The organism is Brevibacterium sp. FAM 27836, from assembly GCF_051351055.1.
Taxonomy (GTDB): Bacteria; Actinomycetota; Actinomycetes; order Actinomycetales; family Brevibacteriaceae; genus Brevibacterium.
Window position 1 is genome coordinate 2,578,757 of the sequence record NZ_CP195711.1, and the last position, 114,184, is coordinate 2,692,940.

The 114,184-nt window shown below is 66.0% G+C and carries 102 protein-coding genes, 2 tRNA genes and 3 pseudogenes (2 of these 107 cut by a window edge); 65 read left to right on the plus strand and 42 right to left on the minus strand.

Annotation, left to right across the window (positions count from 1 at the left end; genetic code table 11):
- Both ACSE4D_RS11495 and ACSE4D_RS11500 read left to right on the plus strand, forming a co-directional pair.
- A protein-coding gene (locus ACSE4D_RS11495; RefSeq protein ID WP_426937095.1) for a DsbA family protein crosses the window boundary here: on the plus strand, positions 1–775 show its 3' portion. It extends 86 nt beyond the left edge of the window; the window shows 775 of its 861 coding nt (coding positions 87–861); the start codon falls outside the window, past its left edge; the stop codon is at positions 773–775.
- A gap of 161 nt (positions 776–936) precedes the next feature.
- Positions 937–1,012: transfer RNA gene (locus ACSE4D_RS11500), tRNA-Thr, on the plus strand.
- Between the two features lie 122 nt (positions 1,013–1,134).
- Here ACSE4D_RS11500 and ACSE4D_RS11505 read toward each other — a convergent pair.
- Both ACSE4D_RS11505 and ACSE4D_RS11510 read right to left on the minus strand, forming a co-directional pair.
- Positions 1,135–3,147 carry an ABC1 kinase family protein gene (locus ACSE4D_RS11505; protein ID WP_436325974.1) on the minus strand — a complete coding sequence of 671 codons (2,013 nt, stop codon included), beginning with the start codon at positions 3,145–3,147 and terminating at the stop codon, positions 1,135–1,137.
- A gap of 139 nt (positions 3,148–3,286) precedes the next feature.
- Positions 3,287–4,636 carry an MFS transporter gene (locus ACSE4D_RS11510; RefSeq protein ID WP_436325975.1) on the minus strand — a complete coding sequence of 450 codons (1,350 nt, stop codon included), beginning with the start codon at positions 4,634–4,636 and terminating at the stop codon, positions 3,287–3,289.
- Between the two features lie 102 nt (positions 4,637–4,738).
- Here ACSE4D_RS11510 and ACSE4D_RS11515 point away from each other — a divergent pair, with 102 nt between their 5' ends.
- Positions 4,739–6,025, plus strand: a complete 1,287-nt coding sequence (locus ACSE4D_RS11515) for a low temperature requirement protein A (RefSeq protein WP_436325976.1) — start codon at positions 4,739–4,741, stop codon at positions 6,023–6,025.
- Between the two features lie 66 nt (positions 6,026–6,091).
- Here ACSE4D_RS11515 and ACSE4D_RS11520 read toward each other — a convergent pair whose 3' ends face one another.
- Entirely contained in the window at positions 6,092–6,376 is a 285-nt protein-coding gene (locus tag ACSE4D_RS11520; RefSeq protein ID WP_426937099.1) for a hypothetical protein, read from the minus strand.
- Positions 6,373–6,984, minus strand: a complete 612-nt coding sequence (locus tag ACSE4D_RS11525; RefSeq protein ID WP_436325977.1) for an ArsR/SmtB family transcription factor — start codon at positions 6,982–6,984, stop codon at positions 6,373–6,375. The genes ACSE4D_RS11520 and ACSE4D_RS11525 overlap by 4 nt, the downstream gene beginning before the upstream one ends.
- A 179-nt stretch (positions 6,985–7,163) precedes the next feature.
- Between ACSE4D_RS11525 and ACSE4D_RS11530 the strand changes: the two genes are divergently transcribed.
- The 3 genes from ACSE4D_RS11530 to ACSE4D_RS11540 are packed head-to-tail and all read left to right on the plus strand — an operon-like array spanning position 7,164 to position 9,672.
- On the plus strand, positions 7,164–8,288 hold the full coding sequence (locus ACSE4D_RS11530; RefSeq protein WP_436325978.1) for a M4 family metallopeptidase: 1,125 nt from the start codon (positions 7,164–7,166) through the stop codon (positions 8,286–8,288).
- Positions 8,288–8,674, plus strand: coding sequence for a protealysin inhibitor emfourin (locus ACSE4D_RS11535; protein ID WP_436327134.1), 387 nt, complete (start codon positions 8,288–8,290; stop codon positions 8,672–8,674). The genes ACSE4D_RS11530 and ACSE4D_RS11535 overlap by 1 nt, the downstream gene beginning before the upstream one ends.
- 17 nt (positions 8,675–8,691) lie before the next feature.
- Positions 8,692–9,672, plus strand: coding sequence for a tryptophan 2,3-dioxygenase (locus ACSE4D_RS11540; RefSeq protein WP_436325979.1), 981 nt, complete (start codon positions 8,692–8,694; stop codon positions 9,670–9,672).
- Between the two features lie 10 nt (positions 9,673–9,682).
- On the opposite strand, the gene ACSE4D_RS11545 is transcribed toward ACSE4D_RS11540, so the two are convergent.
- Positions 9,683–10,519 carry an alpha/beta hydrolase gene (locus ACSE4D_RS11545; RefSeq protein WP_436325980.1) on the minus strand — a complete coding sequence of 279 codons (837 nt, stop codon included), beginning with the start codon at positions 10,517–10,519 and terminating at the stop codon, positions 9,683–9,685.
- Entirely contained in the window at positions 10,516–11,397 is an 882-nt protein-coding gene (locus ACSE4D_RS11550; protein WP_436325981.1) for an SGNH/GDSL hydrolase family protein, read from the minus strand. The genes ACSE4D_RS11545 and ACSE4D_RS11550 overlap by 4 nt, the downstream gene beginning before the upstream one ends.
- 159 nt (positions 11,398–11,556) lie before the next feature.
- Here ACSE4D_RS11550 and ACSE4D_RS11555 point away from each other — a divergent pair, with 159 nt between their 5' ends.
- Complete coding sequence (locus ACSE4D_RS11555; protein WP_425119910.1) at positions 11,557–12,837, plus strand: amidohydrolase; 1,281 nt, start codon at positions 11,557–11,559, stop codon at positions 12,835–12,837.
- Positions 12,834–14,684 (plus strand): threonine/serine ThrE exporter family protein, encoded by a 1,851-nt coding sequence (locus tag ACSE4D_RS11560; RefSeq protein WP_426937104.1) that lies wholly within the window; start codon positions 12,834–12,836, stop codon positions 14,682–14,684. The genes ACSE4D_RS11555 and ACSE4D_RS11560 overlap by 4 nt, the downstream gene beginning before the upstream one ends.
- Here the strand turns inward: ACSE4D_RS11560 and ACSE4D_RS11565 are convergent.
- Positions 14,675–15,376, minus strand: a complete 702-nt coding sequence (locus tag ACSE4D_RS11565) for a uracil-DNA glycosylase (protein ID WP_426937105.1) — start codon at positions 15,374–15,376, stop codon at positions 14,675–14,677. The two genes, ACSE4D_RS11560 and ACSE4D_RS11565, sit on opposite strands and share 10 nt — an antisense overlap.
- A 238-nt stretch (positions 15,377–15,614) precedes the next feature.
- On the opposite strand from ACSE4D_RS11565, the gene ACSE4D_RS11570 reads away from it, so the two are divergent.
- The 6 genes from ACSE4D_RS11570 to ACSE4D_RS11595 all read left to right on the plus strand — a co-directional run bounded on the left by ACSE4D_RS11570 (position 15,615) and on the right by ACSE4D_RS11595 (position 21,284).
- Entirely contained in the window at positions 15,615–17,081 is a 1,467-nt protein-coding gene (locus ACSE4D_RS11570; protein WP_426937106.1) for an aldehyde dehydrogenase family protein, read from the plus strand.
- 198 nt (positions 17,082–17,279) lie between these two features.
- Positions 17,280–17,546, plus strand: coding sequence for a DUF3263 domain-containing protein (locus tag ACSE4D_RS11575; protein WP_135539156.1), 267 nt, complete (start codon positions 17,280–17,282; stop codon positions 17,544–17,546).
- A gap of 2 nt (positions 17,547–17,548) precedes the next feature.
- Positions 17,549–18,112 (plus strand): LytR C-terminal domain-containing protein, encoded by a 564-nt coding sequence (locus ACSE4D_RS11580; RefSeq protein WP_135539154.1) that lies wholly within the window; start codon positions 17,549–17,551, stop codon positions 18,110–18,112.
- Between the two features lie 307 nt (positions 18,113–18,419).
- Complete coding sequence (locus ACSE4D_RS11585) at positions 18,420–18,623, plus strand: cold-shock protein (protein ID WP_025780447.1); 204 nt, start codon at positions 18,420–18,422, stop codon at positions 18,621–18,623.
- Between the two features lie 527 nt (positions 18,624–19,150).
- Positions 19,151–20,794: a chaperonin GroEL gene (gene groL / locus ACSE4D_RS11590; protein ID WP_135539152.1), complete on the plus strand. Its 1,644-nt coding sequence runs from the start codon at positions 19,151–19,153 to the stop codon at positions 20,792–20,794.
- Positions 20,795–20,900: 106 nt separating this feature from the next.
- A complete protein-coding gene (locus tag ACSE4D_RS11595; RefSeq protein ID WP_436325982.1) occupies positions 20,901–21,284 on the plus strand; it encodes a hypothetical protein in 384 nt (127 codons plus the stop codon).
- Positions 21,285–21,372: 88 nt separating this feature from the next.
- Here ACSE4D_RS11595 and ACSE4D_RS11600 read toward each other — a convergent pair whose 3' ends face one another.
- Complete coding sequence (locus ACSE4D_RS11600; RefSeq protein ID WP_436325983.1) at positions 21,373–21,840, minus strand: hypothetical protein; 468 nt, start codon at positions 21,838–21,840, stop codon at positions 21,373–21,375.
- A 152-nt stretch (positions 21,841–21,992) separates the two neighbouring features.
- Positions 21,993–22,244 (minus strand): annotated as a pseudogene (locus tag ACSE4D_RS11605) (DUF1707 SHOCT-like domain-containing protein); the annotation flags it as partial.
- Between ACSE4D_RS11605 and ACSE4D_RS11610 the strand changes: the two are divergent.
- The 3 genes from ACSE4D_RS11610 to ACSE4D_RS11620 all read left to right on the plus strand — a co-directional run bounded on the left by ACSE4D_RS11610 (position 22,222) and on the right by ACSE4D_RS11620 (position 24,122).
- A complete protein-coding gene (locus tag ACSE4D_RS11610; RefSeq protein WP_436325984.1) occupies positions 22,222–22,971 on the plus strand; it encodes a TSUP family transporter in 750 nt (249 codons plus the stop codon). The pseudogene ACSE4D_RS11605 and the gene ACSE4D_RS11610 overlap by 23 nt on opposite strands.
- Before the next feature lie 102 nt (positions 22,972–23,073).
- Positions 23,074–23,904, plus strand: a complete 831-nt coding sequence (locus ACSE4D_RS11615; RefSeq protein ID WP_436325985.1) for a hypothetical protein — start codon at positions 23,074–23,076, stop codon at positions 23,902–23,904.
- Positions 23,904–24,122 (plus strand): RNA-binding S4 domain-containing protein, encoded by a 219-nt coding sequence (locus ACSE4D_RS11620; RefSeq protein WP_425119917.1) that lies wholly within the window; start codon positions 23,904–23,906, stop codon positions 24,120–24,122. The genes ACSE4D_RS11615 and ACSE4D_RS11620 overlap by 1 nt, the downstream gene beginning before the upstream one ends.
- A 267-nt stretch (positions 24,123–24,389) precedes the next feature.
- Here the strand turns inward: ACSE4D_RS11620 and pspAB are convergent, their stop codons facing one another.
- The 10 genes from pspAB to ACSE4D_RS11670 form a co-directional block, all read right to left on the minus strand.
- On the minus strand, positions 24,390–24,989 hold the full coding sequence (pspAB, locus tag ACSE4D_RS11625) for a PspA-associated protein PspAB (protein WP_135539143.1): 600 nt from the start codon (positions 24,987–24,989) through the stop codon (positions 24,390–24,392).
- 49 nt (positions 24,990–25,038) lie between these two features.
- Entirely contained in the window at positions 25,039–25,950 is a 912-nt protein-coding gene (gene htpX, locus ACSE4D_RS11630; protein ID WP_135539141.1) for a zinc metalloprotease HtpX, read from the minus strand.
- An 87-nt stretch (positions 25,951–26,037) separates the two neighbouring features.
- Positions 26,038–26,322, minus strand: a complete 285-nt coding sequence (gene pspAA / locus ACSE4D_RS11635) for a PspA-associated protein PspAA (RefSeq protein ID WP_135539139.1) — start codon at positions 26,320–26,322, stop codon at positions 26,038–26,040.
- A complete protein-coding gene (locus ACSE4D_RS11640) occupies positions 26,319–27,065 on the minus strand; it encodes a PspA/IM30 family protein (protein ID WP_426937107.1) in 747 nt (248 codons plus the stop codon). The genes pspAA and ACSE4D_RS11640 overlap by 4 nt, the downstream gene beginning before the upstream one ends.
- Positions 27,066–27,312: 247 nt before the next feature.
- Entirely contained in the window at positions 27,313–27,600 is a 288-nt protein-coding gene (locus ACSE4D_RS11645; RefSeq protein ID WP_436325986.1) for a WXG100 family type VII secretion target, read from the minus strand.
- A 199-nt stretch (positions 27,601–27,799) separates the two neighbouring features.
- Entirely contained in the window at positions 27,800–29,677 is a 1,878-nt protein-coding gene (locus tag ACSE4D_RS11650; RefSeq protein ID WP_436325987.1) for a trypsin-like peptidase domain-containing protein, read from the minus strand.
- Complete coding sequence (locus ACSE4D_RS11655) at positions 29,674–31,635, minus strand: ATP-binding protein (RefSeq protein WP_436325988.1); 1,962 nt, start codon at positions 31,633–31,635, stop codon at positions 29,674–29,676. The genes ACSE4D_RS11650 and ACSE4D_RS11655 overlap by 4 nt, the downstream gene beginning before the upstream one ends.
- A 30-nt stretch (positions 31,636–31,665) precedes the next feature.
- On the minus strand, positions 31,666–32,424 hold the full coding sequence (locus ACSE4D_RS11660; RefSeq protein ID WP_135539130.1) for a response regulator transcription factor: 759 nt from the start codon (positions 32,422–32,424) through the stop codon (positions 31,666–31,668).
- A 210-nt stretch (positions 32,425–32,634) separates the two neighbouring features.
- Positions 32,635–33,324: a hypothetical protein gene (locus ACSE4D_RS11665; RefSeq protein ID WP_436325989.1), complete on the minus strand. Its 690-nt coding sequence runs from the start codon at positions 33,322–33,324 to the stop codon at positions 32,635–32,637.
- 11 nt (positions 33,325–33,335) lie between these two features.
- Positions 33,336–33,926, minus strand: coding sequence for a CGNR zinc finger domain-containing protein (locus ACSE4D_RS11670; RefSeq protein ID WP_135539126.1), 591 nt, complete (start codon positions 33,924–33,926; stop codon positions 33,336–33,338).
- 288 nt (positions 33,927–34,214) lie between these two features.
- Between ACSE4D_RS11670 and ACSE4D_RS11675 the strand changes: the two genes are divergently transcribed.
- Entirely contained in the window at positions 34,215–35,195 is a 981-nt protein-coding gene (locus ACSE4D_RS11675) for an EamA family transporter (protein WP_436325990.1), read from the plus strand.
- 108 nt (positions 35,196–35,303) lie between these two features.
- Here the strand turns inward: ACSE4D_RS11675 and ACSE4D_RS11680 are convergent, their stop codons facing one another.
- On the minus strand, positions 35,304–36,938 hold the full coding sequence (locus tag ACSE4D_RS11680) for a DNA repair helicase XPB (RefSeq protein WP_135539122.1): 1,635 nt from the start codon (positions 36,936–36,938) through the stop codon (positions 35,304–35,306).
- Positions 36,939–37,073: 135 nt separating this feature from the next.
- Positions 37,074–39,203 carry a helicase-associated domain-containing protein gene (locus ACSE4D_RS11685; RefSeq protein ID WP_436325991.1) on the minus strand — a complete coding sequence of 710 codons (2,130 nt, stop codon included), beginning with the start codon at positions 39,201–39,203 and terminating at the stop codon, positions 37,074–37,076.
- A gap of 84 nt (positions 39,204–39,287) precedes the next feature.
- Between ACSE4D_RS11685 and ACSE4D_RS11690 the strand changes: the two genes are divergently transcribed.
- From ACSE4D_RS11690 to ACSE4D_RS11710, 5 genes are all read left to right on the plus strand, one after another.
- Positions 39,288–39,518 carry a hypothetical protein gene (locus tag ACSE4D_RS11690; protein WP_135539121.1) on the plus strand — a complete coding sequence of 77 codons (231 nt, stop codon included), beginning with the start codon at positions 39,288–39,290 and terminating at the stop codon, positions 39,516–39,518.
- A 568-nt stretch (positions 39,519–40,086) separates the two neighbouring features.
- A complete protein-coding gene (locus ACSE4D_RS11695) occupies positions 40,087–40,467 on the plus strand; it encodes a cold-shock protein (RefSeq protein ID WP_135539119.1) in 381 nt (126 codons plus the stop codon).
- Positions 40,467–41,387, plus strand: coding sequence for a DUF3027 domain-containing protein (locus ACSE4D_RS11700; RefSeq protein ID WP_425120224.1), 921 nt, complete (start codon positions 40,467–40,469; stop codon positions 41,385–41,387). The genes ACSE4D_RS11695 and ACSE4D_RS11700 overlap by 1 nt, the downstream gene beginning before the upstream one ends.
- A gap of 8 nt (positions 41,388–41,395) precedes the next feature.
- Entirely contained in the window at positions 41,396–42,655 is a 1,260-nt protein-coding gene (locus ACSE4D_RS11705) for an MFS transporter (RefSeq protein ID WP_425120223.1), read from the plus strand.
- Positions 42,656–42,796: 141 nt separating this feature from the next.
- Positions 42,797–43,294: a DUF456 domain-containing protein gene (locus tag ACSE4D_RS11710; RefSeq protein ID WP_135539113.1), complete on the plus strand. Its 498-nt coding sequence runs from the start codon at positions 42,797–42,799 to the stop codon at positions 43,292–43,294.
- 217 nt (positions 43,295–43,511) lie between these two features.
- On the opposite strand, the gene ACSE4D_RS11715 is transcribed toward ACSE4D_RS11710, so the two are convergent.
- Positions 43,512–44,693: an aminotransferase class V-fold PLP-dependent enzyme gene (locus ACSE4D_RS11715; protein WP_425120222.1), complete on the minus strand. Its 1,182-nt coding sequence runs from the start codon at positions 44,691–44,693 to the stop codon at positions 43,512–43,514.
- A 213-nt stretch (positions 44,694–44,906) separates the two neighbouring features.
- On the opposite strand from ACSE4D_RS11715, the gene pdxH reads away from it, so the two are divergent.
- The 6 genes from pdxH to ACSE4D_RS11745 all read left to right on the plus strand — a co-directional run bounded on the left by pdxH (position 44,907) and on the right by ACSE4D_RS11745 (position 51,629).
- Positions 44,907–45,578, plus strand: a complete 672-nt coding sequence (gene pdxH, locus ACSE4D_RS11720) for a pyridoxamine 5'-phosphate oxidase (protein WP_425120221.1) — start codon at positions 44,907–44,909, stop codon at positions 45,576–45,578.
- A gap of 117 nt (positions 45,579–45,695) precedes the next feature.
- Entirely contained in the window at positions 45,696–47,159 is a 1,464-nt protein-coding gene (locus ACSE4D_RS11725) for an aldehyde dehydrogenase family protein (RefSeq protein ID WP_436325992.1), read from the plus strand.
- A gap of 207 nt (positions 47,160–47,366) precedes the next feature.
- The gene (locus ACSE4D_RS11730) at positions 47,367–48,053 is read left to right on the plus strand and encodes a metal-dependent transcriptional regulator (RefSeq protein WP_135539106.1); all 687 of its coding nucleotides are present in this window, start codon (positions 47,367–47,369) and stop codon (positions 48,051–48,053) included.
- 569 nt (positions 48,054–48,622) lie between these two features.
- On the plus strand, positions 48,623–49,450 hold the full coding sequence (locus ACSE4D_RS11735) for a C40 family peptidase (protein ID WP_425120219.1): 828 nt from the start codon (positions 48,623–48,625) through the stop codon (positions 49,448–49,450).
- A gap of 411 nt (positions 49,451–49,861) precedes the next feature.
- Positions 49,862–50,362, plus strand: coding sequence for an HNH endonuclease (locus ACSE4D_RS11740; RefSeq protein WP_425120218.1), 501 nt, complete (start codon positions 49,862–49,864; stop codon positions 50,360–50,362).
- Between the two features lie 202 nt (positions 50,363–50,564).
- Positions 50,565–51,629: a universal stress protein gene (locus tag ACSE4D_RS11745; protein WP_135539101.1), complete on the plus strand. Its 1,065-nt coding sequence runs from the start codon at positions 50,565–50,567 to the stop codon at positions 51,627–51,629.
- Between the two features lie 203 nt (positions 51,630–51,832).
- Here the strand turns inward: ACSE4D_RS11745 and ACSE4D_RS11750 are convergent.
- Positions 51,833–51,908, minus strand: a tRNA-Arg gene (locus ACSE4D_RS11750).
- Between the two features lie 107 nt (positions 51,909–52,015).
- Between ACSE4D_RS11750 and ACSE4D_RS11755 the strand changes: the two genes are divergently transcribed.
- Complete coding sequence (locus tag ACSE4D_RS11755) at positions 52,016–56,749, plus strand: DUF4011 domain-containing protein (protein WP_436325993.1); 4,734 nt, start codon at positions 52,016–52,018, stop codon at positions 56,747–56,749.
- Positions 56,742–56,939, plus strand: coding sequence for a hypothetical protein (locus tag ACSE4D_RS11760; protein ID WP_135539092.1), 198 nt, complete (start codon positions 56,742–56,744; stop codon positions 56,937–56,939). The genes ACSE4D_RS11755 and ACSE4D_RS11760 overlap by 8 nt, the downstream gene beginning before the upstream one ends.
- 185 nt (positions 56,940–57,124) lie before the next feature.
- On the opposite strand, the gene mscL is transcribed toward ACSE4D_RS11760, so the two are convergent.
- The gene (gene mscL, locus ACSE4D_RS11765; RefSeq protein WP_436325994.1) at positions 57,125–57,589 is read right to left on the minus strand and encodes a large conductance mechanosensitive channel protein MscL; all 465 of its coding nucleotides are present in this window, start codon (positions 57,587–57,589) and stop codon (positions 57,125–57,127) included.
- A 192-nt stretch (positions 57,590–57,781) separates the two neighbouring features.
- Between mscL and ACSE4D_RS11770 the strand changes: the two genes are divergently transcribed.
- On the plus strand, positions 57,782–59,110 hold the full coding sequence (locus tag ACSE4D_RS11770) for an ISL3 family transposase (protein WP_240688887.1): 1,329 nt from the start codon (positions 57,782–57,784) through the stop codon (positions 59,108–59,110).
- 194 nt (positions 59,111–59,304) lie between these two features.
- Here the strand turns inward: ACSE4D_RS11770 and ACSE4D_RS11775 are convergent, their stop codons facing one another.
- Positions 59,305–59,934: an SAF domain-containing protein gene (locus tag ACSE4D_RS11775; protein ID WP_436325995.1), complete on the minus strand. Its 630-nt coding sequence runs from the start codon at positions 59,932–59,934 to the stop codon at positions 59,305–59,307.
- A gap of 163 nt (positions 59,935–60,097) precedes the next feature.
- Here ACSE4D_RS11775 and ACSE4D_RS11780 point away from each other — a divergent pair, with 163 nt between their 5' ends.
- The gene (locus ACSE4D_RS11780; protein ID WP_346763083.1) at positions 60,098–60,253 is read left to right on the plus strand and encodes a hypothetical protein; all 156 of its coding nucleotides are present in this window, start codon (positions 60,098–60,100) and stop codon (positions 60,251–60,253) included.
- 14 nt (positions 60,254–60,267) lie between these two features.
- On the opposite strand, the pseudogene ACSE4D_RS11785 reads toward ACSE4D_RS11780, so the two are convergent.
- A pseudogene (locus ACSE4D_RS11785) lies at positions 60,268–60,408 on the minus strand (FmdB family zinc ribbon protein); the annotation flags it as partial.
- A 217-nt stretch (positions 60,409–60,625) separates the two neighbouring features.
- Positions 60,626–61,297 (minus strand): 5-formyltetrahydrofolate cyclo-ligase, encoded by a 672-nt coding sequence (locus ACSE4D_RS11790; protein WP_436325996.1) that lies wholly within the window; start codon positions 61,295–61,297, stop codon positions 60,626–60,628.
- A 45-nt stretch (positions 61,298–61,342) separates the two neighbouring features.
- Between ACSE4D_RS11790 and galU the strand changes: the two genes are divergently transcribed.
- The 3 genes from galU (at position 61,343) to ACSE4D_RS11805 (ending at position 65,168) form a co-directional block, all read left to right on the plus strand.
- Positions 61,343–62,245, plus strand: a complete 903-nt coding sequence (gene galU, locus ACSE4D_RS11795) for a UTP--glucose-1-phosphate uridylyltransferase GalU (RefSeq protein ID WP_135539085.1) — start codon at positions 61,343–61,345, stop codon at positions 62,243–62,245.
- Between the two features lie 162 nt (positions 62,246–62,407).
- Positions 62,408–63,013 carry a GNAT family N-acetyltransferase gene (locus ACSE4D_RS11800; RefSeq protein ID WP_436325997.1) on the plus strand — a complete coding sequence of 202 codons (606 nt, stop codon included), beginning with the start codon at positions 62,408–62,410 and terminating at the stop codon, positions 63,011–63,013.
- A gap of 109 nt (positions 63,014–63,122) precedes the next feature.
- Positions 63,123–65,168, plus strand: coding sequence for a hypothetical protein (locus tag ACSE4D_RS11805; protein ID WP_436325998.1), 2,046 nt, complete (start codon positions 63,123–63,125; stop codon positions 65,166–65,168).
- Positions 65,169–65,376: 208 nt separating this feature from the next.
- Here ACSE4D_RS11805 and ACSE4D_RS11810 read toward each other — a convergent pair whose 3' ends face one another.
- Entirely contained in the window at positions 65,377–66,174 is a 798-nt protein-coding gene (locus ACSE4D_RS11810) for an IclR family transcriptional regulator domain-containing protein (protein ID WP_436325999.1), read from the minus strand.
- A gap of 18 nt (positions 66,175–66,192) precedes the next feature.
- Positions 66,193–67,503, minus strand: coding sequence for an ISL3 family transposase (locus ACSE4D_RS11815; RefSeq protein ID WP_426936723.1), 1,311 nt, complete (start codon positions 67,501–67,503; stop codon positions 66,193–66,195).
- A 301-nt stretch (positions 67,504–67,804) separates the two neighbouring features.
- Between ACSE4D_RS11815 and shiA the strand changes: the two genes are divergently transcribed.
- From shiA to ACSE4D_RS11840, 5 genes and pseudogenes are all read left to right on the plus strand, one after another.
- Positions 67,805–69,181, plus strand: a complete 1,377-nt coding sequence (gene shiA, locus ACSE4D_RS11820; protein ID WP_436326000.1) for a shikimate transporter — start codon at positions 67,805–67,807, stop codon at positions 69,179–69,181.
- 32 nt (positions 69,182–69,213) lie between these two features.
- Positions 69,214–70,245 carry a zinc-dependent alcohol dehydrogenase gene (locus ACSE4D_RS11825; protein ID WP_436326001.1) on the plus strand — a complete coding sequence of 344 codons (1,032 nt, stop codon included), beginning with the start codon at positions 69,214–69,216 and terminating at the stop codon, positions 70,243–70,245.
- An 89-nt stretch (positions 70,246–70,334) separates the two neighbouring features.
- Positions 70,335–71,285 carry a helix-turn-helix transcriptional regulator gene (locus ACSE4D_RS11830; protein WP_436326002.1) on the plus strand — a complete coding sequence of 317 codons (951 nt, stop codon included), beginning with the start codon at positions 70,335–70,337 and terminating at the stop codon, positions 71,283–71,285.
- Positions 71,286–71,342: 57 nt separating this feature from the next.
- Positions 71,343–72,365: pseudogene (locus ACSE4D_RS11835) on the plus strand (zinc-dependent alcohol dehydrogenase family protein).
- A gap of 85 nt (positions 72,366–72,450) precedes the next feature.
- Complete coding sequence (locus ACSE4D_RS11840; protein WP_436326003.1) at positions 72,451–73,023, plus strand: DapH/DapD/GlmU-related protein; 573 nt, start codon at positions 72,451–72,453, stop codon at positions 73,021–73,023.
- Between the two features lie 84 nt (positions 73,024–73,107).
- On the opposite strand, the gene ACSE4D_RS11845 is transcribed toward ACSE4D_RS11840, so the two are convergent.
- On the minus strand, positions 73,108–73,434 hold the full coding sequence (locus tag ACSE4D_RS11845; protein ID WP_135539073.1) for a GNAT family N-acetyltransferase: 327 nt from the start codon (positions 73,432–73,434) through the stop codon (positions 73,108–73,110).
- 176 nt (positions 73,435–73,610) lie between these two features.
- On the opposite strand from ACSE4D_RS11845, the gene ACSE4D_RS11850 reads away from it, so the two are divergent.
- On the plus strand, positions 73,611–74,198 hold the full coding sequence (locus ACSE4D_RS11850; protein WP_436326004.1) for a GNAT family N-acetyltransferase: 588 nt from the start codon (positions 73,611–73,613) through the stop codon (positions 74,196–74,198).
- Positions 74,199–74,467: 269 nt separating this feature from the next.
- Here ACSE4D_RS11850 and ACSE4D_RS11855 read toward each other — a convergent pair whose 3' ends face one another.
- Positions 74,468–75,910 carry an SLC13 family permease gene (locus ACSE4D_RS11855; protein WP_135539069.1) on the minus strand — a complete coding sequence of 481 codons (1,443 nt, stop codon included), beginning with the start codon at positions 75,908–75,910 and terminating at the stop codon, positions 74,468–74,470.
- Between the two features lie 197 nt (positions 75,911–76,107).
- Positions 76,108–77,217, minus strand: coding sequence for a YeiH family protein (locus ACSE4D_RS11860; protein ID WP_135539067.1), 1,110 nt, complete (start codon positions 77,215–77,217; stop codon positions 76,108–76,110).
- Positions 77,218–77,303: 86 nt separating this feature from the next.
- Between ACSE4D_RS11860 and ACSE4D_RS11865 the strand changes: the two genes are divergently transcribed.
- From ACSE4D_RS11865 to ACSE4D_RS11890, 6 genes are all read left to right on the plus strand, one after another.
- Positions 77,304–78,221: a LysR substrate-binding domain-containing protein gene (locus tag ACSE4D_RS11865; RefSeq protein WP_135539065.1), complete on the plus strand. Its 918-nt coding sequence runs from the start codon at positions 77,304–77,306 to the stop codon at positions 78,219–78,221.
- Between the two features lie 94 nt (positions 78,222–78,315).
- Positions 78,316–79,539, plus strand: a complete 1,224-nt coding sequence (locus ACSE4D_RS11870; RefSeq protein ID WP_436326005.1) for a trans-sulfuration enzyme family protein — start codon at positions 78,316–78,318, stop codon at positions 79,537–79,539.
- Between the two features lie 16 nt (positions 79,540–79,555).
- Positions 79,556–80,128, plus strand: a complete 573-nt coding sequence (locus ACSE4D_RS11875; protein ID WP_436326006.1) for a GNAT family N-acetyltransferase — start codon at positions 79,556–79,558, stop codon at positions 80,126–80,128.
- 182 nt (positions 80,129–80,310) lie between these two features.
- On the plus strand, positions 80,311–81,072 hold the full coding sequence (locus tag ACSE4D_RS11880; RefSeq protein WP_426937115.1) for an enoyl-CoA hydratase-related protein: 762 nt from the start codon (positions 80,311–80,313) through the stop codon (positions 81,070–81,072).
- A gap of 222 nt (positions 81,073–81,294) precedes the next feature.
- Positions 81,295–82,926, plus strand: coding sequence for a long-chain-fatty-acid--CoA ligase (locus tag ACSE4D_RS11885; RefSeq protein ID WP_436326007.1), 1,632 nt, complete (start codon positions 81,295–81,297; stop codon positions 82,924–82,926).
- A 336-nt stretch (positions 82,927–83,262) separates the two neighbouring features.
- The gene (locus ACSE4D_RS11890) at positions 83,263–84,096 is read left to right on the plus strand and encodes a hypothetical protein (RefSeq protein ID WP_436326008.1); all 834 of its coding nucleotides are present in this window, start codon (positions 83,263–83,265) and stop codon (positions 84,094–84,096) included.
- Positions 84,097–84,351: 255 nt separating this feature from the next.
- Here the strand turns inward: ACSE4D_RS11890 and ACSE4D_RS11895 are convergent, their stop codons facing one another.
- Positions 84,352–85,215 carry a hypothetical protein gene (locus ACSE4D_RS11895; RefSeq protein WP_135539053.1) on the minus strand — a complete coding sequence of 288 codons (864 nt, stop codon included), beginning with the start codon at positions 85,213–85,215 and terminating at the stop codon, positions 84,352–84,354.
- Positions 85,216–85,336: 121 nt separating this feature from the next.
- Here ACSE4D_RS11895 and ACSE4D_RS11900 point away from each other — a divergent pair, with 121 nt between their 5' ends.
- On the plus strand, positions 85,337–86,251 hold the full coding sequence (locus tag ACSE4D_RS11900; protein ID WP_135539051.1) for a 3-hydroxyacyl-CoA dehydrogenase NAD-binding domain-containing protein: 915 nt from the start codon (positions 85,337–85,339) through the stop codon (positions 86,249–86,251).
- 109 nt (positions 86,252–86,360) lie between these two features.
- Here ACSE4D_RS11900 and ACSE4D_RS11905 read toward each other — a convergent pair whose 3' ends face one another.
- Positions 86,361–86,822 carry a nuclear transport factor 2 family protein gene (locus tag ACSE4D_RS11905; protein WP_346763081.1) on the minus strand — a complete coding sequence of 154 codons (462 nt, stop codon included), beginning with the start codon at positions 86,820–86,822 and terminating at the stop codon, positions 86,361–86,363.
- 55 nt (positions 86,823–86,877) lie between these two features.
- On the opposite strand from ACSE4D_RS11905, the gene aztD reads away from it, so the two are divergent.
- From aztD to betT, 4 genes are all read left to right on the plus strand, one after another.
- Positions 86,878–88,149 (plus strand): zinc metallochaperone AztD, encoded by a 1,272-nt coding sequence (gene aztD, locus ACSE4D_RS11910; RefSeq protein ID WP_436326009.1) that lies wholly within the window; start codon positions 86,878–86,880, stop codon positions 88,147–88,149.
- A gap of 191 nt (positions 88,150–88,340) precedes the next feature.
- Complete coding sequence (locus ACSE4D_RS11915) at positions 88,341–89,723, plus strand: NAD-dependent succinate-semialdehyde dehydrogenase (protein WP_135539049.1); 1,383 nt, start codon at positions 88,341–88,343, stop codon at positions 89,721–89,723.
- Between the two features lie 208 nt (positions 89,724–89,931).
- On the plus strand, positions 89,932–91,311 hold the full coding sequence (locus ACSE4D_RS11920; protein WP_135539047.1) for a short-chain fatty acid transporter: 1,380 nt from the start codon (positions 89,932–89,934) through the stop codon (positions 91,309–91,311).
- 238 nt (positions 91,312–91,549) lie between these two features.
- A complete protein-coding gene (gene betT / locus ACSE4D_RS11925) occupies positions 91,550–93,631 on the plus strand; it encodes a choline BCCT transporter BetT (protein ID WP_426937117.1) in 2,082 nt (693 codons plus the stop codon).
- A 168-nt stretch (positions 93,632–93,799) separates the two neighbouring features.
- Here betT and ACSE4D_RS11930 read toward each other — a convergent pair whose 3' ends face one another.
- Positions 93,800–94,756 carry an aspartate dehydrogenase domain-containing protein gene (locus ACSE4D_RS11930; RefSeq protein ID WP_425120199.1) on the minus strand — a complete coding sequence of 319 codons (957 nt, stop codon included), beginning with the start codon at positions 94,754–94,756 and terminating at the stop codon, positions 93,800–93,802.
- A gap of 83 nt (positions 94,757–94,839) precedes the next feature.
- Here ACSE4D_RS11930 and ACSE4D_RS11935 point away from each other — a divergent pair, with 83 nt between their 5' ends.
- The 4 genes from ACSE4D_RS11935 to ACSE4D_RS11950 all read left to right on the plus strand — a co-directional run bounded on the left by ACSE4D_RS11935 (position 94,840) and on the right by ACSE4D_RS11950 (position 97,936).
- The gene (locus ACSE4D_RS11935; RefSeq protein ID WP_436326010.1) at positions 94,840–95,460 is read left to right on the plus strand and encodes a DNA-3-methyladenine glycosylase I; all 621 of its coding nucleotides are present in this window, start codon (positions 94,840–94,842) and stop codon (positions 95,458–95,460) included.
- A complete protein-coding gene (locus ACSE4D_RS11940; RefSeq protein WP_426937119.1) occupies positions 95,457–95,900 on the plus strand; it encodes an NUDIX hydrolase in 444 nt (147 codons plus the stop codon). Before ACSE4D_RS11935 ends, ACSE4D_RS11940 begins: the two co-directional genes overlap by 4 nt.
- Before the next feature lie 82 nt (positions 95,901–95,982).
- Positions 95,983–97,212 carry an MFS transporter gene (locus ACSE4D_RS11945; RefSeq protein ID WP_426937120.1) on the plus strand — a complete coding sequence of 410 codons (1,230 nt, stop codon included), beginning with the start codon at positions 95,983–95,985 and terminating at the stop codon, positions 97,210–97,212.
- Between the two features lie 112 nt (positions 97,213–97,324).
- Positions 97,325–97,936 carry a TetR/AcrR family transcriptional regulator gene (locus ACSE4D_RS11950; RefSeq protein ID WP_426937121.1) on the plus strand — a complete coding sequence of 204 codons (612 nt, stop codon included), beginning with the start codon at positions 97,325–97,327 and terminating at the stop codon, positions 97,934–97,936.
- A gap of 2 nt (positions 97,937–97,938) precedes the next feature.
- Here ACSE4D_RS11950 and ACSE4D_RS11955 read toward each other — a convergent pair whose 3' ends face one another.
- Together ACSE4D_RS11955 and ACSE4D_RS11960 are read right to left on the minus strand one after the other, a co-directional pair.
- Positions 97,939–99,390, minus strand: coding sequence for an MDR family MFS transporter (locus ACSE4D_RS11955; protein ID WP_426937122.1), 1,452 nt, complete (start codon positions 99,388–99,390; stop codon positions 97,939–97,941).
- A gap of 172 nt (positions 99,391–99,562) precedes the next feature.
- Positions 99,563–100,183 carry a histidine phosphatase family protein gene (locus ACSE4D_RS11960; RefSeq protein ID WP_426937123.1) on the minus strand — a complete coding sequence of 207 codons (621 nt, stop codon included), beginning with the start codon at positions 100,181–100,183 and terminating at the stop codon, positions 99,563–99,565.
- Between the two features lie 231 nt (positions 100,184–100,414).
- Here ACSE4D_RS11960 and ACSE4D_RS11965 point away from each other — a divergent pair, with 231 nt between their 5' ends.
- The 4 genes from ACSE4D_RS11965 (at position 100,415) to ACSE4D_RS11980 (ending at position 105,265) form a co-directional block, all read left to right on the plus strand.
- A complete protein-coding gene (locus ACSE4D_RS11965) occupies positions 100,415–101,752 on the plus strand; it encodes an MFS transporter (protein ID WP_426937124.1) in 1,338 nt (445 codons plus the stop codon).
- Positions 101,745–103,397: a TIGR03767 family metallophosphoesterase gene (locus ACSE4D_RS11970; protein ID WP_426937125.1), complete on the plus strand. Its 1,653-nt coding sequence runs from the start codon at positions 101,745–101,747 to the stop codon at positions 103,395–103,397. The genes ACSE4D_RS11965 and ACSE4D_RS11970 overlap by 8 nt, the downstream gene beginning before the upstream one ends.
- A gap of 120 nt (positions 103,398–103,517) precedes the next feature.
- On the plus strand, positions 103,518–104,492 hold the full coding sequence (locus ACSE4D_RS11975) for a LacI family DNA-binding transcriptional regulator (RefSeq protein ID WP_426937126.1): 975 nt from the start codon (positions 103,518–103,520) through the stop codon (positions 104,490–104,492).
- Positions 104,493–104,899: 407 nt separating this feature from the next.
- The gene (locus tag ACSE4D_RS11980; RefSeq protein WP_426937127.1) at positions 104,900–105,265 is read left to right on the plus strand and encodes a hypothetical protein; all 366 of its coding nucleotides are present in this window, start codon (positions 104,900–104,902) and stop codon (positions 105,263–105,265) included.
- Here the strand turns inward: ACSE4D_RS11980 and ACSE4D_RS11985 are convergent.
- The 4 genes from ACSE4D_RS11985 to ACSE4D_RS12000 form a co-directional block, all read right to left on the minus strand.
- Positions 105,242–106,249 (minus strand): aldo/keto reductase family protein, encoded by a 1,008-nt coding sequence (locus tag ACSE4D_RS11985; RefSeq protein ID WP_426937128.1) that lies wholly within the window; start codon positions 106,247–106,249, stop codon positions 105,242–105,244. The two genes, ACSE4D_RS11980 and ACSE4D_RS11985, sit on opposite strands and share 24 nt — an antisense overlap.
- Positions 106,250–106,392: 143 nt before the next feature.
- A complete protein-coding gene (locus ACSE4D_RS11990) occupies positions 106,393–107,619 on the minus strand; it encodes an MFS transporter (RefSeq protein ID WP_436326011.1) in 1,227 nt (408 codons plus the stop codon).
- 114 nt (positions 107,620–107,733) lie between these two features.
- Positions 107,734–108,408, minus strand: coding sequence for a GntR family transcriptional regulator (locus ACSE4D_RS11995; protein WP_436326012.1), 675 nt, complete (start codon positions 108,406–108,408; stop codon positions 107,734–107,736).
- Entirely contained in the window at positions 108,405–109,736 is a 1,332-nt protein-coding gene (locus tag ACSE4D_RS12000) for an MFS transporter (RefSeq protein WP_436326013.1), read from the minus strand. The genes ACSE4D_RS11995 and ACSE4D_RS12000 overlap by 4 nt, the downstream gene beginning before the upstream one ends.
- Positions 109,737–109,992: 256 nt before the next feature.
- On the opposite strand from ACSE4D_RS12000, the gene ACSE4D_RS12005 reads away from it, so the two are divergent.
- Complete coding sequence (locus ACSE4D_RS12005; RefSeq protein WP_436326014.1) at positions 109,993–110,799, plus strand: thioesterase family protein; 807 nt, start codon at positions 109,993–109,995, stop codon at positions 110,797–110,799.
- Between the two features lie 15 nt (positions 110,800–110,814).
- Positions 110,815–111,606: a sulfite exporter TauE/SafE family protein gene (locus ACSE4D_RS12010; protein ID WP_426937133.1), complete on the plus strand. Its 792-nt coding sequence runs from the start codon at positions 110,815–110,817 to the stop codon at positions 111,604–111,606.
- 191 nt (positions 111,607–111,797) lie between these two features.
- Here ACSE4D_RS12010 and ACSE4D_RS12015 read toward each other — a convergent pair whose 3' ends face one another.
- A complete protein-coding gene (locus ACSE4D_RS12015) occupies positions 111,798–112,469 on the minus strand; it encodes a hypothetical protein (protein ID WP_426937134.1) in 672 nt (223 codons plus the stop codon).
- A 266-nt stretch (positions 112,470–112,735) separates the two neighbouring features.
- Here ACSE4D_RS12015 and ACSE4D_RS12020 point away from each other — a divergent pair, with 266 nt between their 5' ends.
- Together ACSE4D_RS12020 and ACSE4D_RS12025 are read left to right on the plus strand one after the other, a co-directional pair.
- On the plus strand, positions 112,736–113,503 hold the full coding sequence (locus tag ACSE4D_RS12020) for a GmrSD restriction endonuclease domain-containing protein (protein WP_426937135.1): 768 nt from the start codon (positions 112,736–112,738) through the stop codon (positions 113,501–113,503).
- 95 nt (positions 113,504–113,598) lie between these two features.
- Positions 113,599–114,184, plus strand: partial view of a tyrosine-type recombinase/integrase gene (locus ACSE4D_RS12025; protein ID WP_426937136.1) — the 5' portion only. 545 nt of this gene lie beyond the right edge of the window; the window shows 586 of its 1,131 coding nt (coding positions 1–586); the start codon lies at positions 113,599–113,601; its stop codon lies off the right edge, out of view.

The window sequence follows — 114,184 nt, forward strand, 5'->3', positions numbered from 1 at the left end:
GAAAACCGCAAAGACGGTCCTCTACGTCGGCATCGGCGTCGTCATCGTCGCGGTTCTTGCCGTCGTCGGTGTGCTCGTCTTCCAGCAGAGCAAGCCTGCAGCGAACCCCGAGAACTACATCGCCGACGGAATCACCGTCGGCAAGGACGAAGCACTCGTGCAGCCGTTGAAGATGCCCGAAGGTGAGAGTTCGGACCTGCCCGCGCCGAGCGAGGCCGGAGCGAAGAAGGACGCTGCCACGGTCACCGTCTACCTCGACTTCCAGTGCCCCGGCTGCCAGGCCTTCGAGCAGACCAACTCGTCGATGCTCAAGAAGCTCGCCGATGAGGGATCGATCGTCGTCAACTACAAGCCGGTGTCGTTCCTCGACCGCATGTCCAGCGGCAACGAGTACTCGACCCGGGCGGCGAACCTCGCGGCGTGTGCCATCGACAGCCAGCCCGAGAAGGCCCTGGACCTCTTCGACGCCCTCTACGCTCAGCAGCCCGAAGAAGGCGGCGACGGGCGCAGCGACGAAGAGCTGCTCGAGGTCGCCGAGAAGGCCGGTGTCGACACCTCGAAGAAGCTGTCGTCTGATTCCGAGCAGACCGTGAAGTCCTGCGTCAGCGAGAAGGGCTTCGAGAAGTTCGTCGAGAAGTCGAGCCAGGATGCCCTGGACGACGGCGTCGAAGCCGCCCCGTGGGTGCTCATCAACGGCAAGCACACCGACAAGACCAGCGACGCGCAGGCTCTGGCCGCCGAGATCCTCAAGGCGACCGGAGAGTTCAAGGGCTGATCGCCTGAGGCTTCCGGCCCGGGACCGGACTGGACACGGACCGGAACCAGCCTAGCCCGCCCGGCCGGGGCTGGGGCCGGCCATCGTCGCCTCCGCGGTTTTGTGGCAGGCGCGGCCGATGGACTACTATCATGTAGGCGCAGACGCTCTGTCTGCGGCACGCCTCCTTAGCTCAGTTGGTAGAGCACCGCTCTTGTAAAGCGAAGGTCGTCAGTTCGAGTCTGACAGGGGGCTCCACCAGAACAAGCCCCGCGCACCGCTGGAAACAGCGGAGCGCGGGGCTTGTGCGTGTTCGTGTGCCGAAGGGCGCTGCCCGAAAGCTCGGTCGAGGACGGAGGAGCCGAGGCGCAGTCGTCGCGCTACTCGTCCGCGTCGCGTTTGAACACGAGCATGAGCGAACGCATGCTCAGCACGAAGCCGCCGAAGAGCAGCACGAAGCCGAAGAAGGAATACAGGCGGATGTCCTTCGTCAGCAGCGGCCCCTCATTGCTGGTGATGAGCATGATCGCTCCCACCACGGCGGCCCCGGCGAGGACGGCGACGATGAGCTGCTGGAACAGGCTGGTGAGGAAGCTGCGATCGGAGGGATTCTCGAGCACACGCATGTTCATCGAGAACCGGCCCCGTTCGAGGTCCTCGGTGATCTTGTTGATCCGGCGGGGCATTCGGTCGATCATCGGCATCAGCTGCAGCGCCCGACGCTGAAGCTCATCGGTGATCTTCGTGCCTTTGAGCTTCGACCTCACGAGCCTGTTGCCCTCCTGCCGGGACACGGCGACGACGTCGAAATTCGGATCGATCGTCAGCAGCGCTCCCTCCACGGAGGCCATCGCCCGGAAAGCGGCGCTGATCGGCGCCGGCACGGAGAACCGATGCGCGAGCACGAGATTGAACAGGTCGTCGAAGAGCTTCTGCCCCTGTGTCGCACGGGTGCCTCCGCCGTAGCGCAGGAGGAGTTCGCCGACGGCGCGTTCGACCTCTCGGTCATCGAGCCCGTCGGGCCGTCCGAGCAGTTCGATGAGTGAGTCGGTGGCTCCGGCACTGTCGTTCTGATCGATCGAATAGAGCATGAGACCCAGAGACGTCTGCGTGCCCGGATCGAGTCGACCGACGGCACCGAAGTCGAGAAGTCCCAGTTTCCCGTCGGGGGTGATGAAGATGTTCCCGGCGTGCAGATCGGCGTGGAAGATCCCGTCACCGATGATCTGCTCGAGCGTGGCTCCCAGCAGCGTCGTCGCCAACCGGGATCGTTCGGCATCGCTGAGTCCGCTCAGCAGCTCCCCAGCTCGTGATACCGGCTGACCGGGCAGCCGGTCCATGATCAGCAGGCGTTCGCCGCTGAGCTGCGGGTAGCCGTGTGGGACGGTGACGTCGAACTTCCCCGACCGTTTGAGCGAGGCCTCGATGCTGGCCATGTTGTCCAGCTCGATCCGATAGTCGAGCTCCTCTTCGAGCGTATTCGCGAACCCCGCTGCCAGCGACTTCACCCCCAGATCCCGGCCCCAGGTCGTGGTCTTGTTCAGCCATGCCGCCAGCCTCAGGATGATGTCGAGGTCCTGCGTGACCTGGTTGAGCGCCTTCGGCCGCTGCACCTTGACGATGACCTCCGTGCCGTCGAGCAGTGTCGCCTCATGCACCTGTGCCACCGAGGCGGCCGCCAGGGGAGTGGGACTGATGTGCGCGATGACTTCGCGGATCGGTCGGCCGAGCCGCTCTTCGATGGCCGGTTCGATGACCGACCAGGGTTCCGGGGTGACCTGCGTCTGCAGGGTCTCGAGTTCACGGACGAACACGGGCGGGAGGATGTCTCGGCGGGTTGAGAGCATCTGTCCGAGCTTGACGAAGGTCACCCCCGCTGCGGCGAGGGATTCCTTGAGCGCCCGCGCGGTCTTGACCTCCCGGCCCGGCGAATCCCCGCCGAAGCCGCGCAGCTGGGAACCGAGCCCGTGCCTGACGGCAATGGAGACGACCTGGGCATAGCGGCGGGCGCGGCGACGGCGGGACTTCCACCCGAAGAACAGCGACTGCGGGCCGGGCAGGGATCCGGTGGGGAAGGCCGCTTCGAGCATGACGAGGGCGCCGACGCCCAGGGCGAAGATCCAGCCGAGGGCGAGCACCATGAACAGCATCGCCACTCCGGGGGAGACGTCGAGGCCGCTGACGTTCTGGCCGGTGCCGGCCCGATAGAGGTACTGGACGGTCACGGCCACGACGGCGCTCATGACGAGGCCGACGGCCAGCGTGCGGGGCCAGCCGGTGGGAACGCCGACGACGCGTCGGACCACGGTGGCGGCGAACCACGACTGCAGGAAGAGGAAGACGAGTGCGGCCAGGCTCACCAGCACATATCCACCGACGTCCAGTGCTTCCATCGATGACTCTCCTGATCCTGTTCGGGCTCTCAGCCGAACTTCGTCGAATCGGTCACCACCAGCCTAGTCCGTTCACCGAACGCGGTGCCGTGGCCGGGTTCAGCCCCTGCGGGGCGAGCCTGTGCGGCGCCCGTCCCACTCAGGGGCAGCCCGCGCGGGTTCCGCCCGTGCGGGGCGGGTCGAGGCGTCGCCGCCTTCCGGGCAGCCCGACCTGGCGGGCCCAGATGAGGATCCACGCCGCGCCGAGGAAGGCGAGCAGTCCCGGGAAGAGCACCCCGAACCGCAGGGTGGTCACAGTGATGATGAGTGAGAGCAGCGTCGGTCCGCCGAGCTTGCCGCCGTTGTTGAAGATCGCCCAGATGCCGAGGAACCGAGGCCGCCCGACCGCCGGGGACAGGTCCGCACCGATCGTCATGTTCACCCCCGCGCCGAGACCGTTGCCGAAGGCCATGACGGCTGCGGCGATGACCATTCCGGTCAGATCGGGCACCGCGACCATGACGACGAACCCGGTGCCGAAGATGCTCAGGCAGGCGACGAGGGTCGCGACCCGACCGAGGTGATCCTTGATGTAGGCGCCGAGGAACATGACGATGAGCTCGAGCCCGGCGCCGAAGGCGATGACCAGGGAGATCGACGATTTGTGGAGTCCGATCTCGACGCCCCACAGCTGGATGACCACGGGCTGGGCGGCACGGGCGGCCGCGAGCGTGATGATCGTGATGCCCACGAGCACCACCGACTTCCACCGCACCTCCCCGGGTGGGCGGCGATCCTTCTTCGGGCCCTTCCCCCGTCCGGATCCGGTCGCCGAGGCGGCTGAGGGCCCATCGTGGTCGCCCGGTTCGGCCGATGCCGAGGTGGGGGCCGCCTCGGGGCCGGAATCACCCGCCGAGGCAGGAGAGGGACGATCGTCGAATCCCGGGATCTGCGCGATCGGCAGGGCCATGATGACAATCGCGGCGACGGCGGTGAGGGCGGAGAAGACGAACACCGACCAGATAGGGAAGACGAGCATGAGGCCGGCACCGATCATCGGTCCGATGAGGTTGCCCACCCGCTGAGTCCCGCCGAGCGCGGTCATCGCCTTCGCGAGGTCGGCCGAGGGCATCACCTCGGCGACGACCGCCTGTCGGGCCAGACTCCACACGTCGGAGACGGGACCGAAGAGCATGAGCGCGACCGTGTAGACGAGCAGCGAGGCCGGGGACTCCCAGATGAAGGCCGCCACAATGGCGCTGAGGACGAGGATCGCGGCCGCCGTGGACACGGCCATGGCCCGGAAATCGCCGAGGCGGTCGATGAGGATTCCGGCCGGCACCGTGGCCGTCAAGGACACAGCCCCCATGATGCCGACGATGGCCGCGGCGAACGCCTGCGTCGAGCCCAGCGACAGTGCACCGAGGACGAGGATCGGCATGATCGCACCCAAGCCGACGGCGAAGAGCGCGAACGGCACGAGCACCGGCCACAGGATGGGTTTGAGCACGCCACAAGCTTAGTTGAGGCCACAGACGAGGCAGGCCGCGTTCCACGACATTCGCTCGGTCTTAGACTGTACGGGCACCGCGACCGACCGTCTGGAGGACCGATGGCCACGCCGACCGCGCCGGGGACAGAGAAGGCGCCGCCGCGCTTCCGTCTCATGCCGATGCACCCCCGTGACCCGAACGAACCGGGCCGGGCGGCGAGTTCGCTCGAACTGTTCTTCGACCTCGTCTTCGTCATCGCCGTCTCCATCGCCTCGGCTCACCTGCGGGACGCGGTCACGGCGGGCCACCTCGGTGAGGGGGTGGGAAAGTACCTGCTCGTGTTCTTTGCGATCTGGTGGGCGTGGATGAACTTCACGTGGTTCGCGACCTCGTTCGACGTCGACGACTGGGCCTACCGGGTGCTCACGATCGTGCAGATGGCCGGGGTGCTCGTGCTTGCCGCCGGGATCGAACCGGTCTTCGCCCACGGGGATCTGCGCTTGCTCGTCGCCGGTTATGTGCTCATGCGCGTGGTGATGATCTCGCAATGGCTGCGGGCATCACGGCGGGCCGGTCCTGCACGGCCGACCACGCTGGTCTATGTCGGCGGGATCGCCGTGGCGCAGGTGCTGTGGGTGGCGTGGTTGTTCATTCCCACCTCTTCGGGAGCCGTCATCGGGACGCTCCCGACCGCGGTGCTGATCTGCCTCATCGTCTTCGAGCTTGCGATCCCCGTCGTCGCCGAGACCCGCGGGACGACTCCGCTTCACCCGGAGCACATCGCCGACCGCTACGGCTGCTTCACGATCATCGTCATCGGCGAATCCCTCCTCGCCTCGGCGAACGCAGTGTTCGGAGCCTTCTCCGAGGTCGACGAGCTCGTGCCGCTCATCTCCTTGGGCGTGCTCTGCCTGATCGTCACCGCGGCCCTGTGGTGGATCTATTTCTGGCCGCCGCACCATCGGATGCTCACCGGACTGCCCGCGGCGCTGACCTACGGCTACGGCCACTACCTCATCTTCGCCGCGGCCGGTGCGTTCTCCGCCGGGGTCGGCATCGAGGTCGACTCCCAGCTGGGAGTCAGCGCGCTCGATCCGGTGGCGGCGACCTTCACCGTCTCCGTGCCGATCGTCGTGTTCGTCCTCGGGGTGTGGCTGCTTGCGATCCGTGCCAGCGCCCACTGGGTGATCAACCTCGCCGTGCCCGTGTGCGCCGTCCTCGTCCTCCTCGACCCGATCATCCCGATCCCGACGTTCCTCACGACCCTGTTCATGATCGCCATCGTCGCCGTCCTCGTCGTCTGCCCGCCGAAGGACGACCCCGACCCGGGCGCGAACCCGGCCGACGGCACCGAGGCGGCTGATGGCACCGAGGCGCCCGACGGCACCGAGGCGGCCGCGGGCTGAGTCGGGCCCGCGGACTGAGCCGGGCCCGCGGACTGAGCCGGACCAGCGGGCTCAGCCGGGCCCGACTCAGAACGGCAGGCCGTGGTACCGGTCGAGGTGGATCTGCTTGGCGGCATCGACACGGCGCGACATCTCTGCGGAGTCGACGCGGGGTCTCAGGGCGCGGATGCGGCGGCGTTCGATCATCCACAGCGCCAGGCGCAGGAGCACGCGGTCGAGGCCGGTGGCTTCGGTGCTCGTGTCCTCACCGCTGTCGATGACGAGTTCACGGGTCACCGTGACCGTGCGTTCGACGATGCGGCGGTGGTGTGCGGCAAATGTTGGGCGGTTGGGGGTGGCGAGCGTGCTCATGATGGGGATTCCTCTCCATCGATCAGGGGGAAGGCGTTGAACTGGACCTGCACCGGGCGGGAGCCGGGATCATTGCGGCCGCGATAGCGATTGATGAGCGCCATGGTGGTCTTCTCGAATTCGGCGGCGATCTCCGACAGCTGCTCCTTCGTCAGGCGCAGGTTGCTCGTGTCGCTGACGGCGGCTTCGACCCATGCCGTCGGCATCCGCTGCTGGTCGTAGGCGGCGTCGACGAAGGCCTCGAAATTGCGGTGCATATTGCGCACGAGCTCCCGATTGACGTACTGGGAAGCGGTCCGGGTCGAGGGATCCAAGTCGCTTTCGGGACCGGGGACCCGCATGGCTCCGGGAATCCTCTCCCACCACTTCTCGCGGCCGCCCGCCTCGCCTTCGACCTCACGGATGAGGCGATGCCGAGCGAGCTGACGCAGGTGATAGCTCGTCGAGCCGGATGATTCGCCGAGGCGCTTGGCCAGAGTCGTCGCCGTCTGCGGCCCCAGCGCCGACAGGGCATCGTAGATCGCCATCCGCAGGGGATGCGCCAGGCCCTTGAGGGCTGAGGTGCTGATCTCGCGGACGCCGTTGGGGTGGGTGATCTCCTCGCTCATAATGCAAAGATACTCTTGCAAAGAAAGCTTTGCAATACTTTGTTTGCATTCTGTTCCGACCATCGTTTTCCGACGGAGCCCCGCTCTGTGCGGAGCGCTCCCACACACGAGGCATTCGCCCCGCACTCAGAGCGGACCGCGCCCTACCGAATCCGTGCCGAACGTGGGACGCTGGAATCATGATCTCTCACAGAGCCGTCAACATCCGCAGCGTGATCCCGCCCTACCTCCTCGACGCCATCGCCGAGCGTGGAACCCAGCGCTTCCCGAGGGCCGCCGCCGCAGCCCGCAGCTGCCGGATGTCCGACGAGAGCTGCCGGAACCTCCGCCTGGCCGGTCTGCGCTACACCCCTCCGGCCGACCTCGACAAGGATGAGGCCGCGCTCGCCGCTCCGGCTCGGGCCGGGCTGCAGCGCCTCATCCACGATGCCGAGAACACCGAGGTCCTGCCCGGCACCCTCGTCCTCTCCGAAGGCGAAGCGCCGGTGAGCGATGAGCCGGTCAATGAGGCCTACGACGGCCTCGGCGCCGCCTATGCGCTGTTCTCCGAAGCGTTCTCCCGCGACTCCCTCGACGGTCAGGGGATGCCCCTCATGGCCAGCGTCCACTACGGCAAGGACTACGACAACGCCTTCTTCGACGGCCGCCTCATGGTCTTCGGCGACGGCGACGACGAGGTGTTCACCGGTTTCACCGGATCCGTGTCGATCATCGGCCACGAGCTCTCCCACGGGGTCATCAGCCACACCGCCGACCTCGAATACTCCGGCCAGCCGGGAGCGCTCAACGAACACTGCGCCGATGTCTTCGGGGCCCTCACCCAGCAGCATGCGGCCGGGCAGAACGCCGAGGACGCGGATTGGCTCATCGGCGCTGGGATCTTCACCGCCGAGGTGACCGGTCGAGCCCTGCGATCGATGATCGAACCCGGCACGGCCTATGACGACGATGTCCTCGGCAGGGATCCGCAGCCCGCGCACATGGACGACTTCGTCACCACCGATTCCGACAACGGCGGGGTCCACCTCAACTCCGGCATCCCGAACCGTGCCTTCGCGCTCGCGGCGACGAACATCGGCGGTCCCGCCTGGGAGAGCGCCGGACAGGTCTGGTACTCGGTCCTCACGGGGTCCGAGATCACGAAGCAGACCGATTTCGCCGGTTTCGCCCAACTCACCATCGCCGAGGCGGCCGACCAGTTCGGTGCCGGATCCGACGTGCACGATGCGGTCGTCGCCGGATGGGAAGCAGTCGGCATCTCCCACGCGGCCTCGGCCAGGGGAAACCAAGGGAGCAGCTGGTGATGGGCAGCGAGGCCGATGCCGCGGACGGAGGCCCGGCAGGAGGCGACCGCGGGGACGTAAGCGAACCTGCGCACGGGCGAGACGACGGTTATGGTCGGCTGCTCGTCGAACGCACGGGCGGGATCGGCGGCATGCTGCTCGTGTGGGAGGTCGACATCGATGCGAGCAGTCGTCGAGAGGACCTCGGCCGCACGGTCGCCGAACTGCCGTGGTCGCAAGCTGAGTCCGGTGCGGCGCCGCCGGCCGGAGCCGACCGCTTCGCCTACTTCATCGAGAGCCGGTACGGTTCCGTCCGATTCGGCGAAGGGCAGATGCCGCAGGAATGGCAGCGACTCATCGACGAGGTCCGCGAGGTCACCGAACCGCAGAGGCGGCGCCCGGGCTGAGCCCTATGCTGGAACCCATGACCGATTCGAATTCCGCTCCGGGCGACGAGGCCCGGACGACCACTGACGATCGCACCCGCACACAGACAGAAGCGGACGAGTCTCCCACCGCCGGGTCGACGGCGGAGAAGAACGTCCGCGATCTCGAAGCCGGGGTCCACACCGACCTCAAGGAGACGATGACCTACGGGTCCTATCTCGACCTCGATCGTCTGCTCGGCGCTCAGCACCCCGTCAGCAGCCCCGAGCATCACGACGAGATGCTCTTCATCATCCAGCATCAGACGACAGAACTGTGGTTCCGCCTCGTCATCCACGAACTCCTCGACGCCCGACGACTCATCGCCGCCGATGAGCTGCAGACCGCGCTCAAGCGCATTGCCCGCGTCAAACACATCCAGAAGACCCTGACCGAACAGTGGTCGGTCCTCGCGACTCTCACCCCCAGCGAATACATCGGGTTCCGCGACCACCTCGGTCGGGCCTCCGGTTTCCAATCCTGGCAGTACCGGGCAGTGGAATTCCTGCTCGGCAACAAGAACCGAGCCATGCTGCCGGTCTTCGACGGCGAACCCGAAGCACGTGCGACGCTCGAGCAGTACCTTGAGGAGCCGAGCATCTACGATGAGTTCCTCGCCTGCCTCGCCCGTCGCGGACTCCCGGTTCCGCAGCGACTGCTCGACCGGGACACATCGGTGGCGCACACCTTCGACGAAGAGCTGCTCGAGACCTTCCGGGTCATCTATGAGAACCCGCAGAAGTACTGGCAGGAATACGAAAGCTGCGAAGAGCTCGTCGATCTCGAGGAGAACTTCCAACTCTGGCGCTACCGGCACATGCGCACGGTGCTGCGGATCATCGGCATGAAACGCGGAACCGGCGGGTCGAGCGGAGTGGGCTTCCTGCAGAAGGCACTCGACCTCACCTTCTTCCCCGAACTCTTCGAGATCCGCACCGGCATCGAGAACGGCCCCGGAATCAGCCCCGAAGGGGTCTGAGGGCCGGGCCTCACTCGAGGAGAAGGTCCCTCACCTGCGCGAAGTAGGGTGACTCGGGGTCGATGACATCGGCATGGTTGGCTCCGGGCAGCTCGGTCAAGGCGGCAGGGAAGACGCGAGAGAACTCGACATCGACGATCCCATCGGCATCCCCGTGGATCGAATGCACGTTCACCCGGGCCGGGATGAGTGCGACCCGAGACCGCGGATCGTGACGCAGATACGCCTCGAGATCCTCTTCCGGCCGCACCCCCATATAGTCGAGCACGGCCCCATCGCCGAGGTGGCCGGCGACCTCTCGCAGCAGATCAGTCACCGGTGCCAGGGGCCGCAGACGGATCCGTGGTCCCGTCGCGGGCAGGTGCGACGCCCACGCCAGCACGAGGCAGCCTCCGGCCGAATGGCCCGACACGATGAGGTTCTCCCGCGCCTGCTCGCCGGCACCCCAGCGCGGCAGTGCGGCACACACCGAGTCGATGGCCGCGGTGACATCGTCGAGCAGGTGCGGCTGCCCGCCGATCCGACGGTATTCGACGGCGGCGACGAGCACCCCGGACTCGGCCAGCGCACGGGCCAGAGGGCGGGCGTGGGCGAGATCCGTGCGGGGGCGGAAGTAGCCGCCGTGGACGAAGATCACCGTCGCCGAGGCGGTCGCCGGATCACCGTAGACCTCGACGAACTGGTCGGGGGAGTCCCCATAGGGGTACCGGAACGCCGGCACGCTCATGTCCGACTCGACCGCGCCCGCCTCTGCGCCGGACCTGCGGGGTTTCGATTCACGCACGGCGCCCGCGAGCTCGGCTCCGGCGGACGCGAGTGCGGGGATCCGTTCGCCCTCGCTGCTCATCCCTGTGCGTGGCCGGGCCCGTTCGCCCCGTCGACGTCGTCGGTCCGGTCGACGTCGTCGGTCCGGGCAGAGTTGCGTGCCCGCTCGATGAGATCGGCGACGCGGGTGAGTTCGGCCAGTTTCGGGTCGAGCTTGTCACCGGAGGACTCTCCGCGCAGACGCCGACCGACCCACGGGCCCAGATACTGCCGCGCCCACCGGGACTCTTCGCTCATGACCTCGCGGATCGCCCGCGTCGGGCGGGCCGGAATGCCGAAGCCCTCGGTCGGCAGCGAATGTCCGGATTCGAGTGTGGCCAGGGCCTGCTCGGCCACGAGGTGGTGCCCCTTGGGGGAGAGGTGGATGCGGTCGTCGGCCCACATCTCCACAGCATAGAGCGAGCGCAGACCCCACAGGTCGACCATATGGCAGCCGTGGCGCTGCGCGATCGACCACAGGTGAGCGTTGTAGATGCCCACGCGAGGGCGCACCGCGCGGATGAGCGGGGTGCTGAACTCGGTATCGAAGCCATTGCACATGAGCACCTCGATGCCTGCCTCCCGCAGGGCGATGACGGCGCGTTCGTACTTCGCCGCCAGCGCATCGATATCGGCCTTCGGGCGCAGGCAGTCGTTGCCGCCTCCGCACAGACTGACCAGGTCGGGTTTCATCTCGAGCGCACGCGGCACCTGCTCGTCGAGGATGCGGTCGAGCAGGCGACCACGGATCGCGAGATTGGCATAGGAGACATCGGGGCTGCCGATCGACGATTCGGTGAGCATGAGCGCCAGACGGTCGGCCCAACCGCGGTACCGATCATCCCCGCGCGGGTCGGGATCCATCAGCCCTTCACTGAACGAATCTCCGACAGCGACGTATGAGGTGATGGTCTCGAGCATCAGGGAACCTTCTCTCTTCGAACGATTGTCCAAGACTATACGCCGGAGCTGACGCGGGGCACTCACGAGGGGCGGCGGAGTGACCCGAGCGAAACGTCAAGTGGCGTAGACTCGTTTCCGCAGCCAGACGACGCCGCCGTCCCCATTGCTAGGAGCACAATGTACCGTTCGGTTCCGGTCCCCGCCGCCACAGATCTCGTGATCACCAACGCACGGATCGTGCCCGTCGCCGATGCGCACGGGCACCGCGCCGAGGCGATCGAATCGGGTACGCTCACCGTCACCGACGGCCGCATCGCCGAGGTGGTCGCCGGTTCCGTCGACACCGCCGACCTGCCGTCGGACACCGAGGTCATCGATGCCGGAGGACGCTGGGTCCTGCCCGGTTTCATCGAAGCCCACGGCCACCTCGGCGTGCATGAGGACGGCGAAGGCTGGTCCGGTGATGACACGAACGAGATGACCGATCCCAACGGGGCCGGTCTGCGTGCACTCGACGGGATCGATCCCACCGAACTCGGGTTCAAGGACGCCCTGCGCGGCGGCGTCACCTCCGCCCTCATCAAACCCGGGTCAGGCAACCCCATCGGCGGCCGCACCGCCTTCGTCAAGACCTGGGGGCGCATCGTCGACGAGATGCTCATCAGCGAAGACCTGTCCGTGAAGTCCGCACTCGGGGAGAACCCGAAACGCGTCTACGGAGAGAAGAAGACGACCCCCTCGACGAGGATGGGCACCGCGAAGATCCTCCGCGACGCCTTCGTCGACGCCCGCAACTACCAGGCCAAACGCGCCCACGCCGAAGCGGAGGGCACACCGTTCGACCGTGACCTGGTCAAGGAGACCCTGGCCGACATCCTCGACGGAAAGCTCGCCCTGGACCAGCACTGCCACCGTGCCGACGACATCGCCACGGCCATCCGCCTGTCCGAGGAATTCGGGTACCGGCTGATCATCAACCACGGCACCGAAGGCCACAAGATCGCGGACTACATCGCCGCCAAGGGCATCGACGTCATCCTCGGCCCCCTGATGACCTCGCGTTCGAAGGTCGAACTGCGCGACCGCACCCTGGCCACCGCAGCGGCCCTGGCCAGGGCCGGGGTGCGCATCGCCCTGACCACCGACCACCCGGTCATCCCGATCAACTTCCTCATCCACGAGGCCGCGCTGGCCGTGAAGGAAGGACTCGACCCGGTCGTCGCCATCGAAGCCCTGACGATCAACCCGGCCGCGATGTTCGGACTCGAGGACCGCCTCGGGTCCCTGGCCGTCGGCCGCGACGCCGATATCGTCATCTGGTCGGGCGACCCGCTCGACCTCGACTCGCGTGCCGAGACCGTGTTCGTCTCCGGTCGCCGAGTCTTCGACTTCGACGCCGGGACGGGAACCGCGAACGTCGCCGACCCACACGGCCCGACACTCATCTGCGAGCCGTGAGCGACGAGAATCTCGAAGACGCCACCACCGCCGAGGTGCGGGTCGATGAACCGACCGCGCCCGGTCCCGTCCGCGGGTCGTCGCCGTCCCCGGTAGTCGCCGGCAACCCGGAAGCCGGATCCCATGCCCTGCGGGAGCTGCTCGAACGCACCCGTCTGCAGCGCCTGGCCGAACTGCGGGAATCCTCGCCGGAACCCCTGCCCGAGGACATTGCGAAGGCCGCGGCCGCGAAAGCCGCGAAATCGAACCGCAGCAGCGGACGGTCCAAGCCGCGCACCGACCACCTCGGTGCGTCTCAGCGGATCGCACAGCGAGTCGCCCGGCGCACGGTCGGCAAACTCGTCTCCGGCACCACGACCAATACGCAGCCGGTGCCGATCGTCACCGCGCTCAAAGGCACCCCGTACCAGGCACCGGTGCAGGCGACCGAACCGAGCGAGGACGAAGCGAGGATGGTCCTCGACCTCGCCGCCGACATCGCGGCGATGATGATGCGCGCCGGCGCCGGCACCAGTGATGTCGAAGTCTCCGTGATCGCCGCCTGCACCGCGTGCGGTCTGGCCACCGTCGAGGTGGACCTGACCTCGAACACCCTGGTCGTGCACTATTCGACCTCCGACGGCCGACTCATGACCGTGATGCGGGTCAACCGGAGCGAGTCCACGCATTTCGCGAAGCTCGCCTCGGTGCACAAGCTCGTCACCGACCTCGTCGACGGTCGTCTCGAATTCCAAGAGGCCCGCAGCCGCCTCGACGCGATCCGGTCTCAGCGGCGACCGTTTCCCCAATGGTTCGTCACCGGTGCCTGGGGACTCATGGTCGGTGCGCTCGTCCTGCTGCTCGGAGGAGGACCGGTCGCGGTGCCCTTGGGCATCGTCATGGCCATCGTCGTCTTCCAGTTCGGCAAACTGCTCGGCCGGACCCATCTGCCCTCGTTCTTCATCACCGCGGCGCAGGCCGCCTCGGCGACGCTCATCGCTACGATCGCCGGCGACATCGGCATCATCAACTCGCCGCAGTACCTCGTGGCCGCCGGCATCGTCCTGCTCCTGCCGACCCAATCGCTGTATTCGGCGGTCCAAGACGCGCTGACGAACTTCCCTCTCACCGCGGCCGGGCGGGTGGTCGGCGTGTTCATGGCCTTGGCCGGCATCGTCTCCGGCATCGCCTTGGGAGTCGTGTGCGGACAGGCGATCGGGCTCAGCCATATCGAAGTCCTTGTGCCGAAGACGAGTCCGCACGTGGTCACAGCGATCCTGTCGATGGTCGCCGCCGCCGTGGTGTCGATGTCCGGTGCCGTGGCGATGTCGGCCCGGCGTCGGTTCATCCTGCCCGCTGCCCTGGTCGGTCTGGCCTCGCACATCACGATGATGACGCTGACGCTGCTGCACATCGACAATGTGCTCGCGAGTCTCCTCGCCGCCACCGTCACCGGATTCCTCTCGAGGCCCTTGGCTCTGCGGCTGGGAGCACCGGCCATCGTGCTCATGATTCCCGGCATCTACACCCTGCTCCAGGGTCTGTCGATCTTCACCGCCGTCTACCAGATCGCCTCGGATTCGGAGAACGTGTCCTTCGCCGTGGGACTGTCCTCACTGTTCACCGCGATCCTCGCGAATGCGGCCCTGGCCGTCGGCGCCGTGCTCGGAAGCTACCTGGCGCTGCCGCTGAAGAACCTCAAGAGCCGCAGCTCGGCGGAGAAGACCGTTGCCTCGGTGCGCAGCAATGAGCCGTCGACGGCCGTGATGGATTCGGTCCAGCCGGGTGCGGCGAAGACCCCGACGACCGGGAAGATCCCGACCGTGTCGACGAAGGCGCAGCCCGAGCCCGGGGCGGATCAGTCCTGAGGCGGCAGCGCCCAGTCGATGGGCGCGATCCCCTTCTGCGCGAGCAGATCATTCGTGCGTGAGAACGGGCGGGAACCGAAGAACCCGCGGCTGGCCGACAGCGGCGAGGGGTGCGGGGATTCGATGATGGCCACCTCGGCGGTGCCCGAGGTCAGCAGCGGCGCAAGGTTGCGAGCGTCCCGGCCCCAGAGGATCGCGACGAGCGGCTGCTCCCGTTCCGTCAGGGCCACGATCGCCCGCTCCGTGATCTCCTCCCACCCCTTGCCGCGGTGGGAGGCCGGCTGCCCGGGAGCGACGGTGAGCGCACGGTTGAGCAGCATCACCCCCTGCCGGGACCACGCCCGCAGGTCTCCATGCGGTGCCGGCGCGATGCCGAGGTCGGCCTCGAGCTCCTTGTAGATATTGCCCAGCGATCTCGGCAGCGGCCGGACACCAGGGTCGACGGCGAAGGACAGGCCGATGGGATGTCCGATCGTCGGATAGGGGTCCTGACCGACGATGAGGACCTTGACCTGGGACAGCGGTTCGGCGAAGGCGCGGAAGACGGATTCCCCGGACGGCAGATATTCGCGGCCGGCGGCGAGCTCGGCGCGGAGGAAGTCGCCCATCTTATGGATGCGCTCCTCCACTCCGGCCAGGGCCTGAGCCCAATCGGGGGACATGATCTCGGTCATCGGAGGTGTCGACGTCATGGGCACGAGTGTAACGAGGACAGTGACGAGAACGGACGTGCCGCCTCGGCGAAGGTGGGAGAGGTCGGGCCGCCTCGGGGAGGGGCCGGGGTCGTCGGCCCCGCCTCGGTGAAGGTGCGCGAGTGTGCACGAAGCGCAGATCGGGTGTGCGCGATCGCCTATTGAGCCGGTGTATTGCTCGCCGAGCGCACACGTTATGCTCGCCCTAAGAAGTTCATCGTTGAACGAAAGGACCGAAATGCCGGAATTCCCAGAGGCCAGGAACTGGAAGATGCTCATCGGCGGCGAGTGGGTCGACGCCGCTGACGGTGACACCACCGATGTCATCACCCCGATCGACCGCAACGTCGTCATCGCCAAGGTGCCCAACGGCAAGGAGGCCGACGCGGATCGTGCCGTCAAGGCCGCGCGGAAGGCCTTCCCCGAGTGGGCCGCCGTGCCGTTCAAGGAACGCCAGAAGAAGCTTCTGGCCTGCGCCGATGCTCTCGAAGTGGCGTCGGAGGAACTCGCTCAGCTGACTGCCATCGACACCGGCAACGCGATCCGTACGCAGGCTCGGCCGGAGACGATCACCCTGGCCGACCTGTTCCGCTACATGGGCGGAGTCGCCGGTGAGATCAAGGGCAACACCCTGCCCGCCGGAGACAAGCAGCTGCAGTACACCAAGCGTGTGCCGCTGGGCGTCGTGGCCGGCATCCTGCCGTGGAACTCGCCGCTGATGATCGCCGCCTTCAAGACCCCTGCCGCGCTCGCCGCCGGCAACACGATCGTGCTCAAGTGCGCCGAAGACGCACCCCTGACGATCCTCAAGATGGCCGAGATCATCGCCGACATCCTGCCCGCCGGTGTGCTCAACGTCGTCACGGGCAAGGGTTCGGTCATCGGTGAGGCGCTCAACGTCCACCCCGATGTCGACAAGGTCTCGTTCACCGGTTCGACGAGCGTCGGCCGTCACGTCGCCGAGGTGGCCGGCGGTCGTCTCGCACATTCGTCGATGGAGCTCGGCGGCAAGAGCCCGAATATCATCTTCCCCGACTCGAACGACCAGGACACCCTCGACCAGGTGCTCCTGTCGACGCGCTTCGCCCGCCAGGGCCAGTCCTGCACGATGGGTTCGCGCCTGTTCCTCCACGAGGACATCTACGACGACTTCCTGTCCAAGCTCGTCGATGCCGTGTCGAAGATGAAGGTCGGTGACCCCCGCGATGAGGACACCGACATCGGCTGCATCATCAATCAGAAGCAGTACGACCAGGTCTCCAGCTACATCGAGATGGGCAAGTCGATGGACGGCGTGGAGATCGCCTACGACGGCTCCGATTCCCTCGAGGTCGGCGAGCCCGGCTTCTACCACGCCCCGGTGATCTTCTCGAAGGCGAAGAACGACTGGCAGACCAGCCGCGAAGAGATCTTCGGCCCCGTCCTCTCGGTCATCCCGTGGAAGGACATCGACGAGGTCATCGACATGGCCAACGACTCGGACTTCGGGCTCGCGGCCTTCGTCTTCACCAAGGATGTCGATGCGGCGCTGACCATGGCCAACCGCATCGAGTCCGGCTGGGTCCAGGTCAACCAGGGCGGCGGCCAGCTGGCCGGCCAGTCCTACGGCGGCATGAAGACCTCCGGCTTCGGCCGCGAGGCATCGCTGGAGGGCATGCTCGAGGGCTTCACCCAGATCAAGCAGGTCAACATCCGCATCCGCTGATTCGCCTCCATCGGCGCGAAGGTCCGGTTCCTCACCCCGTCGCAACGGTCATCGCACAGATGCCGGGCGGCGGGGTGACGCCGTTTTCACCCCGGTGGGGAGCGAGGTCACAGCCCGATCGGCGCGCCGGGAATTTCAGTCCCGTCGATCGGGCGATAATATAGAAGCACAGACATCTCTCGAAGGAGCACACCCTCTATGCCGTCGAACAACGACACCTCAGAACTGAGCGAGCTCGAGGTGGCCGTTTTGGAGTTCGAGCGGCGGTGGTGGAAATACGGCGGTGCCAAGGACCACGCGATCCGTGAGCGCTTCGACATGTCTGCCACCAGCTACTTCCAGATCCTGAACTCGCTTCTCGACAACCCTGCAGCTCTGGCCAGCGACCCCATGCTGGTCAAGCGCCTTCGCCGGATCCGCAGCACGCGGCAGAGCGAGCGCGCCCAAGCCCGCGTCTCGAGGTAGACATGACCGACGAATTCGACGAGATCGAGCCCGGCCGGCGCAGCGGTGCCCATCGACAGGAGTCCGCGGCGTCGTCGAACATCGGCGCCATCTCGCTGGTCATCGTGCTCGCGCTGGTCGCGGTCCTCCTCGTCGTGGCTGCCATCAACATCATCGTCTCGTCGATGGGCAACCCCGAATCCAAGGTCGAGGACCCCGCGGCATCGGAGTCGACCTCTGCCGAACCCTCACCGAGCGAAAGCGAAGTCAGCGTTGCCGACGACTCGATCACCGTCGATGTCCTCAACGGCTCCGGCGTCTCGGGCGCTGCGAAGAAGTTCTCCGAAGCGGTCGAGGAGAAGGGCTGGAAGCTCGGCCAGGTCGGCAACTATTCGACGAACCTCACCGATTCGACCGTGTACTACAAGGGCGAGGAGAACGCCTCGCAGGCGAAGCTCGTCGCCGAATCGCTGGGCGTTTCGGCCACGGAGGCCTCTGAGGACTTCGACGCCGATGTCACTGTCGTGATCTGTTCGGACATCGCCGATCGCGGCCCCGAGCCCAGCGAAGGCGGGGACTCGGAATAGTCCGAGCCGGTCGGTCCGGTCCTTTGACCGCAACCCCTGGTGTGAACTGGGCGAAAACTCTTATGTAACGAATCTATAACAGTGTTGAGCGGCCCGGGGTGGGATGCGTGCCTGCGGTAGAGTTGCACCAGCTAGGCAAGCACAGCACCTTGTGTTCTAATCGTGCTTCACCGAGATTATTCTCCCGAGGTCAATGAGAGAAGTCGCGGGGTCGGTTGAGTTTTGCCAGCTTCCGTATTCCAGATGCGGTCGCCCGATCGCGACTGAAGTACGGGATTTCAATGGCACTGCACTGTATGGAGAAGTAATGGCACAAGGTACCGTCAAGTGGTTCAACGCTGAAAAGGGCTACGGCTTCATCACCCTTGAAGGCGACAACCAGGACGTGTTCGTTCACTGGAGCGCAATCCAGATGGACGGCTACCGCTCTCTCGAAGAGGGCCAGCAGGTTCAGTTCGAAGTCGGAGAAGGACAAAAGGGTCCTCAGGCGGAGTCCGTCACCCTCCTCTGAGACTGACTGCTATCAACACAGTCTTCTGATCCGCTGCGGCGGGGCGTCGGAACGGCTTTCGGGTCGACCGGCACCAATCGCGCGGGGAAAGCGCCGAGCAGGCAACTGCTCGGCGCTTTTCAGTGCCCGCGTGGGAAGGGTCCTCCAGGGCGGGAGATTCGATTCGGCACGGTTTGGGTTGAACAGCACATGTTTGAAACCGTGCTGCTCGACTTTGAGTGGGCCGTTCGCAATCGGCCCGCACCACCGTTTCGCGCTGGGCCGAACTGCCCTCTGTGCCTTCACCGCGCGCCGACAACTCGCGGATCTCAACTGTTCTCGCCCATCTTGGCGGGCGACGAATATTTGCACTCGCATGGTGAGAGTGCTAAATCTAGTAGTGGTGAAAACCGATGGGTTCCCATCAGTTGTCTCGAGAGCGTGGTCCTTATGTGGAATGGAACATGCGGGCACACTCTCTGCCGTCGCGGGCGCTGACGACTGCTCTGGTTTCCCACTCCACTCCATCAGGGAGGATCTAAGCCGCTATGGCAAAGATGATTGCATTCGACGAAGAAGCTCGTCGAGGACTCGAAGCTGGACTCAACCAGCTTGCGGACGCGGTCAAGGTGACCCTTGGACCCCGCGGTCGCAACGTCGTGCTCGAAAAGCAGTGGGGCGCACCGACCATCACCAACGATGGTGTCTCCATCGCCAAGGAGATCGAACTCGAGGATCCCTACGAGAAGATCGGCGCCGAGCTCGTCAAGGAAGTCGCCAAGAAGACTGACGACGTCGCAGGCGACGGAACCACCACCGCTACCGTGCTCGCTCAGGCTCTCGTCCGCGAAGGCCTGCGCAACGTGGCAGCCGGTGCTGATCCGCTCAGCCTCAAGCGCGGCATCGAAAAGGCAGTGGAAGCTGTCACCGGTGTGCTGCTGAAGAACGCCATCGACATCGAGACCAAGGAACAGATCGCCGCGACCGCCGGCATCTCCGCCGGAGATCCTGCGATCGGCGAACTGATCGCCGAGGCCATCGATAAGGTCGGCAAGGAAGGCGTCGTCACCGTCGAAGAGTCCAACACCTTCGGACTCGAGCTCGAACTGACCGAGGGCATGCGCTTCGACAAGGGCTACATCTCCGGTTACTTCGTCACCGACACCGATCGTCAGGAAGCTGTCCTTGAGGATCCCTACATCCTCATCGTCAACTCCAAGATCTCGAATGTGAAGGATCTGCTGCCGGTCCTCGAGAAGGTCCAGCAGTCCAACAAGCCCCTGTTCATCATCGCCGAAGACGTCGAGGGCGAAGCCCTGGCCGTCCTGGTGCTGAACAAGCTCAAGGGCACCTTCAAGTCCGTGGCCGTCAAGGCTCCGGGCTTCGGTGACCGCCGCAAGGCTCAGCTCGCCGACATCGCCATCCTCACCGGCGGCCAGGTCGTGTCCGAGGAAGTCGGGCTCAAGCTCGACGGCGTGACCACCGATCTGCTGGGCACCGCCCGCAAGGTCGTCATCACCAAGGACGAGACCACCATCGTTGAGGGCGCGGGAGACGCCGAGGAGATCGCCGGACGGGTCGCACAGATCCGCGCGGAGATCGAGAACTCGGACTCCGACTACGACCGTGAGAAGCTGCAGGAACGTCTGGCCAAGCTGGCCGGCGGTGTTGCAGTCATCAAGGCCGGAGCCGCGACCGAGGTCGAGCTCAAGGAAACGAAGCACCGCATCGAAGATGCCGTGCGCAACGCCAAGGCTGCTGTGGAAGAGGGAATCGTCGCCGGTGGCGGCGTGTCCCTGATCCAGGCGGGCAAGGCTGCTTTCGCCGACCTCTCACTCGAGGGCGACGAGGCCACCGGTGCCAACATCGTCAAGGTTGCCATCGAAGCCCCGCTCAAGCAGATCGCCACGAACGCCGGCCTCGAAGCCGGTGTGGTTGCCGACAAGGTCGCCAACCTCGAACCCGGATTCGGTCTCAACGCCGCAACCGGTGGCTACGAGGACCTGCTGGCCGCCGGCATCAACGACCCGGTCAAGGTGACCCGCTCTGCTCTGCAGAACGCCGCCTCGATCGCCGGTCTGTTCCTCACCACCGAGTCGGTTGTCGCCGACAAGCCCGAAAAGGCCGGAGCAGGTGCAGACGCAGCTGCCGGCATGGACGGCATGGGTGGAATGGGCGGCATGGGCTTCTGATAGCCCCCGCTGCTCGATCGGCCGTGCCGGTGTCCCCAGGGCGCCGGCACGGCTTTTTCATGCCCGCAGCATTGTCACCCCTGCGCGGCACGCCTAGGCTGAGCCCATGACCTTCACCGGCACCGATTCCTGCGGAAACAGCCCGAAGAACACCTTCGTCGCCCGCTTCGAAGAGCACCTGTTCGCCGGCGCACGGGATCCCCTCGCCGAGGTGGTCGCCGACGACTGCGTCCTCCAGATCATGCGGATGGGCACGGTGGAGACCGTCACCGGCCGGGCGGAGGTCGTCGATGCGCTGCTGGCCCTGTCCGCGTACGTGCCCGAGACCGGTCACCTCGAAGCGGCGATCACCCACGGCAAAGCCGCAGCCGCCTGGGGCTACTGGCAGACCGAGGCCGACAGCAACGATCTGCGTCACTTCTCGCACACCATGTGGTTCACCACGCACAAGGCGGAGGCCTTTGCGCAGATCCGAATCTTCCAGACCTAGGGCACACCTGATCCTCCAGCGAAGGTCCCTCGGCCATCGGGCGATCAGCCTCCGTTGCCGCAGCCGGTCGCCCTCGAGCTGCCTGAGTTCAGTCCCAAGGGTTGTCGCGGTGATGCCGGTGCCGCGACCTGCGCCTGCGCCTCTCATCCCGACGTGAGATCTGACCGGGGGAGTACGGCGGGTGGGGCGGATGCGGCGGTTGCAGCCCCCTACCGAACTCGGCTTCATAGTCTCGCTCGGGCGTCTCACTCTGCTCGAGCTTCCGTCGGGCCTCAGCGTCACCGAGGTGGGCCCGTGCCCGGCGCGTGAGCTCCTTCTTCCGATTGCGGATGATCTCGTCCTTGTGCACGATCCGTCCCAATCCGCCCAACAGCATGGGGACGATGACGAAGATCGGCCAGAAGAAGATGACCTGCCCCGAGACGATCGATGAGAACGCCCAGACCGCCAGCACGATCCCAACGGGGCCCGCGACGGCGCCGAGCAGGGCCCGGCGCACCCGATCCCGATAGTACTTCTGCGCCGCTGCATCGATCTGCTCCGGCGTGATCGGCACCCGGTCCTCTTCGAGACGCGCCAGGGCCTGCGCCCGTCCCGTCTCGTCTCGTCGAGCGTGCCCGGTTCGACTTCGGCAGGGTCGGTGAGGACGAGGTCCTCGATCAGCGCGGGAACTTCACCGAGCGTTTTGATCTTCGCAGCCGCCTCGGTGCGTTCATCGAATTCCTCGACATCGAGCTGACCGAGGGCATAACCCTCCGAGAGGACATCACTGACGACCGCGCGATCGGCATCGGAGGCCCGGACCTGCCCATACGATCGCGGATCTGCGCTGAACCGCGACCAGAGGGGACTGGCATTCATGGTGAATACTCTAACCCCGCGATCAGCGGTGAGACTGAGGATCAGCCGGGAATCGGGCTGGACTAGACTCGACCGAGTGGAACCCGTGGTCGTGCTCATCCTCTTCGCAGTCTTCCTCGGTGCCCTGTCCCAACGTGTCACCGGGATGGGGTTCGGCCTGGTCAGCGGCCCGTTTCTCGTTCTTCTCCTCGATCCGTTCAGCGGGATCATCCTCGTCAACATCTGCGGGATCGTCGCCGCGTTCTCGGTCTTCACCCGGACCTTCGCCGAGGTGGATTGGCCGTCCTTCCGCCACCTGGCCCTGGGCGCGGTGATCGGAACGATCCCCGGGGCGCTCATCGCCTCGGTCCTGCCCACCCCACCGCTGCAGATCCTCATCGGTCTGCTCATCATCGTCTCCCTCATCAGCTCTCTGACTCTGGGGAGGTTCGGGCGCCGGATTCCCGCGAACATCGGCACCCGCATGGGAGCCGGCCTGCTCTCGGGTGCGATGTCGGCGGCTGCCGGAGCCGGGGGACCGGCAGTCAGCGCCTATGCGGTGCTGACGAAATGGGAGCAGCGGTCCTTCGCGGCGACCCTGCAGCCGTTCCTCGTCGTGGGAACCGCCTCGGCGGTGGTGATGAAGGTGATCGTCCACGGTGGGGTGTGGCCGCACCTGGAGCCGTTCACCTGGATCGCATTGGGGGTCGTGCTCGTGGCAGGACTGGTCGGCGGCGATCGGCTCGCCCGGCACATCGACGTGTCGATCGCACGGATCGGCATGCTCGTGTTGGCTTTCGGCGGGGGAGTCGCCGCCCTGGTCAAAGGTGTGTTCGCGCTGGTCTGAGCGCGGTTCGGGACTGAGTGGATGTCAGGCCCAGGCTCAGACGCCTGTCAGATTAGTCAGGCATACTGTTCGAGGACATAGACAGCCGGGGAGGCATAGATCGTGAGTACGGTATTCCTATTGCTGCTCGTGGTTCTCGGGGCAGTATTCTTCGTCGGCCACCGTAAGGAGAAGCAGCGTCAGCGGGAACTGCACGCCGCCGAACTTCAGCAGGTGAAGAAGACCGCCGAAGAGGACGTCACCTCGTTCGGGGAAGAGGTCGCAGAACTCGATCTCATCACCGCGGGAGTCGACCTCGACACGGGTGGGGCACAGGACTACAAGCAGGCGCTGGATTCCTACGACATCGCCAAGGAGACTCTCGCGAAGGTCGACGAGCCCACCGATATCCGGCACGTCACCGAGGCGCTCGAGGACGGCCGCTATGCCGCGAAGTGCGTGCGTGCCCGGGTCGAAGGCGAACCCCTTCCCGTGCGTCGACCGCCCTGCTTCTTCAATCCGCAGCACGGACCCTCGGTCGAGGACATCGACTGGGCTCCGGCCGGAGGCCAGCTGCGCCCCGTGCCCGTGTGCGCCGCAGACGCCGAACGCGTGGCTGTCGGTGCCGAACCGATGGTGCGCAAGGTCGTCACCGGTGACGGACACACCCGCCGCGCCTATTGGGAGGCCGGTCCGGCCTATGCCGAATACAACCGCGGCTACTTCAACTCCTATGCCGGTTCCGGTCTGCTGCCGGGCGTTCTCATGGGCGCCATGCTCTTCGGCGGAATGGGCGGCGGCTGGGACGGTGCCTACGGAGGAGACATGGGCGACGCCGGAGGAGACATGGGCGGCGGTGACGGCGGTGGCTTCTTCGGAGGCGACGGCGGTGACGGCGGCGGCCTGTTCGGCGGCGACGGCGGCGGCTTCGACTTCGGAGGATTCGACTTCTGATGGATACGATCGACATCCGCGGCGAGTCCATCAAGCTCGGTCAGCTGCTCAAACTCCACGGCGTGGCCGAACACGGTGCCATGGCCAAGGACATGATCGCCGACGGTGAGGTCACCGTCAACGGTGAGGTCGAGACCCGCCGCGGTGCGACGATCCGCCCCGGCGATCGCGTCGAAGCTCTCGGCGAAGTCATCGAGATCAGTGCCGAACAGGACTGACGAACTCGCCTGACGGGCCGGACGAACCTGCCTGACGAGCGGACAGCCGGACCCGACGAACCGGTTTGACGAGCAGACAGCCGGACCCGACGAACCTGTCTGGAAGACTAGTTTCTCATGTGAATGGAGGGCGTCCCCGCGGGGACGCCCTCCAACTGTCTGTCCTTAGGGACCCTGCGCTCGGACGGGACCCTGCCTTCGGACTGGACCCAGCGCTCGGACGGGACCCTGCCTTCGGACTGGGACTGCCTACTGCAGCTGAAATGCCTACTGCAGCTCGGGAGCGCCTGGAGTGTCGTTCATACCCGGGGCGTCCCACAGCGCCGACCAGTTCGACGTATCCTCTTCGAAGGGCAGCTCGCCGGAGAGGACCCCCTTGACCTGGATCTCCAAGGGGTTGTCCCGCTGCTTCGGCCCCAACTGCACGAAGGGGTAGAAGGTGCCGCGCTTGTACTGGTAGACCAGTGCCATCCGGCGTCCGTCGGGGTGGACGAAGTACGCGGTGGTGCACAGCAGCATCGTGTCGAAGCCCTGGCTGACCAGCGCCGAGTTCACGGCGTGGATGTTCGTCACGAGGTTGACCACCTCGGCGTTCTCATCTGACACGACCTGCCAGGTGAACCCATAGCCGTCGTTCTCCTGTCGCACCGAGGCGGCCGGGTCGGAACCGATGAGGGCGACGCTTTCGGACTCCGCCGACTGGAACGCGGCTCCTTCGACCTGACGGAAGGCAACAGCGCCGACTCCGGTCGGGGTGAAGCCGGTGGCCGCTTGCAGGGTCAGCGCGGCAGGCGGCAGTGCGAAGAGGTCGTCGAGGTTGGCGCGCTTCGGTTTGGTGCGGCCGAGCAGTGCGTCGAAGAAGCCCATGGAACTCCTAGTTCGGGGGTGGTGTGGTCGCGAGTGGTGCGGTGGAGGGTCACTCAGGGCGGGAGAGCTGCGCGGAGATCTTCGACAGCTGTTCCAGACGCTTTTCGAGTGACGGGTGGGTGGAGAAGAGCTGACCGAACGCGGCCTTGCCGCTGATGGCCGGAATGAGCGCCAAGTGGTTCGCCGAGGCGGAAGAGCGCAGGTCCTTCTCCGGGATCTTGCTCATGTCTCCGCTGAGCTTCGTCAGCGCCGAGGCCAGCGTCGAGGGGGCGCCGGTGAGGATGGCTGCGGCGCGGTCGGCGGCAAGCTCGCGGTAGCGTGAGAGGCTGCGGATGAGGACGAAGGACAGACCGTAGACAACGGCACCGACGAGGATGAACAGCAGTTGGATGGGAACGCCGTTGCTGTTGTTGTTCGAGCGCCCGAAGCTCATGTAGTACCCGGCGCGCATCATCAGAGCGGCGACGACTCCGGTGACTCCGGCAACCGTCATCACTGTGACGTCGCGGTGAGCGACGTGGGAGAGCTCATGGGCCAACACGACTTCGACCTCTTCGCGGTTGAGCTTCTCCAACAGGCCGCGGGTGACGCACACGACCGAGCGCTCCGGTGAGCGGCCGGTGGCGAAGGCGTTGGGGATGGCCGAGTTCGACACCGCCACTCGCGGTTTGGTCGCGTCGGAGAGTTGGCAGAGCCGATCGACGAGCGTGTGCAGTTCGGGTGCCTCTTCGGGGCTGACCTCCTTGGCACCCATCGCTCTCATCGCGATCGAGTCGGAGAAGTACCACTGGAAGAAGAAGGCGCCGGCGCTGATGAGCACGGCGATGATGACGCCGGAGACGCTTCCGCCGAACATCCACCAGATGGCGAGGATGAGGATGACATAGATGAGCCCGTTGAGGAAGATCGTCCATCCCATCCGCATGGTCAATCCGTTGTCTTTGACGAAGCGACTCTTCATCGTAGTTCCTCTCTGGGTATGTCAGAACCGGCCCATCATCTCAATCGAAGACGATGGGCCGGGTGCATCGGTGGACGATTCTGCTGTTCAGGCCGGATCGGGGATGAAGCCCTCACCGGTGAGCAGCTCGGCGATCTCGGCCAGTGTGGCGTCGACGAAGGGGATGACGGCCTCGGACGAACCGAGGTAGTCATCGGCGACCGGCTGACCGTTGCCGGTCACGTAGTCGTGCAGGGCCGAAAGCGCGGTCCGAGCGGCCTGTTCATCACCGGCAGCCACGGCGGCTTCGACTTGGTTGTCGTACTTCTGGAGCAGGTCCTGGTCGACATTGTTGACGTCGTACTGACCCTCGCCCATGATGCGGATGATCATTGCTGCTCCTCACCCTCGAGCGACTTCTGCTCCTTCTCCGAACCGGCCGGCAGGGACTCGCGCATCCGCTGGAGCTCCACCTCGACATCGCTGTCGCTCGACAGCGCGTCGAGCTGAGAGGTGATGTCGTCCTTGGCCGTGCCCGTGACATCTTCGAGGGCGCCCGAGGCGAGCAGCTCATCGACGGCACCGGCGCGAGCCTGCAGCGAAGCGGTCTTGTCCTCGGCACGCTGGACGGCCATGCCGACGTCTCCGAGCTCCTCGGAGATGCCGGAGAAGGCCTCACCGATCTTCGACTGCGCCTCGGCGGCGTTGTAGGTCGCCTTGAGGGTCTCCTTCTTCGTCCGGAAGGCGTCGACCTTGGCCTGGAGGCGCTGGGAGGCGAGCGTGAGCTTCTGCTCCTCGCCCTGGAGTCCTTCGTGCTGGGACTGCAGATCGGTGATCTGCTGGGTGAGTCCGGACTTGCGGGTCAGTGCCTCGCGAGCGAGGTCCTCACGCCCGATCTCCATGGCCTTCTGGGCCTGACCGGAGAGCTTGTCCTGCTGCTGTTCGAGCTGGTTGATCTGAAGTTCGAGACGTTTGCGACTGGTCGCGACGTCGGCGACGCCGCGACGCACCTTCTGCAGCAGTTCGAGCTGCTTCTGGTACGAATAGTCAAGGGTTTCGTTGGGGTTCTCGGCCTTGTCCAGAGCCTTGTTGGCCTTGGCGCCGAAGATCGTCGCGATCCGTTGGAAGATGCTCATCCGTAGTCGACTCCTGCATTGGTTTGACCCGACGCTGCCGAGCCGATCCACTCCCATCCGGAGATTCTTGGCCAACACCGCCGCGAACTATCGCTCTCAGCCTACTAAGAAAGGCTGATAGTTTGCCAGATGCCGGCCACGAGTACAAGGAGACTTCGACCGCGTGATGGCAGGGATCTGCACCAGACGTGCGGTGGCCTCAGCTGCGGGAGCGCAGCCGCTTCTCACGCAGCGAAACAGTCGTTTCTCACGGAGCGAAGAGGCGCGAGTTCGCGGCTTCCACTTCGGAGTATTGGCGGGCCGCGGTGTTGAGGGCACCGTGGATGGAGTTCAGTGACTCCATCAGCTGCTTCTGCGCGGATTGCCACTGGTTGATCACGGCCTGGAAGTTCTGGGCGGCACTGCCGCGCCAGCATTCCTGAAGTGCCAGCAGGTTGCGCAGCATCGTGTCGGACTCGGAGACGAGGTTGCGGGAGGTGCCCGCGGTGGCGGTGGCGGCGGATTGGACGCGTTCGGCGTCGACTTCGAAGCTCATGATGACTCCTCATGGTCAGTGATTCCCCGCGGCGGTCGGCAGGGTTGAGGCCAGTGTCATCGCGCGGTCAACGGGCGCCAAGGGCACAGGGAGAGGGTGTGGACAGCCGTCGGCCGTCCACACCCTCGTCGTGGTCGAGTCGCGGCGCGATCCTCAGGTCCGTGTGCCCGAGTCGCGGCCCGTCTCGAACCGATCGCGACTACTTCAACACGAGCGTCACATCGAGCTTCTGCTCCTGACCGCCGCGCACCACGGTGACCTCGACGGGCGAGTTCACCGGCTGGGCGCGGACGAGCGCGCGCAGGGCGATGGCGTTGTTCGCTTTGGTTCCGGCCACCTCGACGATGTCGTCGCCGTCCTTGATGCCGGCCTTGGCCGCAGGTGATCCGCCCTGGACGGACTGCACCTTGGCGCTGCCGCGGGTGATGCCGCCGCTGTTGATGTGCCCGTCTGTCAGTGTGATGCCGAGGAACGGGTGCAGAGCCTTGCCGTTGGCGATGAGCTGGTCGGCGATCATCACCGACTGGTTGGCGGGGATCGCGAAGCCGATGCCGATGGATCCCGACTGCTGTCCTTCGCCGGCCTGGCTCAGTGATGCCGCGGCCGAGTTCACGCCGATGAACTCACCATCGCCGTTGACGAGCGGACCACCGGAGTTGCCCGGGTTGATCGCCGCATCCGTCTGGATGGCATTCGTGATCGTCAGCTCCTTCTCCTGCGAGGTCGCATCCTCACCGATGTTCTCCGTCGACACCGGCCGGTCGAGGGCGGAGACGATGCCCGTGGTCACCGTATCGGCGAGCCCGAGCGGGTTGCCCAGCGCCATCACCGGATCGCCGACGGACAGCTTCTTCGAATCACCGACGTCCAACGGTTTCACGCCGTCGGGGACCTGTTCGAGTTTGATGATGGCGATATCCGTCGATGGGTCGCGGCCGACGATCTTCGCCTTCGTCGTCTCACCGTTCTTCATCGTCACGGCGATCTCTCCGTCCGGGGTGTCCGCAGGAGCGACGACGTGGTTGTTCGTGATGACGTGGCCCTGATCGTCATAGAGGGCACCCGAACCCAGACCCTCCACCTGGCCGCCGGCACCGACCTGGATCGACATCACGCTCTCCGAAGTCTGCTCCGCCACCTGGGTCCAGTCCGGCGTTTCGATCGTCTGTTCGGCGACCTTGCGCGGCTCCTCGCCCTGCAGCGCCGAGAGCGCATAGTTGCCGCCGAACGCGGCACCGCCACCGAGGAGGGCGGCGATGGCCGCGATCGCGATCGTCGCACCCCAGCCGGGTCCTCTCTTCTCTCGCCGAGGCGGCTGCTCGGGCCCGTACGGCCCCGAGCCTCCCGGTCCACCGTAGAATCCCGGCTGACCGGAGGGGTTCATCGGCTGGGAGCCGACGCCTGTCTGCGGAGCTCCTGGGGCGGCGTAGGCCGGGGTCGTCTGCGCGGCCCCCGGTTCGTCGGGCTGCGGGGCTCCACCGTGCTGCGATCCGCTGTATTGAGAACCCCCGTACTGAGCACCCCCGTACTGAGCACCGTGGGGGTGGGGCTGCCCGCCGCCCTGCTCCTGATAGTTCGGATGCTGGGAATTCGGCTGCGGGGAGGACGCCGGCTGGGAGGAAGCCTGCTGATAGGTGCCGGACTGCGGATAGCCCGGCTGCTGAGTGCCGGGCTGCGGATAGCCGGGTTGCTGAGTGCCGGGCTGATGCCCGGGGGCGGGCCGCCGGTCGCCCTGACCGTAGGGCGTTGACTGCTGCTGGTAGGGCGAGTTCTGCTGCTGCGCGGAGCCCTGGTGTTGAGCGGGGCCGTACTGGGGGCCGGCGGGCGGCTGGGACGACGGGCCGCCTCGGCGAGAAGCGTCGTCCACAGGGTTCTGCGCCTGAGTGGGGGCGTAGTCGGGGCGACGTTCCGGCGGGGTCACCGGTGGGCTGACCCGGGCCGGTCCGGAGGACTGCGACGCGTTGGGAAAGGTGCGCGGAACCTCCGCAGACGATCCCCGGTGGCCGCCGGCGCTCGGCCCACGACGGCCCTCGGTGGATCCCTCATCCGGATTCTGGGGATTGCTGTTGTCGCTCATCGCTCGTCCTTTCGTGTGTCCGCATTGGGGCCGCCGGATTCGGAGATGGGCAGGTCGATGCGGAAGGTCGCACCGCCGCCCGGAGTTTCGTGCACGGAGATCGCGCCGTGATGGTTCTCGACGATCGCCTTGACGATCGACAGGCCCAGACCTGAACCGCCGGTGTCCCGGGTCCGGGAGACGTCGAGACGGTAGAAGCGTTCGAAGATCCGCGGCACCGCCTCGGGGTCGATGCCGTCTCCGTGGTCGCGGACCTCGAAGCGGACCCGGCCGTTGGGGAACCCGCGCAGCGAATCATCGACCGTGATCGAGCCGGCCGCCGTGACATCGGGCACGATGCCCGCCGGCTCCGACGCACCTGTCTGCGCCGTCGACGGTTCACCCGTCTGCGCGCCGGGCCGGTCTCCCGCCTGGGCACCGGACGGCGTTGTCGGTCGGGCGGCCTGCTGGGGTCCGGTCTGCGGGGCCGATTGCGGATCGGTCTGTGGGGTGGGTTGGGTGTCTGCTTGGTCGCTGCCGGTGGAGTCGCCTCGGCGGAAGATGCGGACCCCGCCGGTGACGAAACCGCGCTCACGCGGCTTCTCCTTTGCCCCGCTGCGACCGTTCTGGCCCTTGGCCGCGCCTTCTCGGATCTCTCCGCTGTCCGCACCGCCGGTATCGGTGGTCTCGGGGAGGCCGACGACGCCGACGGCGAACTCGATCGCGGCGTGCTCGGGGGTGTGGCGCACCGCGTTGCCGGCGAGATTGACGATGACCTGGCGGATCTTCGATTCGGAACCGCGAATCATCGGCACCGGACGCGCATCCTCACCATCGAGTCCGATGAAGCTGATGTCGCGATCCGGGGCCTGTGCGGCCGCATCGGCAGCGGCATCACGGACGACCTTGTGCAGGTCGATGGGACCGATCTCGGCGGGACGCTGCTCATCGAGACGGGCGAGCACGACGAGATCGTCGACGAGCACACCCATGCGCTTGGCCTCGGACTCCATCCGCTCCATCGCATTCGCGACGTCCTCGGACTTCGTGATCGCGCCCTGTCGGTACAGCTCCGCATAGCCGCGGATGGTCACCAGGGGAGTGCGCAGCTCGTGTGAGGCGTCGGAGACGAACTGGCGGATGCGCTTCTCCGACCGCGTCTGCCCGTCGAAGGAGTCCTCGATGCGTCCGAGCATCGTGTTCAGCGCCGCCGACAGGCGCCCGAGCTCCGTGTTGCGCGGATAGCTGGGCACCCGCTGCGAGAGATCACCGGCGGCGATCCGCGACGCGGTCTTCTCGATGTCGCGCAGCGGCCGGAACGTGTTGTTGATCGCCCAATAGCCGACGCCGGCGACCATCGCCAGAGCCAGCAGCCCGATGCCGATCATCGTGTTGCGGGCGCGTTCGTTGATGTTGTCGACCTCGCGGTCGAAGGGCACGGCGATGGACACGAGCACGTCGGTGTTCTTCACCTTCATCGCTCGAGCCCGCCACTGCGAACTCGTCCCGGCCACGGTGAAGGGCTCGCCGGCCCGGGCATAGACTTCCTTCTCGTCGATCTTCGGAAGGATCGGTTGATTCTGCGGCTCCGGGGCGACGGGATCGCGGATCGGATCGCCGTCCGTGTCGTAGAACTGCACATAGAAGCCGCCCGGCAGGAGGCTCTTGAGCTGATCCCAGGAATTCGAATCGATCGTCGTCGACGACGGCGCATCCTCGGCGCTGTCATCGCCCGAACCGGACTGGAGTTCGGCCGGCTGGAACACATCACGGTAGGCCTGCTTCGCCAGGGTCTCGGACGCGCTGATGAGACGTTCATCGGTGCGCTGGACGAGGCTGTCGCGCAGGTTCTCCAACACCCACGCGCTCGTCCCCGTGAGGACGAGCAGCATGAGCAGCATCATGATGGCCAGCAGCTTGGTGGTCAGAGACCATTCTTCCCAGAAGCCGGGACGGGTGGGACGGGATTCTTTTGCCACGTATGTAATCTATCGTCCTTGCTTGGACGACTACTTGGATTCCGGTGTGCGCAGCATGTAGCCGACCCCGCGCTTGGTCTGGATCATCGGAGTCCACTCCATCTCGACCGGGTGGCCGGCGGCGTCGGTCTCCGGGGTGATGTCGATCTTGCGACGCAGGTAGGAGATATAGGATTCGACGATTCCGGTGTCCCCGCCGAAGTCGTACTCCCACACATGGTCGAGGATCTGCGACTTCGACAGCACGCGGTTCGTGTTGAGCATGAGATAGCGCAGCAGCTTGAACTCGGTGGGGGAGAGGTCGATGAGGATGCCGGAACGGCGGACCTCATGTGTGTCGTCGTCGAGTTCGAGGTCGCCTGCCACGATGACGGCGTTCTCTTCGTCCTCGAGGTTGCGGGTGCGGCGGAGGACGGCGCGGATGCGGGCCACGACCTCTTCGAGGCTGAAGGGCTTCGTCACATAGTCGTCACCGCCGACGGTCAGACCGGTGATCTTGTCCGAGGTGTCGTCACGGGCGGTGAGGAACACGACGGGAGCGTTCATGCCGATCTGGCGCAGACGGCGGGTCACGGTGAAGCCGTCCATGTCCGGGAGCATGACGTCGAGGACGAGGAGGTCGACGTCGGTCTGCTCGGCCAGACGCAGTGCCTCGGCGCCGTTTGCGGCGGAGACGACGTCGAAGCCGGCGAAGCGGAGACTGGTCGACAGGAGTTCGCGGATATTGGGCTCATCATCGACAACGAGCAGGGTGGCTTCGATGTCGGCATCGTTCTGTGCTGTAGTCATGTGACCAGTCTGAGGGCCATTTCTGGGAGTGGGCTGGAGGTCTCCTGAACGTGAATGTGAAGCGCCTCACAGGAAAACTCTCAGAAAAGTCGATTTCGATCCCGATCGGAGCCATCGTTCTCAGGAATCATGGGGTGATTTCAGCGAAAAAGATGGCTGCGGTCAGCTCGAGGTCAGAAATCTTCGCCGCGGTCCGGAGGGAGTGCGACTCTATCTGGGAGAGCGCCTGGTCGGGATGCTGAAGCGCCGAACGCGGTGCGGGAAGCGGCGGTCGTACTGCACCTGACCCATGGTGCCGAGCATCGTCAGGCTCTGCTGGACGAGGTGTCGGGTGAACCTCGCGTGGCCGGACTCGTCGACGAACTGGACGGTCGCCAACTGCGCGGTCGCGCCTTGAGGGAGCGCGCCCCACCAGTGGTCGACCACGATGCCTTCGGTCAACGTGATGTTCGGATGAGTTGGGCTGTGCAGGACTGAGCGACGGGTGCCGCGAAACGCCAGCAGCGACAGAAGGCAGAGTGCGACGCCCGCGATGATGGAGGCGACCCACCACCCGGGTGGTGCCGACAGCGTGGCAGGGGTGAAGCAGAGGCCCAGTCCGGCGCCGAAGCCGATGGCCGCCAGCTGATAGCGGAAGAATCGTGCGAGGCTGCCCCCGGTGCGGAACCGACCGAGCGCGGCGCGGATGAGCACCTGCCCGATGAGGATGAACGCGAGCGTCGCCGCGAGAGTGATGCCGAAGAGGGGAAGGTTCGCGCTGAGCTTCTCGCCGGGGATGGTCAGCAGAACGGTCATTGGTGAGAGGGCGAAGCCGACCGCCATGCTCGTCGTGGCGATGATGCCGGCCAAGCCGCAGGCCAGTTTCCGGAGGCCGGTGATCGGCAGGGGCTGCAGTGACATGGCTGTGTGCCTCAGTCTGATTCGGTCTGCCGGGCGCGAAACGCTGCGACATGGGTGCGATTGGCGCAGTTGCCGGTGTCGCAGAAGCGCTTCGAGCGATTGCGGCTGAAGTCGGCCAGATAGGCGCGGCAGTCCTCGGCGGCGCAGCGGCCCAGCCGATCGAGGTCTCCGGAGCGGATGAGGTCGATGAGGACGAGGGCGACATCGGCGGCGACCCGGTCGGCGAGACTAGCCTGCGCGCCCGTGGCGTGCAGGTGCCAGTCCCAGTTGTCGTGTTTGACCAATTGCGGCACGGAACCCGAGTCGCTCAGTGTGAGATTGATCTCATCGACGACCGCCGAAGTCGCCGTTTCGACCGCGTCTTCGCCCTCCGCGTCGATGCTCGAGTCCAGTGCGGCGGCGAACCGCGCTCGCAGTCGCAGCGTCTCCTCGACGTCGCTCCTCGTGGCCGTCAGGGGCCCGGAGAAGTCGTGGCGAGCCGCGAATTCGCGGAGTTGTGCGGCTGTCGTCAGCTCGTCGCCGTCGACGGCGACGTCCCCGGAGGTGTTGAGGAGGTCGACGAGCATCGTGAGATTCGCGCGAATGTCGTAGATGAAGGCCATAGCGGGAACCATTCTGCCACACCATGTAAGCACCAAAATGCATTTGACTCATTTCAAATTCGGGGCCGATACTGAAACCACACGATCATCGGTGCCCGACAACGACGCGCACGGCCGGGCATCGCACGGGCACGGCGACGCCCACGTCGAGCCGCCTCGGCGAGCCGAGCATGCTCACGTCGAGCCGCCTCGGCGAGGGGATGCTCGTCCATCGCACCACCCCGGTGGGGAGTCCCGCCGTCCGAACCAACCGATCCACAAACGTTTCGTCCCTTCAGGAGGTCAAGAATGAGTCGCACCGTCGTCGTAGGGTTCCTGCTCACGCTTGCCTCCGCGTTCTTCTTCGCGGTGTCCGGGCCGATCGCAAAGACGATGTACGCGATCGGGTGGACCCCGGGCGCGGTCGTGCTCATCCGTTTGGCCGGCTCCGCGGTCCTGCTGCTCATCCCCAGCCTCATCGCCCTGCACGGACGGTGGGGCGAGGTGCTCACGCACTGGCGCACCGTCGTCACCTACGGTCTGGTGTCGATGGCCGGCGTGCAGGGGTTCTACTTCGTCGCCGTCGAGCACCTCACCGTGGCCGTGGCGCTGCTGCTTGAGATGACGGCTCCGATGCTCATCGTCTTCTGGATCTGGGCGCGGACGCGGACCCGTCCGGCGACCGTGACGTTCATCGGAGTCCTCGTCTCGATGGTCGGTCTGCTGCTGGTGCTCAACCTGCGCGGATCGTCGATCAGCATCATCGGCGCCGTCATGGCCATGGCCGCGGCTGTGTGTCTGGCCAGCTATTTCCTCGTCTCCGCGAAGGATACGATCACGATTCCGCCGGTCGCGCTGACCGGGCTGGGCATGGGCATCGGAGCCTTGGCGATGTCGCTCATCGTGGCCGTCGGCGTCATGCCGTGGGGCGCGGTGACCGGCGACGTGGACTTCGGTGGAGTGTCGATGTCGTGGGTCGTGCCGATGGCGATGATCGTCGTCTTCACCGTCGGGGCCTACATCACCGGAATCCTCGGTCTGCGCTATGTCGGCGCGACCGTCGGGTCGTTCGTCAACCTCGTCGAGGTGCCGTTCTCCGTCATCGTCGCCTGGCTTGTGCTCTTCGAGATGCCGGCGCCGATCCAGCTCTTCGGCGGTGTGTTCATCCTCGGCGGCGTCGGCTTCATCAAATGGGGCGAGGCCCGCTTGGCCCGCCGCGTCGCCCGCCGCCAGATCGTCGCGAAGTCCGAGGCAGGCACCGCAGCGGACACCGACCTACAGCACGTCTGAGACCCCACCAATTGCTACCCGACGACGGCCCAGCAACCTTGCGCGAGGTTGCTGGGCCGTCGTCAAGTAGTTCTGGGGTCGGAGGCGGGTCGGGTGCGCGTGCGTCGCTCAGCGGACCTCGATGCTGTAGCTGTAGCCCTGCTCGGTGAGGAAGCGGCGGCGCTGGGCGGCGAAGTGTTCGTCGACGGTGTCGGCGGCCACCACGGTGTAGAACGTCGCCGAACCCTGATCTTCCTTCGGGCGCAGGATCCGTCCGAGCCGCTGAGCCTCCTCCTGCCGTGAGCCGAAGGCTCCGGAGACCTGGATCGCCACCGAGGCGGCCGGCAGATCCACGGAGAAGTTCGCGACCTTCGACACCACGAGGACGGGGATGTCCCCGGACCGGAACTCGCGGAACAGCTCCTGGCGCTGGGACTCCGGGGTGTGCCCGGTGAGGACGGGCGCGCCGAGCTCGGCGCCGATCTCCTCGAGCTGATCAAGGTACTGGCCGATGACGAGGATCTGCGCACCGGGGTGGTCGGCGACGAGTTCGGACACGATCGGCAGCTTCGCGTCCGAGGTCGCGGCCAGCCGGTACCGGTCTTCGCCGTCGGCGCGGGCGTAGGCGGTGCGGGTTCCCCCGTCGAGACGCACACGCACCTCATGGCAGGCCGCCGAGGCGATGTAGCCCAGCCGTTCGAGTTCCTTCCACGGCACTTCGTACTGCTTGGGACCGATGAGGGAGAACACCTCATCCTCCCGACCGTCCTCGCGCACGAGGGTCGCGGTCAGGCCGAGACGACGGCGGGCCTGCAGGCTCGCGGTGAGTCGGAAGATCGGTGCCGGCAGCAGGTGCACCTCGTCGTAGATGACCAGCCCCCAGTCCTTCGCGTCGAGCAGCTCGAGGTGGAGGTAGGAGCCCTTCCGTCGCGTGGTGAGCACCTGGTAGGTGGCAATGGTGATCGGGCGGATCTCCTTCGTCGAACCCGAGTATTCGCCGACCTCGTCTTCGGTCAGCGTCGTCCGCCGCAGGATCTCATCCTTCCACTGCCTGGCCGAGACCGAGTTCGTCACGAGGATGAGCGTCGTCGTCTGCACCCGGGACATCGTGGCCACCCCGACGATCGTCTTACCCGCTCCGCACGGCAGTACGACGACGCCGGACTCACCGGACAGGGACTGGTCGATGGCCTGCTTCTGATAATCGCGCAGATGCCACTGCCCGCCGTGGGCGTCATCGGAGAGCGCGATCTCGTGGGCTTCGCCGTCGACGTAGCCGGCGTGGTCGGAGACCGGATGACCCAGTTGCAGCAGCGCATGCTTGAGCTCACCACGCTCCGAGGGGTGGACGAGGACAGACTCGTCATCGATGCGTTTGCCGAATTTTCCGACGAGATCGGGTTGGCCGTGCAGCTCGTCGAGCAGCCCCGTCTCCGTCGAGGTCAGCGTGAGCCCGTGGATCGGATGGTCGATGAGGGTGAGCACGCCGAAGCGGTCCATGATGTCGACGATATCGACGAGGAGCTCATGCGGGACCGGGTACTTTGCGAACTCGAGGAGCACGTCGACGACGGATTCCGCGTCGTGACCGCTGGCTCGGGCGTTCCACAGGCCCAGCGGGGTGATCGTATAGGTGTGGATGTATTCGGGGGTCCGTGACAGCTGCGCGAACGGGGCGATCGCCACGGCCGCCTCGACGGCGAGGGGGTGCCCCGATTCCAGCAGCACAGTCCGATCGGACTGCACGATCAGCGGACCATTCATTCAAACTCCCATTCCCGAAGTGCCATGACACCAGAGAGGACAACACGTCCCCCGCCCCGATTGTTCCCTCCCAGAACTACCCGACGGCGGCCCAGCAACCTCGCGCCAGGTTGCTGGGCCGCCGTCGGGTAGCAATTAGGGGGTGGTTGCGGGGGTGACGGAGACGATGCGGGCGATCGACAGGGACGCCTCGGCGCCCGTCGACGTCACCGTTCCGCGCACTCGCCCGGCGTTGAGCGTGGCCGGCAGCATCTCGATGCTGCGCTCGTGGCCCTGCGAATCCGCGATCCGGATGAGCACCCGCTTCTTCGCCTCGGCCGCCTCCCGCAGCAGATCCATGTGCCCCAGCGGTTCGTCGGTGCTCACCGACTCCGGCAGCCCCGCCGGGGCCGAACGCAGAATCCGCATGTATTCGCCGAGGTGGCCGTCCGTGACGCGCGGACGTCGCCGCACGCTCACCTCGGGCTCCGACTGAGTGATCACCCTCCGCTTGCGCACCGGTCCGGCCGCCGAATGCAGCAGCGCATGATGACCCCCGGCCTCGAGCAGGTGCATCGTCCGCTCCGGTCCGAGCTGAGAGATCGCGACCGTCGGGGCCAGCCGTTCGAGACCGGCCGGCAGCATCGTCTGATCGGAGACGATGACGTCGAGGTCGACCGGGTCATCGACGACGAGCACGGCGCGGGCACCCGCCACTCGGACCCGCCGCAGCTTCGAGGCGGTGTTCTTCACGAGGAAGTCCAAGGTCGACGGCAGCTCCTCGGCGCTGATCTCGGCGAGCTCGCTCAGCGCCTCCTCCGGGGTGAGCCCCGCCTGCATCGTGTCTTCGATCGTCTCGGCATCGATGCGGTACACCGTGCCCTGACCACGCGCCTCGACGACGGCGTACCTGCGCAGGATGTGGTGGACTCGGGGTTCGATCGGCCCCGTCGCCACCGCCGTGAGGTCGGACTGGATGAGCACCGTATCGACTTCCCGCCCGAGCCCCTCGGTGACCGCAGCGATGACGTCTCCGGGCACCTCGAGAGCCTCGACGGCGACGCCCAGCGGCGCGATCGAGGGATCCTGCTTCGCATGCTCGACCATCGCCCGTTCGAGCCCCGCGGCCAGGCGCAGACCGAATCGGCTCGGCCCGAAATGGTCGGGCTGCTGCAGGGGAGTCGTCGCCAGGCCCAGGTTCACACATGTGTGGAGCACCGCCTCGGTCATGGCGGACCCATGTGCCTGCAGCAGCGGGCGCCGACGCAGCACCTCCGCGTGGATCCACTGCGCCGACCGGGTCATGCCCAGACCGATGTCGTGGAGGACGGAGAGGACGGTCACGCGCAGCAGCGGCATCGCCGGCACGGACTGGGCGTAGCCCTTGAACAGCGCCTTCTTCGGAGTCGCGAGCACCGTGAGGCGTTCGTTCTCACTCGCCCCGGCCGCCAGCTGCGTGACGTCGAGGGACTCACGCAGCCACGCGGAGACCAGTCCCGCCCACAGTTCGGCCCGGTCGCCGGCGAGCACGGAGTCGGCATCGTCGGCGGCCGTCCACTGCGGGTCGAGCGCATCATCGAGGACCCCGATGAGGTGCAGCGACTTCGCGGCCAGCAGCAGCGTGATCGTCTGCTCGAGCCCCAGATCGAGGGTGCGGGCGAGCCGAGACACATCCCGTTTCGAGATTCCGCCGCTGGTCAGCCGGGAGATGGGGGCGGCGGCGAGCTCGTCGACGAGGCCGCGCAGGGACGAGATCACCTCGGCGACGGCGGCCTGCTCGCTGTTGTGGATGAGCGGCTGGCCGATCGCAGCCGTGCTCGCATCGATCGTGGCCGGGTCGATCTGCCACGGGTGGGCGCGGGCGGATTCCGCTGCCGAGGTCGGCAGCAGAGTGATCGCCTCGGACTGGATCTTCCAGACAGGGTGCCTCTCCAGCAGGGACGCGTCCCCGGCCGAAGCGCCGGCCTCAGTGGTCGGCCAGGCCAGGCCGAGGTCGCGCAGTCGGGGCAGAGCCGCCTCGGTGCGGACGGGGTCGAAGTGGGGATTGTCCGCGACCGGGATCTCCGGCGCCGTTCGGGCCGCCTTGGCCAGGGCAATGAAGACTTCGAGGGTCTCCGCGTCGAGGGCCTCGATGCCGCGGGAGACCCCGATGCGGGAGGATGCGGCCGCGGCCAGCGCAGGGATCGTCGGTGACTCGGGTTGGAGGAGGTCGCGTCGGGTCCGGACGAAGGACTCGAACTCGGCATCTGCACTGTGGGACAGCCACTGGCTGAAGGTCATTGACATCGCAGATCAGTCTATCGCGAGGGGTACAATGGAGGGCAGAACAGGAACTGGGCTGAGCCCACGGACCGTCAGGAAGGACGCGCATTGTCAGCCACTCGAGTCGACACGACCATAGTCGTCGCCGCGGTTGTCGCCGCAGCCGTCGGGGCGCTCGGCCTCATCGGTGTCCTCGGACAGGCGTGGATGGGGCTGACCCCGAGCTCGTTCCTCACATTCCTGCCCATGATCCTCGTGCCCATCGCCATCGCTCTGGCCTGTGTGGCCATGGTCCGAGCGGCGTACCGACGCAGACAGACCGAGGTGGGCCACAGCTGATTTCACCGCTCCTCCCCAAGCCGCAGACGAGGCGGGGTCGGGCATGAGCCGCGCACACGTCGACTGACCTGCCCGACCGGTCACCGCCCGGCAGGAATCGCCCAGCAGGGACCGGCCGGCCGGGAACCGCACAGAACGACGGAGACACCCTCGCAGCTCACCTGCGACTGCGGCGATCACATCGCCCGGCGCTCGCCAACACCCTGGCGAGGACGGTGCGGCCGAGGAATTCGACCGGGCAGTTCGGAACCGTGAACTCGGCTCCGAACCCCGCACCGGCCCGACACCCGCACAGCAGCAGACACCGCGGTTGACACCCTCGCCGAGGCGGCCGCCCCCACCCGTGGACCCGCCCGGTCCCGCACCCGCCACCGCGGCGGCATGTGAGGTCACCGATGCACACCGCCCCGCCGCACTTGCCACACCTGCCGCAGCCACTGCGGCACCGACTCATACTGACCAGCACCGCCCCATACCGACCAGACCAGTACCGACGAGAACAGACTCGCCCGCACCAGCCGGGACACCGCCCGTTGAGTCAAGCGGGCAGACGAGAAGAAAGGACATCATGCCTACCGGACGCGTGAAATGGTTCGACGCCGAAAAGGGCTTCGGCTTCGTCATCGCCGAGGACGGCTCCCAGGCCTTCCTCCACTCCTCCGTGCTTCCCGAGGGAGCCGAGGTCACGAAGGGCACTCGCCTCGAATACGACGTCGTCGAGTCCCGCCGCGGAGCACAGGTGCTCAAGGCCCGCCCGCTGAGCACTCCCGGCAAGGTTGCCAAGGCCCGCCGACGTCCGGCCGTGGACATGGCAGTTATGGTTGAAGATGTCATCAAAGTATTGGATGACCTCAACAACGGACTGCAGCACGGCCGTTACCCGGACCCGACGCACGGGAACAAGGTGGCCAGCCTGCTGCGGGCGATTGCCGACGATTTGGAGTCCTGATGTCATCACTGTTCAGTGATTGGCTGGCCCGGCAGACCGCCGCGCCCGCCGAAAGCGACGTCGAACAGGCCACCGCACAGGCGGCAGAGACGACCGCGGCCGCTGCCGCACCCGCCGCAGGTAAGGGAACGAACGCTGTGAAGACCGGCCGCGCCCGGTCGGGCCAGGAGAAGATCGTCCTCGACACCCAGCTGGCCGCGGCGATCGACATCGCCCGGTCCGCCATCACCGAGGTGGCCGGCAGTGCTGCCGTCGGCGAACACCTGGGAACCGTGGCCGAGGGCACCCGCTTGGTCACGCACTACTTCGTGTGCACCGAACCGACCTACCGCGGATGGCGGTGGGTGGCCGTGCTCGCCCGCGCCCCGCGCGCGAAGAAGGTCACGGTCTGCGAGACCGCGCTGCTGCCCGGGCCCGATGCCCTCACGGCCCCCGAATGGGTGCCGTGGGAAGAGCGCCTCGAGCCGGGAGACCTCAGCCCGCGGGACACCCTGCCCAAGCTCGACCAGGACCCGAACCTGCAGCCGGGCTTCCAACAGACCGAGGACAATTCGGCCGACAATGTCGACCAGATCGCGAACTTCGAGTTCGGCCTCGGCCGAGAGCGCGTCCTCTCCTCTGACGGGCTCTCCGCGGCGGCCAGCCGCTGGGCGGATTCGGACGCCGGACCCGAGGGCGAATTCGCCTCCCGCGCATCGGCGAACTGCGGCAGCTGCGGCTACCTCATGCCGATCGCCGGCTCGCTGCGCAAGTCCTTCGGCGTCTGCGCCAATGCGTGGTCGCCCTTCGACGGTCGCGTGGTCGGACTCGAATCCGGCTGCGGTGCCCACTCGGAGACCGATGTGCGCAGACCCAACCACGAGCCCGCGGCAGCCGTCGTCGACGACTACTCCGGCGAACTCGAGTTCCAGGAGGGCTGAACCACTCGATGTCCCAGACGTTCCGGTCGCTGTCGGAGCCGAACTACCGGCACTGGTTCGCCGGTGCCCTGATCTCCAACACCGGAACGTGGATGCAGCGCACGGCGCAGGACTGGATCGTCCTGACCATGCTCACCGACAACAACGCCTCGGCGCTGGGACTGACAATGGCTCTGCAGCTGGGCCCGCAGCTCATCATGTTCCCGTTCGCGGGCAACCTCGTCGACAAGTTCGACAAACGGCGTCTGCTCATGGTCACCCAAGCGCTGCTGGGCACCATCGGCCTCATTCTCTTCGCCCTCGTCATCACCGATGTCATCGTGCTCTGGCATGTCTACGTGCTCGCGTTCACCCTCGGCATGCTCACGACTCTGGACAACCCGGCCCGGCAGGCCTTCGTCTCCGAACTCGTCGGTGAGAAGCTGCTGCCGAACGCGGTGAGCCTGAACTCGGCCTCGTTCAACGGTGCCCGCATGATCGGCCCGGCCGTGGCCGGAGTGCTCACCGCCGTCATCGGTGCCGGCCCCGTGTTCCTCATCAGCGGCCTCGGATTCGCCGCAACACTCACGGTGCTCATCCGGCTCGACAAATCCCGGCTGCACCCCTCGGGGCGTCGCGGCAAGGGCGGTGTGCTCGGGGGACTGAAATATCTGCGTCGACGGCCGGACATCACGGTCGTGCTCGTCGTGCTGTTCATCATCGCGACCTTCGGATTCAACTTCAACATCTACACCGCGACCATGGCGAAGATCGAGTTCGGCAAGGACGCGTCCGGATTCGGTCTGCTCAACTCGGTGATGGCGATCGGTTCGGTCACCGGGGCGCTTGCCTCGGCGCGGCGGGAGAAACCCCGCCTGCGGTTCATCTTCGGTGCCGCCGGAGGTTTCGGCCTGGCCGTCGGAGTCGCCTCGCTGATGCCGAACTACTACCTGTTCGCCGCCTCGCTCGTGTTCGTCGGGTTCGCCTCACTGACGATGATGACCTCGGCCAACGCCTACGTGCAGACGACCACGGCCGCGAACTACCGGGGCCGGGTGATGGCGATCTACGCGGCGGTCGTCATGGGCGGCACCCCGATCGGCGCGCCCCTGGCCGGCTGGGTTGCGGACGTCTTCGGGCCGCGGATGGCGCTCGTCGTCGGAGCGGCCTCGGGGATCATCGCCTTCGCCGTGGGCCTGCTGTGGATGATCACGGCCAAGGACCTGCGACTCCATCGCGATCCGCAGTCGCGGATCCGCCTTCATGTCAGCTACCACGGCCGACCCTGAGGGACTCTCTGGGCGGGCACGGAGGTCCGTCGCATAGAATTTCGGGGACCACCTCGGCGCGGTTCGGGGACACCTCGGCACGGTCCGAGGGGCACCTCGGAACAGTCCGGGGACCACCTCGGCGCAGGAAACGGACGGTTTGTGAACACTGACATCATCACCTCGGTGCTGGTCGGCTTGGCGATCCTCGTCGGCTGCCTCGGCATCATCGTGCCCGTGCTGCCCGGCTCGATCCTCATCGGCATCGCGGTCCTCATCTGGGCGATCATCATCGGCGGGCCCACCGCCTGGATCATCTTCGCCATCGTCGCCGTCCTCGTCGCGGCGGGAATGAGCTCGTCGCTCGTTCTCACCGGCCGGAAGCTCAAGACCCTGCAGGTGCCGAATTCCTCGGTGCTGCTCGGCGGCGTGCTCGCGATCATCGGATTCTTCGTCATTCCCGTGCTCGGGCTGCCGATCGGTTTCGTCCTCGGTCTCTTCCTCGCCGAATACGGCCGGCTCAAGGACGCGAAGACCGCGTGGAATTCGAGCTGGGAATCGATCAAGGCGATCGGCCTCGGCGCGGGCATCGAGCTCGGGCTCGCACTGCTGGCCTCGATCACCTACGGCATCGGGCTGCTCATCCACTTCTTCGGCTGATGATGTCAGCCCGCGAGCTGGTGGGCTGCAGGGTTGCGAGCTCGAAGCGAATGCATCACCTACAGTCAGCGCCATAACGCCCCGGTGCAACGGGAGGTTATGGCGCTGACTGGAGGAATTGCGAGAAGTGCGTCGCCGGAACGCAGGGACGCAGGGACGCGAGGACGCGAGGGCACCGGGATGCTGGAACGCCGGGACGCCCCGCAGCCTCGGTGAGTTACTTCAGGGCGTCGACGACGAAGTCGATGCAGGCCAGCAGGGCTCGCACGTCGGCCGGGTCGACGGAGACGAAGGTCGCGATGCGCAGCTGATTGCGGCCCAGTTTGCGGTACGGCTCGACATCGACGACACCATTGGCTCGCAGCACAGACGCGACAGCCGCGGCATCGACGGACTCATCGAAATCGACGGTGGCCACGACCGAGGACCGGTCGGCCGCCTCGGTGACGAAGGGGCGGGCGGTCTCGGCGGCATTCGCCCAGTCGTAGACGAGGCCGGAGGACTCACGAGTCCGCTCGGTCGCCCACTGCAGGCCGCCGTTTCCGTTGATCCACTCGATCTGTTCGGCGAGCAGCAGCAGGGTGGCCACGGCCGGGGTGTTGTAGGTCTGGTCCTTGCGCGAATTCTCGATCGCGGTCACGAGATCGAGCGAGGTCGGGATCCAGCGTCCGGAGTCCTTGATCTCCTGCGCACGGGCGATGGCCTTCGGCGACATGATCGCCACCCACAGGCCGCCGTCGGAGCCCATGTTCTTCTGCGGCGCGAAGTAGTAGACGTCGGTCTCGGCGATGTCGACGTCCAGGCCGCCGGCACCAGAGGTGGCGTCGATGGCGACGAGCGCGTCCTCGTCGATGCCTTCGGGGCGGGTGATCGTCGTGGCGACACCGGTCGAGGTCTCGTTGTGCGGCCAGGCGTAGAAGTCAGCGGCGAGGTCACCGCTGGCGGCCTCGGCGGCAGAGGTGACGACGCCGGCTGAGGCCAGAGCTTCGGGGGAGGGGATCGCCGCGGTGCCGGGCTCGGCCTGGAGGATGAGCGAGGATTCGAGGTGCGGGGCGGTGTCGGTGGCCTTCGCGAACTTCTGGCCGAACTCGCCGAAGGTCGCATGTGCCGCACGGCTGCGGACGAGGCCGAACGCGGCGACATCCCAGAACACGGTGGATCCGCCGTTGCCGAGCACCACTTCGTAGCCCTCGGGCAGGCTGAACAGGTCGGCCAGTCCGGAGCGGATGCGGCCGACGAGGTTCTTCACCGGTGCCTGTCGGTGGCTGGTGCCGAGCACCTCGGCCGCGGCAGAGTTCAGGGCCTCGATCTGGGCGGGGCGGATGCGGGCCGGGCCGGACCCGAAGCGTCCGTCGGCGGGCAGAAGGTCGTTCGGGATCTCAATATTCGTCGCAGTCACGTTCGATATTCTACGGCGGGCACGGTCACGGCCCGGCACCGGTCCGTCATGTGACGAACGGACGCGGACACTGGCTGAGTCCCGGACACGAGCCTGAAACGCAGGTGGTCACTCACTGAGTCCCGAACACGAGCACGGACCGATCGCGGACCCACCAGCCCCGCATCCCGACCGACGGTGACGCGTGTCCGTCCCGCGTCGTAAGGTGAAACCATGACTGAGCCCGTTGATCGCCTGCCGCAGACCCGGAAGTCCTATGACTCCAGCGTCTTCGAACACCCGGACGCCTCACCGCTGGCACTGTTCCGACAGTGGTACGACGAGGCGGCCGACCACGTTCGCGAACCCAACGCAATGACCGTGTCGACCCTCGACGAATGGGGTCCGAGCTCGCGAATCGTCCTGCTCAAGGGCCTCGACGAACGCGGCTTCCTCTTCTTCACCGACTACGACTCCGCCAAGGGGCGGCAGCTGGCCGACGATCCCCGGATCGCCGTGAACTTCCCTTGGCATGACATGGAACGACAGGTGCGCATCCGCGGCCTCGCCGAGGTGGCCGACCCCGCCGACTCGGACGCATACTTCGCGGTGCGCCCCCGTGGTTCGCAGATCGGCGCGAACGTCTCCAAGCAATCGCAGCCGGCCGCCAGCCGAGAGCAGATGCAGGCCGAATACGATGCCGCAGTCACCGAGTTCGACGGTCGCGAGGTACCGCGGCCCGACCATTGGGGAGGCTTCCGGGTGCGCGTGTTCGAGATCGAATTCTGGCAGGGCCAGCAGAACCGGTTCCACGACAGGTGGGTCTTCCGCCGCAGCGACGGCAGCCGCGAACCCGGGGATCTCTCCGCGGCCTCGGCATGGACGCCGGTGCGACTCTACCCCTGACCGCGAGTCCGCGGCCCGCGCCCCGGCAGTCCCTGCTGCTGACTTGTGACCCAGCCGAACACGACCCAGCTACATACGACCCAGCCACACATGACCGAGCCACACAAAGGAGTGTCCATGGCCCAGTCCACCCAGTACGGTCCCGAGGCCGTCTTCGACAACCTCATCGGCGGGACCCGCGTGGGCAGCGAGGACCGCTGTCTCAATCGCAATCCCTCGAACCCGGCCGATGTGCTCGGCCGCTACGCCCGCGCCGATGCGGCCACCGTGACCGAAGCGATCCGCGCGGCCGGTGACGCAGCGCCGGCATGGGCCGACTTCGGTGCCCAGCAGCGCTTTGCGATCCTCGATCGGGCAGGCAGCCTCATCGCCGAACGCGCCGATGAGCTCGGCGATCTGCTCGCCCGGGAAGAGGGCAAACAACTCGCCGAAGCCAAGGGCGAAGTGCTCCGGGCCGCCCAGATCTTCAAATTCTTCGCCGGGGAGACCATCCGCAACACCGGCGAGATCGTCGACTCCGTCCGCCCCGGCCTCATCGCCGAGATGACCCACGAACCCATCGGCGTCGTCGGCATCATCACCCCGTGGAACTTCCCGATCGCGATCCCGGCGTGGAAGATCGCCCCGGCCCTGGCCTTCGGCAACACGGTCGTGTTCAAACCCGCTGAGCTCGTCCCCGCCAGCGCCTACGCGCTCACCGACATCCTCACCGAGGCGGGACTGCCCGAGGGGGTGTTCAACCTCGTCATGGGGCCCGGCTCCGTCGTCGGGGACGCTCTGACCACCTCGGCGAAGGTCGATGCGCTCACCTTCACCGGATCCGTACACGTCGGACGGTCGGTCATCGCCTCCGCTGCGGCCAACCAGATCCGGGTGCAGTGCGAGATGGGCGGGAAGAACCCGCTCGTCGTACTCGGCGACGCCGACCTCGAAGCGGCCGCCGACGCCGCGATCAACGGGGCCTTCTTCTCGACCGGGCAACGCTGCACCGCTTCGTCCCACCTCATCGTCACCGCCGACGTTCACGACGAATTCGTCGCCCTGCTCAAGGACAAGATGGCAGGGCTGAGCGTCGGTGACGCCCGCGCAGACGGAGTGGACATCGGCCCGGTGGTCTCGCAGACGCAGCTCGACCAGGACCTCGCCTACATCGATAAAGCCCGGGCCGAAGGCGGAGAGATCACCGGAGGCACACTCGTCGAATCGACCACCGGCGGATATTTCCTCGCCCCCGCGCTGGTCACGGGAACGAAACCCGGCGACACGATCAACGTCGACGAGGTCTTCGGGCCGGTCGCCTCGGTGATCGAAGTCGCCGACTACGACGAAGCGCTGGCCGTGGCCAACGACACCGAGTTCGGGCTGTCCGCAGGCATCTTCACGACCTCCCTGAAATATTCGGCCCACTTCAAGCGTTATGCCGAATCCGGGATGGTCATGGTCAACGCGCCCACCGCCGGTGTCGACTATCACGTATCCTTCGGTGGTCGGAAGGGATCGAGTTACGGGCCCCGGGAACAGGCCCGAGCCGCGCGCGAGTTCTACACCGTGCACAAGACCACCTACACGAACGCCGGGTGAGACGCATGCGGTTGAGTTGTCGCGGGGGAGCGGATTCTCGACTCACGGGAAATGCTGAACGCACGATAGGATTAGGACAGATCGCAATGGCCGCGAACGGGTTCGCCTGGGCACGGACCGGAGCAGGGTCGCAACGACCCGAAATGGTGACAACGCCTGAAATGGTCGCAACGACCTGAAGACGAAGAGTGGAGTGGCTGGTCAGAAGTGAACGACCTCATTGATACAACTGAGATGTACCTCAAGTCGATCATCGAGCTTGAGGAACAGTCGATCGTGCCATTGCGCGCTCGAATCGCCGAACGACTGGACCACTCCGGCCCCACCGTGTCGCAGACCGTGGCCCGCATGGAACGCGATGGGCTGCTTCACGTCGGCAACGACCGCCACCTCGAGCTCACGCCCGAAGGCCGCCGGATCGCCACCGACGTCATGCGCAAGCACCGCCTGGCAGAGCGCCTCCTGTCCGATGTCGTCGGACTCGAGTGGGAACTCGTCCACGACGAGGCCTGCCGTTGGGAGCATGTGATGAGCGAGCAGGTCGAGCGCAAGCTCGTACAGCTGCTGCCCGAAACCTCCTCCGGCCCCTACGGCAACCCGATCCCGGGTCTCGATGTCATCGGAGGCGCGGATTCGCCGACGACCGAGGTGATCGACCTCGCCACCGCCGTCGGTCGCGATGGTGCGAAGAAGCTGACGATCGCGTGGTTGGCCGAACCGCTGCAGGTCGACATCCATCTGCTCCAGCAGTTCCAGGTCGCCGGTGTCCTGCCGGAGTGCGAAGTCGAAATCTCCCGCAACGGCGAGTACATCACCGTGCAGGTCCCCGGCGCACAGGATGTGCTCGACCTGCCGCTCGAGACGGCCTCGCACGTCTTCGCCTACCGCAGCTGATCTGCTGACCGACTGACCGACTAGAGTCGGCTCACTGATTGGAGTCGGCGGGCGGGCCGACTCACGGTAGCCGGAACGGCAGGTCACAACCGCGCACTCCTGACAGTGCGCAGTCCAGCCCCGCGGTCGAAGTCCGGCACCACGAGCTGCCTTCGAGTTGAAGAACAGCAGGACGAGCGGTGGCTCAAGGCCGGACCAGCGGTGACGAAGCGGCAAACGTGCGGTAACGACGCCGCCGATCGACAAGTCTCGAGTCGTTACAATTGACTGTGATCCGTGCCCCAAGGAGTGGCTCCCCACCCCTTGGGGCACGTCGTATAACGGAAGAATGTTACGAAAGTTTCAAGACTTTTTAAGCCTCTGACCTGGACTTTTATGGAAAACATCACGGTTTCCCTCTCGCAGTTGTGACAGAAACGTGACAATGGGTCACCGATTGGTTACAGTTGTGGAGGTCGTTCACGCAATGGCGACTTCACAGCGAGAACCGAACGCCACGCTGGCTGTGAGATTTCAAGGACCGAGAGTGGCGGTTGGCCCGGAAAGCCAATAGGTACGAGAGGGAAAACGTGGCAACTAAGCAGCATGGCCGCCGCGCCGCAGATGCCAAGGTCAAGACTCCACTGACCGAACTCACTGAACTTCTGAACGCCAACTCCGGTGTCTTCGGGCGCCGCGCAGCCGTCGTTGCTGCCAGCGGTGGCCTGCTCACCGCGGCTGTGATGCCCGCCGCCGGACAGGGCGCCGATGACCAGGCAGCCGTCTCCGCCGAGGCCGAGAACACGCAGCAGGTCGAATTCCAGAACCAGACCGTCACGGTCGGTGACGATTCGAAGGACAAGAAGTCCGAGAAGAAGACCGACTCGTTCGGCGTTGAGAGCAAGTCCATCACCGCCGAGGCCGCTCCGAAGCCCGAGCCGAAGCCGGAACCCTCTGAGACGGCAACCGCCGCTTCCACCAGCGGCTCCGACAGCAACGAAACCGCCAACAGTGGTTCGTCCGACTCGGACAAGAGCGAATCCAAGGACTCCGGCTCCGATGCCGGATCGATCGACGGCTCCAAGGCCGAGCAGGTCCTCGGCTGGGCAGCCAAGGGCGTCGGAACCCCCTACGTCATGGGCGGCACCTCGCAGAGCGGCTGGGACTGCTCCGGTTACACCTCGTGGGTCTACAGCCACGTCGGTGTGAACCTGCCCCGCACCTCCGGCGCGCAGAAGGGTGCCGGCCAGGTCGTCTCCCAGTCGGAGGCCAAGCCCGGTGACCTCATCTGGCACCCCGGCCACGTCGGCATCTACGCCGGTGGCGGACAGATGTACGATGCCGGTTCGCCTGGCTCGGGAACCTCGAAGCGCAGCTACAGCTGGATGGGCAACGTCACCTTCATCCGCGTTCTCTGATCTTCTTCACCGAAAGCTCCCCGGTCGACTCGACGGTCCTCGAGTCGGACGGGGAGCTTTCGTATGCCCGGAAAGATTTCGCGCCGAGATACGTGAGCTCGGTGAACGAAATGAGAAGTTTCCGTGACGCGGGGCCTGTGAATTGGGTCATAGCCGTTCGCGGCGTTACTCTGGAGAAGATTGAGTTCTCTGTACGGTTCGACGCGACAGCATCGCACCGTCGATCAGAAGGAAAGCAGATGGGGCATAGTCGAATAGTTCGAATAGCCGCTCCAGTCTCTGGTGCGGAGTACATACGTGTCTCCGTGCCCTCTTTCAAGGCGTCGTGCCCATGAGCACGGCGCCTTTTGTGTTTCCTGGGGCCGAGGCAGCCGGTTTCGGCCCCCAAGAGAAGAAGATGAGGGGCGAGATATGAAGACTCTCGTGCTGAATGCCGGTTACGAACCGCTGTCGATCGTGCCGTTCACACGCGCCGTGGTGCTCGTGTTGACCGGTAAGGCGACGGTGCTGGCCGCAGAGGACATCCCGGTGAGATCCGAGCACATGAGTCTCGATCAGCCCTCAGTCATCCTGCTCACCCGCTATGTGAGACCGCCGAACAATCGCCGGGTCTCCCTGTCTCGTCGAGGCGTCCTGCGCCGGGACAACCATCGTTGCGCCTACTGCAGCAAGCCGGCCTATACGGTCGACCATGTGGTTCCGCGCTCGCGTGGGGGAGCGAACAGCTGGGAGAATCTCGTCGCCTGCTGCCGAGAGTGCAACAACCGCAAGGGCAACCGCACCTTGAACGAAATCGGTTGGAAGCTCAGTTTCCGTCCCCAGGAGCCCCGGCTGGGCCAGCTGTGGATGCGCGGCATCGAGAAGCCCGTCGAGAAGTGGCGTCCGTTCCTCGAGCTCTCCGCAGCCGCCTGAGGGGCGTGGGCCTGTCTCTCGCCGAGGCTGCGCCCGACGGTCGTCTACGTGCCGCGAACGGTCAGCATCATCCCAGATAGGGGACGGTGTTGTCCGCACTGTGGTGGAAATCGGATAACGATGTGACATAGGTGAAGTACTCACCGGCAATGTGTTCTAGGGTGGACGAAACAGAAGTTCGCTTCGACCCGAGGAGCTTGCGATGAGTGAGCAGGACCGTCCGCAGAACCCAGACCCGGCTCCGGCCGGCGAACCCGAGTCCATCATCGTCGGAATCGACGGTTCCCCACCCAGCCGCAATGCCCTGGCCTGGGCGATCCAGGAAGCGCGTTCACTCAACCGGCCGATCCGCCTCGTCGGGGCCTATACGATCCCGAGCGTGGCCGCGGCCGCGATCGACGTCTCCTATGTGCCCATCGACGATAGCTCGATCCGAGCGGCCGTGACGAACACACTCAAGGAAGCCGCGGCCGAGGTCAAGGCCGCCGGCGTTCCCGTAGAAGCAGTCATCGAGATCGGCGATGCCGCCGGCGTGCTCATCGACGAGTCGAAGACCGGCTGTCTGGCCGTCGTCGGCTCGCGCGGTCGCGGCGGTTTCGCCGGTCGTCTGCTCGGTACGGTCTCCAGTGCACTGCCGGCGCACTCGGCCTGCCCGACCGTTGTCGTGCCCGCCTGCTGGGACGACCGGGCCGAGCGGCCGGCTCACCCGACCTCCTCGCGCCCGATTCGCCAGGACGGTGTCGAGGTCGAAGACTACGATGCCGACGCCGAGGCGATCGAGGGGCTGCGCTTCGACGGCAAGGTCGTCGTCGGTGTCGACTCCCTCGGTGCCGAATCCCCGGCGCTGTGGAAGGCCGCTCGACTGGCAGTCCGACGTGGTTCCCCGTTGCATATCGTCGCCGTGATCACGACGACGGTCATCGGTCCCGAATGGCTGCCGAGCACCGCCGATCTCGAACGCCTCGTCAACGAAGGTGCGGACAAGCTCGTCGTGGCCAAGCAGCGCCTCGCGGAGGAGTTCCCGGACCTCGACGTCACGTGGACGCTCTTCGACGGTCAGCCCGCCGAGGTGCTCGTGCGGGCCTCGGACACGGCCGAGGTTCTTGTCATCGGTTCGCGTGGACGCGGCGGATTCGCCGGTCTCCTCCTGGGGTCGACCTCTCAATCGGTTCTGCCGTACTCGCAGTGCCCGACGATGGTCGTGCGCGTCGCGCGAGACCACGGTCGCCGCAAACAGCACGAGGCTCCGCAGGAGCCCGGGCTCTGAGGAATTCGGGCCCCGGCATCTGCCCGCAGGTGACCACATCGGGCAAGAGCACTCGTTGACTCAGCGCACAATCGCCGAGGCGGCCGAGCGAAAACGATCGGCCGCCTCGGTGATAGATGGCAGGCCTGCGGGCAGGGGCAGATGATCGGCGCTGGTTGAACTCGACGCGCTCCTGCTGACCGGCTTCCGTATACAGGTGGTTCTGGCGCCCCCGGGCAGATTCGAACTGCCGACACCCGCTTTAGGAGAGCGGTGCTCTATCCCCTGAGCTACGGGGGCCAGGTGGTCGTGCTCAACCACGATCACCCAGTGTAGCGTAGAAGAAACCTCAGTGTTCCACGGTGTGCCAGCACTGATAAACAGCAGTTTCTCGTTAGGGTCGGATTGTGTCGGATTCCGTTGCAGACGAACAGTTCCCAGAACTCGGAGAGGTCTTTGCCGAGTGGAAGAAGCAGGCCGCCCACCTCGGCGGTCGCGACACCATGCTTCATTTCAGGGACTCCCGCGACGGCAGCATCGACCTCTCGGGCGCCCACCCCTCCGGCCTTGCGCAGCTGCTGGCCGGTCGAGCCACCCGCCTATCGAGCCTGATCCGCGATCACGACATCCTCGCCGACGCACGTCGCCGCGCGAAATCCATCCGTTCGAAGGCCGAGCAGCTCGACAATGAGCGCGGCATCCGCGCCGCCCATCTGGCCATCGGCCTCGCGTCGTGGACGGAGAAGGACGCGAAGTACAAGTTCAACGCGCCTGTGGTCATGCGCCACATCACTCTCGTTCCTCGCGGTTCACGAGTCGAGGACTATGAGATCGTGCTCGGCAACGAGATCACGATCAACCCGGCCCTCGTTCGGCATCTCCACGAGGAGTACGACCTCGAGGTGCCCGTCGACGACTGGATCGATGCCACCGGGGGAGCACAGGGATTCGACCCCGGGCCGGCACTCGACCGTCTCCGCGAGCTCGGTCAGAGTGTCCCAGGACTGCGGGTCAACCACCGTCTGATCATCTCGACCTTCGCGAACATCGCGACCCCGTTCTCCACCGACTATCTGCCCACGCAGCACCCCGTCCTGCGGGCTCTGGCCGGTGACGAAGACGTCCGGGCGAACCTCGGCGGACCCTCGTACGTGCCACAGGCGGCCGAAGCGGCACCGAACGATTCGGCCGAGCCGAAGGACTCCCCGGCGAAACCGGAAACGGAGATCACGCCGGATGCCGACGACAAGTCGGCTGAGACCCTGACCGACTCCAGCGAGAAGCCCGGTGACGCGGACGAGAAGTCGGTCGAACCAGGTGAGGACGAAGACGAGTACGGTCAGCCGACCGTGCCGATCACCGACGAGCCGCTGAGCGCCGCGTCCCCCGAGGACTCGGCGACTACCGGCTCCGACGAGTCCACCGACTCCGCCGGCGCATCAACAGAAACCGCCGTCGGTCGGGCCGCGGACTCCGCCGACGATGGGTCCGCGGCGGACGCAGTGACCGAATCGGATGCCACGGACCCTCAGGCGGCCACGACGGTCACCGGCACGGATTCCGACGGCAATACCGTCGAAGAAGGCAGGGCCGCGGACGCCGACAGCGACACCGCTGAAGCCGAATCGACCTCCGACGATGATGTCGTCCCTGCCGCGCTCAAGGAACCGATCACCCCGCTTCCTGACCGGAAACCGCAGGAGGAGTTCCTCGTCATCGACGTCGACGGCGACCAGCAGGCCGTCGTCGACGCTGCCGTCTCCGGTCGCTCGGTCGTAGTCGACACCCCGCCCGGAACCGGTGCCACTCAGGTCGCCGTCGCAGTCGCCACGACGCTGGCCCACACGGGCAAGAGCGTGCTCTTCCTGGCCCAGACCTCCGACGCGCTGGACAGTTTCTCCTCCCGCCTCGACGAGGTGGGCCTCTCCGACTTCGCCGTCGATACCCGCAAAGGCTCGGAGGACATCCGCAGACAGCTCATCGGCCTCATCGGCTCGGCAGAGAAATCCGAACGCCCCGACCTGTCGAAGCTGCTCAACGACCTCAACGAACAGCGAGCGACGCTGGCCGACCATGTCTCGTCTCTCCATCGCCGACGTGCCCCCTGGGACGTCTCCGTCTACGAAACGATGCAGCACCTCGCGGAGCTGACCTCGGGCGATGATTCTCCGCAGACACCCGTACGCTTCGGCGAGGACATCCTCGGCGCGAGTGAAGACCGCCGGAATGCGCTGCGCGGACAGCTCGGTGAACTCGCCTCGCTCGGCGCTTTCACCCTCGACGTCGAAGACACCGTCTGGTTCGGTGCCGATCTCAAATCCGTCGACGAAGCCGAAGCCGCACGCACCGTCGCCGAACGCATCGGCCGGATGATCCCGGACCTGGTGGAGGCGACCGAGCCCGTCCTGCAGAAGGCGAAACTCAACCCGCGTCGCAACGTCGACGACTGGGCTCGGGCGATCCGGGTGCTGCTGCGCGTGCGCAAGACCCTCGACAGCTTCGCCCCCGACGTCTACGACCACCGTCTCGACGACCTCATCGCGGCCACCGGCACGCCCGAATACCGCACCGAGGTCGGCGTCGAGATGGGCATGATGCAGCGTCGCCGACTGAAGAAGTCCGCTGCCGAGTTCCTCCGTCCCGGCGCCGAGGTGGCCGACCTCCACTCGGCCCTCATCGATGTCCGCTCCCAACGCGTGATCCTCTCCGACCTCGCCGGCCACGACGGTCGCCCGCAGATTCCGCGCGGCGTGCTCGAAGCCGACGAGATCCTGCAGAGCGTCGAAGCCGATATGGCCAAGCTCTCGCCGATCCTCGAAACCACACCCGACGGCGGCGATCTCGGCTCGATGCTCATCGAGGAGCTCCAGGCCCGCACCGAGGCGATGGGCCGAGACTCGGAGAACCTCGCCGAACTGCCCGAACGCTCCCGCCTGCAGCGCGAACTCGATGCCGAAGGCCTCAGCGACCTCATGGCTGATCTGCGCAGGCGCAAGGTCGATGACTCCCTCGTCGGCCCCGAATTCGACCTCGCCTACTGGGCCTCGGTGCTCCAGACCATGGCCGGCGAAGACCCGGCGATCGGCCGACACGACGGTGACGCTCTCCACCAGGTGGCCGAGGACTTCCGAGAGAACGACCGCGCCTTCGTCGCCGCCGGTGCCTCCCGCCTGCGGTACAACCATGCCCAGGCCTGGAAGCGCGGCATCGAAGCCGACCCGATCGCCGCCGGAGTCATCAAGCAGGAGCTGCTGTCGAAGCACACCTCGGTGAACCGGATCTCGACCCAGGCGCCCGAGCTGCTCACGACCCTGGCCCCGGTGTGGATGGGCAGTCCCTACACGGTGCCCGAGCTGTTCTCCGCACTGCCGCTCTTCGACGCAGTGGTCATCGCCGACGCCGGGCGACTCTCGGTCGTCGACGTCGTTCCCGGCATCACGCGTGCCCGCCAGGTCATCTCCCTCGGTGACTCCCGACTGCTCGGCCCGCGCCCGTTCTCGATCGCCGTCGACCGCTTCGGGATGGACGATGGGAACCATCCGCGCTCTGTGCAGGACCACCTCGGCGAGTTCCTGCCGCGGATGCGGCTGTCGAACTCCTACCGACTGTCCCCGGTCGGGCTCATCGACCTGGCCAACCGGCACTTCTACGATTCGACGATCTCGACGCTTCCGACCGCGCACACGGGGGAGGGCAGCGGGCTCGAATTCTCCTATGTCGCCGACGGTCGCGGTCCCACGGACATCGGCACCGGACGGGTCGAAAGCCCCGATGCCGAGGTCAAACGCGTCGTCGAACTCGTGCTCAAGCACGCGCGGAACCGGTCGCGCGAGTCTTTGGCCGTCGTCGCGCTCACCCAGCATCACGCGCAGAGGGTGGCCACGGCGATCTCGCGGGCGATGAAGGACCTGCCCTATGTGGCGGCGTTCTTCAGCGACTCGACGAAGGAGCCCTTCGTCGTCACCGACGCCGAACGGGTGCAGGGAATGTCCCGCGACGCGGTGATCTTCACCCTCGGCTACGGGCGCACCGTCCACGGTCGGGTCATCCACGACTTCGGCGCGCTCTCGGGCCCCGACGGCAGGCGCATCCTCGCGGCCACGATGACGCGTGCGCGCAAACGACTGACCCTGGTCTCGAGCATCGAAGCCGACGACTTCGAGCGCAGCAGACTCAGCGGGGGAGCGGCCATGCTGCCGCAGCTGCTCGAAGAGATCGCCACCGGCGGCGTCAGCCAGCCCGGACCGCACGGCGAGATCTACGATCCGCTGATGGGCGATATCGCCGATCGTCTGCTCCAGCTCGGCGTCGTCGCCCATGAACACTACAACGGCATCGACCTGGCCGTGGCGAACTCGGCGGAGGACGAACACGGGATGATCATCGCCGTCGCCGGCGACGGTCCCGAATATGCGTCGATGCGCAGCCTGCGCCAGCGTGACCGGGTGCTGCCCGAACAGCTGAGCCGACGCGGATGGAAGTTCATGCGTGTGTGGTCGACCGATGCGTTCGTCGATCCGCAGACCGAGACGGAGAAGATCTTCGATGTCTGGCGCACCACGGTTGAGACGATGAGCCCGCAGGCCGTGCTCAACGCCGCCCGGGCCGCCTCGGTGGTCGTGGGGCGTACCGGCAGCCGACCGAAGCTCGTGCCGGGACTGCCGATGCATAAGTACTCGGCGGAGGGTCTCGATGAGATGATCGACTGGATCCAGTCCGATGCGGTCGTGCGCGGGGACGGGGAGATCAAGGATCTGCTGCGCACCGCGCTCGCGCAGAAGGGCAGCTCCACCCGCGGAGACTCCCGGCTGCAGGCAGCGGTCGATCGGTACCGTGAACGTCACGCGCAGGCGAAGAAGGTCACCGGCTCCGAGGTGCTCATCCCGCGTTCGGGGTCGACCGGCCCCGTGGAGGACGACATCCTGCCGACCTTCGACACCGGCAAGATCCGCGCCGATGAGCTCCGGTCCGCCGGACTCGTCCAGACCGCGAGCAACGACCAAGTCGCCGAGGCGGCCGACGGTGCCGATGCCGAAGCGACGTCAGACTCCGCCGGTGATGACGCAGCGGAGTCCGCCGGAGATGCGAAGCCGGGATCCGAGGGCAGCGCACAGTCGGAGTCGAAGAACGACGATGCCTGAGCAGCCCGACGAGGCTGCGCCGAGCGAAGCGGTGTCCGACGATCCTCCGGCGGACGAAGCAGAGCGCAGAGAACGGGTCGAAGCGGCGAAGCGCCGCTACCGGGCCACGCTGCGCAACGAGGCCGACACCGGAGAAGGCGGCTTCAGCAAGGACTACTATCGCTCGCAGAAGCCGCCGCACTGGTCATAGCTGCTCGGTGATGATCTCAGTTCACGGATCGCGGGGCGGGCACCAGAGCGCGAGGACATCAGCTCGAGGACCTCAGCCCGAGGTGCTCAGCCCGAGGTTCTCAGGAAGACGCGAGCTGTTTCGGGAATGAAGAAGGGCCCGTCCACCAGCAAGTGGTGGACGGGCCCTTCTCGTGCGCCGACGGATCAGTGACGCGGGGGCTGGTTCGGATCGAACGGTCCGCCGTCACTGGCGGGGCCCTCGGCGGGTCCGGCAGCGGAGGCGGTCTGGTTGCGCAGGATCTCGCGGATGTCGCCGAGCAGATCCTCGGCGGTCGGAGGAACTTCTTCCTCGGGAGCTCCACGCTTACGCAGTTCGTTGAGCTTGTTCATCGGCACGATGATGATGAAGTAGACGATAGCCGCAACGATGAGGAAGTTGATCGCGGCGGTGACGACCGCACCCAGATCGATGGTCGTCTCCGGAACGTCCGGCTTGAGCTGGAAAGACAGCGCCGGGCCCTCGGCACCACCGACGGCGGCGATGAGGGGGTTGATGATCTTGTCGGAGAAAGCGGTGACGATCGCGGTGAAGGCGCCGCCGATGATGACTGCTGTCGCGAGTTCGACAACATTCCCCTGGAGAATGAAGTCTCTGAAGCCCTTAAACATTAGAGAAACCCTTTCGGCGTGTGTTCACTGAAATGCGGTTGAGCATTGGCCAATTACGTTCCAATAGTGGCTCTGCGGAATGAAGCGTGGTGACTGAGCAGTAGTCCAGTCGGTGTGTCGATGAGGGCAACGAAGGATCGGAGCCCCCATCATCGGAAGTGACGAAACAACCCACCGATGGAGACTCCGACCGTGTCCGATCCTACCTGCCCCGACCTCGCTTACCCCGCCTACTCTCAACGCGCGGACGCGCTCGTGGGACTGGACGGTTTCCACGTGCTCAGCGTCGAAGACACAAGGATCGGCATCCGTATCCATATCGAAACTGATGTCACTATGACCGGCTGTCCAGCCTGCGGCGTCGTCGCGAAGCTTCATCACCGCCGCCGGCACACCGTCCACGACATCCCCGGCCAACGCGGCCCGGTCGAACTCGTGTGGCACAAGAGAATCTGGCGCTGCTGGGAGGCCTTGTGCCCGCGAACAACGTGGTCCGAGGGCAGTGACCAGATCGCGGTCCGCGCGAAGGTCACCCTCCGTGTCGGGGATTGGGTCGCCGATCGGCTCCAATACGATGACGCGCACGTGGCAGCACTGGCCCGCCGACTCGGAGTCGATTGGCACACCTGCTGGGCGGCAGCGAAACCCGTCCTTGAGACCCGCACCAGGGCACCGGAGCGGCTCGAGAACGTCACAGCGCTCGGCGTCGACGAGCATGTGTGGCGACATGTCGGCCCGCAGAAACCGCGGATGCTCACCGGAATGGTCGATATCAGCCGCGATAAGAAAGGGCACGTCAATGCGAGGCTCCTCGACGTGGTGCCCGGCAGGTCCGGCCCGGTCTACTCGAACTGGTTGAAAGCTCAGACGCCGCAGTTCCGGGCGGGGGTCAAGCACACGACTCTGGATGCGTTTCGCGGATACAGGAACGCGATCACTGACCAGTTGGGGCACACGGTCACGATCCTCGATGCTTTCCACGTCGTCAAACTCGGCATCGAAGCCCTCGACGAGACCAGGCGGCGAGTACAGAACGCGACGACAGGGCATCGGGGTCGCAAGGATGACCCGCTGTACACAATTCGGCGACTGCTCACGACGGGAGCTGAGCACTTGCGGGAGGGGATGCTTGAGCGCATCGATGGCAAGCTGCGGGCTGGGGATCCGGACTGTGAGGTCACGATCGCCTGGGACTGCTATCAGAGCCTACGCCGGGTCTATCAGGCAGAGTCGAGTGAGAAGGGGGCCCGATTGTTCGAGGGTCTGGTCGTGAAGTTCGGGTCCTGTCCAGTTCCCGAGGTAAATCGGCTCGTGAGGACGTTGAAGCGGTGGCGGAAGGAGATCCTCGCGTATTTCTCAACAGGTGGTGCATCCAATGGTCCTGTCGAAGCGGTCAACAACTTGATCGAGAAGACGCGACGAGTCGCTCATGGGTTTCGCAACTTCGAGAACTATCGGTTGAGGATCCTCACCGTAGCGTCGGGGTTGAAGAGAAACCTACCAACGAGTCACCACACTTGATTCCGAAGAGCCCCAATAGTACACATCGTCAACACGTTGTCAGCAGAAATGCGGCGCGAGTCTCACCGCCCTATTGTTGACCCATTTCACAGATAGAAACTCTTCGGCACGCCGTGTTCAGTCGGCAACCTGCCGCTCAGCCGTCCGGCATGAGGGAGGCAAGGGGTCACAGCCGGTGTGGCTGTGAGGGATGTTCAGCGGGGCAGAATTGCGAAACTGATCGGCAGCCCGGCGAATTCGGCAACACGTCCGGCGTCCTCTGCGCTGAGGATCACCGATACAAGCTGCCCTGATTCGGCGGCTATTCCGTCGGGTTTATCGACGAGCCGTGCGATCGTCACCTTCTCGACGACGACCTCCGATCCGCCGTCGGGAAGGGATGAGAAGAGTCGTATCTGCTGTCCGGGCTGCAGCAGGGCCGCGGAGGCATCATCGGCGAGACGGATCGGCATGAGCAGATCCCGGCTTCCCTTCGGCAGCGCCTGTTGGTCGAGGACCATCGACTCCGTCAGCGGCGAACCCTTCGACAGACCCGCCGAAGTGTGGCGGCCCTTCGCCTCCTCGACGGCGGTGAAAGCCTTGTCGGGGACAAGGTCGGGAGGAAAGTTCGTGAGGGTGAGATCCTGTGCAGTCAGTTCCGCACCGGGGGCCAGATCGGACCGGGCGACGACGACCGCCGTGCCGGCCTCGTCGGGAGTGAACATCCAGACGATCAATGCGCATGCGCTGGCAAGGCACACCGCGGCGAAGATCCGCTGTGGTCGGACGCGAGCCGATCGAGCCCAGCTTGTCGATGTCTCGCGGATGCGCTGCAGAAAGCTCATGGCCCGAGCATTGACGGCTCAGCGGACGTCGGCAAGGACGAATTCTGGCCCTGTGGATGGAAGTCCGTCATCCACACGCGAGCGGTGTTCGAGTCGGGACAGATGCCGGAGCGGCAGCCACCTCCGCGAAGGGGAAGGTGGGAGTGCTCAGCCTGCGGCCGGGGTGCTCGCGGACGAAGAATCGGACGACGAGCCCGACGAAGCCGGCGAGGACGAACTCGACGAAGAGCTGGAGGAGTCCTTCGACGATGAGTCAGCACTCGACGAACTCGAAGAGCCGGCGGTGCTCGACGTCGAGGAACGGGAGTCGGTGGCGTAGAAGCCGGAGCCCTTGAAGCTGATGCCCACAGCGCCGAAGACCTTCTTCAGACGACCCTGGCATTCCGGGCAGACGGTGAGCGAGTCATCGCTGAAGTCCTGATGGATATCAAAGGCGTGACCACAGCTCTTGCAGGCATAGGAGTAAACGGGCATTCGAGACCTTTCTTCGACGAGAAGATTATAGTGCACGTCAGGCGCTCGGATGCGCACCGGTGCGGTTTGTGCACAGGCTTATCCACACATCAACGCGCTTGAGTGGGTCGTGATTCCCCAGCCGTCAGTGTTCACGAGGCGGCGAGAGCCTCCGCCGGTCGACTTGAAACGGTCGTCGCCTGTCACGTGGCGGGGTCGTCTGCGTCGCATGCGGCCGTCACGGCGAGGCGAAGGCGTGGGTGCCGTGCTCGGTGACCGCTGAAGGGATGCGCAGGTCCCAGTCCTCGGCGACGAGTCCGGACAGGTCGAGCTCTTCGGCGAAGCACACCCCGAAGACACGAGCCTCCCGCCCGAGCGGTGCCACGCCCTGCGGTCCGAAGGTTCGGTCGTAGAAGCCTCCGCCATTGCCCAACCGTGCCCCATCGAGGCCGAAGCCCAGCGCGGGAACGAACACGAGGTCAAGGCCCACCTCGGGTGACAGCAGCTGTGCGGCAGTGAGCAGTTCGGCATCGTCTGCGGGTTCGCGGATTCCCCATTTCCCCTGCGGCTCGATGCGTGACATCGATCCGGTGATCTCACCGAACAGCAGCGGTTGACCGACCTTCGTCACCACCGGCAGGTAGACGGTCCCGCCGGAGGCAAGGAAACGATCGAGCGCGGGGTCGAGGTCAGGCTCACCCTGCAGTGCCGCATAACCGAGCAGGGCGCGCACCGGAACCGCGCGGATGACTTCCCACGCTGAGTCCGCAACGGAGGAAGGGGAGGTCGGGGCCGCCTCGGTGCGGGAATCGGTCGATGCTGAGCCTGGGGCCGCCTCGGTGCGGGAGCGGTTCGCGCGAGCCGAGCGGATGTGGGACCGCAGCTGCGCCTTCGAAGTTTGTGGATCCACGCCTTTCAGACTATCCGGGGGCGGCGGATTCGTTAAGATGACTTCATGAGTGATGAAGCGCAGTGCACCGTTCGCAAGGCCGTGATCCCCGTCGCCGGTCTCGGAACTCGGTTCCTCCCCGCCACAAAGGCCACCCCGAAGGAAATGCTCCCCGTCGTCGACAAACCAGCAATCCAATACGTCGTCGAAGAAGCCGTCGATGCCGGCCTCCAGGACGTCCTGATGATCACCGGCCGGAACAAGCGACCGCTCGAGGACCACTTCGACCGGGTCGACGGACTCGAAGCCGCCTTGGCGAAGAAGGGCGACGACGAGAAGCTCGCCGCAGTGCGACACCCCTCCGAGCTCGCCGACATCCACTATGTGCGTCAGGGTGACCCGAAGGGCCTCGGCCATGCTGTGCTCAAGGGCCGCCAGCACGTCGGCAACGAACCCTTCGCCGTCCTCCTCGGTGACGACCTCATCGACGAACGCAGCCCGATCCTGCCGAAGATGATCGAGGTTGCGGAGAAGACCGGCGGCAGCGTCGTCGCACTCATGGAGGTCCCGCCCGAAGCGATCCACCTCTACGGTTGTGCCGCCGTCGAGACCACTTCCGATGACGAAGTCGTCAAGGTCACCGGTCTGGTGGAGAAGCCCGCCGCCGAGGATGCTCCCTCAAACCTCGCCGTCATCGGCCGCTACGTGCTCGCTCCGGAGATCTTCGACGTCCTCGAGACGACCGGACCCGGACGCGGCAACGAAATCCAGCTCACCGACGCACTCCAGGAACTCGCCGGTGACGCGAACGGGCACGGTGTCTACGGGGTCGTGTTCAAAGGCGCCCGCTACGACACCGGTGACAAACTCGACTACCTCAAGGCGGTCGTGCAGATCGCGTGTGATCGTGAGGACCTCGGCGATGACCTCAAGGGTTGGCTGCGCGAGTTCGTCCCGACCCTGGACTGACCACGGGCCCCGGGCGGGCTGTGGACCCCGGTCGGACCACGGGTCTCGGGCGGACCGCGGGTCTCGGGCGGACCGCGGGTCTCGAGCGGACCGCGGCTCACGGTCCTTCCGTCCCGGGCCGCACAGCCGACCGCAACCGAACCCGAGAGCGAGGGCAGCAGCGTGTGGCCTGTCATCCTGACTGACCGCCGGTCCGATATCGTGCTGCGTCCCCTGCGACGTCGCGACGAAGACGCCTGGCGAGAAGTCCGCCGCTTCAACCGCGACTGGCTGCGCCCCTGGGATGCGACCCTGCCCGCGCCGGGCCAGGAGCTGCCGGGATTCCGCACCATGGTCCGGATGCAGGACAAACAGGCCAAACGTGGACAGAGCGTGCCCTTCGCCATCGAAGTCGGCGGCGAATTCCGCGGACAGATCACCGTCTCCGGTCTGAGCTGGGGCTCGATCCTGTCCGGCCAGATCGGCTACTGGATCGATTCGCGAGTCGCCGGCCGCGGCATCACCCCGGTCGCCGTGGCGATGGCCGCCGACCACTGCTTCTTCACCCTCGGCCTCCACCGCATCGAGATCAACATCCGCCCGGAGAACACCGCGAGCCTGCGTGTGGTCGACAAGCTCGGTCTGCGCGACGAAGGGCTGCGCGAACGCTATATGCACATCGACGGGCAGTGGTGCGACCACCGCACCTTCGCTCTCCTCGCCGAGGAGGTCCCGCAGGGCCTGCTCGCCGCTTACCGGCACGGGACGAGCGGAACCGCACCGCAGTGAGCGAATCTCTGCCGCCCCAGCCTGAGAATTGCGTGAACTTCGTGCCCGTTTGACCGACACACCTAGTGCCTTCACGTCTTCGTCGATGCGTGCAACTTAGGGTGGCAGTGTGGACACCAGCATCATCGTCGTCATCGCCATCGTCGTGGTCTTCGCCGTTGCTGTGCCCGCAATGATTCGGAAGTCCGCGACGGAACTTTCGCGCGCCGAAATCGACACGGTTCCCGACAACGCGGCCGTCGTCGCAGCCGAGACTCCGAACCCGGGGCACGACCACTCGGAACGCACCCAGGTCTTCCACGACAAACCCCGCAGAACGCCGTCGGTCCCGAGCCCGGAGGTCTCCCCGGGCGAGGACGCACCGACCCTGAGCCTCTCGGCCTCGACTCCTGCCTTCGCCGTCATCGACGGCCATGGACAGAGCCACACCATCCCCGAGGCGGCCGAACACTCCCAGCTCAACGTCCTACCTGTCGCGGTCGGCGAGACCCACTCGGCGTTGTCTGCCGATCGTGGCCCCGCCGGACACGGTGGGGCCGCATCCGGTGGTGGCGCCGGAGTCGGAGCCGACAACGTGCGCCTGCTCCACCCCGCCGTCCACGCAGTGTTCAACGACAGCTCCCAGGCGGGCCGGCAGCAGACCGGGGCGGGACGCACCCCACAGGCTCACTCGCCGCGCACCTCGGCGACGGGTTCCACGGCATCGTCCGGATCGCGACCGGTCACCGGCCAGGGCCCCCGAGGCGGCGCACCACGCGATGGCGCGGCGGACACGGATCGGGGCGGTCGCCTCGGCGAGAATGAGTCCACCCGATCAGAGAACGGTCCACAGATTTCCCATCCCAGCAGCGGAACCGACGAGGAACATGCGATGACTGAGCAAGCAACGACTCTGCGCGAGTCCCTGAAGTCGCTGAACACGATGGTGAAGGGCTTCGCCGTGGTCTTCTTGGCCTCGATGCTCGGCATCCTCGTGTCCGGAGTCCTCGCTCTCTTCTCGGTCGTGCACATCGCTTTGGCCGGCGTCTTCCTCGGCCTCGCCGTCGTCTCCCTGCTCATCGTGCGCACCCTCAACCTGCGCAAATTCGAGATGAAGAAGCGCCTCCGCGGACTGAAGCCCGTTGCACCGAAGCCGACCACCGCGGCGCGGTCCACTTCGGATCGGTCCACCTCCGCGCGGTCGACCTCCGCGCGGTCCACCTCCGCGCGGTCGACCTCCGCGCGGTCGACCTCCGCGCGGTCCACCTCGGAGGCGAAGGCCCCGACCGTGAAGGAACAGCGCAGCGCCCCCGCGGTGGAGCCCTCGGGCAGAACCGCCGCCGGCAGCGCCCCCGCGGCACCGGTCTCGAGCGGAACCGCCGCTCGGATCGCCGCTGCGGCGCAGGGTGCGAGCGGAACGACGAAGGCCGCACAGGCTCGCGCTGCCATGGCCCGCAGCGCAGGAGCAAAGGCGAACCGCAGCACCGAGGCGAAGAAGTCTCGCGAAGAAGCCGACACCGGCGAGATCCCACTCGTGCGCATCCGCAAGGAAGCCAGCGAAGGCCACACGACACGCCAGGTCCTGCTCACCGGACCGATTCCGATCGTCGATGACAGCACCACGGAGGAAGCTCCGAAGGGCGAAGAGGAGCACGCGGCGACAGCTGAGACATCCGCCGCGGAGGCAGGCGCGGACGAGTCGGCCGACGGCTCCGTTGATGCGGACTCGTCGAACATTCTCGGTGCAGACCTCGAGACAGAAGGCACCGATGCTTCGGCGGGCACCGATGCTTCGGCGGGCACCGCTGCCGATGAAGACGTGCACGCGTCACTCGACGCTGCCGCCCCGAAGGTCGAAGATCCGTTCATGCAGCGGTTGAAGTCACGCGACGGCTGGTCGCCGACGCCTCTGCCGGTGCCCAGCTATGTCGACGCTCCGGAAGCTGAGCATGCGGTGCCGAAAGCCACCGCAGCCGATGCGAGCTCATACGAGACCGAAGCACGCAGCCGTGAGGAGATCGCCGCACAGTTCGCCGCGGAACTCGGCTACCGTCCGGAACTCAGTGACTCGGCCCGTGAGGACTCTCCGCTCGAGCACGGCCGTAAGGCGATCCGGACCACGAAGTCCGCCGACCTCTCAGCGGTCAACGACGTCCTCGCCCGCCGCCGCGCCTGAGTCCGCAGAGGGGCCTGAACTCGCCTCCGCACCTGAACTCGCCGAGGGAGGGGCCACCGATGATCCGGCCGACTGTCGAGGCGAGGCCGACTTCCCTGATCTGAGGTGCTTGACCGCTCGGCGCGGACCCGATGTGCCCCGCACCGATGAGTGCGGGGCACCTTCATGTGCAGGGCGTCGTCATGTGCAGGGCGTCGTCGGCGCCGGATCAGTCCGCCCGACCGCCGAAGTCCTCGGCGATTGAGACCGCGATCCGTTGCAGGTGCGGCACCAGGTCGTCTTCGACCGAGAGACCGCGAAGATGTGAGGTGTGCAGGGAGACGTTGAGCGCGGCCAGAGTGTTCTGACCCCGGCGGACCGGGACGGCCAATCCGCGCAGTCCGTCATCGAGCTCCTGGGACACCAGGCACCACCCCTGGTCTCGGATGCGGTGCAGTTCCTTGCCGAGCTCGGCCGCAGGCGAGACGGTGTGGTCAGTGAATGGCGAGATCTCGACTCGCTCGAGGAACTCCTGTTGGAAGGTTTCGGGCAGCTCGGCGATGAGCATGCGACCCATCGACGTGGCCCAGGCCGGCAGACGGTTGCCCAGGTTGACGGTCACGGCGTGGAGGCGCGGGGCGGCGGCACGGGCGATGTAGACGATGTCGTCGCCGTCGAGAATGCTCAGTGTCGCCGACTCGTCGAGTTCGTGAGCGAGCTGATTGAGATGCGGCTGGGCGATCTTCGGCAGATCCAGGCCCGCGAGGAACCCGGCGCCGATGTCGAGCACCCGCGGGGTGAGGGAGAAGGCCGCTCCATCCGAACTGAGATACCCCAAGTCGGTGAGGGTGAGGAGGAAGCGCCGTGCCGCGGCTCGGGTCAGATTCGTCGCCTTCGCCACCTGAGTGACGGAAAGATGCGGACTGTCGGTGTTGAACGCCAAGAGGACGGCCAGCGTCTTCTCCACCGATTTCACATAATGGTCCCCGGACGCGGGCTGCGGATTGGAATTCGACTCTGATTTCACTTCTCCAGGGTATCTGGCTCATCGTAATTGAGAGTGTAGAACCGGTCTGAAGCCACCGGACTCGAGCAGACACCTCGCGATGTAATGCGTGAGGTTGCGGAATCCCAGCGCGGACCCGCGTAGATGCTCGAGTCTGCCGTTGATCGCTTCAGTGGGACCGTTCGACGTTCCCGGTCGGGTGAAGAATGCGAGCACATCAGCAGCTCGACGCTTCAACGTTCGTCCTAACCGTTTGAGCTCGACAAGTTCGGGTGGCAGATTCGTTGTCAGGGCGTCGATGACCGTTTGCAAGAGTCTCTTGCCCTCTTTGCGGTCCGCGGTTCGGTAAGCGCTGACAATGTCTTGGTAGACGGCCCAGGTGACTTCGACTTCGGTGAAGTTCGGGTCAGCGAAGAGGTTCGCGATTCTTTCCTGCTGCTTGGTCGTGAGTAAGCTGCTGCCCGTGTGAAGAGTTCTTCTTGCCCGGTACAACGGGTCCTTTGCTCGTCCGCGATGGCCGGTTGTCTCCTGCTGAACTCGGCGACGTACCTCGTCGAGGGCATCACCGGCGAGTTTGACGACGTGGAAGGGGTCCATGACTTCGACAGCGTCGGGCAGCTCCTCAGCTGAGGCTGTTTTGAAGCCGGAGAATCCGTCCATCGCGACGACGTCGATGCCCTCACGCCATTCTTTCGGTCGGTCTTTCAACCATTGTTTGAACACCTGCTTCGAACGGCCAGCCACCATGTCGAGCAGACGTGCCGAGCCTGTTCCCTCGCTGATCGGGGTGAGGTCGATGATGACGGTGACGTACTTGTCACCACGCCGGGTGTGCCGCCATACATGCTCGTCGACACCAATGACGCTGACCCCGTCGAAACGGGTCGGGTCGTTGATCAACAACCGCTGACCTTCGGCGAGGACGGCGGAGTTCGCGGTGTGCCAGGACACGGCGAGTTTCGCAGCGATGACGGACACGGTGTCGTGATCGATCACGAGAGCACGCAACGCCCAGTCGAGGCCGGTTCGCGAGATCTTCGCTCGTGGTGGCGCCGCAGCTGTGGTGTCTTGACGCCAGACGCGGCCACACTCGACGCACTTGTAACGGCGGAGGCGAATGTGAAGCGTGGTTGGTCGGTGGCCGAAAGGTTCGTGGGCCAGCTGGCGGACGACGGTATCGCGAACGATCCCGTGACCACCACATCGTCGGCACCAGTCATCAGCAGTGTTTGGACGGCATTCCAGAATGGCTTTGTGCCCGGTGATGTGTTGGCCGGTGCAGGTCAGATCGAGGTCATTGAGTCTGCAGAAGGTCGTGAGGTCAGGCGTCGAGAAAGTAGGCTTGGCCACGTCGAGGTCTTTCGGATGGACGGTGTGAGAACTTCCATCATCGGAAGACCTCGACGCCTATCTGAGCAGCGACTCGCCGTGTCTGAAAATCCCTGACCCACACTCTCGATTACGAAGAGCCGGGTATCTGCCGGGGCCAGGGCAACCGGTACGGCCCGCAGAAGCATCCTGCCTGGCCAGCAATGTACGCATAGTGCACATGTGTACGAAGAGCGAACAAGGTGCTACTGTGCACTGTGACAAAGGCGACATCCAGACGGTGCGCCGGCAGAAGAGGACCCACCATTCGAAGGGGAATGACATGACGAGTGCAGACGCCCGGACAGCATCCGGACCGGACGAGCTCAAGCAGGCGAGACGAGCGGCTGCGGGGTCGTTCATCGGGGCGGTCGTCGAATGGTATGACTTCCTCCTCTACGGAATCGTCGCCGCGCTGGTCTTCGGCGAACTCTTCTTCCCGGACTACAGTTCCCATGCGGGCACGCTCGCCGCTTTCGCGACCTTCGGCGTCGGTTTCGTCTTCCGGCCGCTGGGAGGCATCATCTTCGGGCACTTCGGCGACCGGATCGGCCGCAAGTCGATGCTCATCTGGACGATGACGATCATGGGCGTGGCGACCGCGCTCATCGGCGTCCTGCCCACCTACGGAACCGTCGGCTGGTTGGCGCCGGCCCTGCTCGTGCTTCTGCGCTGCGTCCAAGGCATCGCCGTCGGCGGAGAATGGGGCGGAGCCGCTCTGATGGCGGTGGAGAGTGCGCCGCCGAAGCTGCGTGCCTTCTTCTCCAGCGGTGTGCAGATCGGCTATTCCGTCGGACTCCTCTTGGCCACTGGACTGGTGGCACTTCTGAGCAGCAACTTCTCCCCGGAGGCATTCCTGGCCTGGGGCTGGCGGATTCCGTTCTTCTTCAGCGCAGTGCTCGTCCTCGTCGGACTCTGGATCCGTGCCGGGGTCCAGGAATCAGACGAATACCTCGAACGAGTGAAGAACGCCGACGAGGACAAGGTGGCGAAACTGCCGATCCTCGAAGCATTCAAGCGCTACCCGGCGCAGATCTTCCAGATCGTGGGGCTGCGCTTCATCGAGCTGCTGACCATGTACATCGTCACGACCTTCGCACTGTCGTATTCGACCGATGAGCTCGGCTTCGACCGCAGCGTCATGCTCAACGTCACCCTCGTCGTCGGCGGCCTGGGAATCGTGACGATCCCGGCGTTCGCCTATCTCTCCGACAAGTTCGGTCGCCTTCGCGTCTACCTCACCGGCGGAATCGTCGGCCTCGTCAGCGCGATCCCCTTCTTCTTCGCTCTTGAGAGCGGCAACCTGGTGGCAATCGTCATCTTCGCAGTCCTGCTGATCAACATCGCCCACGACGCGGTCGTCAGTGTCCAACAGCCGCTGTTCGCCGAAATGTTCAGCCCCGAATTCCGCTACAGCGGTGCCGGCGTCGGCTACCAGCTGGCCAGCGCGATCGCCGGCGGCTTCACTCCGTTCATCGCCACATTCCTCGTCGGCCTCGGCGGAGGCACCTGGTACCTCGTCGGCGCCTACCTTGCCGGTGGCTGCCTCGTCTCGATCGGAATCGCGCTCTACCTCGTCCGCCAGTGGCAGGTCGAACGCAGGGCCGAACGCAGCAGTTCCTCTGCCGCGACGGTCGCGCTCAAGCCCGAAACGGTCTGATGCGCAGAGGCGCCGAAGACGGGACTGCGCACATGGTCGAACATGATGCTCAACGACCCGTCCCGCAGGATGGCCGGATGCGATCGGCCGAGATCACCGCTGCCGGCCAAGTCGAACTCCTCAGCAGCCCGAGACCGCGAGGCCGCGTGGCCGACCGGCATCTGCGGATACAGATGCTCGCAGTAGGCATCTGCGGCACCGACCACGCTTTGGCCTCGGGCGGCCGCACGCCGCCGGAACTCCCGTGGAGACTCGGCCATGAAGGCATCGGCGTCGTCACCGAAGTGGGGCTCGGAGACGGCGAGTGGACCGTCGGAGACCGGGTGGTGCTCGAACCCAATATCACCTGCGGCAGCTGCCGCTACTGCCGGCTCGGCACCACCTCGGCGTGCACGCACCGGCTCAGCGCGGGCGTTCTCACCCAACCCGGGTTCCTCGCCGAGGTCGTCGACCATCCCAGCGACTTCTGCCACAGGATCCCTGACGATGTGCCGATCGAACGCGCTGTGTGCGCCGAACCGCTGACGGTCGCCGCCGCGGCGATCCGGCGAGCGGGGCTGACGTCTTCGCAGACGCCTCTCATCCTTGGGGCCGGGTCGCAGGGGCTGCTGGCGACCATGATCCTCGGCGGCCAGGGACATCGCCCCTATATCAGCGAACCGCAGGCCGAACGACGAGCCCTCGCTGTCGAGCTCGGTGCCCGACCCTTTGAGCCGGGCGCCAGCCCCGCCCCCGATGCGGTCATCGACGCGGCAGGGGTGCCCGAGGCTCTGGCATCCGTCGTCGACCACCTCATGCCCTTCGCGACCGTCACGCTCGTCGGGGAGGACCACCACCACCTCGGCGCTTCGAGTTTCGACATCGTCCAGAAGCAGCTGCGGATCAATGGCTCCTTCATCTATGAGCACCCGCAGGACATGGCCGCGGCCGTCGCCCTGCTTCCTTCCGTCCCCACGGAGAGGATCCTGGGATCGCCGGTCGCGCTCTCCGCGGTGCCGAGTCTCTTCGCGCCAGGTGCCGAACGCCGCAGCGGCGTCAAGCAGTGGGTCGATATGCGCCGGTGACTCCTCCTCGGGCTCGGCAAGGAGCTTCTGGGCAGAGGTGCCTCGGCAGGGTATCCCTCATTCGGCGCGCCGAGTCTAGGCTTGCAGACATGGACAACCGGGCAGAGGTACGCGAATTCCTCATGACGAGACGAGCCAAGCTCACGCCCGAGACCGTCGGTCTGCCCTCGGTCGGCCAGCGACGGGTCCCCGGCCTGCGGCGCAGCGAGGTCGCGGCACTGGCGGGCCTGAGCGTCGAATACTATTCGAAGCTCGAACGCGGCGCGATCGGCGGCGCCTCCGCCTCGGTGCTCGAGTCCCTCTCGCAGGCGCTGCGCCTGACCGACACCGAGCGAGGCCACCTTCTCGATCTGGCGCGAGCCGCCGATGGGATTCCGAGCTCCGGCCGTCGGCGACGGTCGAGGTCGTCGGCTCGGCCACCGCATGAGGGACTGCAGCGTGTGCTCGACTCGATGACGGACTCTATCGCCTTCGTCCGCAACGAAGTGCAGGACCTCGTCCTGGTCAACGAGCTCGGCCGCGCGTTCTACTCCCCGCTCATCGGGGCTGGGGGACGCATTCCCAACCTTGCGCGGTTCCAGTTCCTCGACCCGGCATCACAGGACTTCTATCCCGATTGGGACCTGTTCGCCCAGATGTGCGTGGCGATCATCCGCAGCGAGGCCGGCAAGGACCCTCATCATCGGGGGATCCAGGATCTCGTCGGCGAACTCTCGACACGCAGTGAGACCTTCCGCGAGCTGTGGGCGGCCCACGACGTGCGCACACACGGAACCGGAACGAAGCGGTTCGTCCACCCGGATATCGGTGACGTCGAGTTCGCGTACGAAGAGCTGGCCGTCACCGCCGAGGCGGGGCTGGCCGTGATCGTCTACACCGCCGAGCCCGGATCCGAGTCCGAACAGAAGCTCAAGCTGCTGGCGTCCTTGAACAGAACCCGCATCGACCAAGCACTGGCACCCGAGGCCGAGACCCGGGCATCCGGCAGCGATGCCCGAGGGTCCGGCAGCGATGCTCGAGTCGCCGACCGCGACACCTGAGTCGTCGACCGTGCGGCTCAGAAAAACCCGACACTACCAACGATTGAGGAGACTGCCATGCGCGGAATCATCATGCACGGCCCAGGCGACGTCCGGGTCGACGTGCGCGAAACCCCCACCATCGAGGAGCCGACGGATGCCGTCATCCGAGTGGTCGCCGCCTGCGTCTGCGGCTCCGACCTCTGGCCCTACCGCGGTGCCGATGCACCGGACGGGCAGCTGATGGGCCACGAATACGTCGGCGTCGTCGAACAGATCGGGCCGGATGTGCAGACCGTGGCTCCCGGAGACTTCGTCGTCGGGTCCTTCGTCATCTCCGACAACACCTGCGAGATCTGCCGAGCCGGCTACCAGTCCCGGTGCGTCAACGGGATCTTCGTCGACGGCGAGATCGGGACCCAAGCCGAATATGCACGCATCCCACACGCCGATGGCACACTTGTGGCGACCCCCGAATACCCGGACGAGGACCTCATTCCGTCCCTGCTGGCCGCCTCGGACGTGCTGGGCACCGGGTGGTTCGCCGCTGATGCCGCCGAGGTGGGTCCGGGCTCAACAGTCGCGGTCATCGGCGACGGTGCCGTCGGCCTCATGGCCGTCCTCGCCGCGTAGCAGATGGGTGCCGAGACGATCATCGCGATGAGCCGACACACCGACCGGCAGAATCTCGCCCGCGAATTCGGGGCCACGCATATCGTCGAAGAGCGTGGTGAGGCCGGAATCGAGAAGATCAAGGAGCTCACCGATGGACTCGGGGTCCACAGCGCCATCGAAGCAGTCGGCACCCAGGAGTCGATGATGCAGGCGATCGGTGTGACACGACCGGGCGGTCATGTCGGGTATGTGGGCGTTTCCCACGATGTCGAACTGCCCGGCGACCGGCTGTTCTTCAGCCTCGTCCACCTCCACGGCGGGCCCGCACCCGTGCGACGTTTCCTTCCCGATCTCATCGACCGCATCTGGAAGCGGGAGATCGAGCCGGGAAGGGTCTTCGACCTGAGCCTTCCGCTCGACCGCGCGGCAGAGGGCTACGCGGCCATGGACAGGCGGGAGGCGATCAAGGTCCTGCTCACACCGTGACGGCCATGAACACACCAGAGAACTGCTCGAACTCACCAGCACACTGGCCGAACACACCAGGGAACTGCTCACCTGAGGAGACACCATGACAGAACTCGATGACCTGATCGCCGCACTCGACGCGGGGGAGACGATCGTCGGCGGCTCCGGACTGCACGCTCGCATGCATGAGGCCAGTCAGGAGGCGCTGCGCATCACCGGAGAACTCAACAGCGGCTACCATCCGCCCGAGAACGTCCGCCGGCTGCTGTCACAGCTGACCGGTCGGCCCGTCGACGAAACCGTTGCGGTCTTCCCTCCGTTCCATTCGGACTTCGGGAAGAACATCAGGCTGGGCGAAAGAGTGTTCATCAACTCGGGCTGCAAGTTCCAGGACCAGGGCGGGATCATGATCGGTGACGACTGTCTGATCGGACACAACACTGTTCTGGCCACGCTCAATCATGACATCGCCGCCGACCGGCGGGCCGATATGCATCCGGGCCCGATCGTCCTGGGTCGCAATGTGTGGGTCGGTGCGAACGTCACCATCCTGCCCGGAGTCACCGTCGGTGACGACGCGGTCATCGCAGCGGCATCCGTGGTGACCAAGGATGTGCCGGCCAGGGCGATCGTCGTCGGTTCGCCGGCGCGCGTCGTGCGCTCGATCGACGACTGACGAGTGATCGACGGCTGGCGAGCGAACGCAGGACTGATGATCAGTCGACGACCAACCACCGGTCGACGGAGTGCGAACTGAAATTCAGGCGACGTACTTGTCGAACTCCGTGTTCTTCTGCAGGAAATTCTGTACGTAGGAGCACGTGGTGCGGAACTTCAGCCCCGCCTCGGCGCTGGTCTCGAGCGCATAGCGCACGAGCTGGCCGGCCAGGCCGCGTCCACCCCATTCGGGGGACACATTCGTGTGGGTGAAGGTGCGCACGGTGCCTTCGGCGGTGTCGTCAGGGCCGGCCTCACGGTCGACGTAATCGGCTGCGCCGATGACCTTGCCGGCGTGGGCGATGGTGAATCGGTGGGCCGCAGCATCCTCGGCGATGGTGAAGGTCTCTCCGGAGATTTCGATGTCCATGGTCATTCCTCCCGAATGTCCGTGCCGGTGGCACTGCGCGAATGTCGCTGTCCTGACAGCTGACACTATAGTTCTGTCAGCGCGGCAGGCACTAGCCTGGTGCAGTATCCGGCAGCGGTCGAGCGCCGACTGCCGCCGACTGCCGCTGTCCGTCACCTCACTTAGGAGTCACCCGCATGTCCTCACACCCCTCGGCGACCACGGTTGATGCGCACCGTCTGAACCTGGGCGGGGCCGGGTTCGAAGTCGCCGAACTCACCCCCGCCGACATCGCCGACTATGTCGAGCTCGTCTCCTCGGCCTACCGCGGTGAGGGGTCGAAGCAGGGGTGGACGACCGAGGCGGACCTGCTTGACGGACAACGCCTCGACGCTCCGATGGCTGAAGCCATGCTCGCCGAGGCGGACTCTGTGATTCTGCTCGTTCGCGACACCCGAGGACGGGCAGTGGCCAGCGTGTACGTGCGCGAACCCGCGGATGGGGAGGCCTATCTCGGGGTGCTCGCGGTGTCCCCGCTCGGGCAGGGCAAGGGAGTGGGGTCGGCGCTGATCGACCTCGCCGAGGCGTGGGTGGTCGAACGGTGGAACGCACACGCGATGTCGATGAGCGTGATCAACAGGCGCGAAGAGCTCATCGCCTACTACGAGCGGCGCGGCTATGAACGCACGGGAGAAGTCGAGCCCTTCCCGTACGGCGACGAACGCTTCGGGGTGCCGAAGGTCGACGACCTCGAGTTCGTGCTGCTGCGCAAACGGTTGAGCTGAGCTCGCTGCGAGTCTGCCCCGCGAGTCTGAGCAGTCGTCCGTGGGCGGCGGAGCTGCATGGCAGCACGGCCGCGCGAGCTGCCAGGGTGCCAGCCAGCCTCCATCGCCGAAAAACGGGTGGAGTGCCGAGGCACGCACGCAGACTCCCGTTCCTCGGCGCTCAGCCCGTTTTTCGGCGGCAGGTCGTGGCACCAGCCCGTTTCTCGGCGCTCAGCCTGTTTGTCGGGGAGGACCCGCGCGCTTCACAGTGAGCGGAAAGGCGCTCGGTCTCAGAAGATCATCGCGGGCACAACCAGGCCGCCGACGAGCGCGACCGGCCCGATGATCACCATCGACATGCCGAACTTCACGAGGATGCGCGTCAGGCGCGGCTTGTCCTCGACGGGGGCGGTCGCGACGACCGTGGCGCCCAGCGTCGAGAACGGCGAGACGTCGACGACGGCCGAGCACACACCCAACGCCGCGATGAGCGCCCACCCGGGCACCCCGCCCGCGGCGATGAGCGGCAGGGCCAGCGGCACCAGGGCGGCGAGGATACCCGTGGTCGACGCGAACGCGGACACGAGTCCGCCGACGACGCAGAGGACGAAAGCGGCGATGAGCGGCGAACCGATCGCTTCGGCACCCTGACCGAGGAGGTCGACGGCACCCATATTCTGCAGCACGCCGACGAAGGTGATGATGCCGCCGACGAGCAGCACGGTCGACCAGTCGATCTTCGGCAGCGCGGCCTTGCCGGTCTTCGGGTCGACGAGGGAGAGGATCGCTCCGAACATGAAGCACAGCAGACCGATGTCCGGATCCTTGCCGATCGCTGCGAGCACGACGACGGTGCCGATGAGCCCGATCATGAAGATGACGGTGAGGATCTGCACGAACGTGAACGGTGCGGAGTCGCCGGTGTGCTCCGAGCTCGAGGAGCCGAAGAGCGCCTCGTCCTCGTCGTCCTCACCGAAGGCCACCTTCGTCGCCGAGGCGGAGCCGCGAGAGATCCGTGAGCTCGCATCCGTCCCGGCAGAACCGGTCCCGGCAGAATCAGTGTCATCGGAGCCGTCAGCGCCGGCTTCGGTCGACCCGGCTCCCGCCCGGCTCGCGACGGCTGCCGCGGAGTTCCGGCCGAACAGCGACCGTCCGTACATGAAGTAGGCGACGACGAGCATGATGAGGTAGGTGACGACGGCGATGCCGAAGAGCACATAGGGGGAGAGGTCGATGCCGGCCCCGCGCGCGGTGCTGTAGGTGACGATGCCGTAGAGGCTGGTCGGGGCGAAGCCGCCGGCGCCGATGGCGAAGCAGATCGCTAGGCCCATGAGCGCGTAGTCGACTCCGTATTTGCGGGCGACCTGCATGCCCACGGGCATCATCACGAGGCCCGCCAGCGGGGCACCCATGGCGGCAATGCAACCGGTGATGACGAAGAAGACCGCCGGCAGGAGCACTGCCGAGGAGCCGACGCGCTCCAGTGCCCAATCGATGATCCGATCGACGGTGCCGTTCTCCTGGGCGATGGCGAAGAAGTAGGTCACTCCGGCGAGGAGGACCATGATGTCGAGCGGGAACTCGGCGATGATGTCCTCGACGACCATGTCGGTGAGCAGCAGTCCGGTTCCGGCAGCGCCGACGAGCATGAGCACGCCGATCTGCACGCCGCGGACCGCGCCGATGGCGAAGAGCGCGACGAAGATGAGCAGAGCGATGATCTGTATGAGCATGAAGTCCTCGCAAAGGCTGAAGCGACACTGAGCATCGCTGGGCGATTTGCTGAGAGACACTACCAGCGTTACCGACCGGTAAAGGATCCGTGTGTCCGACCGCTCGAAAAATCCCGAATAACGGCACAAACAGCGGGCCGCCGGCGGGTGCCGGCGGCCCGAGATGGGGATGCGCTGTGTGAGACGGGGCGCCCGACTCAGGTGAGCAGGACGGCTCCGCCGAGGGCGAGGAGGGCGACGACGATCGTCACCAGTGCGGCCAGAGCCAGCGGGCGGGCGCCGAGGTTCTTCAGCGAACGCCACTGGACTCCACGGCCGAGGGCGAACATTGCCATGGCCAGACACACCGTCTGCACCCAGTTGAGACCGGTGACCGCGAATTCGGGCAGCAGGCCGAAGGTGCGCAGGGCCGCCATGACGAGGAAGCCGACAACGAAGAGCGGCACGATCGGCGGACGCTTGGTCGGCGCCGGAGCCTTCTCCGCGGTGGTCGTCGTCGAGCCCGAACCCGCACCGCTGTCGGTCGATCCCGAGCGGGCACCTGCCGTGGTGGTCGCACCCGATCCGGGGGCCGCCTCGGTGCCGGTGGTCATCGCCTTCGCCTCGCTGCGGCGCACGGCGTAGCTGAACACTGCGACGGTGGGGGCGAGCATGATGACGCGGGCGAGCTTGACGAGAACGGCGATCTCGAGCGCGGCGGGCCCGATGATGCCGCCGATCGCGACGACCTGAGCGACTTCATGGGTGGCGGCTCCGCCCCACATGCCGGCGGTCTCCGGGGACAGGCCCATCGCCGTCGACAGGGACGGCACGATCGCGATCATCAAGGTGCCGAAGAGGACGACGAGGCCGATGGCGGCGGCCACATCCTCCTTCTTCGACTTCAGCGTCGATTCGATGCCGGCGACGGCCGCGGCGCCGCAGATGCCGAAGCCGCTGCCGATGAGCACTGCCAGGGGGCGGTCGACCTTGAGTGGCTTCGCCAGTGCCAGGGCGGAGAGGATTCCTGCGGCGACGATGACAGCGGCGAGGACGAGGACGAGCCAGCCGAGATCGAGGATGTCACCGAGCACGACCTGTGCGCCGAGGGCGACGATGCCCAGACGCAGCAGCGGCTTCGCGGCGAAGTTGAGCCCGGGCATGAATGTCTCGGGCAGGTTGGGCACGAGGTTGCCCAGCAGGATGCCGAGCACGATGGCGACGAGCAGCGGGGAGAGTACGGGCAGGAGCATGGAGATCGGCCACGCGACTGCCGTGGCCGCAGCGGCGACGGCGAGACCGGGCAAGAGGGATGCAATTCGATTCATGACTTCAGTGTGTCAACGTTGTTCCGGGCCCGGTAGACGGTGATTTCGAAGCAACCCATATGAAATCGATATGGCATGATGGGGGTATGCATGATCTCGCGGAGATGAAGGACTGGCCCGAACTCCAGGCCCTCGGCCTGCTGGTCGCGCTCAGCGGCAATGCGCGGTCGATCGGTCAGGCCGCCGCCCAGCTCGACCTCGCGCAGCCGAACGCTTCGCGCAGCCTGCGCAATCTCGAACGCGATCTCAAGGTGCCGCTGCTGCGGCGTTCGCCGCGCGGGACCGAACTCACCGTCGAGGGCCGGGCTGTCGCCGAATGGGCCTCGAAGGTCATCGAAGCCTATGACACCCTCTACGCCGGAGCGCGAGCCATCCAGGACGCCCGCGCCGGCACCGTCAAGGTCAGCGCCTCACTGACGGTGGCCGAATACCTCATGCCCCACCACCTCACGACATTCCGCGCCGCGCACCCGCAGATCGACATCGGACTGTCCGTGGAGAACTCGGCGACCGTCATCGATCGGGTGCGCCAGCAGACCTGCGACCTCGGTCTCATCGAATCCGTGTCCCGGCCGACGGGGCTCAACGCCGCGGTCGTCGGCCGTGACCGCCTCATGATCGCCTGTGCCCCGCAGTTCGCCGGAGCCTGGACGAAGCCGATCACCGCCGAGGCGCTCGCGGAGGTTCCCCTGCTCGTCCGTGAGGTCGGCTCGGGGACGAGGGAGGTCATCGACTCGGCATTGGACTCCGTGGGCGGGGTGAGGATGGCCGGGGAGTACGGCTCGAACTCGGCGCTGCGCATCGCCGCTGCCACCGCGATCGCACCGGCGGTGCTGTCCGAGCTGGCGCTGCGCGATGACTTCCGGGCCGGGCGACTGCTGCCGCTGCCGGTCGAAGACAACGTCGACCTCTCCCGCGAACTCCACGCCGTGTGGTCACCGACCAGGCGTCAGACCGCCGGGGCGCGGCTCCTCCTCGAGCACATGGTCAGCAGCCTCGGCTGAGTGGAATCGCGCAGGCCGCGGCGAGGCGGCGCGGTGAAGCACGGTCGCGGCACCACCTGCGTTTCTGGTCATGCGGTGGGCATATATTGGGCACATGACATCCCGAGAACCCGAAACCGCTGCCAGCCCGAAGTTCGCCCCGGACACCCTCGTCGTCGAAACCGGGCGGCCCCCGCGCACCGACGGTGCTTCGGTGAACCCGCCGATCGACCTGTCCTCGACCTTCGTCAGCACCGGGGACATCGACGCCTCACCCTATGCCTACGCTCGCTTCGACACCCCGGCTTGGTCACCGTTCGAAGAGGCGCTCGGTTCGCTCGAACACTCCGCTCTGCCCGGGCTCGTCTTCGGCTCCGGGCTTGCCGCGATCTCCGCGGTCATCAGCCTGGTTCCGGCCGGCGGCACCCTCGTCATCCCGACGCACAGCTATCAGGGAGCGCTCGCCTCGGCCGAGCAGATCGCTCACCGTCAGGGCTTCGACCTCGTCACCGTCGACATCGCCGACACCGAGGCGGTCATCGCCGCCCTCGACGAAGCGTCGACGCGAACGGCGGCAGCGGACGCGGCGGCCGCCTCGGCGGGGGAGGGCCGCGTCGGGTCCGAGTCCGGGCTCGGAATGCTGTGGATCGAATCGCCGACGAACCCGATGCTCGAAGTCGCCGACGTGCCGGCGCTGACGACGGCCGCGCGTGATCGCGGGTTCCTCGTCACCGTCGACAACACCTTCGCCACACCGCTGCTGCAGACTCCGCTCGACCTGGGCGCCGACATCGTCGTCCATTCGGTGACGAAGTACCTCGCCGGGCACTCCGATGTCGTCCTCGGCGCGGCCCTGACCAGCAGTGTCGAACTGCGGGAGCGGCTGCATACCGAACGCTCGATGCGCGGGGCGATCGCCGGGCCCTTCGAAGTCTGGCTGGCTCTGCGCGGACTGCGCACCTTGGCCGTGCGCCTCGACCGCGCCCAGACCAACGCCCAGGCCATCGCCGAACGCCTCACCGCGCACGCGGGCGTCGTCGAAACCCGCTATCCGGGGCTGCCCGACGATCCCGGACATGCCCGCGCGAGTGAGCAGATGAACGGGTTCGGTGCGATCATCGCCTTCACCGTCGACACCGCAGAGAAGGCCATCGCCATCGCCGAGGCGGTCCGACTGTGGACCCCGGCGACGTCCCTGGGCGGGGTGGAGTCCCTCATCGAACGCCGTCGGCGGCACCCTTCCGAACCCGTCACCGTGCCCGAGGGGCTCATCCGGCTGAGCGTGGGCATCGAGAACCTCGAGGACCTGTGGGCCGACCTCGAAGCCGCGTTGGGCTGAAGGGAAGCCGGTCCTGATGGGACAAGCACCCGACTATGTGCTCGACCGGCCGAGCGCGGACGATCTCGAGCAGTTCTTCGCCGTCGACGCCGACCCGCGGGTGTGGGAGCACCTGCCCAGCGGGCGGATGGCGGAGCGGGAGGAAGCCGAGGCGATCCTCGTCCGCCTCGACTCGCAGTGGGAGCTCGACGGGATCGGACCGTGGATGGTCAGGCGGACGTCCGGCGGGCAGATCCTCGGCCGCTGCGGATGTTCGCTGCGTGGTGTGCCCGGGCCCGGTGCCTCGCGCCGCGGGACCGGAGCGTTCTGGAATCTCGGATACCGGTTCCGGCCCGAAGCTCAGGGGCAGGGGTCGGCCACTGCGGTCTCGCGCGATGCGATCGCGGCGGCCGCGAACATCGACGCCGGGCTGCCGATCGTGGCGTATCTGCTCGAACACAACACCGCATCGGAGGTGGTGGCTCGCAAGCTCGGGCTCGAGCTGGTCCACCGGGCGCCGGACGCGGGCAACCCGGACCCGGCGGCCGTCCGCCTCGTCTTCGCCGATCGCGAACTCACTCCCGCCCAGCTGGACGCGACGCTCAACTGAGGCGCGCCGACATGGCGCCGGAGATTCGTCGCGGACATGTGACGCAGATCAACTTAACGTACGTTAAAGTGGCGGATGACGCTCATGCGCCCCTCGCGGACGTGTGACTGTAGAAGCCCCGCCATCCCCGACAGCTGCACGAAGCACACGATCCACCACCGGATACGTACAAAGGAGACGCATTGTCCACCAGTGTTCTCACCGAGGTCAGCGGCGATGTCACGACCGTGACCATCAACCGCCCGGAGAGCCTCAACGCACTCAATCAGGAGACGTTCCAAGCCATCGGCGCAGCCGTCGCCGAGGCGGCCGCGAACTCTCGGGCCCTCGTCCTCACCGGCAGCGACCGGGCCTTCAGCTCCGGTGCCGACCTGCGCGGTGAGGCCGTGACGGATGCCAGCATCGACCTCGCCGGAGCGAACGACATCATCCGTTCGATCATCGACGCACCGATCCCCACGCTCGCAGCGGTCTCGGGGCCCGCGGCCGGCATCGGCTGCTCCCTGGCCTTGGCATGCGACTACGTGGTGATGAGCGAGGAATCCTACCTCATGCTCCCGTTCACGAAGATCGGTCTCATGCCCGACGGCGGAGCCACGGCTCTCGTGGCCGCCTCGGCGGGTCGTCACCGCGCGCTGCGGATGGCACTGACGGCGGAGAAGCTCCACGCCGCCGACGCCTACGCTTGGGGGCTGGCCAGCGAGGTTGCCTCCGCCGGTGAACAGCTCAACCGGGCCAAGGAACTCGCGGCCCAGTTCGCTCAAGGCGCACCACAGGCGCTGGCCGCTTCGAAGCAGGCGATCAACGAGTCGAGTCTGACATCCCTCGACGACGCCTTCGACCGTGAGGTCGACGGCCAGGCGGGACTGCGCGCGAGCAGGGACTTCAGCGAAGGCGTCGCCGCATTCGTCGGCAAACGGGCGCCGAAGTTCACCGGCGAATGACAGCCGCGCCTCGGCGGGCGGACGGGTCCATCACCGCTTGATAACGTTCCTGTCCGAACCGTTGCCCACTGTCCCGACACGGATAGTCTGACGGTGATGACCGCCCACCGGGCACCCGGCGGTCGACGGTAGGATCACCCGCCGCTGAAAGCGGTGATCACCCCATTCCTCTGCTGCGGCCCTCGGGCCACGGCAGGACCAGAGCGCGAACGAAGGAGTCTCATGCTGACAGGAATCGCGTCCACCCAGGGCGACAGCTACCAGCTCAACACCACCAACCTCATCCGCCATGCGGCCACCGTCTTCGGCAACTCCGAGGTCGTCTACCGCCGCTCGGACGGATCGTGGGGACGGTCGAACTACGCCGACGAGTTCAAGCGCATGGCGCAGCTCGCGCACGGCCTCGGCGAACTCGGCGTCGGTGCCGGGTCCATGGTCGGTGTCCTCGACTGGAACTCCCGCCGCCACCTCGAGCTCTACTTCTCCGTGCCCGGCGTGGCCGCAACCATGCTGCAGCTCAACCTGCGCCTGGCACCCGAAGACCTCGCCTACGTCGTCAGCCATTCGAAGTCCGACTGGATCTTCGTCGACGAAACGCTCCTGACGGTCGCCGAGTCCCTGGCCCCGAAACTCGACGTCAAGGGGTGGGTCGTGATGACCGACAAGCCTGCGAGCGAGATCGAGACGAGCCTGGACAACGTCGTCTTCTATGAAGATCTCATCGGCGACAAGCCCGAGACCTATGACTGGCCGGTCATCGACGAGAAGACCGCGGCCTACGCCGGATACACGACCGGGACCACGGGCCGACCCAAGGGCGTGTACTACTCCCACCGGTCGATCTACCTGCACACCATGGGCGGTCTGGCCGCGCTGAACGCGACCTTCGACGACTGCGTCATGCCGATCACCCCGATGTTCCACGTCCTGTCCTGGGGCTTCCCCCAGAACGCGGTGGCCGCCGGTGCCAAACTCGTGCTGCCGGGCAAGTTCGCCGCCGAGGAGTTCGGTGCCATCGGTCAGGCCTTCATCGATGAGAAGGTGACCCTGGCCAATGGCGCTCCGGCGATCTTCGGTCCGATGCTCCAGATGATGAAGAAGCTGCCGCAGGCCCCTGATCTCAGCGGTGTCCGCCTCGTCTCCGGATCCTCCGAGCCGCCGCTGTCGATGATGCGCGGGTTCAAGGAGATCACCGGCGCCGACGTCATCCACGGCTACGGTGCCACCGAGACCACGCCGCTGGTGACGACGAACTGGGCGCTCAAGCCCGGCATGGAACTCGACGAAGAGGCCCGCTGGGACCTCAAGCGCTCGCAGGGTCTGCCGATCATCGGCGTCGAGATGAAGACCGTCGACCCCGAAGGCAACGAGCTGCCGCGGGACGGGAAATCCATGGGAGAGATCGTTATGCGCGGTCCGTGGATCACCGAGTCGTACTACCAGCTGCCCGACAACGCCGAGCGCTTCCTCGACGGATGGTGGCGCTCTGGCGACGTCGGCACCATCGACGAGTTCGGCTACCTCAAGATCACCGACCGCCTCAAGGACGTCATCAAGTCCGGAGGCGAGTGGATCTCGTCGATCGACATGGAGAACGCGATCCTCGACAACCCGAACGTCAGTGAGGCCGCCGTCATCGGTGTTCCCGATGAGAAATGGGACGAGCGTCCGATCGCGTACGTCGTTCCCAACCCCGGCGCCGAGGTGACCCGGGACTCGATCATCGAAACGCTGAGTTCGCGTTTCGCCAAGTGGCAGATGCCTGACGAGGTCAACGTCGTCGAGGAGATGCCGCGCACCTCGGTGGGCAAGCTCGACAAGAAGCTGCTGCGCAAGAACTGGGAAGAGAACTAAGACTCCGCTCGTCGAAACGCGGGTGCATGGCCGAAAAACAGTTGTGCGCCCGCGTTTTTCGGCGGTCAGCCAGTTTTTCGCCGACCGAGGGCTGGTGGTGGAGCTGGGTGGTGGGTGTGTGAGGCTGTGCGAGTATGTGTGTAATGATGATGTTTGATTGCGTTAGATGGAGTTTGACGCAATACTTATCTCATGTACAAAGTGCTGACGAGGAAGCAGCTCGATGACCTCGATATGCCTCGGTCGCATCTCGCTGAGGCTGTCGATTGCTGCCTCTACCGTGCTCGTCGAGGGTGGTTCGTGGTTCTGAGCGCGTGTGAGAAGCCCCATCATGCAGTGCTCGAGCAGTTCTCCACCGAGCAGGGGATCACTTTCCCAAGGTTCCACGGGGATATCCGGGATGACGCGGAGAGACTCCGACTTCAGATCGCCTGTCGGCGCGACTCACTGCTTCGAGGCGACGTCTTCTCGCATATCTCGGCAGGGCTCATCCACGGTCTCGACCCGACCATCATCGGGGCCGAGCGGGTGGAGGTGTCGAGGCGAGCACCTACCCGCAGCTATCCCGGCCTGTTTGTCTACTCCCGCGCGGTGCCCGCTGATGAGGTCGCGCTGCGAAACAGCTATCCGGTCACCAGTCTGAGGCGCACCCTCGCTGATATCGCTCTCGACCATTCTCTCGAGGTGTCTGTTCCCCTGATCTCACAGGCGCTGAGGGATCATGGCATGACCCGGGAGGAGATCCGGCGGCTGCTGATGAACGGTTCGCGCGGAGTGCGACGAGCGCGGCTGGCGCTGGAGATTTCGAGCGAACTCTTCGAGGCGGCATCTGAAGCGCTGTGTGCGGTTCGGTTCCACGAGCACGGCATCACGGGAATGGTCCCACAGGTCGACGTCCGAACTGCGGCCGGAGCTTTCATCGCTCGCAACGATTTCCAGCACGAGACTCTTCCGGTCGTCGTCGAGGTGCATGGAGTGGGCAAGTATTACCTGCATCCCGATGGTCCCGATGCGGCAGCGAAGGCAAACCATCAGCGAAACATGAATCTGCTCAATGCCGGCTACCGAGTCTTCAATCTGACATTCGGCGACCTGTTCCGTCCGAAGGTGTTCGCCGAAATCAAACGCTGCCTCGACGGCATGCAACAACAGCAGCAGCGGCGACATTAGCCGCGACAGCAGCGACGGCCCGCGCCGTCGACTGCCCCGCCCAGTCGCCCCGTGCTACGCGGCAGGCGTCGAAAAACGGGTTGGCTGCCGACACCCGCCTGCGTGCAGGCGTTTTTCGGCAGCCAGCCCGTTTTTCGGTGAACGGCCAGCCCGCGGCGGCGAGTGGCCAGCGAACAGCCAGCGACCAGCGGCCAGCCCGCGGCGGCGAGTGGCAACCAGCCAGCAGCTGGGGGAGGGGCGGGCGCCGTGGGTGCCTCAGGGGTGGTGGAGCAGGTATGTTCCGCCCTTGAGGCAGGTGTCGACGACCCAGCCGTCGGCGACGAGCGCGGTCAGCGCGGTCCGCAGCGCGAGGCGCCACCGGCTGGCCAGGTCCGCGTCCTGTCCGCGCAGATCCTCGATGTCCGAGGGGAAGTCGAGCGAGACGAACTCGGTCTCCTTCGGCACCTCGCTGAGCAGGGGCTCCCCGTCCTCGTCGGCGCGCAGGCAGGGGAAAGCCGAACCGGGATCAGCCGTCGCCACCCGTGCGGGTCGGTCGAGCGGCCACGAGACCATCATCCGGTCGCTGGCCTGTCCCGAGTTCACCCCATCGCGCATCTGCCCGTAGAAGTCCTCGAGGTATTCGACCATGCTCACGCCCAGACGCTGGAAGTTGAAGTAGGCGTTGCGGGCCACGAGCGGGTCGAAGGTCCAGGTCATCTCCGTGATGCCGAGGTTGAGGCACCACAGGCGCTGGTGGAGCTTCATCGCTGAACCGGCGCCCCGCCCGATGACCTGATGGCGGACACCGGCGATATGCGAATGCATGACGGTGCCCAGCGGCTGGCCGAAGAAGCCGATGGTCACGCCGATCATCTCCTCGGGGTCATCGGCGCTGTAGGCGGCAGAGACATAGTTTCCGGCGTGGGCGAAGGCGATGATGAGGCTGGGCTCGAACACGTTGGTGCCGGTCTCGTCGACGTTCCACACCTCGTCGAGCAGCAGCGACGCCTTGGCCGCCTCGTCGGCGGTGTGGATCTCGCGCACCTCGATGCGCGCGGTCTCGGCTGCGGCGGCGTATTCGTCCTCGGCCAAAGCGATGATCTCCGAGTCCACTGTTCTCAGTTCTGCGTTCGCTGTCATGGTGACATTGTGCCACCGAAGCCCACCCGCAGGTGAGCGCTTCAGGCAACGTTTCGGGCACAGCGACGGCGGCATCTCGGGTGAGCAGGTGCGGCGCGGCGGGCGGGTATAGCCTGGATGCATGAGTTCGTCAGTCGCTGTCATCGGTGCCGGAACCATCGGCCGATCCTTCGCCTACCTCTTCGCCCGCAGCGGGTTCACGGTCCGGGTCTTCGACCCGCGTGATGACCTCGCCGAGGTGGTCGCCGACCTCCAAGCCGAGGTCACCTCAGCGGCTTCCGCACTCAATGAGCTGGCCTCGCAGGTCGGCACCGTCGAGGTCGCCGGCACCGTCGAGGACGCCGTGGCAGGCGTGATGTTCGTGCAGGAATCCGGTCCGGAGAACCCCGAGGCCAAGCCGAAGCTGTTCGCCCAGATCGCCGAGTCGGCCCCCGCCGCAGCCGTGCTCGCGACGTCATCGTCGACGATCCCCGCATCCTTCATCGCCGAACACCTCGAGGCAGACGCGGCCGCCCGGGTCATCGTCGGCCACCCGTTCAATCCGCCGCATCTCATGCCGCTCGTCGAGGTGGTGCCCGCACCGGCGACGTCCGCGGACACGATCGAGGCGACGGTCGAGTTCTACCGCAGCTGTGGGCGCGAGCCGGTGGTGCTGAGCCGGGAGATCCGCGGCTTCGTCGGCAACCGTCTGCAGAACGCGCTGATGAGGGAAGCGATCTCTCTTGTCCAGAACGGCGTGATCTCCGCTCCCGACCTCGACACGGTGATAAAGAATTCGCTGGGTCTGCGCTGGGCCGCCGTCGGTCAGTTCGAGGGCATGCACTTCGGCGGGGGAGCATCCGGCATCCGCGGGTTCATGGACCACATCGGTCCGGCCTTCGCCGCGATCGAGGACCTGCCCGTCGACGTCGATCCGGCGGCCATGGGCGAGGTCTTCGAGCAGGTGGAGCAGGCATACAGGCCGACCCCGACACCGCAGGCCGCTGCGGTCCGCGATCGCATTCAGCGCGCGGTCCTCGACGCGCGCGGCCAGTGAGTCTGACCGTCTGCTCCGCCACGGTCACAGCCGCGAACGGGCTCGGCGCCGAACGACGGGCCCGACGGCAACGTCTGTCTTGTGAAGTCGCAGGCGGAGGGGCGCCGTCTCAGACGGCCGGCTGGTAGAAGTACGTGGTGCGTTCGGCGATGAGGCCGTCGGTGTCGAAGAGGAAGAAATCGGCGAAGCCCACCGAGGTCTCCGAACCGTCCTTGAGGTGACCGTTGAAGACGCCGCGGCTGGACGCGCGATCGCCCTCGACAAGGATCTCCTGCAGTGAGTGAGAGCCGGATTCGATGACCCGCTCACCGTGGTAGAAATCCGCGATCTGCTGCCCGACCAGCGTCGGGTAGCCGGGGCGGTCATAGCTGGCGTCGGCAGAGAACAGCGCCGAGGTGGCGTCCGCGTCTCCGGCGTCGACGGTGGTGTAATAGCGCTTCACGAGTTCAGTCACACTGGCCATGGTCTTACCGTAGCAGTGACCCAGGACATAGCCGTGCCCGAGGCCGATGAGCGTCGTCGGAGTGTTCCCATTTCGCGCATCCGCCCGCGATCGGGTTAGTATCGACATGCTATTGATACTGATTCTCACTAGAAAGTGATTGCGGATGATGAAACGATCTCAGATGTTGCTCGGAACGGCGGTGGTCGCCTCGGCGCTGCTGATGGGCGGATGCCAGCCCGGCGATGACACAACCGACTACGACGCCGTCGGTCAGGACGAGAAGTCCTCCGGCGGCGAATCGAGTGGCGACGGCAAAGACGCAGCGAAGTCCGACGACGGTCACGCCCAGGAAGTCGCCGCGGCCCAGCCTCGCCTCGTGACCACCTACGACGGCGGGATCATGACCCTCGACGCGACGACCCTCGACGTCATCGCCGATACGAAGCTCGAAGGGTTCAACCGGCTCAACCCGGTCGGCGATGACCGCCACCTCATGGTCTCCGTAGCCGAAGGCTTCCGCCTCTTCGACGCCGGCGTGTGGACTCAGCCGCACGGCGACCACACCCACAGCTACGCCGCCGACCCCGTCCTCACCGACACCGTCTTCGACACGGAGCTGCCCGGCCACGTCGTCAGCCACGACGGATCGACCGTGCTCTTCGGCGACGGCGACGGCAAGATTCAGACCTTCGACACGGACGACTTCGCCGAGGATGAACCGACTCCGGAAGTCCTCGAGGCCGAAGAGCCGCATCACGGAGTCGCGGTGAGGCTCTCCGGCGGGAAGACTCTGCACACGATCGGCACCGAGGATGAGCGCGCAGGTGCGAAGGTCATCGACAAGTCAGGTAAGGAGATCGCTCGCAGCGAAGAGTGCCCGGGCGTCCACGGCGAAGCCTCGGCGAAGGACGAGGTCATCGCCCTGGGCTGCGAAGACGGAATCCTGCTGTTCAAAGATGGGAAGTTCGAGAAGCTCGACGCCCCCGACGACTTCGGCCGCATCGGCAACCAGGCCGGCGACGAGGACTCCAGGTACGTCCTCGGCGACTACAAGGTCGACGAGGATGCCGAACTCGAACGTCCGGAGCGGGTGAGCGTGACGGATACGAAGGAGAACACACTCTCGCTCGTCGACCTCGGTGCCTCCTACAGCTTCCGCTCCCTCGACCGCGGACCCGAGGGAGAGGGGGTCGTTCTGACCACGGACGGCACGCTCAAGATCATCGACCCGGCGACCGCCTCGGTGACGGAGGAGTACCCGGTCATCGACGCCTGGGAGGAGCCGGTCGAATGGCAGAAGGCCCGCCCGACTCTCTTCGTCCAGGACGAGGTCGCCTACGTCAGCGATCCGGCCGAGCAGGCGATCCACATCGTCGATCTCGACGACGGAGAGGTGATGGCCAGCGAGAAGCTGCCCCATGCGACGAACGAACTCACCGGCGTCGCTGGCTGAGTCCGACCTCGGGCTGAGTGGTCCTCAGCCCGGACCCACGGAGGTCAGGGCTGAGGATGAGACCGGCGGCGGCCGCGGAGACTTGCCTGGGAATCCTCCCAGGAGGTGAGATCTGCGTTGCCGCCGCCGGCATTCGGCCATAGCGTGGGAGGTGACACAGACCCCCACATCGAAGTGAAACGAGGACAGTCATGACCAGCACCATGTACCGCGTGACCAACCCGGCGACCGGCGAAGTCGCCGAAGAGTTCGCCACCAACTCCGATTCCGAGATCCTCGCCGCCCTCGATCGTTCGGCCACGGCCTTCACCGACTGGGGGCGGACCCCGGTCTCCGAGCGTGCGGCCATCCTCACCAGAGTCTCGGAGATCTACGCCGAACGCGCCGAGGAGCTCGCCGAGGTCATCCGACTCGAGATGGGCAAGGCCCTTCCCGAGGGCAAGGGCGAAGTCCAGCTGAGCTCGATGATCTACAAGTACTTCGCCGACAACGCCGAGGCGTTCATGGCCGATGAGCCTCTGCGTGGGCCCGAGAACGCCACCGCGATGATCCGCCGCAAGCCCGTGGGCTCGCTGCTGGGCATCATGCCGTGGAACTTCCCCTACTACCAGGTCGCCCGGTTCGCCGCCCCCAACCTGGCTCTGGGCAACACGATTCTGCTCAAGCACGCTCCGCAGTGCCCGCGTTCGGCTCAGATCATGGAGGAGATCTTCATCGAGGCGGGTCTGCCCGAAGGTGCTTACATCAACATCTATGCGAGCAACGAGCAGGTCGCCGAGATCATCCTGCCTGATCCGCGCAACCACGGCGTGTCCCTGACCGGATCCGAACGCGCCGGTGCCGCCGTCGCCGCCGAGGCGGGCAAGAACCTCAAGAAGGTCGTCCTCGAGCTCGGCGGGTCCGACCCCTATATCCTCCTCGACTCCGCCGACGTCCAGGCCTCGGCGAAGACCTTCTTCCGCACCCGCATGGGCAACACCGGGCAGGCCTGCAACTCGCCGAAGCGGATGATCGTCATGGACGACCTCTACGACGACTTCGTCGCCTCCATCACCGAGGAGGCCAAGAAGTCCACCCCCGCCACCCCTGGTGAGGAGGGCTCCCGCCTGTCCCCGCTGTCCTCGGTGGCCGCGGCCGACCGTTTCGTCGAGCAGGTTCAGGACACCGTCAGCCAGGGTGCGACCCTCCTTGCCGGCGGCAAGCGCTACGACGGCGGCGGAGCCTACGTCGAACCCGTCGTCCTCACCGATGTGAAGAAGGGGATGCGCGGGTACTATGAGGAGCTCTTCGGCCCCGCCGTCATCGTCTACCGGGTCGGCAGTGAGGAAGAGGCTGTGGAACTGGCCAACGACACCCCGTTCGGCCTCGGTGCTGCGGTGTTCTCCGGCGATGTCGAGCGGGCCGAGCGCGTCGGCGCTCAGATCGATTCGGGCATGGTCTTCCTCAACGCTCCCGAAGGCTCACGCGAATTCCTGCCCTTCGGCGGCGTGAAGCGCTCCGGTGTCGGCCGTGAGCTGGGGCCGCTGGCCATGGACGAGTTCGTCAACAAGCAGCTCGTGTACAAGCAGCACTGATCGCTGTCTCGGGCCGCCGAGGGTCATTGGCTGGCTGACAGCCACTGGCCAGGAGCCGGTCACCGACGGAGAGACAGTCGTCGGTGACCGACGAATCCGGTCACGATTGAGTGCTGATTTCCGTCAGGGCGCTGTTCCGTTCCGTGGGACAGCGCCCTGATTGTATGCTGAGACTGCACACAGCTAACTCTCAGCGGGAGGTCTCCCCATGTCGGCACCGAAGCCGTCAACTCAGGTCAATGCCGCAGCTTCGAAGGGGATCATGCGGCCGATCAACCGATTCCTCGAACAATGGATACCGTCGGCACTGACCTTCGCCATCGTTCTCAGCCTCATCGTCGCGGTCCTCGCGCTCATCTTCACCGACGCCGGCCCGGTGGAAGTCGTCACCGGCTGGGGTGAGGGCCTGGCCGGTCTGCTCGAGTTCATGACGCAGATGTGTCTGATCCTCCTGCTCGGTCACATCCTCGCCAACACCGGTCCCGTCCGGAAGCTGCTGGCATGGCTGGCGCGGGTGCCCGGCAACGCCACCTTCTCCTACATCTTCGTCTTCGTGGTCGCTGCCCTCGCCAGCCTCATCACTTGGGGCCTCGGTCTCGTCGTCGGCGCCCTGCTGGCCCGCGAGATCGCGGTGCAGTCGCGTGAGCGCGGCATCAAGGTCCACTTCCCGCTGCTCGTCGCCGCCGGCTACTCCGGCTTCGTCGTCTGGCACATGGGCTATTCGGGTTCGGGTCCGCTGACTGCGGCCACCTCGGACTCCTTCCTCTCCGACTCCCTCGGCGGGCAGACGGTCCCCGTGTCCGAGACGATCTTCGCCGGTTGGAATCTGCTCGCCATCCTCGGGGTCATCGTCGTCTGCGGTTTCCTCTTCTTCCTCATCGCCCCGAAGTCCGGTGCTCCGGTCTACGAACTGCCCGCCTCGGTGACGTCGGAGGAGCAGTCCGAGGCCGACGATGAGGTCGTCACCCCGGCCGACCGCATCGATGCTTCGAGGATCCTCACCCTCGTCGTCGGGCTCGCTCTCGTCGTCTACCTCGCCATCCACTTCGCTCAGGGTGGGGGACTGACCCTCGACATCGTCAACTGGTCCTTCCTCGCGCTCATCCTGCTGCTGGTGAAGAACCCCTTCGAACTCATCCACCTGACGAAGGGAGCCGCCTCGAACGTCGGCGAGATCCTGCTGCAGTTCCCGCTCTACGCCGGCATCCTCGGCATCATGTCGACCACGGGCCTCATCGCCGTGTTCTCCGCTGCCTTCGTCTCGATCTCGAACACCACCACCTTCGGTGTCCTCGCCCTGCTCTCGGCTGGTCTCGTCAACTTCTTCGTCCCCTCGGGCGGCGGGCAGTTCGCCGTGCAGGGGCCGATCATGCTCGATGCGGCCAACCAGCTCGGTGTCGATCCCTCGATCGCGATCATGGCCGTGTCCTACGGCGACCAGTGGACGAACATGCTGCAGCCGTTCTGGGCGCTGCCGGTGCTCGCGATCGCCGGGCTGAAGATGCGCGACATCCTCGGCTACACCGTCATCACGTTCCTCGGCGCTGGGGTGGTGATGGCCGCCGCACTCCTCCTCGTCTCCCTCTGACTCGCACCGGCCCGCGGCGGAGTGTGATCCGCCGACCTGTAAGTCGGCTGTGACCACCCTGGGAAGTGACCGTATGTGTCTCTGTGGTAACCTCCGATGTTGGCCATCTCCAGTCATAGGGAGCGGGCAAGGACGGAACTTTCCATTACGCAACAATCGTTGATCACGCTCGGTTGAGCATGCTGTTCGACCGGGTCCGATGACACGACGCGACCGCGTCCGGATAAGGAGCTCACACATGTCAGCATCACTCGACACCCCGCCGGGTGACTCGAAGGGAGAGACGAAGGGCGGTGCGAAGCCCTCGCTGCCGCCGGTGAATAAGCGGGTATTCATCGCCGCAGCCCTCGGCACCCTGGCGATCACCCTCTGGGCGCTTATCGCCCCCGCGAATGCCGAGGCGGTTCTCGGCGCCGTCGTCGGCTGGACCTCCGACTGGTTCGGATGGTTCTACGTCCTCCTCGTTCTCGCCGTGCTCGTCTTCGTCATCTACCTCGCCGCCTCCCGCTACGGCAATACGAAGCTCGGTCCCGAGCACTCGAAGCCCGAGTTCGGTCTTGTGGCCTGGGCGTCGATGCTCTTCGCCGCCGGTATCAGCACCGACCTCATGTTCTTCGCCGTGGCCGAACCGGTCACGATGTATCTGACTCCGCCGAGCACCGAAGCCGAAACGGTCGACGCCGCTCGCGAATCCACCGTGTGGGCGCTGTTCCACTACGGACTGAGCGGTTGGGGTCTCTACGCGCTCATGGGTATGGCGTTGGCCTATTTCGCCTACCGGATGAACATGCCGCTGGCGATCCGTTCGGCGCTGGCCCCGATCTTCGGCAAACGGGTCCAAGGTGCACTGGGCGAGACCGTCGACCTCGCTGCTCTGCTGGGCACGATCTTCGGTGTGGCCACCTCGTTGGGCATCGGCGTCGTCATGGTCAACGTCGGTCTCAACACGGTCTTCGGGATTCCGATCGGCACCGCCACTCAGGTCGGCATCGTCGTCGTCGGCGTCGGCGTCGCAACTCTCTCTGCCGTGTCGGGTGTGGACAAGGGCATCAAGTTCCTGTCCATTCTCAACGTCGTCCTCGCGATCGGGCTGAGCCTGTGGGTGCTCGTGGCCGGCAACACCCAGTACCTGCTCAATGCGCTCGTCCTCAACGTCACCGACTTCATCCGCCTGTTCCCGAACATGGCCGGACAGACCTTCGCCTTTGAGGACACCGGCACGTGGATGACCGACTGGACCCTGTTCTTCTGGGCCTGGTGGATCGCCTTCGCCTCGTTCGTCGGCCTCTTCCTCGCTCGCATCTCGCGCGGACGAACCATCCGCCAGTTCGTGCTCGGCACCCTGACGATTCCGTTCATCTACATCTTCATGTGGATCTCGATCTACGGAAACTCGGCGCTGGACGTCATCCGCAGCGGTGACAAGAAGTTCGGCGAGTCGGTCATTCTCAACCCCGAGGGCGGCTTCTACGATCTGCTCTCCCGCTACCCGGCCTTCACCTTCATCGCCGGTCTGGCGACGATCACGGCCCTGCTGTTCTACGTCACCACTGCGGACTCCGCTGCCCTGGTGATGGCGAATCTGTCGTCCAATCTGCGCAACCCGCAGGAGGACGGTCGTGCCGGTCTGCGCATCTTCTGGGCACTGTCCACCGGCGCCCTGACGGTGTCGATGCTGCTCGTCGGCGGGATCGGAGCGTTGCAGAATGCGACGGTGATCATGGGCCTGCCCTTCGCCTTCGTCGTCATCCTCGTGATGATCGGTCTGTACAAGGCGCTGCGGGTCGAAGCACACCGGGTCGACAGCATCGACACGAGCCTGCCCGCTTCTCTGGCCCGCCGCTCCCGCGGTCCCGGCCACGAGACCTGGCAGCGTCAGCTGGGCCGTGTCCTGTCCTTCCCGAACGAGGCTCGTGCCCGTGAGTTCGAACGGAAGGTGCTCACCCCGACCCTCACCGAGGTGGCCGAAGAGATGGAAGGCCGAGGCATCAGTTCCCGCTGCGGCCGCGTCGACAACGAAGGCATCTTCGTCGAAGACGGCGAACTCATCCAGTTCGAGGTCGACGGGGAAGGGGAGTACCCCTTCCGCTACCAGGTCTGGCCGCACAAGGTCAGCGTGCCCTCCTTCGGCGGTATGGTCCCCCGCGGTTCCGGCGAGGACTATTACCGCATGGAGGTCTACCTCGACGGCGGCACCGGTCAGGGCTACGACATCATGGGCTTCTCGAAGGAGCAGATCATCGATGACGTGCTCGACCAGTACGAACGTCACGTCGAATTCCTCCAGCTGCAGGAGAACATCGCCACCGGCGAGGACTGACACCGGCGCTGAGGTCCTCAGTGAAGTCTGATGTCCTCACGCGGAGATCGACGCCCGGGAACACCGACCTATGGGTCGATGGTCCCGGGCGTTGTCATTGCCTCACCGAGGCGGCCGAGCGGGTCAGCGGCTGACCTTCGCCGAGGCGGCCGAGCGGTGGATGAGCGCTTATGCGCGGATCGCGCGGCGCAGGGTGCGGGTGACCGACAGGGCGGTGAGACCACTGGTGGCCGGGTTCTCCGGGCTCGGGGTCGAACGGATGTCGAAGGCGAACTCGCCGGCCGATCCTGCCGCCCGAACCTGGTGCGCCGATTGGGTCTGGCCGGCGACGGCGAGGAGTTCGACCCGCACCCGCTGGAGAGAGTCCGCGAGCAGAGAGACCTCGATCCCGGAGTCGGCACCGGTGGGCAGGCCGCCTCCGGTGTGCGCAGAGGCTCCCGGCAGGCCGCGGATGGCCCATGCCAAGGCGACCGCGATGTTGACGTTGGCAGGGAACTTCACGATCGCCTCGGCGGGGTTGCCAGCGAAGACGCTCACGGGACCGTCTTGAGGGCGAAGAGCGCGGAGCCGGTCGGCCTCGGTCTCGGACATCCACGGTCGGATGAGCCCTGTCGCCTCCTTTGACGTGGTGATCTCGACCGTGTCGAGTCCACCGGCCTGTGCCGCGGCTTCGAGCACATCGAGTCCGCCGATGGCTCCATTCGTCACGTGCAGGCGACCGGGCCCGGCGAGCAGCGCCGCGCGGGTTGCGGCCTCGGCGAGGGCACCGACGCTCGTGAGCACGAGCGGCTTGCCCGCGGCGATGACAGCGGGACCGAACCGGGCGGCGGCAGGGACCCCGGCGCATTCGACGATGATGTCGAAGTCGTCGAACATCCTCGGTGACGGCGACGGCGACGGTGACGGGATGGGCGATGCTGTCGGTGGCGGGCTCGGTTCGCCGAGGTCGGCGGTGAGCGTGGCGAGGTCGACCACCTCGGCGCCGTGATGGGGGCGATCGGCGTGCTTGGCCATGTCCGAGACCAGGGCGGTCACAGTCAGCGTGCCGGCGGTGATCTCGGGGGTGAGGAGTTGGGCGATGTGGCGGCCGATGGCGCCGAATCCGAGGAACAGCACAGAGGTCATGGCCGCACCCTAGTCGAGCGGTCTGACATTCGCGATCCGGTCCTCCGGGCAGCCGCGTCAGTCGGTCGCGATACGGTTGCCTCATGGACGAAGAACCACAGTCAGCCGCCAGCGGGGGAGCGGTCGTCGGTGAGGACGGGCTGGCCCGCTCCCCGTGGGCGTACGGCGATCCGCTGCTCCTGAGCTACTACGACACCGAGTGGGGGCTGCCCATCCACGACGAAGCGGGACTGTTCGAGCGGATGAGCCTCGAAGGATTCCAGGCCGGACTGTCGTGGCTGACGATTCTCAAGAAGCGGGAACGCTTCCGCGAGGTCTTCGCCGGTTTCGACCCCGAGACCGTGGCGGCCTTCGGTGAGGCGAAGATCGATGCGCTGCTCGGCGATGCCGGCATCATCCGTCACCGCGGGAAGATCGAAGCCTGCATCAGCAATGCCGCGCGCGTCATCGAACTGCGCGAAGACGGCGGACTCGACGCGTTCCTCTGGTCGTTCAGACCGGCACAGACGCCGCGCCCGCGCACCGTCGCTGAAGTCCCGACCACCGGGCCGGAATCCGCGGCACTGTCGAAGGCACTGAAGAAGAAGGGGTTCCGATTCGTCGGCCCCACCACGATGTACGCCCTTATGGAGGCCGTGGGCATGGTCGACACCCACCTGCTCGACTCCCACCGCCGAGGCACCTCCGGGGTGTGGTCGGAATGAACGATATCCGCGTCTCCGCGCTCGTCCTCCTCCACCCGGAGCGGGAGGAACTGCTCATGGTCCGCAAGGCGGGCACCACAGCGTTCATGCTGCCCGGTGGGAAGCCCGAGACGGGGGAGTCCGCCGAGGACACCATCGTCAGAGAGATCGCCGAGGAGCTCGGACTCGATCTGCGCTCAGCTCGGCTGCAGCCCTTGGGCACATTCACCGCCGCTGCCGCGAACGAGGCCGATCATCGGGTCATCGGCGATGTGTTCTGCTACGACGGTCTGCCGGACGGACTCGATGTCGAGAACATCGCGCACCTGGCCGAGATCGCCGAGGCCGGATGGTTTCCCATCTCCCCGCTGCCGGCCGACACCGCGGACCGCCAGTTCGCGCCCCTGACCCGCAACGAGGTGATCCCCGCGCTGTTGGCCGCCGGCAGGCTCGCCGGTTGAGGCGTCTCTGCTGATAGCAGGCTCGCCGGTCGACATGTCTGTGCGTACAGCAGGGGAGGCTCAGATGTCGTAACCTCGGACTATGAGCCCTGAACATCATCACCAGCGGACCTACACGCCGGCATTGCTGGGCTTGGTGTGGACGGCGATGTTCGGCTTCTCGGCCTTCTTCTTCACCTATTCGACGACGGTGACGATCGCAGCAGCCAGCGGACTGTCGACGGTCACCGGCGGATCCGTGCTCACGACGATGATGATCGGCGTCATCGCCGTCCAGTCCTTCGCACCGTGGGCCGGTCGTGTGTTCGGCTTCAAGGGTTCGCTGCTGTTCGCGATCGTCTTGCAGTTCCTCGGCCAGCTCCTCGGGCTGTTCGTCAGCCCGGCACTGCCGGCGCTGGTCCTCGCCGGTCTCTGCGGAGGCATCGGGTTCGGTCTCTTCGTCGTCCTCGCCAATGCTGCGGTGCCGGCCACGACGACGCCGGGACGGATCGGCAAGGCGCTCGGCTTCTTCGGTGGAATCACCTCCCTGGCCGCCGCCGTCGGTGCTCCGCTGGGACTGTGGCTGGTGGAGACGATCCCGATCTCGGTGTTCCGCATCATCGTCTGCGTCTGTCTGCTCCTGGCCGTCCCGACGGTGCTGAAGTTCGTTCCCGGGCGGGCCCCTCGGCGGGGGCAGGGCGAAGCCGGCACCTCGGACAATGGCGGTGGCGCCGTCGAGGTCCGATCCGGGCGCAACGAGAAGCGGAACCTGCGCTGGGCCGGACGCCGGGCCGGTGGTGCACTCGGCCTCGTCCTCATGCTCTCGCCGTTCCTTGTCGGGATGATCGTCTTCGGCATCATCGTCGGCTTCGGGCCGGGCGACGAGGTGTCTGCAGCGGCCGTGTTCATTGCGGGCATGCAGGTCTCGGCGGTGATCGGACGCTTCGTCGCCGGCAACGTGGCCGACAGCTTCCCGCCCTTCGCGCTCAACATCCTCGGCCTCGTCTTGGCCGCGATCGGTCTGGTCTGCGCCGTGATCCTCTATGGTGGGACGCTGTTCATCGCGATGCTCATCATCGGTCTGGGATTGGGCACCATGCAGTCGGCGAGCCTTGTCATGGCCTTCTCCTCGGTGAGCACGCCGAGTCGTGCCAGCGTCGCGTGGAACATGAACTTCGACATCGGTCTCGCCATCGCCGGAGTGGTCGGCGGGCTCGGCTTCACCTATCTCGGATCGTCGTCGACGTTCCTGCTGTGTGCTCTGGCCCTGCTGCTCGCCGGGGCTCTGTCATGGATTGCGCGGACCGTGCAGGAACGGCACTCAGGGCGGTGACGCGTCCTCCGCTTCTGCCGGCGCCGGTTTCGCCCGACCTCGCGGCCGGTGACGGAACACAGCGCCGAAAAATATCTTTTCAATGGAAAGTTTGCTCGGGTACGATCGAAGTGTGACTTATCATCATGGGGATCTGAGGCGGACGCTGCTGGCACAGACCGCCTCGGCGATCGCCGAGGACGGCGTCGCCAAACTCAGCATGCGGGCTCTGGCGAAGCGGGCGGGTGTCTCGAATGCCGCGCCGACCTATCACTTCGGCGACAAGGCCGGGCTGCTCACGGCGCTCGCGGCCGAAGGGTTCGACCTGCTCGCGGAGGCGATGAGCGGGTTCGGAGACGGAGGCGGGGCCCACTCCGTCGGTGATCGCCGCGACGGCGCGGCAGATGCCGGCGGCGACGAACACGGGCTCGTCGCCCGCGGTGTCGCCTATGTGGAGTTCGCGTTGGCCTGCCCCTCACACTTCACCGTGATGTTCCAGCCTCGGCTGCTGCGCGAAGATGATGCGGATCTCGCGGCTGCGCGTCAGCGAGCCGGAGCCGCTCTCTCGGTCAGCGTGGCCGAGACCCGGTCGGGTCCGGACGCCGATTTCGGGGTGGCCGCCTGGTCTCTCGTCCACGGCTACGCCACGCTTGTCCTCAGTGGCGCAGTGGAGCCGGAGGACGCGCTCAAGCAGGCCCGAGCCGTGGCCGCGCACCTCGTGGCAGATGGTGGAGGGACAGCCTGAGGCTACTTCTTCGTCGTCTTCTTCTGCCCCGCCTCGAGCCCGTGGGAGTTCCTGATGAAGAACGATCCGAGAATGCCCAGGACGCCGACGCAGGCGGCGACGAAGAAGGCGACATTCGCGCCGTGGACCAGTCCGGCCGCGCCGTAGGCCTCCGGGTTCCGGGCCGCCGAGACCATGATCGTCACCAGGGCCGCGGTGCCGACGGACGCCGCGATCTGACGCATGGTGTTGTTCAGCGCGGTGCCGTGCGGGATGAGGTGTGAGGGCAGCTGATTGAGTGCCGCCGTGGTCACCGGCATCATCACCATGGCCACGCCGAACATCCGAACGGTGTTGACGACGGCGAGGTAGACGAACGACGTGTCCGGTTCGAGGCGGGCGAACATGAACGTCGTGCCCGTGAGCAGAGTGAAACCGGCGACGGCCAGCCACTTCGCGCCGATCGCATCGAAGATGCGGCCGGTCACCGGCGACATCAGCCCCATCACGGCAGCTCCCGGCAACAGGGCCAGGCCCGACTCCATGGCCGAGAAGGTGTTCATGTTCTGCATGTACAGCGGCAGCACCATCATGCCGCCGACCATGACGATGAACACGCACATGCCCAGCAGCGTATTGAGGGTGAACATCCGGTAGCGGAGGATGCGGAACTCGAGGATCGGCTGCTCGAGCTTGGACTGGCGCAGGATGAACAGCGTCAGCGTCACCGCGCCGATGGCCAGCGGGACGAGCACCTCGGCGCTGATCCACCCCGCGTCACCGGCGGTGCCGAAGCCGAAGAGCAGACCGCCGAAGCCGAAGGTGGAGAGGATGATCGAGAGGATGTCGAGGCGGGGGAAGGTGCGTTCGGTGACGTTCTTGAGCAGGAAGTAGGCGACGGCGAGATCGATGATGGCGATCGGCAGCATCATGTAGAACAGCACCTGCCAGGGCAGGTGGTCGACGATCCAGCCGGAGAGGCTCGGTCCGATCGCCGGGGCGAAGGCGATGACGAGGCCGAAGGTGCCCATCGCCGAGCCGCGCTTCTCGACAGGGAAGATCGCGAAGAGGATCGTCTGCATCAGCGGCATGATGATGCCGCCGGCCGAGGCCTGGATGACACGGCCGATGAGCATCACGGGGTAGACCGGCGCTATGGCGCACACGAGGGTGCCGACGATGAATAGGCCCATCGCAGTGAAGAACAGTCCGCGGGTGGTGAACTTCTGGATGAGGAAGGCGGTCACCGGGATCATGATGCCGTTGACGAGCATGAAGCTCGTCGTCACCCACTGGGCAGCGCCCGAGGTGATGTCGAAGTAGTCCATGAACGCCGGCAGGGCGGTGTTGAGCAGGGTCTGGTTGAGGATGATGACGAATGCGCCGGAGACGAGGACCGCGAGGACGAGGTTCCGGTTGATCGGGGTGCGGTCTGCCGGGTCCTGCTGGTTGCTGTCTCCGTTCGTCAATGGCATCCCTTCACTTCATAGTCCGCTGCGTCTCTTCTCTCGACACGCCTCCTGCTGAGAATGCGTGCCGATTCGGCCCCTCATCGCGCCCAGAGAATAAATTCCCAAGTTATATAATGGTCTCATGCAGTTTAGCGCACGGCTCTCGCCGAGGCAGCCCCGGGTCAGTGTGATTTCATCAACGTGGGTGCTGGGTGAAGCTGGACGAACGGGCGGGCATCGAGGTGAGGAGCCGGAGCTCGGCATTGCGCAGATGGGGCAGGGTGCGGTGTGCGGTCGGGGTCATTCCGCGCAGCCACGCCTCGGCGATCTGCAGGACATCCCCGTGCGCCACGAGGACGATGTCCGAGGGCGCATGCGCACGTAGCAGCTCTTCCACGAGGCTACGCGTGCGGAGTGCGACCTCGGCCGGCGTTTCGACTCCGGGCGGAAGGGGGCTGCCATGCGTATCCGCGGCCCACACGCCGTCGTAAAGAGCGGAGGAGCCTCCCTCGAGCGATCCGAAGTCCCGCTCTCGCAGGCGGGTGTCTACGCGGGGCTCGCCCGTGCCCCAGATCTCTGCAGCGATCTCAGCGGTCTCCCGGGCGCGTGCGAAGTCGCTCGTGATGACGAGCGCATCGGCTGCGAGGGGATTGGCCCGCGCGCCTGCGGCGGCCTGTTCTCGGCCCAATTCGGTCAGCTTCGCCCAGAAGAACGCCTCGGTGCCCGGGCGGCTGACGATGACGCCCTCCCGGTTGGCGCGACTCTCACCGTGTCGCAGCGCCCAGAGTCTCGAAGCGCCGTTGCGTTCATTCGACAATACTGGTCAGCTCCTTGAAGTGTCGGTTCTGCTTTCGACGATTCGATGCTCGGCAGTGTCTTGCGTGAGTGTGGCGTGGAGATGAATTCTCGTGCCGCCACCGGATTCCATCCGGCGATTGCTTGTGCGGCACACTTTTGCCAGTGTAGCGTTTAAATCGATTTAGCAACCTGGATTTCGGGGCGGCGTCCGTCTCGATTCGTGCGCTCAGAGACGACGAGGTGGCAGGACATGAATTTCGACGGCTTCGACAGCCCCAAGACCAAACGATTCCAACGGAAGGTGACGCTCCTGTCGGCAGGTGGGACCTTCCTCGACGGGTTCGACCTGACTGTCATCGCGGTCGCCCTCCCGATGATCGCCAACGAATGGGACGTCGGTGCCTGGGAGAAGTCGCTGATCACCAGCTCGGCGATCATCGGCTCATTCATCGGCGCCGCCGTGCTCGGCAATCTCACCGACCGGTTCGGCCGCAAAGCGATGTACGTCATCGACCTGCTCGCCTTCGTGATTTTCGCGGCGCTGACCGCGTTCTCCCAAGACGTCTGGCAGCTCATCATCTTCCGGTTCCTGCTCGGCATCGGGATCGGGGCCGACTATCCGATCTCGGCGACCATCGTGTCCGAATTCGCCTCCAAGAAGGGACGAGGGAAGCTCTCCACCTCCCTCGGCGCCATGTGGTTCGTCGGAGCCGTCGCCGCCTATCTCGTCGGGCTCGTAGTCTTGCCGCTGGGAGACTTCGCTTGGCGCGCGCTGTTGCTGGTGGGAGCGGCTTTCGCGCTCATCGTCTTCATCTTCCGCGTTCAGCTCCCCGAATCGCCGCGCTGGCTGCTCGCTCACGGGCGAGCCGAAGACGCTAAGAACGTCGTCGAAAAGGTCACCGGCGTGCGCCCGACCGCGACGGAGATCGCGGGCGACGATCGCCCCAAGCCGGGCGAGTCGTCGAAGCTTTTCGTAGGTATACAGCGCCGACGCACCCTTTTCGTCTGCGGATTCTGGTTCTGCTATGCCACCGCCTACTACGGAATCTCTATGTATACACCGACCATTCTGGAGCCGTTCACCAGCGGCTCCCACGTCAGTGTGATCATCGGGTCCGGAGTCATCGCGCTTCTCGGGCTGGTCGGTTCCGTCATCGGCATGAACCTCGTCGACTCCTGGGGACGGCGTCCGCTCATCATCACATCCTTCGCCGGTCTCACAGCTGCCCTCATCGTGCTGGCCGCCGTCGTCGGACCGAGCTTCGGCTTCCTCGTCGTTCTGTTCAGCATCGCCGTCCTTTTCGCGAACTCCGGCGGCGGCATCCTCAACTTCGTCTATCCGACCGAGCTCTTCCCGACATCCCTGCGGGCAACGGGATCGGGCCTCGCGACCTCGGTGAGCCGCATTGGATCAATTCTGGGCGTGCTGGCGTTTCCGAACCTCGTGGCCGCGTGGGGGAACAACGCAGCTCTCTGGGTCTTCGCCGCTGTCGGCGCGGCCGGTCTGCTGATCTGCGTGTTCATGGCTCCGGAGACGAAGAACCGCAGCCTGGAGGAGATCAACTTCGAGGAGGCCGCTCGTGTTTGAGCAGAACCGTATCCCGGTGGTGTCCTCGGTCGAATCGACGCTGGTTCCCGGCGAAGAGCGACCTTACCGTCGGCTGCACCGTGGCCCGGGCGAACCCCACCTCGAGCGCCGAGACCTGATGTCGCAGAGCTCGGGCGGAGGTCCGAGAGCCGATGAGAGGTCGATGGCCGGACTCATCCATTTCACGGACTTCCAGATCGCAGATCTCGCCTCTCCGAGCAGAGTGGAGTTCCTTCAGCGGCTTGTCGGGGAGAAGGGCTGGGAGCGGATGCTCCCTGCGTACCGCCCACAGGAATTCATGCTGGCCCAGGCGATCGAACTCATCGTGCGCAGCATGAATGCTTTCGCCGCAGAGGACCCCGAGAGGTGGACTCTCGCCCTCACGACCGGCGATAACACTGACTCAGCGCAGCACAATGAACTCACCACGTTCCTCAACTGTCTCGAGGGAGGGCGGATCGAACCCGCCGCCGGCACCCGCGGATTCTCCGATGCCCCCGTGGGCCTAGGCGACGACCATTACTACAACCCGGAGCCGTGGTCGGAGGACGTCTGGAAGTCGAGCCTCGGTCTGCCTACCTATCCCGGCGCCGTAGCCGCCTCGGTGCAGCCGTTCGACGCCGTCGGCCTGAGGATTCCCTGGTTGAGCTGCTTCGGCAATCACGACTGCCTAGTGCAGGGGCGTGCCGCACGGCCGGAGGGCTACAACGACATCCTCACCGGCTCGTCGAAGCCGGTCGACCGTCCCGCAGATGCTCCGAGCGGTGACAAGCTCTCCGCCTATGTCGAGGACCCCACATGGGTGTCGACGGGCCGCGCTGACGAGATAGAAGCGCGGGACGATCGCCGAATGGTGTCGAAGCGGGAGTACATCGAACAGCACCTCGCGGCACCCGGGGCGCCGAGCGGCCACGGATTCACGGCGGACAACTTCACCACAGGGCATGCCTACTATGTCTACGACGGGCTTCCCGGGATCAGGATGATCGTCTTGGACACCACCAATATCGCCGGTCACGTCGACGGCTGCGTCGATGATGCCCAATTCGTCTGGCTGGAAGAGAGGCTAGCCGAAGTGCACAGCCGCTATCGCGCGGTCGACGGGAGCACTGTGCAGGCGGATGGTGAGGATCGCATCGTCGTCATCGCCTCCCACCACGGCCTGTCGACGATGACGAATGACTTCGGAGGCGAAACTTACGATGACGGTGAGGAGAAGGGAAAGCGCCACCTCGCCGCCGACGTCGAGGCGCTGCTCCACCGGTTCGGCAATGTCGCCCTGTGGCTCTCGGGCCACACTCACATCAACAAGATCACTCCGCGTCCGGGAGCGAGCGGCGGCTTCTGGGAAGTGTCGACTGCATCCATCGCAGAATGGCCGGTGCAGTTTCGAAGCATCGAGATCTTCGCGGGTGCCGAGGCGCTCAGGGTGCGGACCACGATGGTGGATTCGCAGGTTCCGGCCGCGCCGGACGGTTCTCTCGATCTGGCCGATCTGGCGTCGTTGCATCGGGAGATCGGCGCAAACGATCCTGGCTCCGTCGGCGGTCTCCACGCGCAGGGGTCGCCGGCCGACCGTAACCAGGATCTCCTTGTCCCGGTGTCGCCCGAGCTGCTGAAGTCCCTGGCTCGGGATCCGCGGTAATGTGAGAGCGCTTTCCGCCTGCGCAGCGGTGATGAGACGATGAGCCGTCGAGACGAGGAGGACGGGGTGGCATCAGGGCGCTCTGGAGCACACGCGGGGCGACGGCCCACAGTGCGAACGGTGGCCGAGGCCGCAGGCGTCTCACCATCTCTCGTCAGCTTCGTGTTCAACAAACGACCTGGGGTGTCCGAAGCGACGAGATCGCACATCCTCGAAGTGGCAGCAGAACTCGGCTATCAGCCCGATCCGCGGGCACGCGAGCTGCGCACCGGCAAGGCGATGACGATGGGGCTGGTCGTCCGCAACGTCGCCAATCCGTTCTTCAACGAACTGCTCATGGGGATGCAGGAGAACGCCGAACCGGACGGCGTCTCCATTCTCGCCACTGACACGCAGTTCGACCCGGCGCGAGAGGATGCACATGTCCGTTCGCTGGCGTCCCGGAGACCTGCCGGTCTGGCGATCGTGCCGGTCGGCGACGCCGTTGCGGTGAAGCTCTGGCAGAGTCTGCAGCCGGACACGCCCCTGGTCATCGTCAATGCCACCCTGGCCGCCGCACCGGAAGTTCCCCACGTCACTCCGGATGACGTCTCCGCGGTACGTCTGGCCTTCGACCATCTCCAGAACCTGGGACACCGTCGCATCGCCCTGCTGTCGGCGCCGGCCGATCTCATGCCCGATCGCGATCGCTTCGATGAGTACCTGCGTCTGTGTTCGGTTCGGGGCCTGGAGCCGATGCCGATTCATGCGTCTCTCCGCGGTGACGGACTGACCGACCACCTGAGAGGCGTGTTCGCTGCTGCGCCGGGACAACGGCCCACCGCCATCATCACGAACTCGGACCACACTGCCGCCTATGTCTACCACGCAGTCAGACAGCAGGGACTGTCAGTCGGAGCCGATGTCTCCGTGGTCGGCCATGACGATCTGTCGACATCGGCCCTGCTCCAGCCGGGGCTGACGACGATCAAGGCGGATCTGCGCGAAATGGGACGGCAGACATACCTCCGACTCACCGACTCGACCTTGGGCAACCATCGCGAACCTGTGGCGCTCGTCGTCCGCGGATCGACGGGGCCTCCTCGGCGGGTCTGAGATCGTCGGCTCCACGCGAGGAGTGAGGTCAGGGAACGGTGCCGAGCGCCTTCCGGAGGGCACCGATGGCGGGTCTGCGCGCGACCAGCGTCGACTTCGCATACTGCTCGCCTTCGATACGGAGTACATTCGTCTCGTCGATGATGACGCGTGTCGTGGGCAGGCCAACCAGATCCTTATCGGGTGTCTGAAGCGTGAGGCGTACCTCTCTCGATGCTGATCGGGGTCGGTCGTGTACTGATCCCAGAACCTTTTCGTCCCAACCTGGGTGAGATGGAAGCCTTCAGTGAAATGCTCGTAGGACGGTGTTGAGAAGTCAGCATTCGTCACCGGGTAGAGCAAGCAGCACCTGGCCGGCGATGTCGAGTCCGCCGCGGCCCTTATTCATCTGCGTGAACATGGCGGACATGCACCCGCCGGCCGCGAGTTCGCGGAGCGCTCGTCCCACGCTCGACGAGCTCAGCCTCGGCAACGCCGCCGTTGACGAGGCGGACTACGACGTCGTCTTCTATCTAGGCAGGCACGGGTCCATGGAAGATCTCGCGTTCGACGAGGTCTCCGGTGAGCTCCTCAAGCGCCACCTGAGAGCAGGACTACCGCTGGCGCTGCTGTGCCACGCACCGGTCGCTGCAGGGACCAGGTACGAGAAATGCCGCGTTCCCCTGCGGCCGTACGCCATCAACGGGGACTTCTACACCGGTCAAAATCCCCAGTCGGACGAAGAGTTCGTGGCACGAATCCTTGCGGACTCAGGTCAGCCTCGTCGGCGGTGACTGCGTTTTCGTCGGGTCCGTCTCCGGCAGGTCGCCGAGGACTTCGTCGATGCGGGCGAGGACCTCGGGAGTGAGCGTGACCCCGGCGGCTTCAGCGTTCGAGGCGATCTGTTCGGGGCGTGAAGCGCCGACGAGTGCGGTGGCGACGTTGTCGTTGGCGAGCACCCAGGCGACGGCGAGCTGCGCCATCGTCAGACCCAGATCGGCGGCGATGGGTTCGAGGTCTTCGATCGCTGTGAGCATGTCGTCGTGGAGGTAGCGGCTCTTGATGAAGTCGGAGCCTCCCTTCTCGTCCGTGGCTCGCGAGCCGGCGGGAACCGGCTGGCCGGGCTTGTATTTGCCGGTCAGCGCACCTTGGGCGATCGGCGACCACACGACCTGCGAGATGCCGAGTTCCTTCGACGTCGGGATCACGCGCTCCTCGATGACGCGCCAGAGCATGTTGTACTGCGGCTGGTTCGACACGAGTTGGATGCCCAGATCCTTCGCCATGTGGTGGGCGGCGCGCAGCTGATCGGCGTTCCATTCGCTGACCCCGATATAGAGCGCCTTGCCGGCGCGGACGATATCGGCGAAGGCCTGCATCGTCTCTTCCAGCGGGGTCTCATAGTCGTAGCGGTGGGCCTGGTAGAGGTCGACATAATCGGTGCCGAGCCGGCGCAGCGAGGCGTTGATCGACTCCATCATGTGTTTGCGCGACAGGCCGGTGTCGTTGTGCCCCTTCGGACCGGTGGGGAAGTAGACCTTGGTGAAGATCTCGAGCGATTCGCGCCGCTGGCCGGCCAGTGCGTCGCCGAGGACCTGTTCGGCCACGGTGTTCGCATAGACGTCGGCGGTGTCGAAGGTCGAGATCCCTGCGTCGAGGGCGGCGTGCACGCATTTCGTGGCCGTGTCGTTCTCCACCTGCGATCCGTGCGTCAGCCAGTTTCCGTAGGTGATCTCGGAGATCTTCAGGCCGCTGTTTCCCAGATATCTGTGCTCCATGTCCTCACCCTACTGCGGCGAGTCCACCTGTGTCAGTGGTCATGCCCCGTTCGGTTTCGTCGCGGAGGGTCTGCGACCTGCGTTCGGTATGTTGGACAGCACTTGCCCCGCGTTCGGTTCGATGTCCAGTGCCGGGGACCGCGTCACAGCTTAGAGGTGCGCAGCCCGATGAGGGACTGCACGACGACGATGACGGCCAGGCCGATCACCGAGACCACGGATGAGCCGGCGGTTTCGAGCCCGAGCCCGAAGGCGAAAGGACCGATGGCCGCCAGCGCCACTCCGACGGCCGATGTCACGGCTGAGACCGAGGCTGTGTGAGCCGGCGAGCGGCCGAACTTCACGATCTGGTCGTAGGATGCGCCGAGGCACAGCCCCTGGGAGATGCCGAGCAGGATGGTGATGGGCAGCGCTCCGGCCGCGCCCATCATCAGCAGCAGGACCAGGCCGAGGACGGCGAGCAGCGGGGCCGCGGGCGCGATGAACCGCGAGAGTCCGCGCCGGATGGCGATCGGGGCGATGAGACCGAAGGGGATGGCGACGATGCTGATGAGTGAGGTGAAGCCGCCTGCTGCCTGAGCGGGCATCCCGTCGAGGACGAAGACGGCTGGCAGCCACGCAGAGGTGGTGTAGAACGTCAGCGAGGTGACACCCAGGAAGAGCGCCAGGAACCATACGTTGGCATCGGAGAGAACAGCCTCGGCGCGTCGCTCGCCCCCACTCGCCGAGGCGGCCCGTCCTCGGTGTGCGCCCGAGGCGGCCGCGACATGAGGAATGCGGATGTAGACGAGCCAGAGTGCCGCGGCGATCACCGTGCACAGGGCCCACACCAGCAGCGTGCCGCGCCAGCTGAGGCCTGTGGCCTCCCGGAGTGGGATGGTCAGACCGAGTGCCAGTGCAGGACCCAGGCTCAGCGACATCGAGTAGGTTCCGGTCAGTCGCGACCGGATCTCGGTGCGTTCGGCGTTGATGATCGAAGGAACGAGGACGGTGAGGATGGCGATCGAGAACCCCAGAAGTCCTGTGCCGAGGAGCAGGGGCGCGTCACCGGGAGTCGACCGGAGCGCCATGCCCGCCGCGATCGCCACGAGTGCGATGCTCACGACACGACCGCGTCCGAAGCGATTCGCCAATGGTGGGGCGACGGGAGCGGCAAGCAGAGTGAGCACCAGGGGGATGCTCGTCAGCAGCGACAGGAACGTCTCCCCATGACCGGTGTCCTCCATCATGGTCGGCACGAGCGGGGCCAGGGAGATGGTCGGGATCCGCAGAGTCAGGCCGACGATGAGGACCGTCGCAACGGCGATGATCAGAGAGACAGGCCGGGGAGGGGGCGGCTGAGTGCCGAATGATGGAGGATCGTCAGACATTGCTCGTCATCTTAGCTCTGTCATGATCGTGTTCGGACGGCGCCTGCTGTAAGAGCCGGGCCCACGCGGAAGCCGGACCCGGGTGAGGTCAGCGCCGCGCACCGCTGTCCGAAACTATGGCCCGAATCCGGGCCCGGCCTCCCGGGCGCCCTGCGAAGGCGAGGAATTCTCTGCGATGTGTCCTCGCAGCGTGTCTGCGAATGCCGCGGCATCACCGCTGCGAAGATGTTCGACCAGTTTTTCGTGCTCGGCGATGATCTCATCGCAGCGCGCGAGCAGGTGAGAACTGTTCATGAACAGGGCGAACCGGTGCCGGTCGGAGAGCAGCGAATACATCTCCAGCATCACCTGACTGTCACCGGCCTCGACGAATCCGCGGTGGAACTCCAAGGTCAGTTCGATGAATCGGGCGACGTCCGCCTCGGCGAAGGCGGCTCGCTGCTGGGTGATGAGCTCATCGAACGAGCTGGCCAAGCGCTGTCGCAGAGCCTCGGGAGCGCGCTCGACCGCGGTCGTTTCGAGAAGATAGCGGGCGTCGGCGAGTTCGGCAATGGTGCGCTCATCGATACCTTGGACGACGGCCCCGCGTTTGGGGTAGATGCGGATCCATCCTTCGTCCTGCAGCCGGGCCAGGGCCACGCGCACCGGGGTGCGACTGACTCCGATCTCGGTGGCCAGGGCCGCCTCGCCGAGCATCGTCCCCGGTGCGTGCCCGCCGTCGAGGATCTGCCTGCGGATCACCTGATAGGTGCGCTCGGCCGCGCTCAGCGGTCCCGTCTTCGCGCTCATTCCTCGCCTCCTGCCTGATCGGGCGCAACCTCTTCCGGCTGGGTCGGCGCTGCCGACGAACGGTCGGCCGCCTCGGCGAGAGGTCGGCGTCCGGGCCAGCTCATCAGCGGGATCGCGCGGATCGAGAATCCGACGGCGATGAGCAGCACGAACGTGGCCATGAGATTGATCCAGAGGAACCCGCCGGCGCCGAGCACGGACCCGGCGAGAGCAGCCATGAGCGCCCCGCCGAGATTCATCGCCGAATCCGAGGCGCCCTGCAGCGGCACTTTCGCGTGCGCCGGCACCGAGGCGGTCAGCAGCGACGATCCGCCGATGAGGAACATCGACCAGCCGATGCCGAGCAGCGACAGCGCTGTGCTGAGGAGGACCATCGACGACTCCGGAGCGATGGCGTCGATGACACCGAGGACGATCGTGAGCGTGAAGATGCCCGCCCCGCCGGCGATGACGATGCCGGAACCCCACCGGTCGGCCATCCAGCCGAAGACGGGTGAAAGGGCGTACATGCCGGCGATGTGGATGCTCACCACGATGCCGATCGCGCCGAGGCTGAATTCCTGATGGTCCATGTGCACCGGCGTCATGACCATGACGTTGGTCATCATCATCTGCCCGGCGATGATCGTGACCATCGCAAACAGCGGAACCGGGCGGGCCAGAGCGAAGCGCAGCGCCTCGCCGAGCTTCATCGGCTGCCGGACAGCGGCCGCCTCGGTGTCGGTCGACGTCCCCGTGGGAGCACCGGAGGTGACGGTCTTCGTCAGTGTCGATGCGGCAAGGGTGGCCAGTGCGAAGGCGACCATCGAGATGAGATAGGGCCCGGCCAGGCCGTTCATGCCAAGCGTCTGCCCGAGGTGGGCGCCGGGAGCGGTGAAGCTCGGGCCGAGCACGGACCCGACGGTCGTCGCCCACACCACCAGTGACATCGCCCGGCCGGCGGCCGCGGGATCGGCGAGGTCGACGGCGGCGTAGCGGGCCTGCAGACCTGAGGCGGTCGAGGACCCGCACATCATCATCCCGAGCATGAACAGCGGCAGGAACTGCAGTCCGACGCCGATGAGGACGACCACGGCGCCGAGCGTGCCGACGCCGAAGCCCAAGGTCAGGGCCGTGCGACGGCCGGAGCGACCGGCGAGGACGGCGAGGGGATAGGCGATGAGTCCGGCACCGAGGATGACGCTCATCTGCGCAAACCCCGCCATCGAGGTCTGCCCGGTGATCTCCTCGGCGAGGAGCCCGCCGACTGCGTAGCCCGAGGCGATCCCGGCTCCGGAGAGGAGCTGGGCGGTGATGAGTTTGGCCTGTTCGCGGATGTGGCTGGTCATAGTTGTCTCACGTCGTTGTGGAGGGTCGGATCCGTTCACGCTATCTTGCATGCATCTTGGATACAACAGGTGATCGCAGGATGGACGAAGACGCACGAAGTCATCCTCACCGGAAACCGTTTCGCTGCCGCGGACGTAAGATCGTCAGGTGGGGCAGGGCGTTTCCGGGCGAAGCACGACGCCGTCGACACCCGTCCCGGCAGGCCGACTGAGTTCGGAGACAATGGCGGTAACTCTCGACGACTGAGGAGATTGCATGACAGACAACGAGGTCGCGCCTCTGCCCGAGGCCTTCTACATTCCGCGCGGCAGCGACGAGTTCGACTCGACCGTGGCAACGACGAGCCCGTGGGATCCGGCGATGCAGCACGGGGGACCGCCCGCCGCCCTGCTCGCCCGCGCCGTCGAACGAGTCAGAGAAGACGAGTCGATGAGCATCGGGCGGCTGACGATCGACATGCTCGGTCCGATTCCCCAAGGACGCATCCGCACCGAGGCGACCATCGTGCGTCCGGGCAAACGCATCGAACTCGTCGAGGCGAAGCTCTGGGCCGACGATCGTCTGGCGGTGACCGCGACCGCGTGGCGGATGCGCTCGACCCCGGATTCCAGCGCCGAGGTGGCCACGGACTTCACGACCTCCTCGGTGCCGGGTGAGCAGGAACAGCGGTACTTCCCGGGCATCGGCTCCGACTGGGGTTACGGGCGGGCCATCGAATGGCGTTTCGCCTCCGGAGGGCTGCAGAAGCTCGGGCCCGCCGACGTCTGGGTCCGGCCGCGCATTCCGCTCGTCGCCGGAGAGGAGACGAGCCCGATCCAGCGCTTCGTCATCGCGGCCGATTCGGCGAACGGAGTCTCGTCCGCTGTGCCCTACGGTGAGTGGACGTTCATCCCGCCTTCGCTGTCGCTGACATTCGCGCGGGAACCACGATCGGAGTGGCTGAATATGAACGCTCGCACTCATATCGGCCCGGATGGGCGCGGTGTCGCGGACGGTGACCTCGCCGACGAATTCGGATATGTCGGGTCAGTGACTCAGCCGCTGCTCGTCGCCAGGCTCTGAGGCTCTCGGGCTGGCATGGAGTTCCTCGGACTCATACTCATCGGCATCCTTGTGGGGCTGACGACGGTGCTCTTCGGCTTCGGCGGAGGGTTCGTCGCGGTGCCGATCATCACCATCGTCGATGCCGACCTCGGAAGCGACACCGCACGGGTCGCGGCGGCCACCTCGGCGCTGGTGATGCTCATCAACGCGATCGTCGCCACGGTCTCGACGAAGCGGGAGACGCTCGCCCACCTGCAGGGTCGGTGGTGGCTGCTCATCCTGCTCGCCCTCGGTGGGGCGCTCGGGGCCTTCGGCGGCAGGTTCGCACCGGAAGCGCTGCTGCAATGGGGATTCGTCGCCTATATCGCGATCACCGCGATCGACCTGCTGCTGCGCCCCGGATTCTTCCGTCAGGGAACCCGTATTCGGAAGGAGACCGGCGAGGGTGGCCGCGGCATCTCTTCGGTGTGGGGCGTGCCCATCGGCGGTCTGGCCTCATTCCTCGGAGTCGGCGGGTCGGTCATGACAGTGCCGATGATGCGGCGGTCGGGGGCGACGATGACCGTGGCGACGACGCTGGCCAACCCCCTGACCCTGGTGATCATGAGCCCGGCCGTGCTCGTGACGATCACCGCCCATGCGAACATCGGCGCCCCGGGTATCGTCGGGTCGCTCGACCTCTATTCGGCCGCGGCCCTGCTCATCGGGGCGATCCCGGTCATCGTGGTGCTGCGTCGCCGCGTGCCGAAGATCCCGGAGATGCTCCACGCCTGGGGTTACTTCATCCTGCTCATCGCCGCCGGAGCGGTCGTCGCAGTGGCGTGAGGGCGTGCTCGCGCTGATTCCCCGTTCGCCCAATCCCTGCGCCGAGCGGACCACTTAGCGTCGAGCGAACCAGTTGCAAGCGGTCCGCTCGGCGCTAAGTGGTCCGCTCGGCGAGGCAGGGGGTCTAGTTGGCCCACCGGCCGGCGACGCAGGGGGTCTAGCGACCCGCCGCTCGGCGACGCGTAGGGGGTTTAGTTGGCCCAGCGGCGGCGGCGCAGCAGGGACGGCAGGCCGAAGTAGATGGGCGGGCGGGCCGACGCGCCCGCGGCAGCTGGTGCGTCGGAGATGTCGTCCCTGGCGCCTGCTCCTTCGACACCGAAGCCGGTGGTGACCGACGAACCGTCCAGCGCCCAGGCGCTCTCCCAGCTGATGAGCTCGCCGGCGTGGCAGACGGGGTCGCCGCCGCTCGAGGGCGGTTCGGTCCACATCCACAGGTTGATCCCGTATTCCATGAGGATGAGCTTGTCCTCGGGCCGGCGTGCAGAGTTCTCCGTGACCAAGTCGTGGCGCACCTTCGTCGAGGTCTCCTCGAGTTCGGTCCACCCATCCTGTCGATGCGGCAAGAATACCCACGTCCGCGCGGGGACGCGATCCGGCACGAGGTCGCCCGGCTTGATCACCTCGGCGGTCGGCACATCCGCGCCGTCCGCAAACTCAGCGAGCAGCTCTCCGAAGCAAGCCTGCGCCACCTCGGGAGACGGCGCGAGGATGAGCAGGTGAGATGCCTCGGCACGCACCTCATCGAGGGTGAGATACGTCAACGCATTCGTCCGCATTCCCGCGAGCACCTGCGTCCAATGACCGGGCACGACCCCATCGGACAGGAAACCGCTGGTCCGCGGACGCTCCTCGTCATGTCGCATCGAAACTCCTCCTCACCGAGGCTGCTCACCGTCTCCTTCCATCATGCACCTTCACACCGGCGACGGCAGGCAGACGACCCCGATCGCACACTCATCGCGGCCCCGGCCTGTAACGAATGGGACACTTTGATGCCCGTGCCGTACCGCTGCCGCGCGAGCCGATCTACGCTTGGTCTGGTGGACCGAGCAGCGACGGCATCGTCGGCTCGGTCCACGACCACGTCTGAACCGTCGCGCTCGAGAACGCACCATCCGAAAGTCTTCCCATGCCTCCTTCCCCGCACCACATCCGCCCCGCGTCAAGCGCGAACCCCTCCTCGACCGACCGTCTCAACGGGCGGTCGAAGAGCCCGTCGAGGCCACGCACTCTGCCGGCGCTCGCCGCCATCCTCACCCTCGGCCTGCTCACCGGGTGCGCCGAGGCGGCCGAACCGACCGTCGACACCGCCGCGTCGAGCACGGCCGACCCGACCCCGGTTCAGAGCACTGCAGCCCCGACCGACAACGCGGCCCCGACCGACGACACTGCCGCGCCGACGTCAACAGAGGGAACCGACAGCAGAGCCGGGGAAGACGAAGGCAAGGCGGGCAGCTCGGCTGCGGGGACCGCCTCGGCGATGTTGGACGAACTCACGGTCAAGGGGCGGGCACCGAAGACCGGCTATGACGGTGACCTGTTCAAATGGCGCTCGGACACCGACCACAACGGCTGCGACACCCGCAATGACGTGCTCCGCCGCGACCTGACGACCATCACACTCAAGGCCCTTACCCGCGGCTGCATCGTCCTCGCGGGAACACTGTCCGACCCCTACGCCGGTGAGACCTACGACTTCGACCGGAGCGCGAACAGCGTCGACATCGACCACATCGTCGCCCGCTCCAACGCATGGCAGACGGGCGCGCTGAAATTCGACGAGGAGACCCTCAGAGAATTCGGCAACGATCCGCTCAACCTGCTCGCCGTGAGCTCGAGCCTCAATCGGCAAACTTGCGGGTATTGCATCAAATGCAGGAATACAAGCGTGATCTGAGTCGCGAAGGCATCACTGGATGGTCCTGCTCCCGCTTGATTCCGTGTCTGTTGACATTATATCTGCATCCGATGCATGATTATCCCCTCAGGCGAATGGTGGTCATGGTGAAACAAGGTGTCCCTTATGGCGAATCCTCGCTGTACCTTGCGCCGGGAGTGGCGTTCATCAACGAGGAAGAAGCCGTATTCGCGGCAATGGTCGAGGGGTGGACAGACGCCCAAGTCGGCGGACGGCTGAATAAACGACAGTCTGCCGACTCCAACGTCGCACGAGCGGTGGCTCTGCAGGAGTTCACCAACGAATTCCCGTGGAACTGGACCGCAGGCATGTTCGACGAGTGGATGATGCACCTCATCTCAGAGCGGAAGCTGATGCGCTCGACTTTACGGGTCTACCAAGCCTCGATCCGGGCCTTCTGCAATTATCTGATCTCTGATCATTACACGTGGGCGCAGCAGTGCGAACAGCGCTTTGGCACACATCCAACACAGATCGTGCATGAGTGGAACTCGGCCAGACACATCCTCGATTACGAAGGGAGGCCGGGGCGCCGACCGCTGGCACGCGACGAGGTTCAGCGTCTGTTTGACCACATCGACTCGAGTGTCGATTCGCGCCTCGACCAGCACAAGAAGGGTGCCCTGCAGGTCTATCGCGACGCGACGATCATGAAGGTCA

Coding starts and splice junctions, on each gene's coding strand:
- ACSE4D_RS11505 (WP_436325974.1), bottom strand. CDS start 3,147: ATGGAAGCACTGGACGTCGGTGGATATGTGCTGGTGAGCCTGGCCGCA.
- ACSE4D_RS11515 (WP_436325976.1), top strand. CDS start 4,739: ATGGCCACGCCGACCGCGCCGGGGACAGAGAAGGCGCCGCCGCGCTTC.
- ACSE4D_RS11520 (WP_426937099.1), bottom strand. CDS start 6,376: ATGAGCACGCTCGCCACCCCCAACCGCCCAACATTTGCCGCACACCAC.
- ACSE4D_RS11525 (WP_436325977.1), bottom strand. CDS start 6,984: ATGAGCGAGGAGATCACCCACCCCAACGGCGTCCGCGAGATCAGCACC.
- ACSE4D_RS11530 (WP_436325978.1), top strand. CDS start 7,164: ATGATCTCTCACAGAGCCGTCAACATCCGCAGCGTGATCCCGCCCTAC.
- ACSE4D_RS11535 (WP_436327134.1), top strand. CDS start 8,288: ATGGGCAGCGAGGCCGATGCCGCGGACGGAGGCCCGGCAGGAGGCGAC.
- ACSE4D_RS11540 (WP_436325979.1), top strand. CDS start 8,692: ATGACCGATTCGAATTCCGCTCCGGGCGACGAGGCCCGGACGACCACT.
- ACSE4D_RS11545 (WP_436325980.1), bottom strand. CDS start 10,519: ATGAGCAGCGAGGGCGAACGGATCCCCGCACTCGCGTCCGCCGGAGCC.
- ACSE4D_RS11550 (WP_436325981.1), bottom strand. CDS start 11,397: ATGCTCGAGACCATCACCTCATACGTCGCTGTCGGAGATTCGTTCAGT.
- ACSE4D_RS11555 (WP_425119910.1), top strand. CDS start 11,557: ATGTACCGTTCGGTTCCGGTCCCCGCCGCCACAGATCTCGTGATCACC.
- ACSE4D_RS11565 (WP_426937105.1), bottom strand. CDS start 15,376: ATGACGTCGACACCTCCGATGACCGAGATCATGTCCCCCGATTGGGCT.
- ACSE4D_RS11570 (WP_426937106.1), top strand. CDS start 15,615: ATGCCGGAATTCCCAGAGGCCAGGAACTGGAAGATGCTCATCGGCGGC.
- ACSE4D_RS11575 (WP_135539156.1), top strand. CDS start 17,280: ATGCCGTCGAACAACGACACCTCAGAACTGAGCGAGCTCGAGGTGGCC.
- ACSE4D_RS11580 (WP_135539154.1), top strand. CDS start 17,549: ATGACCGACGAATTCGACGAGATCGAGCCCGGCCGGCGCAGCGGTGCC.
- ACSE4D_RS11585 (WP_025780447.1), top strand. CDS start 18,420: ATGGCACAAGGTACCGTCAAGTGGTTCAACGCTGAAAAGGGCTACGGC.
- groL (WP_135539152.1), top strand. CDS start 19,151: ATGGCAAAGATGATTGCATTCGACGAAGAAGCTCGTCGAGGACTCGAA.
- ACSE4D_RS11595 (WP_436325982.1), top strand. CDS start 20,901: ATGACCTTCACCGGCACCGATTCCTGCGGAAACAGCCCGAAGAACACC.
- ACSE4D_RS11620 (WP_425119917.1), top strand. CDS start 23,904: ATGGATACGATCGACATCCGCGGCGAGTCCATCAAGCTCGGTCAGCTG.
- pspAB (WP_135539143.1), bottom strand. CDS start 24,989: ATGGGCTTCTTCGACGCACTGCTCGGCCGCACCAAACCGAAGCGCGCC.
- htpX (WP_135539141.1), bottom strand. CDS start 25,950: ATGAAGAGTCGCTTCGTCAAAGACAACGGATTGACCATGCGGATGGGA.
- pspAA (WP_135539139.1), bottom strand. CDS start 26,322: ATGATCATCCGCATCATGGGCGAGGGTCAGTACGACGTCAACAATGTC.
- ACSE4D_RS11640 (WP_426937107.1), bottom strand. CDS start 27,065: ATGAGCATCTTCCAACGGATCGCGACGATCTTCGGCGCCAAGGCCAAC.
- ACSE4D_RS11645 (WP_436325986.1), bottom strand. CDS start 27,600: ATGAGCTTCGAAGTCGACGCCGAACGCGTCCAATCCGCCGCCACCGCC.
- ACSE4D_RS11650 (WP_436325987.1), bottom strand. CDS start 29,677: ATGAGCGACAACAGCAATCCCCAGAATCCGGATGAGGGATCCACCGAG.
- ACSE4D_RS11660 (WP_135539130.1), bottom strand. CDS start 32,424: ATGACTACAGCACAGAACGATGCCGACATCGAAGCCACCCTGCTCGTT.
- ACSE4D_RS11665 (WP_436325989.1), bottom strand. CDS start 33,324: ATGTCACTGCAGCCCCTGCCGATCACCGGCCTCCGGAAACTGGCCTGC.
- ACSE4D_RS11670 (WP_135539126.1), bottom strand. CDS start 33,926: ATGGCCTTCATCTACGACATTCGCGCGAATCTCACGATGCTCGTCGAC.
- ACSE4D_RS11675 (WP_436325990.1), top strand. CDS start 34,215: ATGAGTCGCACCGTCGTCGTAGGGTTCCTGCTCACGCTTGCCTCCGCG.
- ACSE4D_RS11680 (WP_135539122.1), bottom strand. CDS start 36,938: ATGAATGGTCCGCTGATCGTGCAGTCCGATCGGACTGTGCTGCTGGAA.
- ACSE4D_RS11685 (WP_436325991.1), bottom strand. CDS start 39,203: ATGTCAATGACCTTCAGCCAGTGGCTGTCCCACAGTGCAGATGCCGAG.
- ACSE4D_RS11695 (WP_135539119.1), top strand. CDS start 40,087: ATGCCTACCGGACGCGTGAAATGGTTCGACGCCGAAAAGGGCTTCGGC.
- ACSE4D_RS11700 (WP_425120224.1), top strand. CDS start 40,467: ATGTCATCACTGTTCAGTGATTGGCTGGCCCGGCAGACCGCCGCGCCC.
- ACSE4D_RS11705 (WP_425120223.1), top strand. CDS start 41,396: ATGTCCCAGACGTTCCGGTCGCTGTCGGAGCCGAACTACCGGCACTGG.
- pdxH (WP_425120221.1), top strand. CDS start 44,907: ATGACTGAGCCCGTTGATCGCCTGCCGCAGACCCGGAAGTCCTATGAC.
- ACSE4D_RS11725 (WP_436325992.1), top strand. CDS start 45,696: ATGGCCCAGTCCACCCAGTACGGTCCCGAGGCCGTCTTCGACAACCTC.
- ACSE4D_RS11740 (WP_425120218.1), top strand. CDS start 49,862: ATGAAGACTCTCGTGCTGAATGCCGGTTACGAACCGCTGTCGATCGTG.
- ACSE4D_RS11745 (WP_135539101.1), top strand. CDS start 50,565: ATGAGTGAGCAGGACCGTCCGCAGAACCCAGACCCGGCTCCGGCCGGC.
- ACSE4D_RS11760 (WP_135539092.1), top strand. CDS start 56,742: ATGCCTGAGCAGCCCGACGAGGCTGCGCCGAGCGAAGCGGTGTCCGAC.
- mscL (WP_436325994.1), bottom strand. CDS start 57,589: ATGTTTAAGGGCTTCAGAGACTTCATTCTCCAGGGGAATGTTGTCGAA.
- ACSE4D_RS11775 (WP_436325995.1), bottom strand. CDS start 59,934: ATGAGCTTTCTGCAGCGCATCCGCGAGACATCGACAAGCTGGGCTCGA.
- galU (WP_135539085.1), top strand. CDS start 61,343: ATGAGTGATGAAGCGCAGTGCACCGTTCGCAAGGCCGTGATCCCCGTC.
- shiA (WP_436326000.1), top strand. CDS start 67,805: ATGACGAGTGCAGACGCCCGGACAGCATCCGGACCGGACGAGCTCAAG.
- ACSE4D_RS11825 (WP_436326001.1), top strand. CDS start 69,214: ATGGTCGAACATGATGCTCAACGACCCGTCCCGCAGGATGGCCGGATG.
- ACSE4D_RS11830 (WP_436326002.1), top strand. CDS start 70,335: ATGGACAACCGGGCAGAGGTACGCGAATTCCTCATGACGAGACGAGCC.
- ACSE4D_RS11840 (WP_436326003.1), top strand. CDS start 72,451: ATGACAGAACTCGATGACCTGATCGCCGCACTCGACGCGGGGGAGACG.
- ACSE4D_RS11845 (WP_135539073.1), bottom strand. CDS start 73,434: ATGGACATCGAAATCTCCGGAGAGACCTTCACCATCGCCGAGGATGCT.
- ACSE4D_RS11850 (WP_436326004.1), top strand. CDS start 73,611: ATGTCCTCACACCCCTCGGCGACCACGGTTGATGCGCACCGTCTGAAC.
- ACSE4D_RS11855 (WP_135539069.1), bottom strand. CDS start 75,910: ATGCTCATACAGATCATCGCTCTGCTCATCTTCGTCGCGCTCTTCGCC.
- ACSE4D_RS11860 (WP_135539067.1), bottom strand. CDS start 77,217: ATGAATCGAATTGCATCCCTCTTGCCCGGTCTCGCCGTCGCCGCTGCG.
- ACSE4D_RS11865 (WP_135539065.1), top strand. CDS start 77,304: ATGCATGATCTCGCGGAGATGAAGGACTGGCCCGAACTCCAGGCCCTC.
- ACSE4D_RS11870 (WP_436326005.1), top strand. CDS start 78,316: ATGACATCCCGAGAACCCGAAACCGCTGCCAGCCCGAAGTTCGCCCCG.
- ACSE4D_RS11875 (WP_436326006.1), top strand. CDS start 79,556: ATGGGACAAGCACCCGACTATGTGCTCGACCGGCCGAGCGCGGACGAT.
- ACSE4D_RS11885 (WP_436326007.1), top strand. CDS start 81,295: ATGCTGACAGGAATCGCGTCCACCCAGGGCGACAGCTACCAGCTCAAC.
- ACSE4D_RS11895 (WP_135539053.1), bottom strand. CDS start 85,215: ATGACAGCGAACGCAGAACTGAGAACAGTGGACTCGGAGATCATCGCT.
- ACSE4D_RS11900 (WP_135539051.1), top strand. CDS start 85,337: ATGAGTTCGTCAGTCGCTGTCATCGGTGCCGGAACCATCGGCCGATCC.
- ACSE4D_RS11905 (WP_346763081.1), bottom strand. CDS start 86,822: ATGTCGATACTAACCCGATCGCGGGCGGATGCGCGAAATGGGAACACT.
- aztD (WP_436326009.1), top strand. CDS start 86,878: ATGTTGCTCGGAACGGCGGTGGTCGCCTCGGCGCTGCTGATGGGCGGA.
- ACSE4D_RS11915 (WP_135539049.1), top strand. CDS start 88,341: ATGACCAGCACCATGTACCGCGTGACCAACCCGGCGACCGGCGAAGTC.
- ACSE4D_RS11920 (WP_135539047.1), top strand. CDS start 89,932: ATGTCGGCACCGAAGCCGTCAACTCAGGTCAATGCCGCAGCTTCGAAG.
- betT (WP_426937117.1), top strand. CDS start 91,550: ATGTCAGCATCACTCGACACCCCGCCGGGTGACTCGAAGGGAGAGACG.
- ACSE4D_RS11930 (WP_425120199.1), bottom strand. CDS start 94,756: ATGACCTCTGTGCTGTTCCTCGGATTCGGCGCCATCGGCCGCCACATC.
- ACSE4D_RS11935 (WP_436326010.1), top strand. CDS start 94,840: ATGGACGAAGAACCACAGTCAGCCGCCAGCGGGGGAGCGGTCGTCGGT.
- ACSE4D_RS11940 (WP_426937119.1), top strand. CDS start 95,457: ATGAACGATATCCGCGTCTCCGCGCTCGTCCTCCTCCACCCGGAGCGG.
- ACSE4D_RS11945 (WP_426937120.1), top strand. CDS start 95,983: ATGAGCCCTGAACATCATCACCAGCGGACCTACACGCCGGCATTGCTG.
- ACSE4D_RS11955 (WP_426937122.1), bottom strand. CDS start 99,390: ATGCCATTGACGAACGGAGACAGCAACCAGCAGGACCCGGCAGACCGC.
- ACSE4D_RS11965 (WP_426937124.1), top strand. CDS start 100,415: ATGAATTTCGACGGCTTCGACAGCCCCAAGACCAAACGATTCCAACGG.
- ACSE4D_RS11980 (WP_426937127.1), top strand. CDS start 104,900: ATGCACCCGCCGGCCGCGAGTTCGCGGAGCGCTCGTCCCACGCTCGAC.
- ACSE4D_RS11985 (WP_426937128.1), bottom strand. CDS start 106,249: ATGGAGCACAGATATCTGGGAAACAGCGGCCTGAAGATCTCCGAGATC.
- ACSE4D_RS11990 (WP_436326011.1), bottom strand. CDS start 107,619: ATGTCTGACGATCCTCCATCATTCGGCACTCAGCCGCCCCCTCCCCGG.
- ACSE4D_RS11995 (WP_436326012.1), bottom strand. CDS start 108,408: ATGAGCGCGAAGACGGGACCGCTGAGCGCGGCCGAGCGCACCTATCAG.
- ACSE4D_RS12000 (WP_436326013.1), bottom strand. CDS start 109,736: ATGACCAGCCACATCCGCGAACAGGCCAAACTCATCACCGCCCAGCTC.
- ACSE4D_RS12005 (WP_436326014.1), top strand. CDS start 109,993: ATGACAGACAACGAGGTCGCGCCTCTGCCCGAGGCCTTCTACATTCCG.
- ACSE4D_RS12010 (WP_426937133.1), top strand. CDS start 110,815: ATGGAGTTCCTCGGACTCATACTCATCGGCATCCTTGTGGGGCTGACG.
- ACSE4D_RS12015 (WP_426937134.1), bottom strand. CDS start 112,469: ATGCGACATGACGAGGAGCGTCCGCGGACCAGCGGTTTCCTGTCCGAT.
- ACSE4D_RS12020 (WP_426937135.1), top strand. CDS start 112,736: ATGCCTCCTTCCCCGCACCACATCCGCCCCGCGTCAAGCGCGAACCCC.